Raw genomic sequence first — 115,343 nt, 5'->3', positions numbered from 1 at the left:
ATTAACAGCAATTCCAGCATCCCCACAATTCTCGTTGATGAGAATGGAAAAATCGTCGATGCCATGAATATCAGGGACGAGATCATATCCAGCGAAGAAAAGCTACAGGAGTACCTAAGGTCTCTAAAAAGTACTAACGATCCCATTCAAATGGACCTCGGCGAAGGAAGGGTCAATCAGGTTTACTACGGAAACTCTCCCATGTTAACCAAGCTGAAATATTATCCTCTGGCGCTCATTCTTATAATCATCCTTTTCATTGCGGTGGTCTATTTTTTCTACAGGACTACCAAGAGCAGCGAACAAAACAAGTTGTGGGCCGGGATGGCAAAAGAGACCGCACACCAAATTGGCACCCCACTTTCATCATTGATTGGCTGGACCGAAATCCTGAAGGAAGAGAAGGTGAATTCCACCTATATAGTCGAGATCGAGAAGGATGTGGACCGCCTGAAAACAATTACCGAAAGATTTTCAAAAATAGGATCTGCTCCAACTCTAGAACTGGAGGACATAGTTGAAAAAACCCGCGATTCCTTTGAATACCTGAAGGCGCGGAGTTCAAAGCTCATCAAATTTCACCTCGAGCTTCCCAGGGAAAAGATCCTGGTGAACATGAATGCCCAGCTCTACAGCTGGACCATTGAAAACCTGGTGCGAAATGCAATTGATGCCATGAAGGGCAAAGGAGATCTGGAAATAAGGCTAAAACAGGACTCCAGGAAAGTCCATATCCTGGTTACCGATACCGGAAAAGGCATTCCCAAAAGCAAATTCAAAAGGATCTTTGAACCCGGATACACCACAAAACAAAGAGGTTGGGGACTGGGACTGTCACTCTCCAAAAGGATCATTGAGAGATATCACCGGGGAAGAATAAAAGTATTGCGAAGCGAGATCAATAAAGGAACTACCATTGAGATCCTGCTCGACAAAGCTAGAACTGCTGCATAACCTCCTTCAGATCTGGCGGAATGGGTAAAGCCTTATCTTCACTAAAGTCGAAGAACACAGCAATATCCCGTCCCTCGGCACACACCTCTCCTTTTTCATTAAGAATCAATTGATCCAGACCAAAACTACTGTTCCTGATGTAAGCCAGTTTTGTCTTCACTGTTGCTGTTCCCGGATAAAAGAGCGATTTTTTAAAATCACAATGCGTGGAAACAAGAATAGCTCCTTTATTGGATTCTGAAAACAGAGTGGCCAATCCTGTCGCCTCCCAGAAATTTACTCTCCCCGATTGTAAAAACCTGATGAAGGTGAGATTATTCACATGCCGGTACATGTCGAGATCGCTGAAGTCTATGCGAAGCTCCAGGGATAGTTTATATTCTGAAAGATCCACTAGATATTTGCTCTAATTTCATCTGCAACTTGCCGGAACTCATCTTCAGTTAGAGAGACACTGTTTGCAAAGTTCATGTCTCCCATGCTGTTGAGCGGAATAAGGTGTACATGCACATGAGGTACTTCCAATCCTACCACAGCCATGCCAACCCTTTTGCAGGAAATAGCTCTTTCCAGGCCTTTTGCCACTTTTCGGGAAAAAGCCATGAGCTCCATATATGTCTCCTCATCCAGGTCAAATAATTTATTCACCTCTTCCTTCGGAATACAGAGCGTGTGCCCCTTCGTATTTGGTCTTATATCCAAAAAAGCTAAAAATTTATCGGTTTCTGCGACTTTGTATGCGGGAAGTTCCCCATTGACGATCTTTGTAAAAATAGTTGGCATAGCTTTTAATTTTTTGGAACAACAAGTTAATATTTTCAGCACAAAACACAGGCATAAAAAAATCCTTTCCGAAGAAAGGATCCTTAAAATGTCATTTTTAGAAGGTCTTAATCCCGGGTGATCTCCAGGATCTCAAATTTCATGATGCCCGATGGCACCTGTACTTCGGCTACCTCACCTACTTTCTTTCCAAGTAAGCCTTTCCCGATTGGGCTATCTACAGAGATCTTACCGGACTTGAGATCGGCCTCACTTTGTGCAACGAGTTTATATTTCACTTCTGCACCATTAGTAAGATTCTTTATCTTAACTGTGGAATGCACCAATGCTTTAGAAGTGTCCAGCTGAGACTCGTCAATTAATCTCGCATTGGCATAGATCTCTTCCAGCTTTGCAATTTTCATTTCAAGCAGGCCCTGGGCCTCCTTGGCTGCATCATACTCGGCGTTCTCACTAAGATCACCTTTGTCACGTGCTTCGGCAATGGCCTGAGAAGCTCTTGGCCGCTCAACATCCTTTAATTGATTGAGTTCATCTCTTAATTTTTTAAGGCCATCTGCTGTATAATATGATACTTTACTCATAACTTCGTCGTTTATATAAATAGAAAAAATCCCATTCGCCGACGGGATTTTACACAAATATACTAAATTAAAATATCCAGCACAATTATAAGTCTGCGGCTTTAAAAAAACCCTTTATGAAGAGATTTTCCCTGCTTTTACCCTTCTTTTTCATTTTTTTAGGTTGCTCATCTGATGATGAGATACGCCGCAACCCTTACCTGCCTCACCTCAATTTCTCTGTTCAATTTGATCTTAACCTTCCCGAGTATAATCAGCTAAATTTTCCGGGGAATAAATTCGTTACCCGTAATTATGGCATCAACGGTATAGTGATCTACAACCTCAACAACGATCAATATCTTGCCTATGAGCTTACAGATCCCAATCATGTACCCCAGGCTTGTTCTGCTCTCACTGTAAACGGCACAGAAGCCACCTGTGGCTGTGATGATGGAAATAAATATACGATTATCACCGGAGAACAAATTGCCGGAACCGGTGAATATACATTAAAACCTTACCGGGCGGTAAGGACAGGAAGCGTATTGCAGATCTCGAACTAAAGTGAATAATAAAAAGGCATTTTTGAGAGGTCTCAAAAATGCCTTTTTTGGAAAGTATTCCTGATTAGAATCTTAGGGTCATTCCTACCAGGAAATTTCTGGTAGCTTGTGGATAGTATCCGGCGCCATCATAGGTCACCCCATCCCAGTCATAGGTATAGTAATAACCATTGGAGACGTATTCTTCGCTGAAGATATTATTAACCAATCCCGTAAACACCACCTCTTCAAATAGAGGAGCTTTCCTCCAGGTGTATTGGACATTGAGGTCATTTACGAAGTAGCTCTCCAGTAAGGAAGCCTCATTTTCAAGGTTGCTCATGTATTGCTCTCCCACATATTTGGTGAGGAATTTTATCTCGAGTCCGTCTACAGGTCTATATTCAAAGATGTTTCCCGCGATAATTCCGGGGGAATAGGAGATGTCAGTTTTTCCGAAGCTGCGCAGCTCCCCATCCCAGGTAGCAAACCATTCATCATTCTTGTTACGGCTTATAGCCACATTAGGTCTCCAGCTGAACTTTTGATGGAACCTTACAACAGCATCAAGCTCAAGCCCCAGGCGGTAAGAGTTTCCGCTATTCCGTCTTATTGGCGCACCAACATCATTTAATTCTCCTGTCAACACCAATTGATTGTGGTAGTCCATGTAGTAGAGGTTTGAGTTGAGCTGAAGAATTCCTGACCTCAATCTCCATCCTAATTCAAAGTCATTCAATTCTTCAGGTTCAGGATTCCCTGCTTCGTAGTCGCTACGGTTAGGCTCCCTGTGAGCTCGGGCAAATGAAAAGTAAAGACGGCTGGTTTCAGAAAATGAATAAGTAAGTCCTGCTTTAGGATTGAAGAAGGTATGAGTGTCATCAACAATAAAAGGAACATTCTCTTCTTCAAACCCGTTGACTTCATAATTAATTGTCCTTAATTGAAGGTCTCCATACAGGCTAAGATCATTGCTCACAGCATAAGTGGCTTTCCCAAACACACTAAAATCGCTTTTAGTAGCCTGGTTATCGTAGTACCTGTGCATGGGCAGACTTGGTGCAAATCTTGTGAAAATTACCTCTCCAAAATGATCCCCTTCGTAGTTATTCCAGGCACCTCCCGTTATGATCTCCAGCCTCTCATTCTGGTATTCCAGGTTAAAAGTTGTACCATAAAAATCATTTACCAGCCATTTTTGGGTGACTAGATCACTTTTTGTAACCTCTTCCCCATTGGCAGTAAAAGGCTGCAGGTTATATTCTGAGAGGTCTTCTCCTGCACGGTAGGATTCATAAAAACCTCTTCCATAGGTATAGTGCAAAGCTATGTTAGAGGACCAGCCATTGCCGTAACGCTCATTCCATAATAATTGAAAATGATCCTGCTTATAGTCATCTACATGATTATCGTAAAATTGAAGATTCCCTTCATCATCTTCATAAGCGCCCGCAGGATTAAACCTGCGATCCTCCTCCAGCTGGGCTGCATCGATCCCATCCCAGGCCTGGTAAGTAACTTCACTACCTCCAAAGGTGAGCGCCTTGATCAGTGTAGTTTCTCCTACATAAGATCCCTGGAAAAAGTAAGATTTCAGGTCTGTTGATGCACGGTCTATATACCCGTCACTTTTTATAACTGAAGCTCTTCCATTGAATTCCCAATGATCATCAAATAATCCAGTGCTAAATTTAACTGTGTGCTTTCGGGTGTTATAGGATCCAAAACTATTCGCTATCTCGGCAGAAGGTTCATAGTTGTACCTGTCTGTAAGTATATTCAAGCTTGCACCAAAGGCACCTGCTCCGTTGGTTGAAGTACCAACCCCTCTTTGAAGCTGAAGATCTTCTACAGAAGAAGCAAAGTCACCAAGGTTCACCCAAAATGTGCCCTGGCTCTCGGAATCGTTATAGGGAATTCCATTGATAGTGACATTGATACCCCGGGCTTCTGTACCTCTTACCCGAATGCTGCTATAGCCAATACCTGCACCGGCATCACTGGTGGTCACCACACTGGGCATGTATTGCATAAGACTTGGAATATCCTGACCTAAATTACGGTCCTCTATCTCCTCGTTAGATAAGTTGCTGTAGGTAATAGGGGAGCTGGCAGTAACCCTTACTGCAGAAAGGAAGACCTCATCGAGGATTTCTTCGGCGTCATCCATATCCACATGGAGTACCATATCTTCTGAAAGATCAATGCGAAGGCGCTTTTTGTTTCCAAAGGAGAAGATAAGATTATAAGTCCCTGCTTCAAGGCTAAGGGAGTACCTTCCTTCTGCTGAAGTTTGAGTGTAGCGGGAAAGCCCCTCAACCTGAACAAGGGCTCCCTCAATAGGCTCGTCTCCTCTTGTCACTGTACCCGACACCTGAAATTCCTGTGAAAATCCGCTTGTGGCGGCAAGAAAAAAACTAAATAAGAAAATGAAATTTTTCATTCGTAATAGATGGTTACGAATAAAAGGGGCGATTATTCCTGTTGTTATAAAATAAAAAATCCTGAAAACCACAATATGGTTAACAGGAGTGCTATACTTGCGCAGTGCTTCTTTGAGCACTTATCCCTTGGCAGCATTACCTGCCCAGGTTCCTTGGGTATGATCTCAGCTTCCTCCTGCTTTCACAGGATTTAGCACCCCTTTGAGACGGCGCAAAGGTAATTGCTTTTTTTTGATTTAACCTAATTTTTCACCGTTTGGATGAGAAAGCCGTTAACTTTATAACTTCAAATGCGATATGGCTAAGAAAAAGGCTTCCATAACATTCACGGTCTTTGCCGGTTACATAATTCTCGCCGCCCTTATGGGCATGGCAGTGTGGTTTATCTATAATCAAATCACCAGCTATACCAGCATGACCAATAGAAGCTATACAGGTAACCAAAAGCTCCTGTTGGTAAGCGAAGCAGCTGCAAAATTATACGAGGCAGAAAGTTTGAGCCGTAAACTCATCCAAACCGGGAATCTCGAAGGGCTGGAAACCTACAACGCGAAAATTGATTCCATTAAATTTACCCTGGCTTCTCTTCAAAACTATAGGACCGACAGTTCCCTTGACCAGGAAATTGACAGTATCAACACTCTCCTTAGCCGCAAAAGCCAAAACCTGGAAGAACTATTGTTATTACGTGCACGTGGGGAAACAGATAGCTACTATTCCCGCGTCCTTTCTGAATTACAACGGGTAGATGAGAATTTTGAAACCCGAAATTACGACCAGCGATTTAAAGATCTTCAACCTCATCAAAGGCAACTGCTCATAAAGCTACTGGAGTATGCCAACGAGCAAAACCCCAATCCTCCCGCAATAACTATTGATTCCCTGGTCAACTCAGTTAAAACCGTTTTAAGCCAGTTAGAAACACAGGAAAGGCGCTACCGGCAGGAATTAAAAGAGCAGGAAGATCAACTATTGGCCAATGAAATTCAGCTGAACAACAGGCTGCGAACCTTATTGACAACCCTGGAAACCGAAGAAAGAATGGCATCAATGGACCAGGTCGAGGCCTGGCAGGAAACCGTGGAAGAAACTTCGCAGATCATCATGTTCCTCGGGATTGCGAGTCTGCTTGTGATCCTGACATTTGTTTTTTTAGTAGTTAAAGATGTTTCAAGAAGTCAGCAGTACAGGCAGGAACTTGAAGCAGCGAAAACTTATGCTGAATCCCTCCTTTCCAGTCGGGAGCAATTTATGAATACTGTAACCCATGATTTGCGTTCACCTCTCAACACCATGATAGGCTATACAGGATTGCTGGAAAAAAGCCCTCTCAATAAATCCCAGAACAGGTATTTGACGCAGCTCAAAAGATCATCAGATTACCTCCTGCGCCTGGTAAATGACCTGCTGGACCTCTCAAGGCTGGAGGCCGGTAAGATGTCTATAGAGGAATTGGCTTTCAACCCAAAGAACCTAATAGAAGAAACAGTAGAAAATGCAGTTCCTCCCGAGAAGCCACGTGATGTGGAGGTACGGGTGAATATAGCTCCTGAACTGGACCGCCCTGTGATCACAGATCCCTTCAGGATCAAACAGATCCTCACCAACCTCGTAAATAATGCCTGTAAATTTACGCCTGAAGGAAGCGTAGAAGTCAAGGCATGGCTGCGACAGGCAAGAAACAACCCCGTACTGTGTATTGAAGTAAAAGATACCGGGATTGGTATTTCCAAAGAACAAAAAGAGAAAGTTTTTGAAGAATTTTCACAGGAGGATAGCAGCATTGAAAAGCGCTACGGTGGAACCGGCCTGGGCCTGTCCATAAGTAAAAAGCTCACAGATCTTCTCGAAGGGAAAATTAGTCTTGAAAGTGAAGCGGGAAAAGGCAGCACTTTTCTAATTGAGATCCCTGTAGAGTACGCTGCTACCAATGAGCAGCCAAGCATTAGCAAAACCGCTGTAGTTAAGGACCCTGAAAGAATTTCTGTACTCATAGTTGACGATGAGCCGGCACAACTGGGGCTACTTAAAGAGTTGATCCGAAATGCGGGCATGTCATATCGCACAGCACAAAATGGTAAAGAAGCTTTGAAAAAGATACAGACATCTCGGCCAGACCTTGTACTTACCGATATTCAAATGCCAAAAATGAATGGGTTTGAGTTGCTTAAGAAGATAAGGAAAGATCCAGCCATGAAGGAGCTTCCGGTTATAGCATTATCGGGGCAGCCCAAAGTAAGTGCGGCAGACTATCTTAAAAAAGGATTTAATGGCAGCCTTCTTAAACCCTATTCCTCCCAAAATTTACTGGAGATCATAGGCGACCTGTTAAACCTGCAACTGGAGACAGATTCGACCCCCGCCCCTGTCTCCCCCGATTCGGAAAAGAATTATACACTTACCGAAATCAGGAATTTTGCAGGAGAGGATCCCGAAGCCATGGATGCAATATTAACTGCGTTTATTGAAAGTACCCAGTCTAATTTACTGGCTCTGCAACTAGCCTCTCAAAAAGGGCAAAAAAAGAAGGTCTCTGCCGTAGCTCATAAGATGCTTCCTATGTTCAGGCAGCTGCAGGTACCCCATCTCATTGAGAAATTAGCTATTCTTGAAGATCCTGAAGGTAAGGAACGACGGGTTGTCGATATCCCGGTGTTAGTAAAAGATGTGAACGAACTACTGGAAAGTCTTAGGGAAGAGATCACAAATTGATCCCGTACTGCTTCAGCTTATTATAGAGCGTCTTGCGATCTATAGACAGAAGTTTCGCTGCCTTACTCTTGTTTCCGTGGGTTTTTTCAAGGGCATCGAGGATCATTTCCTGTTCATTGCGGTTCTTAAAAAGGCTGTAATCCTGTTCCTCTTTAGGTTTATCCTTTGCCAAAAGTACTTCGGAAGGCAAACAGGAAGACGAGATGTATTCTCCTTCAGACAACAGAACTGCTCTTTTTATCACATTCTTAAGTTCCCTGAGGTTTCCCGGCCAATTGTAATTTTTAAATGCTGTAACAGTTTTTTCCGAAAAACCTGAAATATCCTTTTCCAATTCTTCATTGGCGCTGTCAAGGAAATAATTCGCAAAGACCATTAAATCTTCCTTTCGCTCTTTTAGCGCAGGAACTTTTATGGAAAATTCATTGAGCCTATGATAGAGATCTTCTCTAAAATCGCCTTTTTTGACAGCTTCAAAAAGGTCTTCGTTTGTAGCTGCGATTACCCTTATATCCACCCGTATCTCCTCATTACTGCCCACAGGCTTGATCTTTCGTTCCTGTAACGCGCGAAGCAATTGCACCTGTAGTTCATAGTTGAGATTCCCTATTTCATCCAGGAAGAGAGTTCCTCCATTTGCAGCCTCAAAGTGACCGGTTTTATTATTTACGGCACCCGTAAAGGATCCTTTCACATGCCCGAAGAATTCACTGGAGGCCAGCTCCCGCGGGATTGCTCCGCAATCTACAGCCACAAATGCTGCTGCGCTGCGTTTGCTTTTTTGATGAATGCTTTTTGCTATTTGTTCTTTTCCTGTACCACTTTCGCCCATGATCAGGACAGACATATTAGTGGGAGCAACAAGTTCAATATAGTTATTAAGTTTTGACGAAGCTTCACTTCCCCCTTTAATGTACGTGTCTTTGGAAGGAGATGATTCTTTTTTCTTAGGCGAAGGAGCACTTCGCTCCACAGGGTTCTCCAAAGCGTCATTAATAGCCTTTAGTATCACCTCGGGATGAAATGGTTTGGCTATATAATCGAGGGCCCCCTCTTTAATGGCATTTACAGCCATGCTTATTTCGGCATAGCTGGTCATCATGATCACCCCGGTTTTTTCACCTTTTTGATTGACCGCCTGCAGGATCTCCAGGCCTTCTTTATCGGGAAGACGCACGTCTGAGATCACAACATCATATTTATTCTTCGCAACAAGATTAAGAGCTTCGGTAGCTGTATACACAGCATCTACCTCACATTCCTTTTTTACCAGGAAGGTCTTGAGCATAGTGCAAAAGGCTACGTCATCTTCAACTAAAAGAATTTTGGTCATGGGCACTTTTGAATATTAACAAAATTAGAGTTTTTAAGCCCCTAAAAACCAAAAATAAGCATAAAAAAGGGAGCTATTTTTATAGCTCCCTCTCTGAATTTTCCCCCTAAGGGTAAAAACTCCGTTTCTTCAGATTCTCCCTATTGCCTTCCTTAACTACCACTATAGGGGATAATAATCAAGGAAGAATAATTAATCTACACATATATGTCCTGTGAGAGATCTGCCATCAGGAGTCGGTTTCTCCTTTTGCGATGGTCGCGATTAGATTATTTTTCCCAATCGTCTTTATCTTCCTCTTTCTTGTCTTTATCTATCCAATTTCCTTTGGCATCGGCATAAAGCTCCTTATCCTCCCCGTCGGCTGTGCTTAGCTTCAGTTTGAATTTTTGTTCTCCTTCATGTTCTTTTACATAAGCTTCAGCAATTGTAGCTCCGGCGAAATCACGTTCTACGGCTTGCTGTACTTCAGCAGGCAATTCCTGGATCTCAATTTGTCTAAAATCATCCTGAGCTCTCTGTACAACAGTTTCTTCTACTTCAACCTGTGCAACTTCCTGAGCTGTTAAATTTTGAGCCGAAAATAATAATGCCGATGCGGCTACCACTGTAAGACATAACTTTTTCATAGTTCTAAGTTTTTAGTTTCAAGTTTTATGTTTTGATCTTGTTTTAATAGTTGGTTTGATTATAAGTTGTATTGGCAAAATCGCGCCAATTTGATCTATCAATAACAAAGCCCCTGTAAAACAAGGGCTTTAGCTAAAATTTAAGATTGTGTGGAATTACGGGAGTTTCAGTTTTTTCCCCAGATTGTTGTGGAAATATTCCCCAAATTTATTCTTTTAGAGGATCTTTTCTCGCCGCCTTTTTTTCCGAATGTTTCTTTTTCTCCCTAAGCCGTTTGAGCTTGGCAGCCTTTGGAGTTTTGGTTTTTTTCCGTTTTTTCGGCTTTACCAGAGCTTGTCTCAGGAGCTCGAGAAATCTCTGAGTAACGATCTCCTTATTCTTGTGCTGACTGCGGGATTCATCACACTGCAGGATCAACTCTCCCGAATTAGTGAGCCGAGATGACAACTTTTTTAATGCCCGCTGCTTCTCTTCTTCGGTTAGCGCCCGGGTATCTTCCAACAGGAAATGGAGTTCTACTTTAGAGGAGACCTTGTTCACATTTTGACCACCGGCACCCGAGCTTCTTACCGCTTTATACTCGGCTTCTCTTATGAGTTGTTGTTCATCCACCTATTATACCTGGTGTGAGGGTTTGAGAAGATCGGCAACAGTTTTGACAGGATTGAAGGTCTCCACAGGTACCTCAACAAAAATAGTATTCCAGCGGGCCATTCCGCCGTTCCACAATCCGGGGAGTTCTAGAGCCTTAAGCTCTTTTCCGTCCTTGGTCTTATTGGCAATAAAACTGGTTTCCTCATCTACGAATTTGTTGAGATCAAACCTATCACCGCGGTAGTCTTTCGTGGAGCAAACCACATCTACCGGATTGAAATGTGTAGCCTCTTGTGCTATTTTACTTTGCTGAAAATTATCGTGGTCTATTTGAGCACTTTCTACAATCTGAAGCGAGATCTCTCCATTTTTGTGAGTAACCCAGAACGGACCGCCGCCGGGTTCGCCTTCATTTTTAACCATTCCGCAGATACGAAGGGGCCTGTTGAGTAGCTTCTTGATTACTTCGGGTTTTTCCTGTTCATTAAGATCATGGAAATTCACGCTTAGACCGGCATTAAGTTCCTTCTGAAGGAAATTACCCATTTCCTCCAGTTGTTCTTCTTCTGCACCATTCTCCAAACGCCGTAGATAATCAAAGATCTTTTCCTGGAGCTGCAGCAGTTTTCCTCCAAGCATCTTTTTGTATGAGGCGAGTAATTCCCGGTTTTTTGATGTTACGACATTATCTATGTTCTTAATGAAGATCAAATCGGCATCCTGCTCATGGAGGTTCTGGATCAAAGCTCCGTGGCCACCCGGCCTAAAGAAAATATCTCCATTTTCATCTCTAAATAGCTCGTTATCCGGTGTCACCGCCACAGTGTCCGTCTTCGGGTCCTGATAAGAATAACTTACGTCAAAATCATAACCTGTTTCCTGCTCAAGTCTTGGCACCACCTCCCTTGCTTCTTCCTCAAATTTCTCCCGGTGCTCCTCGGCTACAGTGAAATGGATACACACCTTCTTTCCTGAAGCAGCATAATCTATAGCTTCCACGAGATGTTCCTCAAAAGCAGTGGCTAAATGGTCGTCATATTTATGGAATGGCACCAAACCCTTGGGTTGATCGCCAAGATCAAGACCATCTTCTTGCAGCATGTACTTTACGAACAGGTAATGCTGGCGATCCTCGGGCATTTCTTCATAACCGGGTTCGGCTTCAGCTGCCTTTTTTCGCACCTTATTGTAGAAAGGAAGATCCTTTATTCGGCTGAAGAAAGTTTCTAAACTCCTTTCATTCTTACGATCTATATACTCGTCCAGATCCCCCTTTTCAGGATCAAATTCTTTAAGCAGGTTGTAAAAAGCTTTGAACATCCTGGTGGCTGCACCCGATGCAGGAACGAATTTTAGCAGATCAAGATCATCCTTTCTCGATTCATAGAAACGGATTAGTTCATCTTGTTTTTCTTCAGAAAGTGCGAGGATTCCATTTCTTACTGTAGCTGCTTCGCGAACATTTACTACAATGTTCCCTCTTTTAAAAATATCTATTTGCTGTTCTACTTTTTGAGGAGAGATCCCTTTTTCTTTAAACTGGGAGATGTCCTTTTCACTAAAGTTCAATTTGTTATGTTTTTAGTTGGTCAATTATTTTTACTGCCGTTTCAAAACGCTCCTGCAGGTCCCCCCGCAAAATGTGATACGGCAGATCGTTCTCTTCCAGAGCTCTTTGAAACCTGGCGAACATTTCCTCCCGGTCTTGGGGCCGGTCGCGCAGATCATCCTGAACCCATGGAACATCAATATACGTTAAAAAATAGAGATCGTATTGCGCCTTTAACGCATGTTTAAGAAGGCGTGGATCTACTGTTTCATCATAGTAGGCCCGGGAGTAGACAACCAGTTCAAGTAGGTTTGTATCACAAAAGAGCAGGTCATTGGCCTTAGCTGCAGCTTCATTTTCAAGGAGCATTTGCCCCTTCGCAATAGGCAGAAGATCTTGTGGTTCACAGGTCATTTGCTGCTCATCCCACTTTCTTTGAAGATATTCCCTCATATATTCCGGCACCCAGAGGGTGTCATAATGAGTGGCCAGCTGCTGCGCCAGGGTCGTCTTCCCTGTAGATTCGGGTCCAAAAAGTACGATCTTTATGACAGCACGTGTCCGCCGCTGCTCAAGCTCTTCTTCCATGTTCTGTATCCGTAAAAAGCAATTATGGTAAATAAAAGATATTGAAAACTGGTAAAAGTAAGACCCTTGTAAAAATACAGAGGCACAGATATTATGTCTCCAAGGATCCAATAGATCCAGTTCTCCAGTTTTTTACGTGCCATTAACCACATTCCCACAAAGAAAATCGCGGTAGTAAAGGTGTCCACATAAGCTGTCCAGTTATTCCATTTGTCGAAATATTCGTAGACCCAAAAGGTAAAGGCGAGAGTGCCCAGGAAAATCATCAGGCTCCAAAAATGCTCTTTTTGACTGGCCTTTGTGATAGGGACAAAATGCACGGCATCTACTTTTCTGGTCCAAACGTACCAACCGTAAATACTCATGATAAAATAATAACCATTGATCATCATGTCTCCCAGCAGCTCCCACTGCCAAAGAAGATATACAAAGATCGCGGTACTAATTATTCCGGTAGGATAAACCAGAATATTCTCCTGCTTGGAATACCAAACAGAGAGGAAGCCGAAGATCACAGCAATGATCTCAAGGACAATATAAAGTGTTGGATAATCTGAATACTGCTGAAAGAGGAAATCAAAAATCGGCTGCATAGTCGCTTCTGTTTCCCTTCACAATTTTCATGGTTAGCAGCACATGCTCTGAAGCCTGGAATGTCTCTTTGACTTCTTCGGTTAGAAAGTCCATCACCTTATCGTATTCCCCATAGATCTGCGTGCTCAAAGGATTTTCAATTACTGTCAATCCCGAACTGCGGAGTTTTTTTATAAAAGCTTTGATAGGAGCTTCAAAGTCGTCCTGCAGGGGAGTAAGGGCAAGTTCTACTGAAATTTGCATGTTTCTTGTTTTTGTCTCTTCAAAATTAGGAAGATTAGGACGTAAAACATGCTTTTTTAAGAACTTTTGCTCCGCCTGAAGCTAAACCAACAGAAGAAATACCTTTTTTGGAAGGTGATTAATTATCACCTATCGCTTTGCAGTTTGTCTACTTCATGGAATGAACACCAATGATATTACCCTCTGTGTCTTTAACAAGGCTTATAAAACCGTATTCTCCAATTGACATTTTAGACCTGAAGACTTCGCCACCGGCTTCTGCAGCCCGTCCTTCTTCAACACTACAATCTTCACTTCCAAAATAAACAATAGTGCTGTTACCTCCGGCTTCCATACCTTTGAAGTAGACAAGTGCTCCTGAAGCTTTGCCTTTGGATTCCATATCTGAAGGGAAAGCCAGCATTTTAAAATTTTCTTCGGTAGGATCACCCAGTTCTGAAAGTTGGATCTGGAAAGTTTCTTCATAAAACTTCTGAGCGCGCTTAAGATCATTCACATAGATCTCAAACCATACTATAGGGTTTTCGGTTCTCATAATGAAAAGGTTTTAATTAGTCTCTTCTAAATTAAAACAGTTTTGGCGAATATTTGTCATTACTCGCTGATTTTCAGTAAAGAACAACGAGTTTATTTAATTGGAAAACGAGCAACATCTCCGTTAAGTTCGAAGGAATTATTCTCGAATGCGGTACCAATCACCACAAGATCGGCTCCTGCTGCGTAGGCATGGGAAAGTTGTTTGGAGGAGCGAATTCCGCCGCCCACGATAACGGGCACGTCGACAGCTTCTTTTACTGCTGAAATTATTTCGGAAGAAACAGGATTGAGTGCCCCGCTTCCGGCTTCCAGGTAGATGAGTTTTTTTCCAGCATAAAAACCTGCCAGAGCGGTGTCCACTATTTCTGAAATTTTATCCTGAGATAGTGGCCGAGTTTCACTAACTCTTTCCACGGCACACTCCTTCCCGCCGTCAATAAGTAGATAAGCAGTGGGGATCACCTCCAGCTGCGTCTTCCTGATCAAAGGAACAGATCGAACCTGCTGGCCTATAAGATAATCGGGGTTTCTTCCTGAAAGCAGACTCAGAAAAAGCAGCGCATCAGCTTTATCTGAAACTTGCCGGTGATCTCCGGGAAAGAGCACGACCGATAACTCTGTTTCGGCTTTTATAGCTTTAGTACAGTTTTCCAGATCTTCAGGAGTTACCGTGCTGCCTCCAATGAAAATATGAGTAGTCAAAAATGGGATCTTCCGAAGGAATTCTTTTGTGCTTGCCGGATCGAACTTTTCGGGATCAATAAGAACTGCCAGCAATTTTTTTCCGGCTTTTTCCGCAGCAATGATCCCCTCCAGCACTTGCGGCATCAGGAAACTTTTCTAAGAGTATAGACACAGGTGAAGCCTTCAAACTCCAGGAATTCAAATTCATACCAGCTGGTCTCTCCATTAAAGGTGATCTTTCCGGTGGTCCTTAGGTCATCAAAATCAAAATCGGTGATATTGATATGCTGCAAAAAACTCACTTTTGGCGTGGCATAAAGTTTATAAACAGCTTCTTTTGCTCCCCAAACAATAGTAAGTTTTCTAATAAGAGCGTCTGTATTTGCAAGAGTCCGATATTCCTCCAGCGGAGTGAATTTTTGGGCGATCAACAGGATCTTATCCCGCTGCTTTTCAATATCTATCCCAACTTCCCGGTCACTGACGATGATGCCTGAAAAATTGAAGGAATGGGTAATAGAGATAAACTTGCCATCGCGCAGGTGAGGCTTGCCTTCATCATCGTAATAAAGGTCAAAATCTGTATAGCCCGCAGCCGCCAAAAGGTGCCTTACACTCATAAAACCACGTTGGTGAAGTTCACTCTTCATCCCCTCCACCCTTTCTCTGCAATGAGGGGTAAGATCAATACCTTTCCTCAATTCTTCAAGAGGCTCTTCGATCTTCCAAATGAGCACCTTAGTGGCAGGATTTATTGTTATTCTTTTGTAAAGGGGCATATATAACTCTTAGATATTCTGTACTTTTGCCTTTCTGAAAATGCTAAATCAAATATAATAATATGTCAACGAAAACAGTGCCTTATACCAAGTATAAAGTAAAAGATATTTCCCTGGCAGAATGGGGAAGAAAAGAGATAGAACTGGCCGAAGCAGAAATGCCGGGGCTTATGTCTCTTCGTGAGGAGTATGGAAAAGAGCAGCCTTTAAAAGGTGCGCGTATCGCCGGTTGTCTTCACATGACCATTCAAACCGCTGTTCTAATTGAAACTCTTGTAGCCCTTGGTGCCGAGGTGACCTGGAGCTCTTGTAATATATTCTCTACACAGGATCAGGCTGCCGCTGCCATTGCTGCTGCAGGGATCCCGGTCTATGCCTGGAAAGGGATGACTGCTGAAGAATTTGACTGGTGTATCGAGCAAACGCTTTTCTTTGGGGAAGATCGCAAGCCTCTAAACATGATCCTTGATGATGGGGGAGATTTAACGAACATGGTCCTTGATAACTATCCTGAACTTGCTGAAGGCATCAAAGGACTTTCTGAAGAGACCACCACAGGTGTTCACAGGCTTTACGAACGCATGAAGAACGGAACTCTTCCTATGCCTGCGATCAACGTAAATGATTCGGTTACCAAGTCAAAATTTGACAATAAATACGGGTGTAGAGAAAGTGCGGTAGACGCAATACGTCGTGCTACAGATGTGATGCTTGCAGGTAAAAGAGTTGTGGTTTGTGGATATGGGGATGTAGGTAAAGGTACCGCTGCTTCTTTTAGAGGCGCAGGCTCAATTGTTACCGTTACCGAGATCGATCCAATTTGTGCACTACAAGCTGCTATGGATGGATTTGAAGTGAAGAAACTGGAAACAGTACTTCCAAAAGCCGACATCGTGATCACCACTACCGGAAACAAAGACATCGTGCGTGGAGAACACTTCCAGGCCATGAAAGACAAAACTATTGTTGCCAACATCGGCCACTTCGACAACGAGATCCAGGTGGCGTGGTTAAATGAGAACTACGGCAACACAAAATCTGAGATCAAGCCACAGGTTGATAAATACACAATTGATGGGAAGGATATCATCCTTCTTGCTGAAGGTCGTTTGGTGAACCTAGGTTGCGCAACAGGACATCCAAGTTTCGTTATGAGTAACTCCTTCACGAACCAAACTCTCGCTCAAATGGAGCTTTGGAACAACAACGGAGAGTACGAGAACAAGGTTTACATGCTTCCAAAACATCTTGATGAAAAAGTAGCTGCTTTACACCTTGAGAAAATAGGCGTTGAGCTTACTGAACTTACTGAAGAGCAGGCAAATTACATTGGAGTGACTGTTGAAGGTCCTTTCAAGCCTGAATACTACAGATATTAATATAGTCGATAGTCTCTAGACGGGAGCCTGTAGATTATAAGCTATAAATAGAATTCCCTTCAAAAGTGTCATTTTTGAAGGGAATTATTTTTTTGTTCTTACCTGAAATATTGTATTGTCAGGTCGAGCGGAGTCGAGACCTCGTTTTTCTTTAACTTTACCCTTGTCCTCATTTGAGACTTCGACAGAGCCGGTGCCGAGCGAACCCGAGGTGCTCGGGGAGACAATGTTGTCCTTTCCTAAGAAATCACCGTACCCTCTTTAAGTCCTTTATAACTCTTCTCCATAATACTCCTCGGCCTATTCACTGATGGGCGAGGCCGAAATGCTCTAGACGACAAGCGTGAAGATCGCGCCTTTCGACTACCGTTCAGAATAGACTTCTTACTTAATCCTTCCTTTCCTTATTTTTGGAATGACTTTCGTTCCTGCACTCGCCTATTAGCTTAAGAAGTATTTCATCACCATTAGCTAAAGCCCTCTTTTTTTGGGCGCTCCACTTCTTAATTTTTTTCTCAAACCAGATAGCCTGATTAACATCATTAAACTCCTGATGAAAAATAACTTCTACCGGTCTTCTCTTAAAAGTAAAGCTGTTTTTATCAGCACCTATATTATGCTCATCTAATCGTCTGGAAATATTATTTGTTATGCCCGTGTAAAGTAATTTATCTGAACATTCCAGGATGTAGACGTAATACAGTTTCATCGTTTCAAATTAAACTTAGTCCTCGCAAGAGACCCCTCGACTCCGCTCGGGGAGACAATTAAGTTCCATTAATATTATTCCTGCATTAATAAGTTGATCAGAAAAGCGGCGAAAATGAGGCATACCAGTGCAATCACCAACCATAGCCAGAATTTTGCCATTGACACAGAACTCTGCCCTGGAGCAGGATCCTCTAAAAAGCCATTTTCCCGCAGCAAAGCTTCAGCTCTCTTTATGTCATTATTGTGCACCTGCACTCTTACTCCCAAAGCGAAATTAGTGTTTCCGGTCTCATCAAACATTTTGTATCTCACATTGTTCTGCTCAAAGATGTTCTTAAGCAGGATGATCTGGTTTTGTGCTGAAGTCTCGTAAACGGTGGTATAGCTCATAATTTCCCGATTAATTAAAGTTCCTAAGTCTTTACTCTACATTCATGAACATAAGGACCACCGCTGCCACTATGATAAGAATGAATGCAGCCAAAAAAATAAGGATCCATCTCTTGCCGGTCATTCGCCGACGCACCGGAACGTGCGCCTGACTTGCAGTCAGGAATCCGGTCTGGTCAAGTAGTTCCCTTGCCTTAGATTTGTCTTTTTCCGCTACTTGCAGCCTTTTCACCTCTCCTGTCTGGTCTGCGTCCTCGATCTTGTAATCAATTCCTTCTTCAGTGTAGACCCTTTTTAAAACGACGATCTCGTTATTGTCTTTTGTAGAATAAATAGTGAGATAATCCATGACCTTTGAGGTTTTGGTTCTTATAAAGATAAAAAAAACCCTTCTGAATTACTTCAGAAGGGTTTCAATATCTAATAAAGAAATAAATTAAGCCTGGAACGGTTCGATAGAAACGTAAGACTTATTGTCTTTCTTTTTAGTAAATTTTACAATACCGTCAATCTTGGCATGTAAAGTATGATCTTTTCCTGCGTACACATTCTCTCCTGGATTGTGAGCAGTACCTCTTTGTCTAACGATGATATTTCCGGCAATGGCAGCTTGTCCACCAAAGATCTTCACACCTAAGCGTTTCGATTCTGATTCTCTACCGTTCTTGGAACTACCAACTCCTTTTTTGTGAGCCATTTTGTTTCGTTTTTACTGTTAAACTTTTAGCTTAAAGCAGCTATTAATTCGGCTTTTTTCATTGAAGAATATCCTTCAACTCCTTTTTCCTTAGCCATTTCTCTAAGTTCGGCAACTGTATTTGAACTAAGATCGTTCTTTGGAGCCTCTTCTTTAGTAGAAGATTTTTCCTCTTTCTTAGCCGAAGTTGCTTTTTTAGCACCGTTCACAGAAATTCCTTCAATGGTGATCTCGGTTAGTGCCTGGCGGTGACCGTTCTTAACACGGTAACCTTTTCTTCTTTTCTTTTTGAAAACAATTACTTTGTCTCCTTTTAGGTGCCTGGTGATCTTTGCGTCAACAGATGCTCCTTCTATAGCTGGGGCGCCAAGGTTGATATTGTCACCATCACCTGTAAGAAGAACTCTATCGAAAGAAACACTGTCTCCTTCTTCTCCTGCAAGTCTGTGAACAAATACCTTTTGGTCTTTTGCAACTTTGAATTGCTGCCCTGCTATCTCTACAATTGCGTACATAGCGTCTTTAATTAAGGTTTTACGTTCTCGCCCCGAGATTTTTCAAGGCGGGTGCAAATATACTCCTAATTAATTAATTTGCAAAGGCTTTAATTAATATGTATGTTTCTTTCCCTCAGCGGTGTTCCAGCTTGGTTTATAGAGCTGCATAACCGCTAGCGCAACTACAAAAGAGGTTGCAAAACCCATGAGGGCAACTGTGAAGACAAGCATCCCTATATTGACAAACCATTCGGTTTCCCACATGGTGATCAATTCTTCAGAAAAATCGGGGTTTAATTCGCTGGCATAGATTGCAAAGAAACCGGTAAAAATGACGGTTGCAAAAAACCCGGCAGTGAGACCGGCCAAGAATCCTTTTTGATATTTGAATTTTCCCGCTTTTTTGTCCCTGTACTTTTTAATAGCAAAGAAGATCCCCACTGCAGTAATCACCATATTAAATACACTATAAGCCGGATTTTTGTGAAGTTCAAAAATGGCTAACAATAAAAAATAGGCTATTAGCGCAATGGCTATATATATTCCATATACTAATGGAACAGATGATCTTTTCATGGTTTTGTATTTGTGATTCCTGATAAATTTCCAAAAAATAAGAGGAAATATGCCTTAACAGCATGTTAATTTAGAACTTCACTCCTTTTTCTAGTTGTGCAACTTTTAAGATTTTTTGTAACAAAACTGTTTCAACCCCTACTTATTAGTTGTATTTAATTTAAACCGTAATATAATGATCAACAAACTTAAGTTAGCTGCCTTTGGCCTGTTCCTGGGAGTAACGGGAACAGCTCAGGAAGTTGAATTTATCGAGTACACGCTCGATAACGGTCTTGATGTAATCCTTCACAAGGATAATTCGGCACCGGTAGTTACCACCTCAGTAATGTATCACGTGGGTGCAAAAGATGAAAACCCTGAAAGAACAGGTTTTGCTCACTTTTTTGAACATTTGCTATTTGAAGGCACCAAAAATATTCCAAAAGGGGAATGGTTCAAGATTGTAAGCTCAAATGGAGGGTCGAACAACGCCAACACTTCCGATGATCGTACGTACTACTATGAGATCTTTCCTTCTAACCAATTAGAGCTAGGTCTTTGGATGGAGTCTGAAAGAATGATGCACCCGGTTATCGACCAGCAGGGAGTCGATACACAAAACGAAGTTGTAAAAGAAGAGAAGAGACTTCGGGTAGATAATGCTCCTTATGGTAATATTCTTGCCGCTGTAAAAGAAAACCTTTTCAAAAACCACCCATACAGATGGGCGACTATTGGTTCTATGGATCACCTTGATGCCGCTACTCTTGAAGAGTTTCGTGCATTTAATGATAAATTCTATGTTCCTAACAATGCCACTCTTGTAGTTGCAGGAGACATAGAAATTGAAAAGACAAAAAAAATGATCCAGGATTATTTTGGTCCTATTGAAAAAGGAGCCCCTGTAATCAAGGAGGAATTTGTGGAGGAACCAATCACCGAACAAATTGAAGCTACTTATCACGATCCAAACATTCAGATCCCGGCGATCGTTCTTGCATGGAGAACTCCTTCAATGAAAGAACGCGATGCTTATGTGCTGGATATGATCTCTTCTGTACTTTCCGATGGAAAATCCTCACGTCTTTACAAAAAACTGGTTGATGATCAAAAACAAGCTCTTCAAATTGGAGCCTTTAACATCGCTCAGGAAGATTATGGACAATATGTAGTTTTTGGACTTCCTCTTGGAGAAACTCAACTGGATACTCTTGTTGCTGAAGTTGACGAAGAAATTGAGAAACTTCAGACAGAACTTATAAGCCAGAGAGAGTACGAGAAACTTCAGAATAAATTTGAGAACAGGTATGTGAACTCGAATAGCAGTGTTGCAGGAATTGCAAGCTCATTGGCTACATACCAGCAACTCTATGGCAACACCGACCTTATCAACGAGGAGATCGATATCTACAGATCTATTACCCGCGAGGAAATTAGAGAGGTGGCAAAAAAATACCTCAACGAAAACCAGAGATTGGTATTGGAATACCTTCCGAAGGAATCTGAACAATAAAATTATATCATAAGATGAAGAACAAAATATTAGCCTTAGCAGTTTTATTTCTTGCTACTACAGGAATACAGGCTCAACAAATTGACAGAAGTCAACAGCCAAAGGCAGGTCCCGCTCCAGAAATCAATCTGGGCAAACCTGAAACCTTTACCTTAAAGAACGGACTCAAAGTTTTGGTTGTTGAAAATCACAAACTTCCCCGCGTCTCTATGACCCTTACCATGGACAATCCTCCTCACGCCGAAGGCAAAAAAGCGGGTGTTGCAGGTATTATGGGAGCAGTACTGGGAGAAGGCACTAAGGATATCCCAAAAGACAAGTTCAACGAAGAGATCGACTATCTTGGAGCTAATGTGAATTTCTTTTCACGTGGAGCTTCGGCAAACACGCTATCCAAGTATTTCCCACGGGTATTGGAATTGATGTCTAAGGGAGCTTTAAATCCCAATTTTACTCAGGAGCAATTTGAAACTGAGAAAGAGAGAGCTCTTGAAAACCTGAAAGCTTCAGAAAAAGATGTTGCTTCGAATGCCCGCAGAATCAGCTCTGCACTTAGCTATGGGAAAAATCACCCTTACGGGGAATTCTCAACTAAAGAAACTATTGAAGGGATCACTCTTGAAGACGTAAAGAAGTATTACAGCAATTTCTATGTACCACAGAATGCTTACCTGGTGGTGATTGGAGACGTAAAAACTTCAGAAGTAAAGAAGCTTGTAGAAAAGAACTTTAGTTCATGGAAGAAAAGTGAGCTGCCAAAAAGTACAATACCGGAAGTTAAGAACGTACCTCAAACTCAGGTGAACTTTGTTGACTTCCCTAATGCTGTACAAAGTGAAGTGCAGGTTACCAATACGATCCAGCTTCAAAAAGGAGATCCAGACTACTTCCCGGTTTTAATTGCCAACAAGATCCTTGGTGGTGGTGGCGAAGCAAGGCTATTCCTTAATCTTAGAGAAGACAAGGGTTACACTTATGGGGCCTACTCCAGTACAGGTGACGACAAATATGTTGCACGTTTTGTAGCCAGCGCCAGCGTTCGTAACGCCGTAACAGATTCGGCTGTTGTTGCTTTCCTTGATGAGTTACACAGAATAAGAAATGAAAAAGTATCGGCTGAAGAGTTGGCAAATGCAAAGGCCAAATATACAGGAGACTTCGTTCTTGCTCTCGAGCGCCCTTCAACTATAGCACAATATGCACTGAACATTGAGACAGATAACCTTCCAAAGGATTTCTACCAGACTTACCTTAAGAAGATCAATGCAGTAACTGCTGAAGATATTCAAAGAGTTGCTAAAAAGTACTATTTGGCAGATAATGCGAGAATAGTGGTTGTTGGAAAGGGAAGCGAAGTAGCTGAAGACCTGGAAAATCTTACCTACAATGGTAAAGATATCCCGGTGAAGTATTTTGACAAATACGCCAACGCGATTGAGAAACCAAACTACAACAAGGCAGTTGATCCTTCGGTAAATGTTTCTAAAGTTTTCAATGACTACATTGAGGCAATTGGCGGAGAAGAGGCAGTTAAGGATGTGGAATCTGTATATATGATCGCACAGGCAGAACTACAGGGACAGAAAATGGACCTGGAGACAAAAGTTACCTCTTCAGGTAAATCTTCCACCATAGTTTCAATGGCCGGAAATGTGATGCAGAAGCAGATCTTCAATGGAGCTACAGGATTTGTTGCTGCACAAGGGCAAAAGATACCTTTTACAGAGGAGCAGGTAATGGCAGCTAAAGCAGAAGCGCATCCATTCCCTGAATTGATCGCACAAAATGCCACGTTAGAAGGTATTGAAGATGTAGATGGCAAGGAAGCTTACGCTGTGAAAATGGATGAAAATACCACCAACTATTACAGCAAAGAAACCGGGCTTAAGATCAAACAGGTGAAGACCATGAAGCAGGGTCCACAAACTATGACCATCCCTATCACATATAGTGACTATCGTGAAGTGGAAGGTGTGAAGTTCCCGTTTGGCCTTTCACAAAGTATGGGGCCAATGACCCTTAACTTCCAGGTGAGTGATGTAATTGTAAACGACCAGGTTACTGATACAGATTTCGAATAGAAGTAGAAGTATTTTGAAAAAGAAAACCGGCACTTAAAAGTGCCGGTTTTTTTAATATGTCAAGAATAGAATAGAACCTTGCTAAAAAGGCAATTTAGTTAAAGCTACTCTAAAATTTTTACGGAATGTTCTTAGACAAAAAACAGGGATTGCAGTTGAGAGGAAACAACTTCTGTATTCCTCTTATCAATAGCCGAATCTCTTTCCTTTTGAAGATCAGCCAGTTCGGCGGCCGCAACCTGCCAGGCAATTAAAAGAGTGAAACCAACAAAACACGCAAAACCAAAAAACAATCTCTTTTTCATAGTACTAGGGATTTCTAATTCAAAAGCAATGTAAAGTTAATAAAAAGTTAAATACGCTACAAAGGCATATCATCTCTTTTTTGCTTTCGTGTTCACAATTAACACTCCAACGATAATAATCACCCCTGAAAAAAGCTGGATTAAAGTGAAGTTTTCACCATCAAGAATCCCCCAACCCAGCGCCACTATTGGTACGAGGTAAGTAACTGAGGTTGAGAACACAGGATCTGAGATTTGGATCAATTTGTTGAAAACTATTAATGCCGCACCTGTTCCAACCACTCCTAAAATTCCAATGTAAAAAAGACTCAAAGGTGCATTGGGAGCCGAAAGTGTCTCGACAGAAAAGAAGCCTGTTGATGCTAAAACTACTAGCGCAGGCACTGCGATGACCATAAAGTTCCCTGTGGTTATGGCAAGGGCCGGTAAAGTTTGAAGGTGCTTTTTGATGACATTGGCATTGAATCCGTAGAAAAGGGAAGCCAGTATCACCAGGAGGGAATACCAGTAATTCTGGTCGGGATTCACACTTGCCCCACTCCATATTAAAGCCGTAGTACCGGCCAACCCCACCATAACTCCCACAAATTTCTTCCTGTTAAATGCAGCTTCAAAAAGGGCAATTCCTACCAGCATTGAAAGTAATGGTGTGGTGGAATTAAGTATAGAAACAACAGCACTGTCGATCTCTGTTTCAGCAAAAGAAAAAAGGTAAGCCGGGAAGAAAGTACCAAAAAATCCGGAAAAGGTGATCCACATCCATTGCTTTCCTTTGATGTGCCTTAACGACCTCACTCCTATGAACAGAAGAAAGATCGCAGCAAATACAGTACGAAGAGAGCCTACCTGCAGTGCGCTGAGCCCTACAAGTCCTTTTTTAATAAGTATGAACGAACTACCCCACACCAGGGCAAGCACTAATAAGTAGATCCACTTTAGGGTAGAATTGGGCATGATAGGAAATTAAGCCCCCAAAAGTAACAAACTGACTCTAATTACCCGCCCCTTCTTTCCATTCTACCGTTTCCATAAGATGCCGTATATCCTCCTTCAGGTATGCCGCGGCCGGTAAAATTGAATCAAAGTTAGGCTGGGCTTCAAAATAAACTGAACCTGTTAGAAAATGATCGAGACTATCGGTCAGGTAAAATTGCGCCTGAGAAGCTGCATCCCCCGAAACCTGATAAAACATTCCGTAGGTCCGCTGAAAATCGTTGGTATAGACAGATCCCTCAATTGCATCGGCCTTAATAGTGTGCTGCAACGGTAACTTTTGAGCATCTGTAAGCAGGGAGTCCAGATTACCCTGGACCGGCTGATAGGTTATAAAGATGGTACCCTTGAGATCCCGGTATTCCAGATTGATCCAGCAATCCCTCCCAATCCTTGAAGGGGTAACAACAGCTATTGTATTCTTTTCAAAACTGTAAGGACAGTCCTCGTTATTATATTCTGAATATTCTGCTTGAGGAAACTCCAGCGCCAGGTAAGCATCGGGCTTAGGTTGCACTTCCTCCCCACAGGAGATAAGGCTTCCAAAAAGGGCTATAAAAATCAACTTTTTCATACCTTATTAATACTCACCTTTATTTGTTTAATCCTTTTCTTGTCAACAGCCTCAATAGTAAAACTGTACCTGTCAAACAGGATAACATCATTCTTACGGGGAAAGCTTCCGGAGATCTCTAGAAGAAACCCTGCAAGGGTTTCAGCTTCTCCTTTGTTCTCCTCAAACATCGTTGGTTCTTCAAGTTTTATTACGCGGTAGAAATCTTTTAAAGGAGTTTTACCTTCAAAAACATAATTATTTTCGTCTAATTTCGAAAATATAAGATCCTCATCATCAAACTCATCACTAATATCGCCCACGATCTCTTCAATGATATCTTCCAGAGAGATTAATCCGCTGGTGCCGCCGTACTCATCAACTACTATTGCAAGGTGGTTCTTCTTATTTTTAAAATCATTTAGAAGGTCATCCAGCTTTTTATTTTCAGGAACGAAATATGGTTCTCTTAAAAGAGAGTTCCATTCGTAATCCTCTTCCTCCAGGAATGGTAGTAGATCCTTTATGTACAGGATTCCTGTGACATTGTCAATATTTTCTTTGTACACAGGAATTCGGGAATATCCATTGTCAATTACTTCTGGAATGATCTCGCTATAAGGTTGATTCTCATTAAGCGCAAATATATCCATCCTGGGGCGCATCACCTGTTTGGTATCTGTATTCCCAAAAGAAACTATTCCTTTTAAAATTTTGTGTTCTTCCTTAGTGGTATCATGCTGACTTGTTAATTCAAGTGCCTGCGAGAGTTGATCTACACTTAGACCCGCTTTTTGATTTCCCAGCCGCTCATGGATCTTAAGGGTCATAGCCCGCATTGGTATACTTAAAGGCGAAAAAAGCCGGTCCAGAACATTTAAGGGATATGCCATAAAATGTGAGAATACCACTTTGTTACGGCTGGCATAGACTTTAGGAAGTATTTCCCCAAAAAGCAGAATAAGGAAAGTCACCACCACCACCTCCAGGACAAACTGAAGGTCAACTCCCATTACTACAGTATCTATATTTTCAAAAGCCTTGTCGGTAAGATTATCGAACAGGAGAATAATGGCAATATTGATCATATTATTGGCCACAAGTATGGTAGCCAATAATTTTTTAGGCTTATCGAGGAGATTAATGACTATCTGCTCCTTTACTGTTCTTTTAGACTCTTCGGGCTCAAAATCGGCAGGAGTAAGAGAAAACAAGGCTACCTCGGCACCTGAGATAAGGGCAGAAGAAACCAGCAAAAGCAGCGCTGCAACTACTCCTATGAGTTGCGGAAGGTTATCGACAAAAAGAGGTATAAAACTGGCAGGATCGGGATCCAAATGTGTAGTTTTTAATTAAACTTAGAACGGAAGGTCATCATCTTCCTCCTGGGAAAAACTCTGAGGCTGACCCGAGGTCGTATTGGTACGGGTTTGACTTTGCTGCTGCTGTCCCTGGCTTTGGGATTGACCATAACCAACACCCGAATTGTCTCCTGAACCGGTTGTTTCTTTAGGTGTCAAAAAGGTGAAATCTGTGCATTGTATTTCTGTGGAATATCTCTCCACCCCCTTATCGTCCTGCCACTTCCTGGTCTTGATCCTTCCTTCAATGTAGACTTTGTCTCCTTTTTTGAGGTACTTTTCACAAATTTCGGCAGCTTTGTTACGCACCACAACATTATGCCATTCGGTATTTTCTACTCTTTGACCAGTAGTTTTGTTGGTGTACACTTCGTTTGTCGCCAAGGGAAAGCGCCCTATAGAACCACCTCCTTCAAAATAGTGCATTTTCACATCATCACCCGTGTGGCCAATTAGCATTACTTTATTTAAGGTTCCGGTCATCTTGTGTTTCTTTTGTTAGATTTTAAAAATAAGGAAAATTGCTCTTGAAATGACGCCCAAAAAATTCATTTTTGAACAGGCATTTTTCAAAAGCTTAAAAATCAAAGGTATCAATAAAATTTTCTATTAAAACCGGGACGGGTAATTTATTTACTTCAGCCATGGGAAGCGCCTCTTTTGACAGTTCATCACATTCAAGGATCCAGAATTTGGTGTAGATGTGCTGGTGCGTCAATTTATGCACTATAGGCAGATCATTATATAGTACCGGTTCTTCCTTTAGGCGGGCATATTCCACAGGGATCTCCTTCACCAGGTTTTGAAGATTTGCTTCGGAAGCAGTCTCCACCAAAGGAAATTCATAGAGACCTTCCCAGATTCCCTTTCCGCGACGCTGATTCATTATAGTCTTACCTTCTTCAGAAACATATACCAGGTAATTAAAATGCCTTTTTTTAACCTTTAGCTTCTTTAGTTTTACCGGTAGTTCAGCAATGCGGTTTTGATTAAAGGCTATACATTTGGCGGCAAAAGGACAAGTGCCGCAAAGAGGATTTCGTGGCTTACATTGTTCTGATCCAAACTCTATCAAGGCCTGATTGAAATTTGCAGGATCGTTCTTACTAATGAGATCTTGTGCCAAGTTCCTGAACTGTTTCATTCCCAGGCTGGAGTTCGTGGGGGTATCTATTCCATAGATACGGGCAAGCACACGGTAAACATTGCCATCTACAGCTGCCTCTGACTCCTCATAACAAATAGAAGAGATCGCTGCTGCAGTGTAATCCCCCACTCCTTTTAATTTTATAAGCTCTTTATAGGAAGAAGGAAATTTCCCCCCGAGTTCAAAGGCAATATATCGGGCAGTAAAAAGCAGGTTCCGCGCCCTTGAATAATAACCCAATCCCTGCCAAAGTTTTAGCACCTCTTCTTCGGAAGCATTTGCTAAAGAAAAAACATCGGGGAACACCTTGAGAAACTTAAAATAGTACGGTTTTCCCTGTTCGACCCGGGTTTGCTGAAGAATTATTTCACTTAACCATATCTTATAAGGGTCTTTTGTTGCCCTCCAGGGTAATTCCCTTTTATTTTCTAAGTACCAGTTTATCAGTTCTTTATCAAAAGGCATTAATCAAAAATCTTTAGTGCAATGATAATTCTTTATTCTCTTACTATTTAATGGGTTAGGATTAAATAATTGCAGATTTAATTCATATATTTGCCCCTCGAAAATTTACAAACCCCATTTAATAAATCATACGAAAATGACGAAAGCAGATATCGTGGCAAAAATCTCCGAGAAACTAGGAATGGAAAAAGGAGATGTTCAGGCTACTGTGGAAACCTTTATGGAAGAGGTAAAAACTTCTCTAGAGGCTGGTGACAACGTTTACCTAAGAGGATTTGGAAGCTTTATCATCAAGACAAGAGCAGAAAAAACCGGAAGAAATATTTCCAAGAATACCACTATAAAGATTCCTGCACACAATATACCGGCTTTCAAACCAGCCAAAGTATTTGTAGAAGGCGTTAAATCTAACGTTGAGGTAAAATAGAACTTTCTGCCCCACCGGGGCAGGACTAAAATAAATCATTAATTAAAAAGTCACACTATGCCAAGTGGTAAAAAGAGAAAAAGACATAAGGTAGCTACGCACAAGCGTAAGAAAAGAAGAAGAGCTAACCGTCATAAGAAAAAGTAGTTTTCACACTACTTTTTTTGTTTAAAACGTTCTTTGAAATCGAAATTTAACTTCAGCAGGATCTGAGCTTAGATTTCTTCAGGATTTTTAAAAACCCTGTGAATTTTATTGTTTAATCCATCCCGATTCAACGGGATAAAAATCATTTTAGAGTGAACAAAGAGTTAATTATTAGAACCGGTTCCTCTGCTGTAGATTTTGCCTTATTAAAAGATGGAAAACTAGTAGAACTCAACAAGGAAGAAGACGACAGTAATTTTGCTGTGGGGGATATATTCCTCGCAAAAGTGAGAAAAACTGTCCCTGGCTTAAATGCCGGCTTTGTAAATGTAGGCTATACCAAAGATGCATTCTTGCATTATCACGACCTTGGCCCGCAGGTACTTTCCTTGCTAAAGTTCATAAAACGTGTAAGCACAGGTAAATTGAAGGATTATTCCCTAAAGGATTTTCCTTTTGAAAAAGATATTGATAAGGACGGGAGCATTGCCGATGTCTTAAAATCAAATCAATCGCTACTGGTACAGGTAGTAAAAGAGCCCATATCCACCAAAGGCCCCCGAATAAGTTCAGAACTTTCCCTCCCGGGCCGTTACATCGTTTTGGTTCCTTTCTCTAACCGGGTTTCTGTTTCTCAAAAAATAGAAAGCAAGGAAGAAAAAGACCGGCTTAAACGACTGGTAAAAAGTATTAAACCTAAGGGCTTTGGAATTATTGTACGTACCGTAGCAGAAGGCAGAAAAGTAGCAGAACTGGACAACGACCTTCAGAATTTAATGAATCGTTGGACAGGAATGTGTAAAAAGCTGTATAAAGCACCTCATCCCTCAAAAGTATTGGGAGAATTGAATAGGGCATCCTCAATTTTGAGAGATGTTTTCAACGATTCATTTAGTTCCATATGTGTTGATGATGAAACTTTGTACACACAAATTAAAGATTATGTGAGCGAGATCGCTCCAAAGAAAGAATCCATTGTAAAATTGTACGACTCAAACATTCCCATCTTTGAAAAATTTGGGATCGAACGACAGATCAAAACTACTTTTGGCCGCACAGTATCTATGAGTAAAGGGGCATACCTGGTCATTGAGCACACAGAAGCCATGCACGTCATTGATGTGAACAGCGGAAACCGCTCCAACAAATCCAAGAACCAGGAAGATACTGCACTCGAGGTTAACCTCATTAGTGCTACCGAGATTGCCCGACAGCTGCGCCTCCGTGATATGGGAGGGATCATCGTAGTAGACTTCATAGACATGAACAAAGCCGACAATAGAAAAGCTTTGTACGACCATCTAAAAGAAGAGATGAGTGACGACCGGGCAAAACACAAGATCTTGCCGCCGAGTAAATTTGGACTCGTTCAAATTACAAGACAAAGGGTTCGGCCAGAAATGAATATCAAAACAAGGGAAGAGAACCCCAATAAAAATGGGGAAGAAATCGAAGCTCCTATTGTTTTGGTGAACAAGATCACTACCGACCTGGAAAAATTGATCAAAAAAGACTATAAGAAGATCACGCTTAGCGCACATCCTTTTATAGCAGCCTTTTTAACTAAAGGTTTTCCATCTCCCCGCTCTAAGTGGTTCTTTGACCACAAGCGCTGGGTAAAAATAGTACCTAGAGATGCTTACACGTATCTTGAATACCACTTCCACGACATTGACGGGGAAATGATTCAATAAAATTAAGAGACGCCTTTCATTTATTTGGGAGGCGTTTTTTTTTGGACAACAAAACCGCTTCGCTGCAAGAACCAAGAACCAGGACTACTTCACCTTAAAAAAACCTATTTTTGGATCTTGAATTTTACATCCTGAATTTTGAACAAAGAATCCGGTAAATCCTATACAGTTAAAGAAGCTACCTTAAAGCTAATGCAGTATTGCGCCTACCGTGACCGTTCACAGAAGGAGGTGGAAGATAAGCTTTTGGAAATGCGAATGATCCCTGCTGCCCGTGAGGAGATCATCATCAAACTAATGCAGGAGAATTTTCTTAATGAAGAGCGCTTCGCCCGAAGCTTCGTTAGAGGAAAATTCCGCATAAAAAAATGGGGGCGTCTTAAGATCAAACAAGAGTTGAAGTTAAGGGACATCTCCTCACCCATCGTCAAACTCGCAATGACCGAGATCAAAGAAAATGACTACCGCAGCACGCTCTACTCGCTTGCAGAAAAAAAGCTGGGTTTACTTACTGAAAAGGACAAGTACAAACTGAGAAAGAAACTAACAGATCACCTTTTAAGAAAGGGCTATGAAGCAACCCTGGTCTATGAGGTTTCTGAGGACCTGATCTCCTAATGTTTTTCTATTTTAAGGTCTGTTCCAATTTGTTTTAAGATCCCCAGTTCATCACTACTACCCCATCTTTCTACCATTTTTCCGTCTCTAAACCGGCTAATCTGCATTCCGCGCACCTCTATTTCTTTACCTGTGCCTGCCACTCCCATAAAGTCTCCCCGGTGGGTTCCCGATAAGGTATAGGCGAAGGCCACATTATTTTCATCTGCCACCAGCTTTTCCACCTCTACCTGCATATCTGGAAAGGCATTACGCATCATGGTAAAAAAGTCGATGTAACCCTGTGGGCCGGGTCCCTGATTTGGGGCAGGATCATGGTCCTTTACATCCTGTGCCACGAGATCTCTTATCTTCTCGAGATTACCACTGTTAATTGCTTCTCCAAATTGCTCCTGTGCTTTCTTATTCTGTTCTTTAGACATCATTGATCTTTTTAAGTTATTCTATTTAATATCAATAAATTAAATAAGAATAAAAACTAAAGAATTCTCAATTGGCTGAGATTAACAGAGTTAACAGAATATTTGAACTTTACTTTTCTAGGAAATATCAACCTTTTTATCTGTCCTCTTAACGGCCTGTTGATTCTTGTAATCGATCCATTCTTGACCTTTCCATTTCCTCATGGCATTGTCGAAATGCCTCATGAAGAAAAGGTTGTATAGCGCCTTCCCAAGGTGTGGCAAATTTCGTGGTGCTGCACGTAAGCTCATTGAAAAACCGGGCGTGAGATAGGTCATTTGGTGCCAATAGCCTTCGGGCATGTACAGTGTTTCACCATGCCTGAGTTCTGTCACCATACCACTGGCACTTTTTAAAGCCGGAAATTTCTCAAAATCTGGATTTGCAAAGTCGATGTCTTCTCGCGCAATTAGTGCATGAGGAACCTTATAGAGGTATTTTGTTTCGGAAGGTGGAAAGAGTATGCAGCGTTTCTTTCCGTGAAAATGGAAATGCAGAATATTCGCGAGGTCTATATCGTAGTGCATAAAGACCTTAGAGTTCTCTCCTCCAAAGAACAGCATTGGGATCTGCTTAAGAATTCGAAGTCCGATTTTTGGAAACTCAAAATCCCTCTGAAGGGCAGGTACTTCCCGCAACAAATGATAAAGAAATATCCTGTAGCTGGTAGGACCTTTTTCCAACAGATCCAAATATTCCGACATCTTCATATGAAGATGGGGTTCATTGAACTTATATTCGGAAGAAATGGTTTTTTTACCATCAAAAAGAGGCACGGTCTTATCACCGGCGACCTCTCTTATATAGTTCAGATTCCATTTGTGGTAAGCCGGCCAGTCCTCGATCAGTTGTTCAATGACTACCGGCTTCTGAGGTTTTACATACCTCTCCAAAAAGTCTTTTTTGGAGATCTTTTTTTCTCTCGGGATTTCAGCTAATTCAAGTCTCTCTTTCATTTTTCCCTTTCCATATTTTCTGAAAATGCCTAGATCTTAGGCGCTTTCTTTTGCTGGGCGGCAAGATTCCGTTCAATAACATGTCCGGGTCTTGTCCATCTCGGCTTCTCACCCATCGCCTGGTATTGCGAATTCTCTGCGTCAACGGTTTCCGGCTGTTCCTTCTTCACAAAAGGTTTCTGAGGATTGAGGCCAAGCATTTTGAACATTTCCATATCCTCATTCACATCTGGATTTGGCGTGGTCAAAAGTTTATCCCCTGCAAAGATAGAGTTGGCACCGGCAAAGAAACACATAGCCTGTCCTTCCCTGCTCATTTGTGTTCTTCCTGCTGAAAGCCTAACCTGGGTTTCCGGCATCACAATTCTCGTTGTGGCGATCATTCTCACCATTTCCCAAATCGAAACCGGCTCCTGCTCCTCCATTGGAGTTCCTTCTACTGCCACTAAAGCATTGATGGGCACAGATTCAGGCTGTGGATTTAGTGTAGACAACGCCACCAGCATTCCCGCACGGTCTTCTGCGCTTTCCCCCATTCCAATAATTCCGCCGCTACAAACAGTTACTGCTGTTTTTCTAACGTTCTCTATAGTATCTAGTCTATCCTGGTAACCACGGGTGGAAATCACCTCTTTATAATATTCTTCCGAAGAATCGAGGTTGTGGTTATATGCGTATAGTCCGGCTTCAGCCAGTCTTTTTGCCTGATTTTCGGTGATCATTCCAAGGGTACAACAAACTTCCAGGTCCAACCTGTTAATGGTTCTCACCATTTCCAGCACCTCATCAAACTCTTTACCGTCCTTGACATTACGCCAGGCAGCACCCATACAAACACGGGAACTCCCTGCTTCCTTAGCTCTTAAAGCCTGCGCTTTCACCTGGCTTACGCTCATAAGGTCATTACCCTCAATACTGGTGTGATAACGGGCAGCCTGCGGACAGTAGCCGCAATCTTCAGAGCAACCTCCTGTTTTTATCGATAAAAGTGTGGAAACCTGGACGGTGTTCGGGTCGTGATTTTGACGATGAACAGTAGCTGCTTTGTAAAGCAGGTCCATAAAAGGTTGGTTATATATTTCAAGAATTTCTTCTTTGGTCCAGTTATGTCTAGTCGTTGCCATGAAAGTTTATTTATCTCAAAAATAATCAAAAGCCTCTGTTTTAAAGGGCTTAATTAAAAAACTTTATTTCTATTGCTTCGGAAGGCTTACCAATACTGAAACTGCGTTACCACCAAAACCTACAGCATTGACCAATATATTCTTCAATCCTGAAGGCTCTTTTACTTCAGGAACAAACGGCACCGGAATAAATTTTTGGTGCTGCAACATCATTATCGCCAGTTCGAAACTCAGTACTCCTGAAGCTCCGTAAGTGTGACCCAGCTTCCATTTATTCGTGGTCAATGCGGGAACTTGCTTTCCAAAAATGGCATTTATTGCATTCACTTCTGAAAGATCTCCCTTTATTGTTCCGGGCGCATGCATGACTATGGCATCTACTTCCTTAACAGGTAGTTCTCCCAGTGCCATTTTCATCGACTTTTGAAAAGCAGTACCATTAGCCGAAATTGAAACGGGATGTTTTAAAGTTTCTGTTGCGTATCCAACTCCGCTTATTATTGCCAGCGCATTTTCTTTCTCTCCCGTTTCTAGACAGACCGCAGCGGCACCTTCTCCAAGTACCATCGAATTTTGCGCTTTTTGAAGGTTCAGCGCCTGGCAGGGATAACTAAGATCCTCCCGCGCATTTATCTTCATTGCCTGTACCTGTCCTATTGTAAAAGGAGTAAGAGAAGCCTCACTACCACCGGCGAGAAATTTATCGGCCATACCAGAAGTTAACCAGGCAATTCCATTCAAAATTGCATGAAGCCCTGTAGAGCAGGTGACCGAATGCGAGATCTCAGGGCCCGAACTTTTAAGGTCCTGTGCGACCCACGAAGAAATATTTCCCAGGGTCGTGGCAGGAGAAGCTAAGGTCTCAGCATTTCCAGATCTTAAAAATTTCTCGTGATACTTTTCAAATAATGTAGTTGCACCTCTCGAGCTGCCAATGTTGATCCCAATATCCTCTCCTTTTTTCCATCCGGCACTTTTAACCGCCTGCCGTGAAGCATGGATGGCATAAAGGACAGAATCATCAACATTACTGAAGTTTGACTTTTCAGCACGTAACTTCTCCATTTCTCCTTTGGAAGATTCAGGAAGAAAAGCCGCAAAGGCTTCATTCCCGTTGAAATCGTGTTTTCTAATAAAGTGGCCAGGAGAAAGATATTGCTCCCAAACCTCTTCCGGCTTTGCTCCAAGTGCCGAAACAGAAGCTATAGAAGTAATGGAAATAGAATGCTTCAAAGCAAATTTTTGCACAAAACTAATAGGTAAAAACTACATTTTTGTCTCTCAGGTCTACTATTTTTCCCGGTAGTATAAATTTAGAATGGAATCCAAAGGCTCGTTCCTGTTAAGATTGATTTTTATTTTTTTCAAAACAGGTGCTGGAACTAGTTGTAGCAATGGCTGGTCTACCTGCTCAAAATCTCCAAAAGCATTGCGGAGTTGATTATCCCATTCCTCATGGTACTTCAAAAGGTCATCGGGATATACGGTGTCGCGGTCTGTACCTTCATCGGCAGCCTTAAAAGGCTCCGAGATATTCAGATAGCCGTAATCATCTGTAAGTTGTTCTCCTGGCTGAATATCCCTAACCGCCACCTCAAAATCATAAGCTGAAGAAAGACAATTAGCATTGAAACTGTGATTCACATATTTTGCGAGATCCCAGCACAACACGAGTTCTCCCTTATTGTTACGAAAAGAATACTTCTCTACCTGCTCCTGCACACTGGGATGCATTTTCTCAACTTCAGCTACAGTAAGGACCCTGTCAAGCGGATCCTGCACCCAGGTGATCGTACCCCGCGGAATGAACTTTTTCGCCACCACTCCATAACCTATCTCTTCACTAATAAAATGGACTTCTGTATCCGGGTGCATCATAGCTGCCTGATTTTCTTTCTAAAATACGAAAAAGCAGATGCGGAAATTAAAAATAATTCAGGTGCTAAAATTTTTCCAGAGCAGCCTCTATACTTGCATAGATTTTCTCCAGTTGTTCATTCGTGGTGACATAAGGAGCCGCAATATATATGGTGCTTCCAAGTGGCCGGAGAAAAACTCCTTCCTGCATGAAGTGCTCAAAAAGCCGGTTTCTAAGGCTACCATAACGCTCCATTTCAACATTGAGTTCAAAAGCCAGGATCACTCCAAGCTGCCTCAAATTTGTCACTTTTGGATGATTTTTTATTCGCTCTCTAAAAGCCGAATGAGCTTCCATGACTCTTTTAATATCCTCCTGAATTTCATCCGATGTCAGGAGTTCGATCCCGGCAAATGCAGCTGTACAAGCTAATGGATTTGCAGTATAGGTATGGCCGTGAAAAAGACCTTTTGCAAGTTCATCAGAATAAAATGCATTGTAGACTTCCAAGGTACAGGAGGTCACCGCCATAGGAAGCAGCCCGGCAGTTAAAGCTTTAGACATACATATAATGTCGGGTTCTGTCACCAAATATTCTGAAGCGAAATTCTTTCCGGTTTTACCAAAGCCCGTCATTACCTCATCGGCGATCGTTAGGATCTTATTCTGTTTGCATACCTTCAGGATCTCGTCCAAACCTTCAGGATCTACTAATTTCATTCCGGCGGCACCCTGGATGAGAGGTTCATAGATGAAGCCGGCAATTTTCTCTTCAGAAATGTGCTTTTTCAGCAGGTTGAGCACTTCAGTATTATTATTCCCCACAGGAACAGGCAGTCGCAACACTTTCAAAAAATGATCTTCAAAAGCCCCATTGTACACAGAAAGCCCGGAAACTGACATGGCTCCAAAGGTGTCGCCATGAAAACCTTCTTCAAAAGCCAAAAGTACCTTACGGTCATTTCCCATGTTATGGTGATACTGCAGTGCCATTTTGATCCCCACTTCGGTCGCAGTAGAACCGTTATCACTGAAGAAAAGCTTCTCCTGGTTGGCAGGCAAAATATCTATAAGAGCTTCGGACAGAGCGACAGCTGGTTCGTGGGTGAAACCGCTGAAGACTACCTGGTCGAGCTCCTGCATCTGCGCGGCAACTTTAGCTGTGATCTTGTCATTACAATGTCCATACACTGCAGTATACCAGCTCGAGATCCCGTCAATGTATTCCTTTCCCTGCTCGTCATACAACAAAGCTCCTTTGGCCTTTACAATCGCCAGCATATCGCCGCTAAGCTTGTGCTGCGTCAATGGATGCCAAAGGTGTTTTTTATCCCGGTTTGAAAGAGAATTAATTTTCATTCTGCGTCAATTTACTTCGGAATTTATCGGCGTATTCCAGGATGACATTCTGGTCAAAATATGGCTCCTGCTCGATCCTGCCAATCACAGGCAGACCAGTCATCTTTTCGATTATGCTTTCTGTAGAAGGATTCTCCTCACCGCTAAAGATAATTCCGGCGCAAGTGAGATTGCGGCTTTTGAGAGCCTCTACAGATAAAAGGGTATGATTTATACTTCCCAGGTAATGGCGGGACACCAGAATTACCTTGTGCTCCGGTCTTATTAGATCGGCAATGGTTTCTTCATTATTAATAGGAACCAACAATCCTCCTGCACCTTCTATCACCAAAGAGTTTTTTGTCTTTGGCTGCTTCATTTCTTTAGCCGAAATTTCCACCCCATCGATCTCTGCCGCAGCATGCGGGCTCATTGGTGTCTTCAGGGAAAAAGCATTTTCATGAAATACCGTTATCTTATTGGAGATAAGCCTTTTGACCTTATGAGTATCTGAATTCTCAAGATCACCGGCTTGTATTGGTTTCCAATAGTCGGCTTCAAGGGCTTCGGTAACTATTGCCGCAGCAACTGTTTTTCCTACTTCGGTACCAGTCCCTGTAATAAAATATGTTTGATTCATTTTAGTTCAAATTTGTTGTTACTCCTAAAAAGTTACTTCTATAATACCTTTTTTAGAACCTCAAGTAATTCTTCTATTTCATTTCTTGTATTAAAACTGTGCAGGCAAATTCGAAGACGCTCTGTTCCTGCCGGAACTGTAGGTGATAGAATTGGCCTCACATCAAATCCATTTTTTTCCAATACTTCTGAAGCCTTTTTCACCTGTTCATTTCCCGGAAGTATGCAGCAATGAACCGCCGACTCACTCTCTAAAAAGTGCTCCTGAAATCCCCTTTTTGACACCTCAGCTTTAAAGAAGCTTATGTTTTCCTGAAGTTTTTCGACTTCTGTTACCCCACCAGTTTCCAGCTCCTTATAAGCTGCAATGATCGTCGCCAAAGAATGCGGCGGCAGGGCCGTGCTGTAAATTAAACTGCGGGCGAAATTCACCAGGTAATCTTTCAGCTCTTTCGGGCCAATAATTGCTGCACCATGTGCTCCCAGAGCTTTTCCAAACGTGATTAGTCGGGCAAATACCTTGTCTTGAAGTTCTGCTTCAGCTATTAATCCTGCACCTTTTACACCAACTGCATGGGCTTCGTCTACTATAAGGAAATAGCCTTTTTCTTCAGCAAAAGAAGTAAGCGCATGTAGATCGGGAGCATCTCCATCCATGGAAAAGATACTTTCGGTTACCAGATATACCTCCCCAAAAATGTCATTTTTGAGCCTGCTTATTTTTTTCTTCAGATCATTGAGGTCATTGTGACAAAATTTTAAAGCTTTAGCCGAACTCAGTTGAATGCCGTCACGGATGGAAGCATGGATGAGCTCATCATAAAGTATCAGGTCCCCTTTACCGGGAACAGCCGAGAAAAATCCAAGGTTGGCATCATACCCCGAATTGAAGATTAAGGCTGCTTCAGCTTTATGAAACCGGGCCACGATCTCTTCGGCCGGTGCATAGAGTTCATGATTCCCGGTTAATAAACGGGATCCTCCGGAGCCATTTTTGAGAGGGGAATATTCCTGCAATATTTCCTTTGTACGATCGCCTATGCCGGAGTTCCGCGCAAAGCCGAGATAGTCATTAGAGGAAAAATCGGTAAGACCCTTAGAGAACTTTAACGCTCTAAGGGAGCCCTGGCTTTTTCTCTTCTCAAGGCTTTTCTCTACTTTTAATGGTAATTTGGACATTATAGAACAAAATTAAGAATATAAATGGAGCTACTGGAATTCGGCTTTAGAATTGGTGCGGCTCTCCTTGCCGGACTTTTCATTGGGATGGAACGCGAGATCCATAATAAAAATGCAGGTTTAAAGACTAATGCACTGGTTTCTATTGGTGCAGCCGTTTTCGTGCTCACTTCCCTCACTTTTGCAGGAGATGATTATGTCGATACCACCCGGGTTATTGGACAGGTGGTTACGGGAATAGGCTTTATTGGCGCGGGGGTAATTCTTCACAAAGGAACAATTGTACGAGGACTAACAACGGCCGCCACTGTGTGGTGTAGTGCCGGTGCAGGCTGTCTTGCAGCAATAGGTCAATACGCAGAGCTCTCGGTCCTGGTGGCTGTAATTGTCTTTGTAAATGTAGTCTTCAATCCTGTGGATAAACTCATAGCAAAGCTGTTTGATCACAAAGGAGATGATAAAGTGGACGATTAGGAGTTATCCTTATGCTTATCCATGTTTCTTGGAAGGCTGATATTCTTGCCTGTTTTCCTGTATTTCCCGGCCAGGTCATCCATAGTAGTTTTCTCCCACAATTTATTTCCTTTAATGTAAGATGCTTTCCCAATAAGATGAGCGCCAACAGGTGCAGTAAGTAAGATAAAAATGATCACCGCCAGGACCCGGGTGGTAGTGGAGAGGTCATTGAAATAGATCGCAGCGGAGACAAGGATGAGGCCAATTCCCAAAGTTGCAGCCTTGGTGGTCACCGCCATTCTTAAATAAGTATCGGGCATACGCAAGATGCCTACTCCTGCAAGCAGCACAAATAAAGTTCCTAAAGTCGCTATAAATCCTATAATCGTATCTACTATCATTCGTCCCTGTTCTTTCGTTTCTGAATGTAAAAAGAGTACGCCACAGTCGCCAAAAAACCAATTAAAGCCAGAATCAAAGCTATATCCAGAAATGTAGGCTGATGTGACAGAATGCTGTAAACGGCAATAACCCCTATCCCTATGGTCACCAGAAGATCTACCGCCACTACCCTATCGGAAATAGTTGGACCTTTAAAGAACCTGTAGAACACTAACAATATTGCGATCGAAAGCGCCGGCAGAATTACATAATATAGATAATTGTCTAATGTCATGGAGAGATCTCTAAAATACGTTTTTCGAATCCGTTCTTTATATCATGGATAAATTCCTCCCGGTTAGTGATATACATTGAGTAAACATAAAGCACTTTCTTATCTTCGGAAACATCCAGGCTGAGAGTTCCGGGAGTAAGTGTGATCATGTTTGCCAAAAGTGTGATTTGTCCGTCTGATTTTACATCGAGAGGAACTCCTACAATCCCCGGAGTCATATGGAAGCTTGGTGTTCCCACCTCCCAGGCCACTTGTATATTTGCTTTTATCAACTGGTACAGGAAGTAAAAAAAGAAGCTGATAAGCTTGGGAACCAGCCTAAAATACCTGGCACGGCCACTTCCCCTCATAATTATGAAAAGAAGAAAATAACTCAGCACAAAACCGAAGAGAATATTGGGAAAAGTGAAGCTTCCGGTAAGAGCCACCCAGATAAAAGTGAGAAGTAAGTTTGCTAAAAACCGGTTTTTCATGGTCTTCTATTTTCTTAACACGGTATTGATATATTCCTGATTATCCAATAATTCAAAAGCTATTCTTTCGGCCAGACTTTGAATGTTCCCGGCCCCAAATCCGAGGTAAAGACTAACGATGGAAAGCATTACGATTGGAGCCAGCATTTGGGTCTTCTTTATTTTTGACAACTTCTTAAAGTACGGAAAATTCCTTACTTCAGGTAACTTTTCACCTGTCTTCCAGAACACTTCTCCCCAAAGTTTAACGATCACGAAAAGGGTGATGAAACTGGCAAAAAGAATGGCTGCGATCACTGCATAATTCTGTGTTGTCCAACCTTCAGAAATAAGAGAAAGTTTTGGCCAGAATCCCGAAAGTGGTGGTATTCCCACTAATGAAAAGAGAGGAATAGCAAATAATAAACTAAGCTTAGGATAATCTGCATAGAAATCTCCAAGCTTTCTTATGTTGTGATTAGCTTTGATCTTGTAAATAACTCCACTCACCATGAAGAGATTTGTCTTGACCATAATATCGTGAATGAGATAGAAAATAGCTCCTGTAATGGCTAATTCTGTCATCATTCCAAGCCCTGCGATCATATAACCAATATGACAGATAACCAGATAAGAAAATATTTTTCTTATGTTATTCTGAACTATAGCACCTACCGCTCCGCTAAACAAGGTAAGTACTGCAACTGCGATCAATACGTTCTCAAGAAAGGGATCTACTTCAAAGATGAGGGTGAAAACCCTGAGGAGAGCATATACCCCTACTTTTGTCAACAGCCCCCCAAAGATCGCCGATACGGCCGAAGGCGGGGTGTGATAAGATGCAGGCAGCCAGAAATAAAGTGGGAACAAGGCAGATTTAATTCCGAAGCCAACAAGAAAAAGCAATGCATTTACCTGCACTAAAGTACGGTTCTCTACTGCAGCCACCTTTCCGGCAAGATCGGCCATATTAAGACTTCCTGTAAGTCCATATAAAACGGCTATTGCGGTAAGAAAGACAATGGATGCGAGAATGTTAAGGGTAAAATATTTTACTGCGCCTTCCAGCTGTGCTTTTTCTCCTCCTATGGTGAGCAGAACGAAAGATGTTATGATGATTATTTCAAACCACACATAGAGGTTGAAAATATCGCCTGTTAAAAAAGCTCCATTAAGCCCCAGTAAAAGGAAATGGAAAATGGGAAAGAAACCGAATTTTAGGCGGGCAGTAATTACTGAACCTGCAGAAAAGCTAGAAACAGCCAAACCTGCAATTGCAGTCAAAAACACCAGGGTAGCGGCGAAAGTATCGGCTACAAAGGTAATTCCGAAAGGTGCTTCCCAATTTCCGGCCTGTACAGACAGGGTCCCATTCTGCCACACCGTAATGAATAGCCAGACAGCTACTGCAAGGTTAATGACACTACCTACAATACTAATTACTCTCTGCCAGCCAATTCTGCTCCAGACAGACATCAACACAATGGCGAGGAGCATTTGAACAACAAGGGGATATATAACTAACTGTTGGATCATGAATATTCGTCTGTTGCGTTCATTTCGTCAAGATCGTCTGTCTTGACCACTTTATGAGCTCTTTTCACAAGCACAATTGCAAAGGATTGCAGGCCAAAGCTAATTACAATAGCCGTTAAAATAAGAGCCTGCGGAAGCGGATCTGAATATGCTTCCAGAAATGTTTTGGAGTCTGCAGGAATAATTGGAGGCGAACCTTTGGCTATACGACCAAGCAGGAATATAAGCAGATTAGCTCCATTCCCCAGCAGAATGATCCCAATAATAAGCTTTACAAGGCTACGCCTTAGGATCATATAAATTCCCGCCGCATAAAGAGTTCCAATAATTATTGCTAATAGAACTTCCATGGATTAAGAAGATTCAGAGATTGTGAATATAATTGTGAGGGTCACTCCCTGCACTACCAGATAAACCCCAATATCGAAAAATAATGCCGATCCAAGATTTCCAACTATAGGCAGGTGATGTGGATACCACAAGCCGGTCATCAAAGGTTTGCCAGCGAAAAGGATGGGAGAAATTCCACTTAAGAACGAAACTGCCAGCCCCGCAGGCATGAGAAATCCCGGATGGAACCTCAAAAGTTGGCGGGTATCACTAAGACCATTCGCAAAAGCGTGAAGAACAAAAGCAATCGAGGCAATAAGGCCTCCCACAAAACCTCCTCCCGGGAGGTAATGTCCCCTCAACAATATGAATACCGAAAACACCAATAGTAGCGGCAACATATAGTTTGAAGCAGTACGTAAGATTATTGTCTTCATAAATTAATCTTTTAATTCTCTGTCATCCCTCCTTAACCTCAACTTAAGCAGGCTAAATACACCAATGGCAGCTATTGTTAGTACAGAAATTTCCATAAGAGTATCAACTCCCCTAAAGTCTACCAGGATAACATTCACTACATTTTTTCCTTTTGCCAGGATGTAAGCGTTGTCTGCATAATAATTACTGATCTCCTTGTTAACCGGTTGGCTCAGCACTTCAAGCGCAATAAGGGTAATCAAAACCCCAAAGGAAATGGAAAGCACCCCATCTATAGCCTTCATCTTAAAATCGGAAATAGAAAGATATTTTGGTAAACTTGACAGCACAAGAACAAATAATATCACCGTAAGTGTGTCTATGGAAAACTGGGTCATGGCCAGGTCTGGAGCACTATAGATAACGAACAAAAGACAAATAGCATAACCAACTACCCCCATGGCTACTACGGCCGTTAATCTTGATCTAGCTCCCACAACAAATAAGATCGCAAGGAACATGATCCCCATGATGATCATCTCATAGTAGGTCATTCTTGAGAAGGAGGAGAAGTCTATTGGTATTCCATTATGATCACTAAAGAGCGAATATCCTACAAGCACCACCAGGAAAAGAATGATAGTGGAAACATAGTTCCGCAGGAATCCATTCTGGAAGATCCTGGTCCACCAGTTTGAAAACATCTTAAACCCATTTCCAAAACCAATAGTAAGGTTTAGCGGTGCAATAGAATCTAGCTTGGCAATGCTCCTTTCCTTTTTCTTTGATGGCTTTAGAAGGAAATATAATAGAAAACCTATAGCAAGAGTAAGTGCACTCAATCCTAATACAAGATTGAATCCATGCCATAGTTTAAGGTGAACTTCGCTGCCATTCATTCCCACAGCATCAACAACAGGCTTGATAAGCGGTCCATCAATTATGGCAGGGAATATTCCAACAATTAATCCCAGCACTGCAAGAATCACCGGCGGAAGCCACATTAGGAAACTAGGCAGGTGTACCTTCGAGAAGCCTTCAGGCAGTTTTCCGGTAAAGGGTTTGATTCCGGCCACAAATCCTGCATATAGCACAAGAATATTGGTAGCAATGGCAATAACAGTCAGCACAGTGGACCAGGAGCCCATGTGCAAAGTAGATTCGTAAACAAGGTCTTTCCCAACAAAACCAACAAAAGGCGGCATCCCAGCGCTGGAAAGCGCTGCCAAAAATCCGGCGATTGCTACCGGCCACATCACCTTTCGCAATCCCGCAAGGCGGGTGACATCACGGCTGCCTGTTTCATGGTCAATGATTCCCGTTACAAGAAATAACGTTGCTTTATAAAGGGCATGGACAATAATATATACTCCTGCCGCGGTTAGGGCATACTGAGTTCCCAGCCCAATCAAAAAAACGAGAATACCTAATACCGAAATCGTAGAATAAGCCAGTACGCCTTTAAGATCTGTTCTGAAGAGCGTGTGGACTGCAGCGTAGAACATAGTAATTCCACCTACAGTGATCAAAGTGGTGTTCCAAACCTCTTCACCTCCCAAAACAGGTGTAAATCTTAGCAGCAGGTAGATTCCTGCTTTTACCATAGTGGCAGAATGCAGGTAGGTGGATACGGGTGTTGGCGCTTTCATTGCCCCCGGAAGCCAAAAATGGAAAGGGAATTGTGCCGATTTTGTAAATGCCGCTCCAAAGATAAAGATGACGATCCACAGGTAATATTCGCTTTGAATGATGCTGTCGCTTAGCCCCACCATTTCACTAATGCTGTAGGTCCCTGCAACCCCGCCTAACAACAATGCTCCTGCCAGCAAAAGAAATCCTCCCGATCCTGTTATCGCCAGCGCAAGAACCGCCGATTTTCGGGAAGCTTCACTCGTGTTATTAAAGCCAATGAGAAAAAAAGAACTTATACTCGTAAGTTCCCAGAATATGAACATGGACAACAGGTTATCACTCAGCACCAATCCCAGCATGGCACCCATGAACATCCCGAGGTAGCCATAAAAGCGGTCAAGGTAATCATGGCCTTTGAGATAGGCAGCAGTATAAGCAAAGACAAGGAATCCTATTCCGGTTATTAGAAGAGAGAAAAGAAGGGAAAGCCCATCCAGCGCAAAATCGAGATTAAGCCCAAGGGACGGCACCCATTCATGACTCTCTGTGAGCACCTCTCCCGCAGAGACCTGTGGAAGAAATGACAGAAAATATATGAACAAGCCCAATGGAACGAGCGAAGAAAGTACAGCAAATTTTCCTTTAAAGAATTTCCCGGCAAAGACCAGGAAAACAGAAAAGATAAAACCTGAAAGTATAGCTATAAGCATAGGGAACGTTCAAATAAACCAGAATTACAAATATAGCAGGAAAAACTGAGGATATAAACCTGTAGCCGCTTTTTACGCATGGCGATTATTGATCCTAACATAAATTTTGAAATTGTTAAAAATATATTATCCCTGCATTTTGAACTCCGGCAAAAACGCGTAGTTAAGGTAGAGCAACTAGATTCTGAGAGTCAGTTACTTCAGAAAAAAGAACCTCCTGCTGCTATCGCCGGGAGTATGTACAGCCGGAGCAGCAGTCTCAGCAAAATTTTCTATTTTACCGGCAAAAATTCAGATCTATGCGACTTCTTTTTGTTTTCCTTCTTTTTAGCGGGATGTGTTTTGCCCAAACAAATACTTATCACATCTCCTTTGAAAATGCCGAACATCATGAGGCCGTAGTAAAGGTTTCCTTTCCAGACCTTCTACAGGATAGTTTGACGGTTAGAATGAGCCGCACATCGCCCGGGCGTTATGCCCTGCATGAATTTGCCAAGAACGTCTACGGAGTAAAAGCTACAGATTCCAAAGGAAAGGAACTTGAAATCATGAGACCAGACCCTTATTCCTGGATAATCACCGGGCACGACGGTACCGTGAACCTGGAGTATCTACTCTTCGGAAATCGTGCCGATGGCACCTATACCCAAATTGATCTTACCCATGCACATCTTAATATTCCTGCTACCTTCATGTATTCTGAATCTCTGAAAACGCGGCCAGTAGAAGTCACTTTTGACACCCAACATCACCCCAATTGGAAGATCGCAACACAGCTGAAGGAGCTTGGAAACAATAGTTATTCCGCCCCCGATCTTTATTATTTTATGGATAGTCCAACAGAGATCAGCAATTTTGACAGCAGGGAGTTCGAACTTCAGGGAGAAACCATAAAATTCATTTTACATCACCCCGGAACTCAGCAGGAATTTGATGAATACTGGGAAAAAACGAAAGAAATAGTTAGGCAGCAAAAAGCCATTTTTGGAGAATTACCAAAATTCGACTTTGGAGAATACACCTTTCTTGCCTGTTATATGCCCAACGTTTCCGGGGACGGCATGGAGCACAGGAACAGCACGGTGCTAACCAGCGGCGCCAGCCTTGCCGAAGGCGGAATGGAAGGCAACATTGGTACCGTAGCACATGAATTCTTCCACGCCTGGAATGTGGAAAGGATCCGCCCAAAATCCCTTGAACCTTTTGATTTTACTGAAGCCAATATGAGCGGACTCCTCTGGTTCGCCGAAGGCTTCACCAGTTACTACACCGGTCTCACTCTCGCAAGAGCAGGGATAATCACTCCTGAAGAGTATGCAGATGGCCTTAACGGCACTTTCAACTACGTGTGGAACTCCCCGGCTCGCGATTATTTTAATCCGGTGGAGATGAGTTATCAGGCGCCTTTTGTTGATGCTGCTGCTTCGATAGATCCGGTGAACCGGGAAAATACCTTTATCTCGTACTATTCCTACGGAAGTATGCTCGGTTTAGCACTCGATTTACAGCTGCGTCAAAAAGGGCAAAATCTCGATGATTTTATGAAACTGGTTTGGGAAACCTACGGAAAGTCTGAAATACCATATGATCTTGAGGACCTGGAAAACTCTCTTGCCGATTACGCCGGAAAAGATTTCGCCAGAAGCTTTTTTGAGAACTACATCTACGACAGCAAAATGCCCGATTTTGAAAACCTCCTTTCGCGCGTTGGATTAAAAATAACAAGAGACTCCAAAAATGCCTTTTTTGGAGCCTCAATAAAGAATGACGGGGAGGGTCTCTTTATAAGCAGCAACCCTAAGAGGAAAACTCCGGCGTACAAAGCAGGACTTGATATAGGTGACAGGATCATTTCGATCAATGGCAAGCCTTTAGACGGTGAAACGAGCTGGAAAGATGAATTTGGACAATATAAACCCGGCAATGTGCTGGACCTGGAAATAGATCGTTACGGACAAAAGATGTCCAGGAAAGTCACTTTAGAAGCCGACCCCAATTATTCCATTTCTGTTGATAAAGATGCAGGACCCGAGGCTGTGGCTGCAAGGGAAGAATGGTTGTCGGCGAAATAGAAAAAGCTGTTGGCTATTAGCTATTAGCCTTTGGCTTTCATTAAGGTGAAAAAGCTTGGGCTAAAGCCCATTTTTGGATCCTATTGTTTCCCACGGGCTGAAGCCCGTGGCAATGCAAGGAAAGGAATAAAATATGTCGCTCCTCTGGAGCTTGACTTCAAGGATTGGTCGGTTTTCTTTAGATATGTCGCCTCTCTGAGGCTCAACCATTATTTGCAATGAATTGCCTCCGGCTTCAGCCGGAGGTTATAAAATTCTTTTCATGAGCTTTAGCTCAAAGTTCACTCCTCAACAGAGCTCCGGAGGAGCGGCATAAATTCATAATAATCAAACAAAGACCATCAAAAATTATTGTTTTTCAATAATTAAATTATATTTGTTATCGACAAACAATAACTATTTACTCAATGAGGCCACCTATAATTCTAAAAACTATTCTGGACATTTTGTTCCTTTTTGTGATCTTCGGAACTGTCATTTTTATAATTCTCGTAGGAATCTTTATGATGAATTCCGAGGGATCTATTCCGTTTCGGGTAAATGACAACTTAATAGCTTCATTAAACGCAGAAGCCTACACAGTGCTGGCTTTTGTCCTGGTGAGCCGGATTATTTTCATTTATACTGTTTATAAGTTCAAATATTTAGTTCGTTTATTTTTTAAAGGAAAATTTCTTAATGTGGAGCAGGTGAAATTAACCAAAATTATTGGTCAGCTAATAATCGTAGTAGCCCTTCTAGATACTGTTCCAGGAGTTATATATCAAACATTTTTTGAGCAAAGCCCGCGACAAGTAAATTATGGTCTTGCAAGCGTGGATTCCTTTTGGTTCATAATAGCAATAGGCCTCTTCTTCATGTTCCTGAGCAAAATTTTTGAGAATGCAAGAATAATGAAGGAGGAAAACGAATTAACAATATAGAAGCTATGTCCATTGTTATAAATCTCGATCTCATGCTTGAAAAACGGAATATGAAAAGCAATGAGTTGGCCGAAAAGATAGGAATAACGACTGCGAATCTCTCAATTCTAAAGACAGGGAAGGCCAAGGCGGTGCGATTTTCAACCCTTGAGGCAATCTGCAGGGAACTGGATTGCCAACCCGGCGATATTTTAGAATTTAAAAAGGATTAGCTTAAAGCAAGATTGTCGCTCTTATGGGCTTTAGCCCTACCTTCTATGCTCAAGCTCATCCCATCGATCAGAGAGCTTCCGAGGAACGACATATATTTTCCTAGCACCCAAAAGCAAAAAACCTGTTGCTCTCGCAACAGGTTTTAGTTTTATCTATTTCCTTCAGCTTAGTCGGCCAGAACGATAACTTTATTGTCTTTCATTTCGACTACTCCCCCATCAACAGGCAGAATAAGGATCTTACTGTCGGCTGCATCTCTTTTGAAACTCTTGGCAAGATCTTCTGAACTCACGGGATGAGAGTGTGTAAAGACCTTGATCTCTCCTTTGGTAAGCACCGAAACTATGGGAGCGTGATTGTTCAACATCTGGAACTGCCCCTCAACACCCGGGACACTGACAGAATCAACTTCTGCGCTTAGCAAAACGGCTTCAGGAGTAACTATTTCTAAATACATATTTTCTCAGTTTGCAGTAGGCAGTCAAGAGTTGGCAGTAACTGCGCACTGCCAACTAATTACTGTTTTACTTTTTTATGCTTCAGCTAACATTTTCTCACCGGCCTCGATAGCTTCTTCAATGGTTCCTTTAAGGTTAAAGGCAGCTTCCGGAAGGTGATCAAGTTCACCATCCATGATCATGTTAAATCCTTTGATGGTGTCTTTAATGTCTACAAGTACTCCTTTAAGACCTGTAAACTGCTCGGCTACGTGGAACGGCTGAGAAAGGAAACGCTGTACCCTTCTGGCGCGTGACACAGCCAGTTTATCTTCTTCAGAAAGTTCTTCCATACCAAGGATGGCGATGATATCCTGAAGTTCTTTATATCTCTGTAGTAACTCTTTTACTCTTTGTGCACAGTTGTAGTGATCTGCACCAAGAATATCAGCAGTAAGAATACGCGAAGTAGAATCTAGTGGATCTACCGCAGGATAAATACCAAGCTCAGCGATCTTACGTGAAAGTACTGTTGTTGCATCAAGGTGGGCAAAAGTCGTAGCAGGCGCAGGGTCTGTCAAGTCATCTGCAGGTACGTAAACCGCCTGTACAGATGTAATAGATCCATTCTTGGTAGAAGTAATACGCTCCTGCATCGCACCCATCTCTGTTGCAAGTGTAGGCTGGTAACCTACCGCAGACGGCATACGTCCAAGAAGTGCAGATACCTCAGAACCTGCCTGCGTGAATCGGAAAATGTTATCGATAAAGAAAAGTACATCTTTCCCCTGTCCTTCTCCGGCTCCATCACGGAAGTACTCAGCAATAGTAAGTCCCGAAAGGGCAACACGCGCACGTGCTCCGGGAGGTTCGTTCATCTGTCCAAAAACGAAAGTTGCTTTGGAATCAAGAAGTGCATTTTTATCCACTTTTTGAAGATCCCATCCGCCTTCTTCCATAGAATGCATGAAGTCTTCTCCATAACGGATAATTCCAGACTCAAGCATCTCTCTTAAAAGGTCATTTCCTTCTCTCGTTCTTTCACCAACACCGGCGAATACAGAAAGACCACCGTGACCTTTTGCAATGTTGTTGATCAATTCCTGGATCAATACGGTTTTACCAACTCCGGCACCACCAAAAAGACCAATTTTACCCCCTTTTGCATAAGGTTCAATAAGGTCAATTACTTTGATCCCTGTAAAAAGTACTTCGGTAGAAACAGATAAATCCTCAAATTTAGGAGCTTCTCTGTGGATTGGAAGACCATTTTCAAGAGCCTTTGGAAGATTTCCAAGACCATCGATTGAATCTCCTACCACGTTGAACAAACGACCAAAAACCTCTTTTCCAATAGGCATCTGGATAGGAGCTCCAGTTGCAAGCACCTCAACTCCGCGGCTCAACCCATCGGTAGAATCCATGGAAACTGTTCTTACTGTGTCTTCTCCAATGTGAGATTGAACCTCAAGAACTAATATTGATCCATCTTTCCTGGTAATCTCAAGTGAATCGTAAATTCTTGGCAATTCAGCATTCTCTGAGTCGAACTTTACGTCAACAACAGGACCGATAACCTGTGCAACTTTACCTGTAACTTTAGACATTATCTATTCCTTTAATATTGTGATTTTATAAATACCTAAAAAAGAACCAGTAACAACTTTTATAAAATGATAAAAAGCTACCGCCTTTTTCAGGCTGCAAAGATAGTTTTTTTGTATAAAAGTCTATAGGAGAAATAATAACTTTTTCAGCAAAGCTTCTTCGAAAAAAGCTGAGTACTAAATTACCTCTCAAAAATGTCATTTTTAAGACTTGTTTAAAAAGAAAAAGTCCGCAACAAAGGCGGACTTTTCTCAAATATCTGAATAATATTTATTCTACTGTAACCGATTTGGCCAGGTTCCTTGGCTGGTCAACATTCTTGCCAAGCATTACTGCTATGTGGTAAGAAAGTAACTGTAAAGGAATAGTGGTCAAAAGCGGAGTAAGGGATTCGATAGTATCGGGTACCTCGATCACATAATCTGCAAGATCTCTTACACTGGTATCGCCTTCGGTAACAATTCCTATGATCTTCCCTTGCCTGGACTTGATCTCCTGAATATTGCTCACTACTTTTTCGTAGTGTCCTTTTCTGGTAGCAATTACCACAACAGGCATCTCTTCATCGATAAGTGCAATTGGCCCGTGCTTCATTTCGGCAGCAGGATATCCTTCTGCATGGATATAAGAGATCTCCTTGAGTTTAAGAGCTCCTTCCAAAGCAACAGGGAAGTTGAATCCGCGGCCAAGGTACAAGCAGTTACGTGCATCCTTATACTTAAATGCAACTTCTTTGATATGTTCGTTTGCTTCCAATGCAACTTCAATCTTCTGCGGAATTGTCTCCAGTTCCTGCAGGTGCATATGAAAATCTGTGTTGGAGATACTTCCTTTTGCCTTAGCGAGTTTCAAGGCAATTAAGGTAAGCACCGTGATCTGGGTAGTAAATGCTTTTGTCGATGCCACACCAATTTCTGGTCCGGCGTGAGTATAGGCTCCTGCATTGGTCTCTCTTGAGATAGAAGATCCAACCACATTACAAACTCCAAATACGAATGCTCCTTTTTCTTTGGCAAGCTTAATAGCCGCCATGGTATCGGCTGTTTCTCCACTTTGGGAAATAGCGATCACAATATCATCTGAATTAATAATAGGATTCCTGTAGCGGAATTCTGAAGCATATTCAACCTCAACAGGGATACGCGCCAGGTCCTCAAAAATGTATTCGGCAACAAGTCCTGCATGCCATGAAGTTCCGCAGGCTACGATAACGATCCTCTTTGCATTTAGAAAACGCTCCAGGTTATCGTCAATTCCAGCCATCCTGATGATACCTTCTTCAGCATTTAACCTTCCGCGGTAAGTATCCTTTATAGCGCTGGGTTGCTCATAGATCTCCTTCAGCATAAAGTGATCGAAGCTATTCTTCTCGATCTGCTCAAGGTTGAGTTGTAATTCCTGGATATAGGGATCAACAAGACTATCATCTTTGATCTTTCTAACCTTCACTCCTTTATCTCTTCGCACCACTGCCATTTCACCATCTTCCAGGTAAATTGCATTGTTAGTAAATTCAATAAAAGGTGAAGCATCTGAAGCGATAAAATATTCTTCCTCACCAACTCCAATAGCAAGAGGACTACCTAAGCGGGCAACCACTATTTCGTTTGGCTTGGTCTTATCAAAAACAGCAATAGCGTAAGCCCCTACAGTTTGATTAAGGGCTATCTGTACTGCTTTTCCAAGCTTTACATCTTCCTTTTTAATTACATCTTCAATAAGATTTACCAGTACTTCGGTATCGGTGTCAGATTCAAACTTGTATCCACGTTTGGTCAATTCCTTTTTAAGGCTTTCATAGTTTTCGATGATCCCGTTGTGGATGATCACTAAATTGCCTGAATTGGAAATATGAGGGTGTGAATTCACATCATTTGGCACCCCATGGGTAGCCCATCTGGTATGACCCATGCCCAAAGTCCCGGAAGTATCTTCTTCACTCTCTATCTTCGCCTTTAGATCGGCGACCTTGCCCTTAGTCTTACTAACTTTGAGCTCCTTATCATCATACAGTGCTATACCTGCACTGTCATATCCTCTGTATTCCAGTCTCTGAAGACCCTTCAATACAATTGGGTAGGCCTCTCTATGGCCAATATACCCTACAATTCCACACATACTCTAATTCTTTGGTTCTGTATAATAAATCTTAAGCTTAAGGCGCTTATCCTCATCTTCTGCATTTGGGCCGTAAAGCACGGTAGCTTCCGGAGTGAGCAAAGCCCCACCCGGCACTCTCTGCACCTCTGGGTCAGCCGAAGGAAGCACCCGGTAAGTCGAGATCAGGTTGACATTTTGAGTAACTACCAATCCTAATTTTACATTGGTAGAATCCCTGTTTAGAAGTTCATCAATATGGTTTGTTACTCTAATTTTATATTTAACTCCATTCCCGTTCTCATCCCTTGTCAATGGCTGCAAGTGCAGACGGTTGGAGGCCGAATTAGTAGAGTTTGGCTGCCCCACGACATCAAGAATATAATCGGCTAAAATGGAATTGTTGTTAAGGTCGTACAGGTAAAGTCTTTCAGCTTCATTGAGGTTTGTACCAGTGGTATAATCCCTGTTGACAAAGAATTCCAGATTTGCCTCATTGATTAGCCAATCATTATCCCGTAGAAATTCAAGTTCATCTGAGATCCCATCATTATCTGCATCGGGACCCGAAAACAGCTCAATAACTGCCATGGAGCCTTCGCCACCTTTAAGAAAAAGATTCTCTCCATCGAACTGCGGCACTTCCTGTTCAAAAGTATTAACTCTTACCCCTCCAAATTTTAATGTATAAGATCTTCTCACTTCAATTAGCTCCTCGAAGTCGTCGTCATCGTCAATATCTGTCGCATCTACAACTCTTGTTTTATAATATATGGTGATCCCGGCATCGGAGTGTAGAAGGTTAAGCAACATCATTGTGCCTCCCGAGTTCACCTCATCTGCTTTTAAATAAAGTCCTCTAAAGTAATTCTTAAAATTCGTTTGATTCAACAAGGAGGATGTCCCCGCTTTATCGAGAATTTTATTCTGGAAAAAGCTGTTGCTAAGCTTCAATCTTAAAGCAGGTGCCATGGTAACCGTATCGGTCACTCCTGAACCATCTACCACATATTCTGTTCTTTCATTAGCTGAAGGCTCAAAACTTTCGTTTTCATAAAGCACATCAGGATTGATGTTGCTCATGATCTGAGGTTCCAGATTTGAGTAGTAACGCTGTGCCTGCTCAAAATTCGTTTCTGGGTCGAGACTATTGAGAAAATAATTCGATTCATAAACAGACAACTTAATGGGAGAGTTTCCATAGATAGAATCAAGTGCATAAACCACCTCATCATCCTCAAGTACCTCATGAGAAAAATAAGGTATGGCAAGTACAACACTGTCCACCACCGGCTCAGTCCCGAAAGAAGGATTTTCTGAGGTAAGGAGAAGATTTGACAAAACACTAGCCTCCTGTGTCCCGAACACCTCATCCCTGTATACCCCAAGTAAATTAAGAGGCAGATTATTGGTTTGCACTGCCGGTAAATCATAGGAATGTGCAGAAATCATAGCGTCATCATAGAGATCGGCATTAAATCCCGGCTCACCAATTACACTACTTCCCACTGTTGCAAAGTCGTCTTCACAAGCTATAAAAGAAATAACAACAGCTACAACTGTTGTTATTTTCAACATCGTATTCTTTAAATTCATTCGAATTTTTTCTAATTATGACAGTACCTGCGTGGTATAGAATTCCTGATAAGCCTGGGCAAATTCTTCCCGGGTCTTATAGTCTAAAACAGGCTTGGCAAGTTTACTCAAATATTTTTTAAGTTCATCAGGAATATTATCTCCTGCTATTACAACAGCATCAGAATTATCTACAGCTGTTTTCATAAGATTTACGTAAGAAGGCTTTTTCAAATGCTTCACCTGTTCATTCTCAAGGCCGTCGAATAAAACCTTTTTATGCATGTCATTATCTAACGTGCCTTCAAAGTCCTGATTGTATACAGAGGTCACAATTTTGGCCTCGCTAAACAATGGCTCATTTCCATAATAATTACGCAGATACAATGGAAGTAAAGAAGACAACCATCCATTCACATGAATAATATCAGGGGACCAATTAAGTTTTTTCACAGTTTCTATAACGCCTTTGGCAAAGAATATTGCTCTTTCGTCATTATCGGGAAAAAGATTCCCTTCTTCATCGGTTAGAGTTGCTTTTCTCTTGAAGTAATCTTCGTTGTCGATAAAATAGACCTGCATTCTCTCCTTTGGAATAGATGCCACTTTAATAATAAGAGGCATATCCAGGTCATTGATGACCAGGTTCATACCAGAGAGTCTTATCACCTCATGAAGCTGATGTCTTCTCTCATTGATATTTCCAAAACGCGGCATGAAAATGCGTATTTGACCTCCCTGGTTGTTAACCATTCTAGGAGCTTCAAAAGACATAGATGAAATTTCGGTTTCGGGCAAGTAGGGAATAACTTCAGATGATACGTACAATATCCTCTTATCTTTCATAGGATCACTTTAATGCTGTTGTGAAATAAAAACACGCAAAAATACAAAATTTTATGCAGATTGCCAGTATTATATTAAGTTTGCAAGCCGTAAATTTCGGAATAAGATGCAGATTTTTAAGGAGAAGGAAGCTCTAAAAAAGCAGGTCAAGGCTTTAAAAAATGACCGAAAAAGCATAGGTTTCGTTCCCACCATGGGAGCATTGCATGAAGGACACCTCTCTCTTATAGACCAGGCCCTCAAAACCTGTGATAGAGTAGTGGTGAGCATCTTTGTTAACCCAACACAGTTCGACAATCCTGAAGATCTGGACAAGTACCCCCGCACCCTGGAGAAGGATGTAGAGCACATTAAAAAGCTCAGTGAGGAGGTCATTATATTTTCTCCTCCGGCTTCTGAAATGTATGGCAATAGCGTAACTTCAGAAGAATTCTCATTCGACGGACTGGAACACCAAATGGAAGGTAAATTCCGGAAAGGCCATTTTAACGGAGTAGGAACCATTGTCAAGAAACTGTTTGAAATGGTAGAGCCCGATAAAGCCTTTTTTGGAGAGAAAGATTACCAGCAACTACAGATAATCAAGAAGCTTGTTGAAAAGCAGAACCTTAATGTAGAGGTAATTGGCTGTCCAATCCACAGGGAAGACAACGGCCTTGCCCGCAGTTCCCGAAATGAAAGGTTAACTCCTATAGAGCGACAAACTGCCGCGTTCATCTACCAGGTCCTTAGACAGGTAAAAGAAGATTTTGGCACAAAAAGTGCAAAAGAGATAAGCAACTGGGTTTCAGCTCAATTTGATTCCCAGCCTGCACTAGACCTGGAGTATTTTGAGATCGCAAATGCAGATAGTTTAGTAAGTATAGAAGAAGAGGATAAAATTCAGAAGTACCGCGCCTTCATAGCCGCTTATTCCGGCGACATAAGGTTAATTGACAATATAGCTTTAAATTAGCAGCATGCAAATTCACGTTGTAAAATCCAAGATCCACCGCGTAAAAGTAACAGGAGCAGACCTTAATTATATTGGCAGTATTACCATAGATGAAGATCTCATGGATGCAGCCAACATCATTGAAGGTGAAAAAGTGCAGATCGTGAACAACAATAATGGCGAAAGACTTGAGACTTACGCTATCCCAGGGCCTCGTAACAGCGGTGAGATCACTCTTAATGGTGCAGCTGCCCGTAAGGTGGCAAAAGGAGATATTTTGATCCTCATTACCTATGCGATCATGGATATAGAAGAGGCTAAAGAATTTAAGCCCTCCCTGGTATTTCCAAACGAAGAAACCAATCTCCTCAGTTAGGCCTTGAAGAAAAAGCTCATAAAATTTTCCAGGACATTCCTCCCACTTTTGCTTGGAATATTTTTGATCTGGTATTCACTCAGCAGTGCTACTCCTGCCGAGCGTGAGGAATTGTGGAACAATATTAAACTCGCCGATCTAAAATGGGTTTATTTAAGTGTCTTTTTAGGGATACTTTCCCATCTTTCACGTGCATATCGCTGGAAATATTTACTTGAACCTTTAGGTTACAAACCACATCTTGCTAACAGTTTTATGGCTGTAATGGGAGGTTATCTCGCTAATCTTGGAGTACCTCGATCTGGTGAAGTTCTTCGGGGAGCGACTATTTCTACCTACGAAAAGATCCCTTTTGATAAAGCTTTTGGAACCATTGTTTCTGAAAGAATTGCAGACCTCGCTATGGTACTCATAATCACCACCTTTGGATTTCTTATCCAAACCGAAGGGCTTGTCAACTACTTCGAAGAGAATAATATCAACCCGTTCATTTCTATTGGAATATTTCTGGTCTTTATAATCTTTGGGGTATTTGTTCTCAACCTGGTGAGGAGATCCAATCACCCGTTTATGGTCAAAATTAAGGAGTTTGCCCGTGGTCTGCTCGAGGGGATGCGTAGCATTGTGAGGATGAAAAAGAAAAAAGAGTTCATCTTTCATACTCTTTTCATCTGGACCATGTATCTCTTGATGTTCTATGTGATCAAATTCGCAATTCCCGAAACAAACACTCTTTCCATAGCAGGATTTATGGCTGCCTTCATAGTCGGCACCTTTGCCATTACCACTACGAATGGCGGGATTGGAGTATATCCAATTGCTATGGGGGCAGTACTGTTACTTTTTGGGGTGAACCAACAGGCAGGAGAAGCCTTCGGCTGGATCATGTGGGGTTCCCAAACGCTTATGGTACTTATCCTTGGCGGACTTTCCTTCTTATTTCTTCCCATTTACAATCAAAAGAAATAAAATTTTATATTGCTTTAGGAAATAAACCTACTGCATATGAAGAAATTGTACTTTTTTGTCTTCCTTTTTTTAGGTGTCCAACTGAGTTTTGCACAAATCATTTACAAGACCATAAATTCTTCCAGACTGGGAAAAGAGCGGGAACTGAAAATTCAGCTGCCACGTAATTATGAAAAGAACTCAAAGAAGAAGTACCCGGTGATCATCGTGCTTGACGGGGACTATCTATTTGAACCAATGGCCGGAAATGTTGACTACTATTCATATTGGGACGAAATACCTGAAGCGATAGTCGTAGGCGTAAACCAGGTACAAACCAGGAATGATGACAGCACCTATGATCCACAACGCTTTTTGCCGGAAAAAAAAGGAGCCCAGTTTTTTGAATTTTTGGGTATTGAACTTTTGCCTTTTTTAGACAACACCTATCGCACTTCAAAATTTGTTGCAATTGCCGGGCATGATATTACCGCAAATTTTATCAACTACTATCTTTTTAAACCCAATCCTCTGTTCCACGCCTACATAAACCTAAGTCCCGATCTTGCTCCCGAAATGGGTAACAGGCTTGTGGAAACTCTTTCGATGTGTGAAACTCCCAAATGGTTTTATCTTGCTACAGGCTCGAATGATGTGCCGCAGCTTAAAAAGACCATCAGGGAATTAGACAAGCAACTCGCTCCTATAGAAAACAGCAACCTGCACTATAAGTTTGATGATATGGAGTCTGCCACGCATTATACGCTTATTGGAAATGCTTTACCCAGGGCATTAGAACACATTTTCGCATCCTACAAACCTATAGGTCTTAAAGAATATGATGAACTGGTGGTTATGGACGGTTCTTCTTTTGAATATCTCACGAAAAAATACGAGATCATCAATAATAACTTTGGTGTGGAAAAACTGGTTCGTATTAATGATTTTCTTGCGGTTGGAAAAGCCATTGAATATCGCGAAAAGTGGGATGACCTGGAAAGATTAGGAGAACTGGCACAGAAACAATACCCACACCTCACGCTTGGCAACTATTACCTGGCCCGTGCTTATGAGGCTAACGGACAACCTAAGAAAGCCATGAAAACTTACCAAAGTGCCTACGGAAAAGAAGAAGTAGCCTTCGTTACTATTGATTTTATGCTTGAAAAGGCAGACCTAATTAAACAAGATTTCGGTTATTAGCAGCTCAATTTGTAGCTTCTGAAAAATGGCAAAACCCAAGACCTTTTATTTTTGTCAAAATTGCGGTGCGCAGCACAGCAAATGGCAGGGACAGTGCAACTCCTGCCGTGAATGGAATACCCTTGTAGAGGAAGTAGTAGAAAAAACTGATAAAAAGTCCTGGAAGAGTGAAGCCTCTCCTGCTGCCCGAAAAGTAGCAAAACCTCTTCGTATTTCTGAAATTGAAGTTTCCAAAGAGGAAAGGCTAAAGACCAACAATCAGGAACTGGATCGGGTTTTGGGTGGCGGAATTGTTCCCGGATCCCTAATTCTACTGGGTGGCGAACCCGGAATTGGAAAAAGCACCCTGCTGCTTCAAATCTCCCTGAATTTTAACTTACGCACTTTGTATGTTTCAGGGGAAGAGAGTCAGCAACAGATAAAGATGCGCGCCCAGCGTATTAATCCTGATTCGGATAAATGTTACATTTTAACTGAAACAAAGACCCAGAATATTTTTCAGCAAATAGAGAAGCTGGAGCCCGAGATCGTCATCATCGACTCGATTCAAACCCTGCACAGTGATTACATTGAAAGCGGCCCCGGTAGTATCTCCCAGATAAGGGAATGTACAGCCGAGCTTATTAAATATGCAAAAGAAACAGCTATTCCCGTGATCCTAATAGGGCACATCACAAAAGAGGGAAGTATCGCGGGTCCAAAAATTATGGAACACATGGTAGATACTGTGCTTCAGTTCGAAGGTGATCGCAACCATGTCTACCGGATCCTAAGAGCTCATAAAAACCGTTTCGGTTCAACGAATGAACTGGGGATCTACGAAATGCAGGGCAACGGACTGCGGGAAGTGAGTAATCCATCAGAAATTTTGATCTCAAAGAACGAAGAAGATCTAAGCGGAACTGCAATTGCAGCCACCCTTGAAGGTATGCGCCCCTTAATGATCGAGATTCAGGCTTTGGTGAGTTCGGCGGTTTATGGCACTCCGCAGCGCTCGGCGACGGGATATAACGCCAAACGCCTTAATATGCTACTGGCTGTTCTGGAAAAGAGAGCCGGCTTTAGGCTGGGAGCAAAAGACGTCTTTCTAAACATCACAGGAGGAATTTCTGTAGATGATCCCGCACTGGACCTTGCTGTTGTAGCAGCTATTCTATCATCCAACGAAGATATCGCCATTCCAAAAGACATTTGTTTTGCTGCTGAAGTCGGATTGGCCGGTGAAGTTCGTCCAGTTACACGGGTGGAACAGCGAATTCTGGAGGCAGAAAAGCTTGGCTTTAGCAGTATTGTGGTATCTACACAAAACAAGTTTCCAAAGAACAACTTCGCTATCAAAGTCCAGAAAGTCTCGAAGATAGAAGATGTTGTTAGTTTCTTATTTGGATAATTCTTTAAAAATCTAAAAAAATGTCTTCTCAAAATGTCACTTTTGAAAAGCTTTCTTCCGAAGATCTTCAGGAGCTCAAGGAGATAAGCAGGAGCACCTTTACAGATGCCTTTGGAGCCGACAATAATCCCGAAGATCTGCAGCTTTACCTCCATACTGCTTTTGGGGAAGAGAACCTTCGGCGGGAACTTCTAAATCCTTTATCGGAATTTTACTTTGCAAAACTCGATAGAGAAACAGTAGGATATTTCAAGATTAATCTGGGAGATGCTCAGACCGATTTTCAGGAAGAAGACGCAATGGAACTGGAGAGGATCTATGTGACGAAAGATTTTCAGAACAAAAAGATCGGACAAAAGATGCTGGATGAGGTTATAGAAATGGCGATTCAGCGGAAGATGCGATATCTGTGGTTAGGTGTTTGGGAGAAGAATGCCCGGGCAATAGAATTTTATCTGAGAAATGGTTTTCAGCTCTCCGGATCGCACCCATACATGGTGGGGAAGGACCGACAGACCGATAAGATCATGAAGTTATTTTTTCGCTAGGATCATGATCCTAAAATGGCATTTTTGAGACTTCTTGATTCATAAGAAAAGGGAGAATTTTCACTCTCCCTTTTTTAAGCTTTTATCAAGCCTAAAATAATTTATTCCTGGTGGTTCTATCTGTGTTGCGCAGCAACCTCATCGGTATCCTTCCGGTATTTAAGCATGGAAATACCCGCAATAAAGAAGATGAACCCAAGAATGGCCAAAGCCCAGGGATTCAACATTAAGGCAAGGCTGCCAAAAACGCCTAACACACCCATTACTAATGCAATTGCTCCACCAACTAACATTATAATTGCTAAGATCTTGATCATAACTTTAGATTTTAGTTTGGTTATTAAAATTAGAGAATTAGGCTACACCGGCTTTTAAATTAACACTTTTTAAAGTGAAAATTTAGTGAAAACATCCATATTTTATCATTTGAGTATTGATGAACAAAATCTCTTGCTTCCCAGCAATATCTATTGTACATTTTTATGAGCCATTAGAAGACTACCGTGGAGTGCAAAATCCTCTACGTTTGTAAAGCTCCTATTTCTAAGCATCGGGTCTCAGAAAAAATATCTTATTATCTTTTGAATACAGGAACTACAGGAAGAGACTAAGGATGGTATTATGCGAGGCTGAGGGATGAGAATTTCTTCACCCACAAAAGCCTCGCCGATCCCATAAAGTTTTCTTATTCGAATTCCGGTTCTTCCAGAAGTCGGCTTATCTCATCCAGTTTTGGAGTGAGAATAACTTCGATCCTGCGGTTCTTTGCACGACCTTCGGTAGTTTCATTGGAAGCAACAGGAGCGAATTCTCCCCTGCCGGCAGCCGTTAGGTTCTGCGGATCGATCCCCGGATTTTCCTTTAGTAAATGAACAATTGCAGTAGCTCTTTTGGTAGAGAGATCCCAGTTATCGGTAAGTTGACCGCTTCCGTTGTAAGGAACATTATCTGTATGTCCTTCAATGAGTACGGCGATGTCGGGATTCTCTGCCAGGACAGATGCCAGTTGCTGCACTGCTCTTTTCCCTTCTGCCCCTACTGCCCAACTTCCGGAGTTAAAAAGAAGTTTGTTCTCCATAGAAACATAGACTTTTCCTTCACGCTGCTCTACTGTTAAACCTTTACCTTCAAAATTCACAAGGGCCTTGGAAATGGCATTTTTAAGAGCATTCATTTTTGCATCTTTTGCGGCGATCATGCTCTCGAGTTCATCTACCCTTTTTGACCGGGCAGCGAGATCCTGCTGAAGTTTTTCAAGACGTTCCTTTTCGATCAACAAGGCTTTTTCTTTGGCGTCAAGTTCAGCCAACAGTTCCCTATTCCTCTTCGAATTTTCGGCCAAAGCAGAAGAGCTGTTTGCTTCGAGAGCATCATATGAAGTTTTTAACTTATCATAGCTCGCTTTGGTCGTAGCATATTCTTCCTGAAGACGGTCCCTTTCGCCCCTGGTTCTTTCATATTCGGCTTTTAGAGCTGAAAGTTCAGCTTCATTTTGACGATTCCGGGTTTCCAGGCTTTCAAACTCCCGGGAGAGCTCCCGATTATCTTCCTGCAGTTGAGCATGCCGGCTTTCGAGATCTTTATAAACTTTTGAAGAAACACATGAAGTAAGCAGGATAGAGCTGCTCAAAAAAGCTAAAAAAAGGTGACGTTTCATAAATGTGGTTAAAATTGAGTTAGGATATTTCGAGGAGAACGGGACAATGGTCACTATGTTGTGCTTCGGGCAAAATAAGTGCTCTTTCTATCCTGTCACGCAATGGCTCACTCACCATGTGGTAATCGATCCTCCAGCCTTTATTGTTTCCACGGGCTCCTGCACGGTAGCTCCACCAGGAATAATTATGAGGCTCAGAGTTAAGATGGCGAAAGGAATCTATAAACCCGCTTTTGAGGAAGTTTCCGATCCATTCCCTTTCCACAGGTAGAAATCCGGAGGTGTTTTTAAGTCTCACAGGATCATGAATATCTATCTCTTCATGGCAAATGTTGTAATCCCCGCAAATAATCAGGTGGGGGATATCCTGCTTTAGTTCATCTACATATTTCTGAAAATCGGCCATGTATTGAAGTTTGTGATCCAGCCGGGCGATATTGGTTCCTGAAGGCAGATACATGCTCATTACCGAAAAATCGTCAAAATCTGCCCTGATGTTCCGTCCTTCAAAATCCATGTAGTCTATTCCGGTTCCAAAAACCACATTTTTAGGCTCTACTTTGCTTAAGATGGCTACACCACTATAGCCTTTCTTGACAGCCGGAAACCAGGAATTGTATTTATACCCAAGATCTTCAAAAGGTTCCTGATCAAATTGTTCGGGGGTTGCTTTTATTTCCTGAAGGCAAACAACATCGGCATTTGTATTTTCCAGCCACTCGATAAAGCCTTTTCTAATTGCTGCTCTTATTCCGTTAACATTATAGGAGATGATCTTCATGCTTCTGATTTTATTACTGCTCAAAAATAGCATTTTTGGCAGGCCTTTCAGAAGGATTGAAGTGAGACTTTTCCTGAACTAATGAACAATGATGCGCTTTACCTTACCCTCTTCCCGTGTTCCCATTCGAACCAGATAAACACCTGGAGCGGCATAAGACATGTCGAGCAGATAGGAATAGCTTATATCACTTTTCCTAACCATATTCTCCACCAGTTTTTGCCCCAGCATATCGTGAACAGTAAGCCACACAGGCCCCTGATAGGTAGTTTTGAACTGAAGGTCGAAAATATTCTGATCTGTAGAACCAATAAGGAGCTCGCCTTGCTGGATCTCAGATTCCTCTATGCCGTCAACAAGCACCACTGTATAATCGTCTGTAGTTCCAAATTCCATGATACTACAAGGATCATTGAGATCTCCTGAAAATTGAGAGCCTACATCTCCTGCTCTTGCCCTTAGCATGTGTTCTCCCAGAGGAGCATTCTCGGGCAGCTGAAATTCAAAAACAGTTGGTCCAGAAGACGATTGAATATCACCAGATCTTATGAGCTGTTCTTCGGGTTCAAACAAAGCATTATCATTAAAGTCTATCCACATAGAAAATTCATTGCTGCCATTGGAGCTAACCCCCACATAGAAAAACTCCCTGTTCACATCGAGCCTTGTAGATACCTGCAGGAAATTGTTATAACCATCGTCGCAATAGATATTTTCATTGATTATTTCTTCCAGGTAAAAGCTGTTGATCCCATCACCAAATACACAGGAAGATCCCTCGGGAATACAGTTGAGGTGTGCTATTGTAGCATCAACTCCATCATTTTCTATGTCACTATCGTTTTGCAGATAAGTGGCAGCTTCAATATAATATTTCCCATTTGCAGAAAAATCAAACGGACTTTCAAATGTGTATGTGATCTGTTCTCCAACTTCCAATGTTTCATCTACTGTTTCTTCGATAAGATTTCCGCCATTCACCCTGTAACCCACTATGAAACCCGACTGAGGCTCCCCTCCAAAATTCTGGATGGTCACTGCAACATTCTCCACTCCAAGATCTGACCCCGTGATAGGACCTACAATCTGGGTTACCCCAATGTCATTGGGAGGCAGGTGAGTGATCTCAACAGAAATAGAATCGTTTTCAGTGTTCATATCTCCTTCGAGTTCTGTGGTAGCCATTAGACTGTATACCTCGTTAAGATTCGAGAGATCAACTGTTGAAGAAAAGGTGAATTCCACTTGCTCAGTGGAAGGGATGGTGCCCGTGAAAGTTTCAGTAATAACCGCACCATTGTTCAGTTGAAAAGAAACAGGAAAATTACTTTGAGGCACACTGCCAAAATTTCTTACAAGAACAGTCACTTCTTCATTTGCAGAGAGCGTGGAAGAAAAAGGCGTGACAATTTTTGTAACTCCCACATCTGTAGTAAATCGTGGGGCAAGTTTAAAAGTGGCGACTCTGTTCACCCTCGTATCATTCACCTCAAAATATTCCCCAATATACCAGAAGGTTTCATCATCTGCAGGATCTATACTGGTATGCGCATAGTCTCCATACCTGTTACTATCATTTGGAGATGAGCTCTCAATGATCGTTGTTTCCTGCAGGGTCATAGTATTCAAGGGATCATTGAAAAACCGGCCTGTAAATTTGAGAGTTGGTAAAATAGGTGATTCAGGATTGTCGTTCATTAAAGTAAAACCCAGACCTATATTCCCATGTCTGTCCATATTGATGCTTCCGCACCAGCGGTCGCTTTGATCTGGCGCATAGGTACCTTCCTGATAAATATACCAGGGTTGACCTTCTCCATTTTGTCTTAATTCATACCACCTGATCCCGGCATGTTCTGCAGTTGTAGGATCAATATCTACAACGAAATTAAATACTACGGAATTGTGGGTGCCAAATCTCCTGTAGGACGTAGGATACATTAGCGCCCCTTGTAAAGCATCAAGTTCGACATCCTCAAATGGTTGTGGTAGATTTGAAAAACCTCCACCGTCAAAAGTGCTGTTAAAAGGGGTTAATCCTTCTGAAGGAGTGATCTCCTGTGATTCTCTTATAGTAGAATTCTGAATATTATTCCAGTCCACATTCACCTCCCAAATTTTCAAATGGTCAATATTTACTCCTAACCATGAATCATCCTGAAAATAAATGATTGGCATTTTACCGGGAGGAGGCATTTGGTCCCCGGTCGCATTCAATGCTGCCGGACTGTAAAAACCATTTTTCCTTATTCCTGGTAGTGGAAAACCAACATGCTGTGCTGCTTGCCCCTGCAACATTTGATCTCTCTCCAGTACAAATACAACCTCATTAACTTCAGGGTTACTCGGGTCTTGATTGGTTGTGACGTAATAACCATCACTCCAGATGAAATACTTTGGGTAATCGGGAAAAGTGCCGGTTGGAAATCTATAGGTATACCACCCGTCGTTTACAGGGTCGGGACCCCGGGAAACTGCAACTAATAGAGCGTTTGAAGGATCTCTTCTGTTAGAACATGACCTTGGGGGCAGTGCAGGGCACCCCGCATATTGAGTAATAAGAAAACGATCGGCAAATTGATCGTAGAGCACAACAGGATCACCCAGCATTTCATTTGTAAATTCTCCTCCAAGGGCAGATAAATTTGTGGGGGGAACAAGTAAATTCCCCTGTTTATCATAAATAGAAAAACCCGAGTTAAAAGCATTTACATAATGATTTGGACCTGCGGCCCCTGTGGGATCTGTAGGGTTCACTTTGCGCTCAACAGCATCAAAAGAGACTATGGCTTGTTTGAAAGGAATATTTCCTGTCTTCTCTTGTAGGGCTGCGTCTATACCTTTAGGGAAACCTTTGCCGGGGACGACCCGGTTAGCTGTCCTGTTCTTAGGATTAACTTCTTTAGCTTCATTCTGTGCCGGTACTATTTCCCTGCTAGATAAAGGTTCAGAAACTCCCGGTTTTGTTACACCCTGGGAAACAGGACCCATGATTTCTTTTGTCTGAGCGCCAGAGCTTAGACACATAAATAGAAAAAATAGAAGAAATAAGTAATTCCGCAACATGTAGGGAGCTTTAACCTATAAAATTAAGAGAATTAGAACGAGCAGAAACAAAAAAAAGAACAATTCGGCAGGAATTGTTCTTTTTTAACTCAATTTAAACAGAAAAAAGCTACTTCTTCAACCAATGCTTAAAGTCGGTTTCTTCTGCTATTACTTTTGAAATTTCACTGATGTGGATTCTCTTCTGTTCCATTGTATCCCTGTATCTTATGGTTACGGTTCGATCCTCAAGGGAATCATGATCTACAGTAATACATAATGGTGTGCCAGCTGCGTCCTGGCGACGGTATCTTCGTCCAATCGCATCCTTTTCATCATACTGGATATTGAAATCCCACTTTAGATCTTCAATGATCTCCTGGGCCAACTCCGGCAGTCCATCTTTCTTCACCAGCGGCAGCACTGCTGCTTTGTAAGGTGCAAGGATTGCAGGTAGCTTCAAGACGGTTCGGCTACTGCCATCCTGGAGCTCTTCTTCCTTAAGGGAAGCCGAAAGGACAGCAAGGAACATCCTGTCAAGACCTATAGAGGTTTCTATAACATAAGGCACATAATTCTCCTGAAGCTCCGGGTCATAGAACCTCAATTTTCTTCCTGAAAATTCTTCATGTGCTTTTAGATCAAAGTCTGTACGCGAGTGAATACCTTCCAGTTCTTTGAACCCAAACGGGAAATTAAATTCGATATCTGTTGCTGCGTTGGCATAGTGAGCAAGTTTCTCGTGATCATGGAAGCGATAATTTTCTTCCCCAAGACCCAATGAAAAATGCCATTTTTGACGCACCTCTTTCCAGTGCTCATACCATTTAAGTTCCTCACCCGGACGCACAAAATACTGCATCTCCATTTGCTCAAATTCGCGCATCCTGAAAATAAATTGTCGGGCAACGATCTCATTTCTGAAGGCTTTCCCTGTTTGCGCGATTCCGAACGGGATCTTCATCCTTCCGGTTTTTTGAACATTGGAGAAGTTCACAAATATTCCCTGGGCAGTTTCAGGCCTTAAATAAAGGTTGGAAGCTGTTTCTGATGAAGCTCCCAGTTTGGTGCCAAACATCAGGTTGAATTGCCTTACATCTGTCCAGTTCCTTGAGCCGGTCTCTGGATCGGCAATGCCCAGCTCTTCAATAAGAGCTTTTACATCCTTTAGGTCTTCATTGGTCAAGGAGCGACCAAGGCGCTCCAGGATCTCTTTTCTTTCAGTTAGATATCGCTGAACACGGTCGTTGGTATTGACAAACTGCTCCTCGTCAAACTTATCTCCAAAGCGTTTTCTTGCTTTTTCGATCTCCTTTTGCGCTTTTTGCAGGATCTTTTCAGCATGATCTTCCACCAGAACATCGGCCCTATATCTCTTTTTTGAATCCTTATTGTCGATTAGCGGATCGTTAAAAGCATCCACGTGTCCAGATGCTTTCCAGGTGGTGGGGTGCATAAGGATAGCGGCGTCTATACCTACTATTTCCTGGTGCAACTGCACCATGCTTTTCCACCAGTAATCCCTGATATTTTTCTTGAGCTCTGCTCCATTTTGCCCGTAATCATAAACGGCACTTAGTCCATCGTAGATTTCAGATGAAGCAAAAATATACCCATACTCTTTAGCATGGGAAATAACATTTTTAAAAAGATCTTCTTGTTTTGCCATAGCGCAAAAATAAAAAAACCGCCCCGATTCAAGCGAGGGCGGTTCAATTAATTATTTATTTGTTCCTATCTAAGGCTAAAGCTGGTAGCACCTATCAAGTTAGCACCTTCATACACCAGGACTTTATATGTACCTTCAATAAGTCTGTCTTCATTGGTGTTTGCAAGGATACAGACATCAAGCTCGTCATTCTCGTAGTACACCTGGGTCGAAGCGCTGTATACCATTACCCCGCCTTCATGCTGTACTGCAATTTGGTCTCCCACCAGTTCATTGTTCGGGTTATACACCTGAACGTAAAGATCCTTATCTCCGGCTTCAGCTAATGTATTTGGTGTGATGGTAAAACAGGTCCTTATCTTGTCAACTCTTCTGGTACGGTCATTTTCAACAAGTCTTCCGCTGTTTCTTTCAATAACCCCTTCCCCTCTTAAATTACTTACCTTTAGCTGGGCAGCACGGTCGATCTTGGATGCCATAGACTGAGTTTGAACCTGTAAGGAATCAGAGATCCTGGTTCTTTCCAACAGCATATTGTTCGTACTATCAATTTCGGTGATTAGTCGCATGTTTTGATTACTCAAGCTGTCTACGACCTTAAACAATTGCTCCTTCTCTGCTTTGAGATTACTTACTTCACGTCGGTATCGGGCAATAAGAGCCAAATTCGCCTCCATGTCCTGAACAGAATCCCTTAAGGCAACGATCCTGTTCCTGGCAGCGCTTAATTCACTGTCAAGACCTTCATTTTCGGCGATTGCCTCATCGTACTTCACTATGAGATCATTTAATTCACCTTCTATTACAGCCTTTTCCTGCTGCAGTAATTCTTTATTTTCTTTTTCTTCATTATAGAATTTGATGGTGTATATTCCTAATGCAACCAAAGCGACTGCCAAGACTCCGGTAAGGATTTTTAAGGCATTATTACTCTTGTTGTCTGTCATAACAAATGATTTTTAACGGTTTACTTTGTAAATTTAGGAGTTTTATTCAGCCTACGGCTAATTTGTTAACAAATGTTTCACGATTTCATTAACCTGCTTTATCCAAAGCTGTGCCATGGCTGCGACTCCTCTCTCAAGAGCAATGAGCATATTCTTTGCACTTCCTGTCTTCATTCCTTACCCGTGGCCGATCATCACCTCGAAAAAGATAATCCCGTGGAGAAAATTTTCTACGGAAGGATCCCGGTGGAAAATGCCACTGCCCTGCTCCTATTCGAGAAAAAAGGAATGGTTCAAAAATTAATTCACAGTCTTAAATATCGGGGACATGAGGAAATAGGATCATTTTTGGGACTCTGGCTGGGAAGTGAGCTGAAACAGATACCTGATTGGAAGAAGGTGACAATGGTCATTCCGGTGCCTTTACACAAGAAAAAGCTGAAAATAAGAGGATATAATCAAGTCACAGGATTTGGCCGGGAAATAGCAAAAGCTCTGGAAGTTCCTTATCGGGATGATATTCTTTTAAAAGTTAATGCCACAAAGACACAGACGCTGAAAAAGCGACTTGCAAGATGGGGCAGTATTGATGAAACCTTCATAGTAAAGGAAACTTTTTTACTGGAAAATGCGCATATCCTTTTGATAGACGACCTGGTAACCACAGGTGCCACTCTGGAGGCCTGCGCACAAAAATTGCTTAAAATTCCGCAGCTAAAAATAAGCATCGCTACCATGGCCGTAACGCATTAGGAACTTCAGGATTAAAGGAATAAATTGTTTCTTTGTACCAAATTTCAATTCATGCACCGTACCGGCATTTATTTTCTGCTGCTCCTAACTCTAACCCTCGCCTTTTCAAGCTGTGCAAAGAGAGGAACCCCAGATGGCGGACCTATCGATATGGAGCCGCCCGCATATGTTAGAGCAAGACCTGAGAATTTTACCACAAACTTTGATGCCAACGAAATAAGGATCTATTTCAATGAATACATAAAACTTTCAGATCCACAGCGACAGATCATTATTTCTCCTCCCATGGATCCAAGGCCGGAGATAACTCCCCTGGGAACAGCTAGCAAATCTATCCGCATCAGGATTAACGATACCCTGGAACCGCGAACTACCTATACGATCAACTTCGGAAGAAGTATTACAGATAACAACGAAGCCAATCCGCTTAGCTTTTTTACCTATGCCTTTTCTACAGGACCTTATATTGATTCTCTCTCCTTAAGAGGAAGTGTCAAAGATGCCATTTTACGCTCCCCAGATCCCTTTATCTCTGTAATGCTCTATGAAGTAGACTCCACATATAATGATTCAGTGATCTATACCCGCGTTCCACGCTACGTTACAAATACTCTGGATAGTGTCACAACCTTTCAGCTCAACAACCTGAAACAAGGCACCTATCAGCTCGTGGCGATGAGAGATGTTAACAACAACTACACCTTTGAACCTCGTACAGATAAAGTAGCATTTTCAGACGAATACATTACTATTCCCACAGATGAGGAATTTGATCTCACTCTCTTCAGCGAAATTCTGGAAGGAAAATTTGAGAGGCCACAGGTAAAGGCACAGCAACATCTAATCTTTGGATACACCGGATTGATTAAAGCCGATAGCATCTCAATTACCCCCTTAGACGTTCCTGCAGACTTTCAGGACCGCATCACTAAAGATGCCAAGACAGATACCTTGCACTATTGGTACAAACCTTTCGAACAGCGGGATACCCTCAAATTTGTCGCACAAACTCCAGGGACGAGAGATACCTTGATAGCCAGGTTGAGAAAGTCAAAAAGAGATACGCTTCAATTTAGTATTCAGCCTACTTCGGGCTTAGGCTTCCGGGAAGACCTAAAGGTAATACCTACAGTACCTCTTGAAGAAATAAATGACTCCCTGATTACCCTTATGCGCAGTGACACTATTCCAATGCCTTTTACGGGCCTCTATGACGAGTGGAACAACACTTACAATATTTCCTTTGAAAAGTCGGAAAAACAGACCTACAGACTAACGGCTTTACCCGGTGCATTCACCGATTTCTTTGGCCGGCAAAATGATACTTTAACCTCCCAGGTTCGAACCCCTGCCCTCGCAGATAGAGGTAATCTAATAGTTAACCTCACCGGGGTCAGAGAATTTCCCGTCATTGTGCAGGTAGCTACTGAAAAAGGGGAAGTTGTAACCGAAAAATTTTCTGATGGCAGCAATACTATCACCTTCAACAGTCTCAAACCGGGGAACTATCTCCTTAGATTGATCTACGACACGAATAACAATCAGGTCTGGGATACCGGAAGTTTTCTTACAAGAAAACAACCGGAATTAGTAGTGTACTATCCCGAACCTATTAGCGTAAGGGCAAACTGGGATGACACTTATCAATTCAATGCCAGTCCTGCTGCTACCCTTCCTCCTCCAGATGCACCGTAAACCTGTCACGATCCTGGAGAAACTTCAGTTGAGAACGTGTGTCGGTCAGGTGCTGCTTGTCGAGCTCCACGAGCTCTACAAATTCAGCTTCCTTCAGGTTGCCTGAGATTTGTTTTCCGAGGGAATCGTATACAGCGGAATGTCCTACATAGTTGAGGTCGCTTCCATCCCGGCCCACGCGGTTAAGTCCAATGCAATAGCTCATATTTTCTATAGCACGGGCCTTTAAAAGGGTATCCCAGGCAGCAACTCTGGCAGCCGGCCAATTAGCCACGTAGATTAGCAAGTCATAATCTTCAGTATTTCGCGCCCACACCGGAAATCGCAGGTCATAACAGACCAGGGGACAAATTTTCCAACCTTTGTAATTCACAATGAGCCTTTCCGTCCCGGCCGTGTAGGTCTCATCCTCTTTGGCCAGCGTAAAGGTGTGGCGCTTATCATATTTTTGCGAGGAACCATCAGGGTAGACAAAATAGAGACGGTTGTAGAAGTTTCCATTATCAGAAATTATCAAGCTTCCGGTGACAGCTGCATCTTTTTCTGAAGCCATTCTCTGCATCCATTTAAAGGTGGGTCCTTTATCGGGTTCAGCCAGATTTTCAGCATTCATGGAAAAGCCTGTTGAAAACATTTCCGGCAGAATGATGAGGTCGGTTTCCTGCGGAAGTTCTTTGATCTTCTGCTCAAAAAGGTCCTTATTTTGCTGAATGTTCTCCCATTCCAGGTTCGCCTGTAGCAGTGCGGTGTTTAAAATTTGTGCCATACGTAAAGGTATTAAAATTCATTTTTTCGCTGCTAAATGCGTGTTAAATGGTTGCATTAGCAGGAGAAGTTGAATAGTTTTAAAAGAGAAAAAACAAAGCTATGAGTTTACAATCCTTTTTTGAAAAAGATTCTTTTCCTTCTAATACTTCGCGCGGAATAATCTCCGGGTTCATTGGCGGTCTTGCGGGCAGTGCAATGAAATCTGTGGTAGAACAATTCCTGCACGTGAGAAAGATCGATCAACGTTCGGCACAGATCAAGATCATGGATAGCTTCTCCAAGAAGCTGGTTGGAAGCCCCATAAAGTTAGAAAATGAAGCCATTGTTGAGCAACTTGTGAATGTACCTCTGGGAGGCACTGTGGGTGCCATCTATGGATATGGAAAACGCGACAAGGAAGATGTCAATATGTTTGATGGTGCCATGCTTGGCGTCACCACCTGGGCTACTACGCACGAAACCAGCCTGCCTCTTCTCGGATTGGAAAAATCTCCTGAAAAGATCCCGCTAAAAACACAGGCCTCAGAACTTTTAGCCCATGTGGTTTTTGGCCTGACTACCGAAGTCGTTCGCGGATATGTGAATAGTCGCCTTCGAGGTGGTGACAATAACGACTAGATCTATTTCACCTTTTTGAGGATCTCTGCTGCCTTTTCGAGAGTTTCATCTGTCTTGGCAAAACAGAACCTAAGTTGCCGGTAGTCCTTTTTATCTTTATTAAAGGCTGAAACAGGAATACTCGCTATACCATATTCTTTGATGAGCCTGCGGGAGAAATCCAGGTCGGGCTCATTTGTTATTTCAGAATAGTTTAGAAGCTGGAAATAGGTTCCTTTTGAAGGTTCTGCCTTGAACGCTGTATCTTTTATTAGGTGCAGAAATTTATCTCTCTTTTCCTGGTAAAATTTCCCCAGTTCCAGGTAGTGGTCAGGGGTTTTTAAATATTCAGCAAAAGCACGCTGTGTAGGGTGATGTACACAGAAGACATTTACTTCCATTACTTTCCAAATTTCGGCCATAAGCTCTTCTGGAGCCACACAGTAGCCCATTTTCCAACCGGTGTTGTGAAATGTCTTTCCAAAAGAAGCACAAACAATTGCCCTTTTTGAAAGGTTGGGAAAAGCCGAGGCACTGTAGTGTTTGGCTTCATCAAAGATGATGTGCTCGTAAACCTCATCACTAAGCAGTATGATATCTGTCCCCTCTAAAAGGTCTTCCAGCTGTTGCATTTCTTCTTTGCTGAAAACATTTCCGCTGGGATTGTGCGGGGTATTGATGATAAGCATCCTGGTTTTGGGTGTTATCTTTTCTTTTAGTGCTTCAAAATCCAGTTTGTAATCCTTGCCTTTCAGCTGAAGAAGAACAGGCTCACCCCCGGCCAGTTCAATTGCCGGCTCATAAGAATCGTAGGCCGGTTTGAGAACGATCACCTCATCTCCCGGTTTGACAAAAGCAGTTATAGCCAGATATAATGCCTGGGTCGCACCATTTGTAACCGTCACTTCAGTATTCTTGTCATACTTCTTTCCATGCAGGGACTCGATCTTGTCTACGATCTGTTCCCTTAGCGGGGAAATCCCGGCCAGAGGTGCATATTGGTTATAGCCGTCAAGCATGGCCTGGTAAACCAGCTCTTTCAGATGTTTATCCGTTTCAAAATTAGGATAGCCCTGGGACATATTTACAGCTTTATGCTCATATGCCATTTTTGACATCACTGAAAAAATGCTGGTCTCGTGCTTCGGAAGTTTGGAGATTATATTATTGACTGCTGACATTCGTTTTTTCTTTAAGGTCCAAAAAAAATCCCGAACAGCAAAGTTCGGGATCTTCAGAAATATTAGGTGTCAAAAATGCTATTTTACACTGGCTCTTAAGTACTCCCTGTTCATACGGGCGATGTTCTCAAGAGAAATTCCTTTAGGACATTCGATCTCGCAGGCACCTGTATTTGTACAGTTCCCAAAACCTTCCTTATCCATTTGCTCCACCATCGCAAGCACACGACGATCGGCCTCCACCTCTCCCTGGGGTAGTAACGCCATCTGGCTTACCTTAGCTGAAGTGAAAAGCATTGCACTTGCATTTTTACAAGCTGCAACACAAGCTCCACAGCCAATACAGGTCGCTGCATAAAATGCTGCATCTGCCTTGTCTTTAGAGATGGGAATAGAATTCGCATCCTGAGTATTTCCCGAAGTATTTACAGAAATATATCCCCCCGCCTGCTGAATTCTCTCAAATGAAGAACGGTCTACAACAAGATCCTTTATTACCGGAAATGCCTTGGCACGGAAAGGTTCAATGGTAATCGTATCTCCATCCTTGAACATTCTCATGTGCAACTGGCAGGTAGTGACCCCCCTGTCTGGACCATGAGGCTCTCCGTTGATCTGTAAGCTACAGGTTCCGCAGATCCCTTCGCGACAGTCATGATCGAAAACCACAGGCTCTTCTCCCTTGTCGATCAGGTCCTGATTAAGGACATCAAGCATCTCCAGAAAAGACATATCGGGTTCCACGCCTCCCAATTGGTAGGTTTGGATTCCTCCTTTTGAAGCGGCATCTTTTTGACGCCATATTTTTAGTGTAAGATTCATATTTTTAATTTGAAGATTTGAAGATTTGATGATGAGTTAATTTTCAAATTCCCTCATTTTCAAATTTTCAAATTATTTATAGCTTCTCGTTTTTACTTCGATATTCTCGTAAACCAGGTCTTCTTTATGTAGGACTGCATCTGCAGGCTCTCCTGTGTATTCCCAGGCAGCTACGTACATAAAGTTCTCATCGTCCCGAAGGGCTTCCCCCTCTTCAGTTTGAAATTCCTCTCTAAAATGACCTCCACAAGACTCTTCCCTGTGAAGTGCATCTTTGGCAAAAAGTTCTCCAAGTTCAAGGAAATCGGCTACTCTTCCTGCTTTTTCAAGTTCAGGATTCATGCCGTCTATAGTTCCCGGAACACGCACATCTCTCCAGAATTCTTCTCTCAAAGCTTTAATTTCTGAAATAGCTTCCTTCAATCCGGTTGCGTTTCTTGACATCCCTACTTTGTCCCACATGATCTTTCCAAGACGCTTGTGGAAGTAGTCTACAGACTTAGTTCCGTTTGTATTTACAAAACGTTCTAATTGCTCACGAATGTTTCTCTCGGCTTCCTCAAATTCGGGAGAATCTGTTGGGATCTTTCCGGTTCTAATGTCGTTTGCCAAATAATCACCCATGGTGTACGGCAAGACGAAATACCCGTCGGCCAGTCCCTGCATCAAAGCTGAAGCTCCAAGTCGGTTTGCACCGTGATCGGAGAAGTTAGCCTCCCCTGCAGCATAAAGTCCCGGTATCGTAGTTTGTAAATTGTAATCAACCCAAAGGCCACCCATGGTATAGTGCACGGCCGGATAGATCTTCATCGGAGTTTCATACGGATTCTCGTCTACGATCTTCTCGTACATCTGGAAGAGGTTTCCGTACTTGGCTTCCACAACAGCCTTTCCAAGTTCACGGATCTGCTCTTCGGAAGCATTTTCTATTTTTTGAGTAGAAACAGCCTCTCTTCCGTAACGCATAAATGCAGCGCTAAAATCAAGATAAACAGCCTCTCCTGTCTTATTTACTCCAAAACCTGCATCGCAACGCTCCTTGGCAGCTCTTGAAGCCACGTCACGCGGCACAAGGTTACCAAACGCAGGATAACGTCTTTCCAGGTAGTAATCTCTGTCTTCTTCAGCCAGTTCTGTCGGCTTCAGGCGACCTTCCCTAATTGCTTTCGCATCTTCCAGTTTTTTTGGAACCCAGATACGTCCGTCATTCCGAAGAGATTCAGACATAAGTGTAAGCTTAGACTGATGTTCTCCAGAAACCGGGATACAGGTAGGGTGAATTTGTGTAAAACATGGATTTGCGAAAAAAGCGCCTTTTTTATGCACCTTCCAGGCTGCAGTCACGTTACTTCCCATTGCATTTGTCGATAGGAAGAAGACGTTTCCATATCCTCCTGAAGCTATCACTACAGCATGGGCGCTGTGTCTTTCAATTTCTCCTGTTACAAGGTTACGCGCTATAATTCCGCGAGCCTTGCCACCAACAAGCACCACGTCAAGCATCTCATGACGGGTATAGGATTTTATCTTTCCGCGGTTGATCTGCCTGTTCATGGCAGAATAACAACCTAACAGTAACTGCTGACCGGTTTGCCCTTTAGCGTAGAAAGTTCGGGAAACCAAAACTCCACCAAAAGAACGGTTATCGAGTAATCCACCGTACTCCCGGGCAAAAGGAACTCCCTGTGCTACACACTGATCGATGATATTTCCTGAAACTTCTGCAAGGCGATAAACGTTTGCTTCGCGCGCACGGTAATCCCCTCCTTTTACGGTATCGTAGAAAAGACGATAATCTGAATCCCCGTCTCCCTGATAATTTTTCGCTGCATTGATCCCTCCCTGTGCTGCAATTGAGTGAGCACGACGTGGAGAATCCTGGTAGCAAAAAGTCTTTACGTTATATCCAAGCTCTGCCAATGTAGCGGCAGCACTACCTCCTGCAAGACCTGTTCCAACAACAATAACATCAATATTCCGCTTGTTGGCGGGATTGACGAGATTGATATCATTTTTATGATTAACCCACTTCTCGGCCAACGGCCCCTGTGGTACTTTTGAATCTAATACTCCCATAGCTTAAATTTTTTCGAGTACGAAATAGATGTAAAACGGAATAATGGCGAATAACAGAGGTACTATAATTGAAAATGCCACTCCGGTCTTCCTTACAAAGTTATTGTACTTGGGGTGGTTGATACCCAGTGACTGGAATCCGCTTCCAAAGCCGTGATACAGGTGAAAACCTATAGCGATCATTGCTATGAGGTAAATAATTGCCCAGATAAGACCCATTTCCGGATCCTGAAAGGTCATAATTGTGAGCGTGTAAAGATCTTTTACAGTCTCTCCATTGGCAGTTTCATAAACAGTGTCATCTAATCCGCCAAACTTCATTTCTCCCCAAAAGTTGATGAGGTGGATCACGATAAATGCCAGAATTACTGTACCCAGAACGCCCATGTTCCTGGAAGACCATTTTGAATTTGTAGCCGGTTTAAAGCTCACATATCCTTTTGGCCTGGCTTTCCTGTTATTCACAGTAAGAATGATCCCATCGATCACATGAAAAAGTATACTCGCGAAAGTCACAATTGACAATACGCGAACAATAGGATTTGTGGTCATGAAAAGAGCATATTCATTGAATTGATCTCTTGCACCAACTCCCGATGCCAACAACTGCAGGTTACCCGCCAGGTGCCCCACCAGGAATAAACATAGAAACAGGCCGGTGAAAGCCATCCAGTACTTCTTTGCAAGTGATGACTTTAATAGCGCAGATTTTGCCATAAAATTTATGATTGTTTTAATAAAGTGGAAACAAAAATACGCCCTTTCACATCATTAGCAAATAAACCCCCTCTAATTAGTCTTTATTTAGAATAAATTTAAAGAAGGTAAATAACTCTCATTTTAGACATATAACCACAAGAGAATAAGAGATTTCCAACTGATAATTGGAGAAATATTACTGAGAAGCTTATAGCCATTATTACTCGTCATTTCCTCAATCCTTCTCAAGGCTCCTCCCTTTTAATTTTTTAAATTTGGGGCACACACTAAAAAATACTCATGAAATATCATCAAATAGACAAAAATCTGTTCATCAAGAACAGAAAGAACTTCACTGAAAAAATGCAGCCGAACAGCCTGGCTGTATTTAATTCAAATGACATCTACCCTATAGGAGCTGATAGCACCATGCCCTTTCAGCAGGCGCGGGATCTCTTTTATTTAAGCGGGGTAGATCAAGATAAAAGTATACTGGTCTTATTCCCCGATGCTCCTTCAGAAAAACACCGGGAAATGCTTTTCCTTACCGAAACGAATGATCACATAGCAGTTTGGGAAGGAGAAAAACTGACAAAGGAAAAAGCCTTTGAAGTTTCAGGCATCAAAAATGTGTTTTGGCTAAAGGATTTTGAAAAGGTATTTTTTGAAGTCATGACACAGTGCGATACAGTTTATTTCAACACAAATGAACATTACAGGGCCAACGTGGAGACCGAGACCCGGGAAGCAAGATTTATAAAATGGTGTAAGCAGCAGTTCCCCGCTCATAGGGTGGCTAAGAGCAACCCAATCCTGCAGCGTCTTCGTTCGGTAAAAGATCCTATCGAGCTCGACTTAATGCAAAAAGCCTGTGATATTACCGAAAAAGCCTTCCGCAGGGTTTTGAAGTTCGTGAAACCCGGAGTTTGGGAATACGAGATCGAAGCTGAATACTGGCATGAGATGATAAGGAACCGCTCAAAAGGTTTTGCATACACTCCTATTATTGCCAGTGGGAACAATGCAAATGTGCTTCACTACATTGAGAACAATCAGCAATGTAAGGAAGGAGAACTTATTCTATTGGATACAGGTGCAGAGTATGCGAATTACGCCAGTGACTTGTCAAGAACAATTCCTGTCTCAGGAAAATACACAAAGAGGCAAAAGGAAGTTTACAACGCTGTTAACCGGGTGAAAGATGACGCCACAAAAATGCTCGTTCCCGGTACAATGTGGGAAGAATATCATAAAGAGGTTGGGAAACTGATGACTTCAGAATTGCTTGGCTTAGGCCTTCTGGATAAAGCTGATGTTCAGAATGAAAATCCCGACTGGCCGGCCTACAAGAAGTATTTCATGCATGGAACCTCCCACAACATTGGGCTGGACACTCATGACTACGGACTCTTATACGAACCAATGAAAGCAAATATGGTATTCACGGTTGAGCCCGGAATCTATATCCCCGATGAAGGCTTCGGAATTCGTCTTGAAGATGACGTGGTGATCCAGGAAAATGGTGAGCCTTTCAACCTCATGCGGAATATTCCTATTGAAGCAGATGAGATCGAGGAAATTATGAATAGTTAATTTTGGTTAGTAGTCAATAGTTCATAGTTAAGAGATTGTAGTGCTGCGGATGTACAACATCCGTGCATCCGCGGCAATTTTTGTTATAAACAATAAAGAAAGGGCTTGTGTCAAAGCCAAAGACAACTTAGGAAAAACCATCAATATGGAAATTCATTTCCGGGGAGCAGAGATCCACTATTCGGTAGTCGGCGAAGGAGAAGCGACAGTTTTGCTTCACGGTTTCCTGGAGTCTTCAGAAATATGGGAAGAATTCCTTCCTGAATTTTCCCGCTATGGAAAAATAATCACTATAGATCTGCCGGGGCATGGCAGGTCGGGATGTATTGATGAAATCCATAGCATGGAGCTAATGGCCGAAGCAGTATTTGACGTACTAAAAACTACAGGTGTCAAAAAGGTCAATTTCATAGGTCATTCTATGGGTGGCTATGTAGGCCTGGCCTTTCTCGAAAAACATCCAGAAATGGTGAAGGATTTCATGTTGCTCAATTCCACTCCGCAAGCAGATTCCGAAGAAAAGAAAGAAATAAGGGATAGATCTATAGAACTCGTCACGAGAAATAAACGCGCCTACGTCACTATGGCAATCAACAATCTACTCTCCCCTAAAAACGCCGAAAAATTTTCAGAAGAAATTGAAGTACTGAAGAAAAGAGCATTACAGTTCCCCACGGAAGGAATTACCGCCGCATTAGAAGGTATGAAAATTCGTACAAGTAAAACTGAGGTGCTAAAAAGATTTTTCGGAAAAAAACTTCTGGTCGCAGGAAAAGAAGATCCTTTAGTCAATATTCAGGAACTTAAGCAATTGGCAGAAGAGCTAGAATGCGGCTTTATCAGCTTTTCGGGTGGACATCTTTCCTATATTGAGAACAAGAAGCAGTTTTTAAAACTGTGTATTTCATCGAAAAAATAAGGTGTTTTATCGGATTTTATGATTGTTTTTGTAGCTTACGCTTCATAACCCTACTCAAACTCTTCAAAAATGGAAAATAAAACGCCCCTTTTGTTTTCTCCCAAAGCATGGATCTGTGCGATTTTCGACCACCGCTTCACGGTATCGCAGAACATTACAGATCATATCAAAGAGTACAAATGTACCCGCTGCGGAGAAGAAATGACAGATACGGCTCAAGGTTTTCTTGCCAAACTCACTCCGAAATTTCGGGAAACCAATGCTTACATAGCAAAGATCCACCAACGGAGATGTGCAAGAAAGTTTTTCACTTCCAAAAGATTTTCTAAAGCCTCCTAGTCTTCTTTTTTCATGGCATTCCAGCCACGGGCGATCAATTCTATCTTCTGGTTGGCACGGGTGACAAGATGCATGCCTTCGCTTTCTTCTGTCATATGCCCAATTACCGTAAAGTTGGGATTCCCCTTAATCTTGTCGTAATCCTTTTGATCGATCGTAAAGAGCAGTTCGTAATCTTCTCCGCCACTTAGAGCAATGGTAGTACTATCCAGCTCAAATTCTTCACATACTGAGATCACAGCAGGGTCAAGGGGAATTTTCTCCTCAAAAAGATTCACTCCGGTTTTGGAATTCTTACAAAGGTGAATGGTTTCAGAAGAGAGACCGTCACTGATATCTATCATAGATGTTGGCTTTAACTCCAGTGCTTTAAAGAGAGGCGGAACATCCTTGCGGGCTTCAGGTTTTAATTGTCTTTCGATGAGATAAGTGTACTGGTCCAGATCGGGTTGGGAATTAGGATTCACCTTGAAAACCTGCTTCTCTCTTTCCAGCACCTGCAACCCCATATAGGCCGCTCCAAGGTCCCCGGTTACCACCAGGAGGTCATTGGGTTTGGCTCCGCTGCGGTACACTACCTCTTCTTCCTTAGCTGCTCCCAGAGCTGTAACGCTTATTATCATTCCTGAAGTAGATGACGAAGTATCCCCCCCTACTACATCAACATTATAAAGCTTTGCAGCCAGTTCAATTCCGGAATAAAGTTCTTCCAAAGCTTCTAAAGGAAACCTGTTTGAAACTGCAATGGAGACAGTGATCTGAGTGGCCCTGGCATTCATTGCAAAGACATCTGAAAGATTAACCATAACAGCTTTATACCCCAGATGTTTAAGCGGCATATAGCTGAGATCAAAATGAACTCCTTCCACAAGAAGATCTGTAGTGATCACTACTTTTTCCTCTCTAAAATCAAGGACTGCGGCATCATCGCCAATGCCCTTTAAAGTATTTTCGGGAGTGATCCCGAAATTTTTGGTCAGATGATCTATTAATCCAAATTCTCCTAATTCTGAAAGGTCTGTTCTGCTTTCCCGACTGTTTTCAAACATAATCTTAGCACATAATTTTTTGCAAAATTAAGACTAATAAGTTCATTAAAAGAAAGAAGCCGGTAAAAAGCCATTTTTGAGAGGTGAGCAAAGAATGCCTTCCGGATTATAACCTGGCAATGAATAACTTAGGCTGAAAAACCTGGGGATGTCAGGGGCAAAGCCGAATAGCGGAAGCTAATGCGCTAATTCTTTTTTCTGATAGGTTTTACCATGGTTAAACCTATTGTTTGTATTATATTTGCACTTAATTTAGAATTAATCTTTATAAGCAATGATAAAGGTAAGTGAAAGCGCCAAAAAGAGGATTGCATCCCTTATGCAGGACGATGGTTTTGATGCAACAAGAGATTTTGTTCGCGTAGGCGTGAAGAGCGGTGGTTGTTCAGGTCTTTCCTATGAGCTGAAATTCGACAACTCGCAGGCCGAAGGAGACCGCCTTTTTGAAGATAATGACGTAAAGATTGTCGTTGACAAAAAAAGTGTGTTATATCTGGCGGGAACCATTCTGGAATATTCCGGAGGACTTAATGGCAAAGGCTTTGTATTCAACAACCCGAACGCGCAGAGAACCTGTGGATGCGGAGAAAGCTTTTCGCTCTAAGTTCAAAGTTTAAGGTTTAAAGTTCAAGGTTATGGCGACAGTGAAGAATTTTGAAGACCTGGAGATATGGGTATCGGCCCGTAACATTTGCAATGACATTTTCAGGATCAAACAGAATTCAGAGCTGAAATCTGACTACAAACTTTACAACCAGATCAACGGCGCATCAGGGTCCATAATGGATAATATTGCTGAAGGCTTTGAACGAAACGGAAACAGGGAATTTATCCAGTTCCTTGCCGTGGCAAAGGCCTCCTGCGGAGAAACGAGATCACAGTTGTATCGTGCTCTTGACAGAATGTATATTGGAAAAGAAGAATTTGATCTTCTTTACAACAAATTGATTTTATTGAGCAAGCAGATAAGCTCCTTTATCAATTATCTGCAAAAAAGTGAATTAAAAGGAACGAAGTTTAAAGATTAAACAACCTTGAACCTCGAACTTTAAACCAGGAACAAAAGAAGATGGCATATACAGAAGATGATTTAAAGAAAGAGCTCGACACTAAGGAGTACAAGTACGGATTCTATACCGATATTGAATCTGATACCTTTCCTGTGGGGCTTAATGAAGATATTGTAAGGGCGATCTCTCAAAAGAAGAATGAGCCGGAATGGATGACCAACTGGCGACTTGAGGCTTTTAGGGCATGGCAGGAAATGATCGAACCCGAGTGGGCAAATGTTCATTATGAAAAACCTAACTTTCAGAACATTTCTTATTATTCTGCACCTTCAAAAAAGCCGAAATATGAGAGTCTTGACGAAGTAGACCCTGAATTACTGGATACTTTTAAAAGACTTGGGATTTCCCTTGACGAGCAGAAAAAACTTGCGGGAGTTGCCGTGGATGTGGTAATGGATTCAGTTTCTGTAACCACTACTTTTAAGAAGACACTGGCTGAAAAAGGAATTATTTTTTGTTCTATCAGCGAAGCAATTCAGGAGCACCCGGAGCTGGTGAAAAAATATCTTGGAACAGTAGTACCTCAAAAAGATAATTTTTACGCCGCCTTAAATTCAGCGGTATTTAGTGATGGCTCCTTCTGTTATATTCCAAAGGGAGTACGTTGTCCAATGGAGCTATCTACATACTTCAGAATCAACCAGGCCGGGACAGGACAGTTTGAAAGGACTTTGGTAGTGGCCGATGAAGGCAGTTATGTGAGTTACCTTGAGGGTTGTACTGCACCATCGAGAGATGAGAATCAGCTGCATGCCGCTGTTGTGGAGCTTATTGCCCTTGATGATGCTGAAATAAAATATTCCACGGTACAGAACTGGTACCCGGGTGATAAAGAAGGAAAAGGCGGAGTTTACAACTTCGTTACCAAACGCGGAATTTGTGAGAAGAACGCTAAGATCAGCTGGACGCAGGTAGAAACAGGTTCGGCCGTTACCTGGAAATATCCAAGTTGTATTTTAAAAGGAGATAACTCTGTAGGAGAATTTTATTCTATTGCTGTAACAAATGATTATCAACAGGCGGATACCGGTACCAAGATGATCCACATTGGAAAAAATACCAAGAGTACGATCATTTCAAAAGGTATCTCTGCAGGTCGCAGCCAGAACAGCTATCGCGGACTTGTACAGATCAACAGCAAAGCCGAAAATGCCCGGAACTTTTCACAATGTGATTCGCTGTTAATGGGTAACAAATGTGGGGCACATACCTTCCCTTATATTGAAACCAAGAACAAGACTGCAAAGGTCGAGCACGAGGCAACAACCAGTAAGATCGGGGAAGACCAGATCTTCTACTGCAATCAGCGAGGAATTGACACTGAAAAAGCAATTGCTCTTATTGTAAATGGTTTCAGCAAAGAAGTACTAAACAAATTGCCCATGGAATTTGCAGTGGAAGCTCAAAAATTACTTGAAATTTCCCTGGAAGGATCTGTAGGATAACAAATATGAAAAAATTTTATTTTGCTTTACTGGCATTATCGTTCCTGTTTACCGGCTGTGGGGAAGATCAGGCAACTGAAGAACTTCAACCAGAAGCTGTAGTGGAAACAGACAGTATCCCGACTATTAAAGGAGAATTCATTTTTCTGGCAGATGCTGCAGTTTTAAAGGGAAAAGACTTTATCTATGGAGTACAGATCGATTCGATTAGCAAGCAATTGGCCGACACTGTTGAACCTTTAAAAAGAGATGAGTTCGATATGATCGAGGTTACAGTAAAAGCAAAAGTGGTGCAGAACCCGGGACAGAATGGCTGGGAAGAACTGGTACAAATTAAGGAGATCCTTGAGATCCCAAAAAGAAAGGGAGACTCTGTAAGTGCTCCAAAAGTTACAAAAGACATAAATAAACCCTGAGGATTCAGGAAATATTGGAATTATGCTAAAGATAAAGAATTTACACGCTAAAGTTGAAGGCCTTAAAATTTTAAAAGGCATCGATCTTGAAATAAACGCTGGAGAAGTACATGCTATTATGGGACCTAACGGATCTGGAAAAAGCACGCTTTCTTCGGTTATTGCCGGGAAGGAAGAGTATGAAGTAACCCGCGGAGAGATCGTTTTTGAAGGAGAGGAACTTACTGAATTTGATGCTGAAGAAAGAGCACATAAAGGGGTATTCCTTTCATTTCAATACCCTGTGGAAATTCCGGGAGTGACAGTGACCAATTTCATGCGCACTGTGATTAACGCAAACAGGAAAGCCAGAGGCATGGAAGATATGCCGGCCAATGAAATGTTGAAGATGATCCGTGAAAAGTCGGAACTATTGGAAATCGACCGTAAGTTCCTTTCCCGTTCCCTGAATGAAGGTTTCTCTGGTGGAGAAAAGAAGAGAAATGAGATCTTTCAAATGGCGATGCTGGAACCAAAATTGGCCATTCTTGATGAGACCGATTCAGGTTTGGATATTGATGCTCTTAGAATTGTGGCCAATGGAGTGAACAAACTCAAGAGACCGGATAATGCAACTTTGGTGATCACTCACTACCAGAGATTACTGGATTATATAATTCCGGATTTTGTACATGTGATGCTGGATGGAAAGATCGTTAAGTCGGGAGGAAAAGAACTGGCTTATGAATTGGAGGAAAAAGGATATGACTGGATCAAGGAAGAAGTAGGAGCCTAAGGAGATCCCAGAAAAATGCCTTTTAATTTTCCCCTTTTTGGGGAGCAAGAAAAAAGAACAATGGAATTAAAAGATAAATTATTATCCTCTTTTCTGGCTTTTGAAGAGAACGTGGACATGCACAGTGACATCCATGAAATAAGGAGCCGGGCAATAAAGGATTTTGAAGAGATGGGTTTTCCTACCAAGAAACAGGAAGCCTGGAAGTACACTTCCCTTAATAAGGTGTTGAAGCACGACTACACTGTGTTTCCAAAGAAAGAGGACACCATTGACTACCGGGATGTGGAGAAATATTTTATTGATGATATTGATACCTATAAGATCGTATTCATTGATGGGATCTATGCGTCGCATCTTTCGGCTACTACGCACGAGAAGATCGATGCCTGCCTAATGTCTTCGGCTTTGAACAATTCGAAGTACAAGCCAATCATCGATAACTACTTTAATACAGTAGCGCCAAAGGAAAGTCTCACCTCCTTAAACACTGCATTTTCGAGAGAAGGAGCTTTTATACATATTCCGAAAAATACAATGGCCGATAAGCCAATACAGGTGATCAATTTCTCTACGGGAAATGAATCGGCTTTACTGGTGCAACCAAGGAACCTGATCGTAGTAGGAGAGAATTCTCATGTACAGATCATTGAGAGACATCAAAGTCTTACAGACCATCCTGTTCTTACGAACTCGGTTACTGAAATACATGCCGACAAAAGAGCGATTGTGGATTACTACAAGATCCAGAATGACAATCACCAGGCTTCATTAATAGATAATACATTTATTGAGCAGCATAGGGAAAGTAACTGTTCTGTACACACCTTCTCTTTTGGCGGAAATCTTACGCGTAATAATCTGAATTTTTATCAAAAAGGTGAGCGCATAGATTCTACCTTAAAGGGAATTACAGTGATTGGTGGAAAGCAACATGTAGATCATAATACTTTAGTACACCATATCGAACCGAATTGCGAAAGCCACCAGGATTATAAAGGTGTGTTTGCAGAATCATCTACAGGAGTGTTTAACGGAAAGATCATCGTTAACAAAGAAGCTCAGAAAACCAATGCTTTTCAATCCAACAACAACATACTACTGGATGACAAAGCAACCATCAACTCCAAACCACAGCTCGAGATCTTTGCCGATGACGTGAAGTGTAGCCACGGTTGTACAATTGGGCAGCTGGATGATGATGCTCTATTTTATCTGCGTTCCCGCGGAATTCCTCTTAAGGAAGCAAGAGCATTATTGATGTATGCATTTGCCAATAACGTTCTGGAAAGCGTAAAAATACCTGAACTCAAAGCAAGGATCACGAAAATTATTGCCCTTAAGCTAGGTGTAAACGTAGGCTACAGCCTGTAAAAACAATATCATATTTAATGAAAGTTGCCTCCACAAAACTCAATCTTGATGTCGAATCCATACGGAAGGATTTTCCTATTCTCACAAGAGAAGTAAATGGAAAACCGCTGGTGTATTTCGACAATGCGGCAACTTCTCAAACTCCGCAGCAGGTAATCGATGTTATAGTCGACTATTACAGCCGCTATAATGCAAATATTCACCGCGGAGTGCATACCCTGTCACAGGAAGCAACAGATGCTTACGAACAGGCAAGGATAAAGATTCAGGAGCATTTCAATGCCGCAAAAGCTCACGAGATTATTTTCACAGCAGGAACTACTCATGCCATTAACCTGGTGGCAAGTGGATTTACCACTTTACTCAAGGAAGGCGAAGAGATCATAGTTTCGGCTTTAGAGCATCATAGTAATATTGTACCCTGGCAAATGCTTTGTGAGAGAACTGGAGCGAAACTGCAGGTCATTCCAATGAATGATAACGGCACGCTTAAAATGGATGAATTCGACAAGTTGCTCTCCGATAGGACAAAGCTGGTTTTTGTCAATCATGTCTCTAATGCTCTTGGAACTGTAAATCCAGTAAAGGAGATCATTGAAAAAGCGCATGCAGTGGGGGCTGCTGTTCTTTTGGACGGAGCACAGGCTGCACCTCATATTAAAGCAGATGTACAGGAGCTGGGTGTAGATTTTTATGCCGTTTCTGCACATAAAATGTGTGGGCCTACAGGAGTAGGCGCACTTTACGGAAAGGAAGAATGGCTGAAAAAACTCCCCCCCTACCAGGGAGGAGGCGAGATGATCGCTACAGTGACTTTTGAGAAAACAACTTATGCCGATCTTCCTCATAAATTCGAGGCAGGTACACCGGATATTTGTGGGGGAATAGCCTTTGGTGCAGCCCTGGACTACATGAATTCCATAGGATTTGATAACATTGCTGCTTACGAACATGACTTGTTGGAATATGCAACAGAAAAGCTCCTGGAAATCGAAGATCTAAAGATTTACGGTACTTCAACAGAGAAAACAGCAGTTATTTCCTTTAACATCGGTAATATTCATCCTTATGACATAGGAACAATTATTGACAAATTAGGTATTGCGGTAAGAACAGGACATCATTGCGCTCAACCGGTCATGGATTACTACAACATCCCCGGAACCGTAAGAGCTTCATTTGCGTTTTATAATACTAAAGAAGAGATCGATATATTTGTAGATGGTGTAAAAAGGGCAAAAAATATGCTGGCTTAAATTTTGGGAATGAGAAATTTTGTGTTTCTGTTGTTTTATATTCTCTTGATTTCCTGTGCTAATACAGTTGACACTGTTTCCGAAGAAGGTTTAGATGGGAGCTATAAAGTAATGGCTGTACAGGGAGAGAAAGCGGTTTCAGATAGTATAATATTCTATTTTGAACCTTTGGGCAACAGGATTTCAGGGCATGCAGGATGCAATCAGTTTTCAGCTCATTATAACCAACAAGGGAATAATTTGGAATTCTCAACTCCAATGAGCACAAGAAAGTTTTGTGAGGGAATGATGGAACTTGAAAGGAAGATCCTTTCTTCTTTTGAAGATGTTGCCCGAATAAACCACAATGGAGAAGAAATTATCATCTTTTCCGATGATGATAAAGCTTTAATGATATTAACGAAAATTGACAGAAGTGAATAATATAAAGGAAATACAGCAAGATATTGTAGAGGAATTCGAAATGTTCGATGACTGGATGCAGCGGTATGAGCACATGATCGAACTGGGAAAGTCACTTCCACTAATTGAAGATAAATACAAGACTGAAGATAATCTTATAAAAGGATGCCAGAGCAAGGTTTGGGTTCATGCCGAACTGGAGGATGACAAATTGGTATTTACAGCCGACAGTGACGCGATCATTACCAAGGGAATAATTGCTATTCTTATTAGGGCCTATTCCAATCAACATCCAAAAGATATTATTGAAGCAGATACAGCTTTTATTGACGAGATCGGGTTGAAAGAGCATTTATCTCCTACAAGAGCGAATGGACTTGTAAGTATGATAAAGCAGTTGAAAATGTATGCTGTCGCATATCAAACACAATTAAATTAGAAATGGAGCACGCACAAAATTCTGAAGTTCTTGGAGAAAAGATCGTACGAGTCCTCAAGTCAATCTATGATCCGGAAATTCCTGTAGACATATATGAACTGGGACTGATCTATGACGTCATGGTAAGTGAGGATAATGAGATCAAGATCCTTATGACCCTAACAACACCAAATTGCCCGGTGGCCGAATCCCTTCCAATGGAAGTTGAGGAGAAAGTAAAAACCCTTGAGGAGGTGAACGACTGTGAAGTGGAGATCACTTTTGATCCGCCCTGGAGCCAGGACCTTATGAGCGAGGAAGCTAAGCTGGAGCTTGGAATGTTGTAATCTATTCCACTTTAAATCCTTTAAATCACCTATGGCCGAAGAAATCGTAAACCGGGTAGCCAACTCTAAGCTTATCACATTTGACCTGGAGGATCATTATCCTGCCGGAGAAAGGGTTTTATTTGATATCAAGGACTGGCTGGTGGAAGGGTTTGTGCTAAGAGAAAGAGAGTTTCGGGCAACGGCCAAGGCTCATGACTGGGCTCAATATGAGGGAAAATATGTGGCACTTACCTGTTCCAGCGATGCAATAATTCCGGGTTGGGCCTACATGCTATTAAGTACCTACCTGGCTCCTGTTGCTAAGAAAGTGGTTGTAGGAGACCAGGAGATCCTTGAAACTGTCCTTTATACAGAAATAATTCAGAAATTAGATATCTCAAAATATCAGGACGTGCCGGTAATCATTAAGGGTTGTTCAAAAAGGCCTGTACCTCAAAATGCTTACCTTCAACTCATTTCTAAACTTCAGCCGGTAGCGAAGAGCATTATGTACGGCGAAGCATGTTCTTCTGTGCCTCTTTACAAAAAATAAACATGAAGAAACTTCTACTTTCGGTTTTCATTCTTTCAGGATTAATAGTAAACGCACAAGAAAATAAGGAGGATATACCTCCAAACGGCTGGACTTCTGAAGGTAAATTTCAGCTGCTATTCAACCAATCGGCTTTTAACAAGGAATGGACGGGAGGTGGAACTTCAAGCGTAGCAGGAAATCTTATGCTAGACTACAACCTCAACTATAGAGAGGGTAATTTTACATGGGATAACAAAATTCTTGGCAATTACGGACTCACCAAACTGAAGGGAGATGAGTTCACCCGTAAAACCAGTGACAGGTTAGAATTGAATTCCATTGCAGGTAAACAACTGGAGAATTCCAACTGGTATTATTCCTTTTTTGCAAATTTCAGGACGCAGTTCAGCAAAGGATATGTTTATTCCAAGGATGCTGAAGGGCAGCAAACCCGCAGAGAAACCACTCATTTCCTTTCCCCTGGTTTTTTACAGTTTGGGCCGGGGATGATGTGGAAGAAAAACGAAGATTTCTGGTTTAATCTTGCTCCCGCTACAGCACGCTTCATATTTGTTGACAGGGAATTCACTAGTGTACCGGGATATGAGAATGGCTCCTATTTTGGCGTTGATGAAGGGAAAAGCTCCAGATTTGAACTTGGTGCTTCTGTAAACGCTTATCATAAAACAGAGCTGGTCAAAAATGTCATTTTAGAGAACTCTTTAAGCCTTTACTCCAACTACCTGGATAAGCCGGGAAATATCGATATCGACTACCTTTTGAACCTGGAGATGACCGTGAATGAATATATTTCAGCCAATCTCATATTTCAGGCTATATATGATGATAACACTGTGGGTGCATTCCAGATCCGGGAAGTCTTCGGAGCCGGTCTCACCTACAACTTTTAATCCCCTAAAAGAACATATCCAAAAATGACATTTTTGGGGAAGCTTTAAGATCTCAAGGCTCTTACCCTTACCTCTTGTACTATGGATTTATGTAACTTTGTTTCAATAGGAAGAATTTTATGCTAGAAAAGAACAATCTTGAATACGAGAAAGTAGTGTTGATCGGGATCATCACCCGGGAACAGAATGAAGAAAAGCTTGAAGAATACCTTAACGAACTTGAATTCCTGACCTATACCGCAGGCGGTGAGGTGGTAAAGCGCTATACCCAAAAAATGGAGCGGCCAGATCCAAAAACTTTTATTGGATCTGGAAAAATGGAGGAAGTCCGGAACTACATAAGTGAGAACGAAGTAGGAACTGCCATTTTTGACGATGAACTTTCTCCGGCCCAGCAAAAGAACATTGAGCGGGTACTCAACTGTAAAGTTCTTGACAGAACCAATCTTATTCTAGACATTTTTGCTCAGCGTGCAACTACAAGCTATGCCCGAACGCAGGTGGAGTTAGCCCAATATCAATATCTCCTGCCACGCCTTGCCGGGATGTGGACTCACCTTGAAAGACAGCGTGGAGGTATTGGAATGAGAGGACCCGGAGAAACAGAGATCGAGACAGACCGTCGTATTGTTCGCGATAAGATCTCCCTTTTGAAAAAGAAACTCGAGACTATTGACAAGCAAATGGAAGTACAGCGCGGTAACCGCGGTCAACTGGTGAGAGTGGCTTTGGTGGGTTATACCAACGTAGGGAAATCCACTTTAATGAACGTGATTAGTAAGAGTAAAGTCTTTGCCGAAAATAAACTTTTTGCCACTCTTGACACTACAGTGCGAAAAGTGGTAATTCGTAACCTCCCTTTTCTGCTAACCGATACCGTAGGATTCATTAGAAAACTTCCTACTCAGCTGGTAGAGTCCTTCAAATCCACATTAGATGAAGTGCGCGAAGCAGACCTGTTACTGCACGTGGTAGATATTTCGCATCCCCAATTTGAGGATCATATCGCTTCTGTAAACCAGATCCTGGCCGAGATCAAAAGTGCCGAGAAACCAACCCTTATGGTCTTCAATAAGATCGATGCCTATGAAGCTGAAAAGATCGACGAGGATGACCTGATGACCGAAAAAACAAGTTCCCATAACACCTTAGCCGAATGGGAGAATACCTGGATGAACCGCCTAGGGGATAATGTGCTTTTTATTTCGGCACTCAACAAAGAGAACCTGGAAGAATTCAGGAAGAAAGTCTACGAAGCTGTTCGCGAGATCCACATTACCCGCTTCCCATATAACAATTTCCTTTACCCTGAATATGACACTTATGGCGATGGAGAAGAGGAGGAATAATTAAAAAATTCAGTATTTTAGTTCAGCTATAAATCACTGAATATGAAAACTCTACTTCTGTTACCATTGCTGTTGTTCTTTACAATGGCAACCGCACAGGATCTTGAGGGATCCTGGCAACTTATGGAGATCAACGATCAACCTGTCAATGACCGGGAGACAGTAAGGATCTACATGGACGACTATTTTGCCCAGGGCACCCGCGAAAAAGGAACGAACAAATTTATAAGCGCTACCGGAGGGGAATTCACTCTAAATGGTTCCTATAGTGAATCCTATGATTTTGACACACAGGACACAGAAATGCTTGGGAAAACCCGCGTTTTTGAGCCTGCTGAGATACAGCAAAATATGCTCATTCTCACGGCCGACGATGGCAGCACTTATACCTGGAAAAAGATATCAGATGACACGAATGACCTTTCCGGAAATTGGGTGATCACAGGCAGACAAAGGGATGGCGAACTCAATCGCAGCACTCCCGGAGCGAGAAGAACTATCAAGATCCTTGGCGGTGACAGATTTCAATGGGTGGCTTTTAACTCAGGTTCCGGAGAATTTTTTGGCACCGGAGGCGGGACCTACACTGCTGAGGACGGAAAATATATTGAAAACATCGAATTCTTTTCACGGGATGACAGCCGCGTAGGCGCCAGCCTTGATTTCGACTATGAGGTAAAGAACGGAGAGTGGCATCACAGCGGAAAAAGCTCAAAAGGAGATCCAATATATGAGATCTGGTCTCCGTATAGAGAAGCTTACAAAAAATAAAAACAGTTCAGTTAAATGATCTTTACCAGACCTCATGGGTTTTTAAAACCTCTGAGGTCTTTTTTATTTCATTGCCAGCACAGCCTTTTCCGCACACTTTTCACCATCAATAGCAGCCGAAACAATTCCGCCGGCATAACCTGCTCCTTCCCCGCATGGATACAAACCTTTTATTTGTACATGCTCAAGAGTCACTCGATCCCTCGGAATGCGAACCGGTGAAGATGTTCTGGATTCGGTAGCATGGACTACAGCTTCATTCGTAAAGTAACCTTTCATGCTCTTTCCAAATTCCATAAACCCCTTCTGAAGGCTTTTATGCACAAAACCGGGTAGCACTTCTCCAAGATCAGCTGAAACAATTCCCGGCGTATAAGAACTGTGAGGCAGATCAGCTGAAATTTTTCCGTTACTAAAATCAACCAGCCTTTGTGCGGGTGCTGTCTGAGTTTTACCACCGGCCACCCAGGCTTTCTTTTCAACTTCCTGCTGAAATCTTAGTGCTGCCAGAGGAGAGTCTCCAAAAATGGCAAAATCTGAAGGTTTTATTTCCACCACAATTCCCGAGTTTGCAGTCGCCTGATCCCTTTTACTTGGAGACCAGCCATTGGTCACGATCTCACCTGGTGATGTGGCACAAGGTGCTATGATCCCTCCGGGGCACATACAAAAGGAGTAAACTCCCCTGCCTCCTACCTGCTTTACAATGCTGTATGAAGAAGGCGGTAAAAATTCGCCTCTATTATCTGTGTGGTATTGTATCTTGTCTATCAATGCCTGTGGATGCTCTACCCTCACTCCCAGTGCAAATGGCTTAGCCTCAATTTGAATGTTCTTTTCGTAAAGTAGTTCAAAAATATCCCGGGCTGAATGACCGGTGGCTAAAATGACTTTTTTGGCACCTATATTTCTACCGTCCTTTAGGAGAACACCTTCAACTTCGTCATTTCTCACCAGAATATCCACAACACGAGAATTAAATAGAACTTCCCCGCCATGCTCTATAATAGCCTGGGTGATATCCTGGATAATTGCGGGTAACTTATTCGTGCCTATATGAGGATGAGCCTCCACAAGGATCTGCTTTGTTGCTCCAAAAGCCACTAACAGCTCAAGAATTCTATTTACGTCTCCCCGCTTTTTACTTCGGGTGTAGAGTTTACCGTCAGAATATGTACCGGCACCACCCTCTCCAAAACAATAATTGGAATCTTCATTAACGACGTGCTCAATATTTAGTTTTTTAAGGTCTCTACGCCGGGCCCGGACATCCTTTCCCCTTTCGATCATAATTGGCTTCTTCCCCAACTCAATGCACCTCAAAGCGGCAAAAAGACCGGCGGGTCCTGCCCCGACAATAATGACAGCTTCCTCACTGGAAACATCTCTATACCGGGGAGTGTTTATCTTTACTTCCTCAAAATCTTCACTTAGATAGACATTGAGCTTCAGGTTTATTTTCACCTTCTTTTGCCGCGCATCTATACTTCTTTTTATTACCTCCACATGTCGCATTTCAGAAAAAGGAAGACCTTTCTCACGCGACAGGTGATGTTTCAAAGCTTCGGCATTACCAGCAGTTTCAGGAGATACTTGTAAAGAGAATTCTTTTTGCACGCAGATCTAATTTTGCTGCAAAGATAGACTTTATCCCTTTTAATGCTCTTTAGTAATTTTCAGCATAGCCGAAGATTCGGCAATAGCAACTCCTAATCCTTTCCTGTCGTTCTTAGTCTTACGAAATGAATATAACTAAGCTTTGGCTCCATAACTTCCAGGGTCATTTTATCTGACCCCAGGCTGTTAATTGCATAACTGTGACTGACAAGGGTATCTTTCTGGTTTAACGGAAAAAGATCTAAATAATGATGTTCAAGGCCACTCGGAGAAGTTTCCCTTGAAATTTTATAATTGAACTTCCTAGAGGTTTTTCCATCTATGATCCAATGACATTCTGTAGACGTGAAAGACCACAGGTTTTCGGGTTCATCTTTGATCATCCAGGTTCCCCGGATAAGATGGCTTTCATCCTGTTCAGAAGAAAACTTTGAGAGATCGGGCACAAGGATGGCCATTAATAGTATGCTAAGCCTGGCTGGTGATAGTAAATCCATATTTAAACCTAATTCCTCTAATGTAGCAATTTTACTGCTCCCTGAAGATCTTCTTAATCTGCAGAAATAATTACGTCGTCAAGCTCATATACCCCGTTATAATAAGAATGGTCACTGCCGGTGTACCGAAAGGCTATATATCCCTTGCCTTCAACACAAGAGAGATCTACTAACCCGGCGGGGATCCAGTCACCAAAATGATCATTATTTTGCGCAATGGTGGCTGCAGAGAGTATTTTCCACTCCATCTTAAGCAGGTTCTCTTCCATTCCATCCCAATCGGTGGAAATTAATACATCCAAAAAGCTGCCATTTGCAAAACTTGTGGAAGTTTTAAAAGAAAGCACTTCTCCGCTGTTAGTATCAAAATTGATCCTGGGTGTGATCAACCAACTTATACTTCGATTATCGCCAGAACCGGCAGGACGCATCCTGGCCGATTTTCCCAAAGAAGCATTGGCACCTGTAGAAGAATAAGCTTCCCAGAGACGGGAACCTTCCTGAACAAAGTTCTTCCATCCCTTCCCTTCTACAGGTTTGTTGTTCTTTAGAGCACTAAAGTCATCCTCAAAAAGAATTTTAGAACCTGTCTTATTCCCAAGCCCACAATGAACGAATCCAGGATCACATCTGGAATTCTGGTTTAGATTCACGTCTCCCGGATAGTTGACATAAACAGTATAAAAGTCGTCGAAATAATCACGAGTTAGGATACCTCTAATATTTCCTGAACCCGCGGGTAGTTTCAACCCGGAAAAATCTGCATAGGTACTGGTGCTAAGAATGAACGGAAAATCTCCGGAACAACTTTCAAGCAACCTTTCACCGTCATATTCATCATTGGATTCGGCGGCATAGGTTGCTATATTATTTGAGTCGACCAGCAGTTTATTAAATTGGACATTATTGATCTGAACGTAAATATTCTCAAGTTCATCGCTGAATTCTGAAGCCGTAATAATCTTCGGAACAATCTCCGCAACTTCTGCACTTCTCGTAAGATGGTAGGAGATCCGCGGCTGTGGAATATTGATTACCCGATTACCCTCGCCAACTCCAAGAGCAGCAACTCCATTAACATTACCTACACTAAGACCTTTCAGGTTGATGTAGATCTTTCTTCCGAAGTTATAGAACTGGTAATAGGAATTCATGTTCAGCTTAATGGTTACTCCTGCAGTTGGATTGTGCTTGGTATTTTGAACAATCAGTTCTTTATAAAAATTACCTGCTTCATCACTCGAGACCACATATGCCTCCATAACCAGGTCCTCTTCAAAGGTCAAAATCTTATCCTGATCCTGATAGAACCTTCCCAGTACAGCCTCAAGATCAATATTGGTCTCCAGTGCCAGATCGGCAACTGCACCGCTTGTCTCATGGTCATCCTCGGGTGCACAACCTGCGAAAAGCAGCAGGCTCAAAAATGGTAAAATCCTCTTCATTTTTAGAATCTATAATAAACGTGAGCGTAATAGGTTGTACCGGTGCCAAACCAGTATTTAGAACCAAATAAAGGCTGCTCTCTTTCCATGTCGGCCTTGAGTAAGCTGTAATTGACATTTCGTGATTGTTCGTAGCCTCCGGTTTTATAAACCGTATCGAGAATGTTATTAAGACTGCCAAATATTCCCACAAACCTGTTCTTTAACCTCCAGGATTTACCGCCTACCATATTGACAAGCATGTAACCTTGAAATTCTTCCTGCTTCAGCAGTTGTGAGGCTACTTTTTCATGGTATCCAACAATTGGGAATCCATCTACATCTGTATAAAAATTTCGCGTTCTGGCGAGAGGCGCTACATCAACAAAAGCCTTTGAAAAGAAATTTGCTGAAGCAGAGATCCACCAGTAGGCTGGGTCCCTGTATTCAAAACCTGCCTGTAGGGCTTGTTGAGGACCTCCGGGAATATGATAATTCTTTAAAGAAGATCTTCCCATTTGCCTTGCTTCCGGAAAGTCGTCAGAGGTAAGATATACTTCGGGATCTTTATGAAATATATATTTTCCAAATGAGCCTGCTGAACGTAATTTGAGTGTATTGTTGAGTGGCACCTCAAATCCGAATTCTATACCCATATGCCTTTTGCCAATTCCCGTAAGGATCTCCTGCACGAAAGCATTGCTAACTTCTCGTGCAGATCCTGTGATCCCATCGGCGTAGAAGAATGAGACCTCTGTAATGTCCCGGAATTCTCCGTAAAATCCCGTAAGTCTTCCTGTAAGAAAGGGAGTACGAATATTGTAGCCAGCATCGGCAGTAAAGATCTTTTCATTGTTGAGACCAAGAACAGCATCATTGTTTTGGCGCACATTTGAAAAACTGTTGCGAAGTCCTGGTGGTTTGGTAAAATGAGCCAGATTAGCACTGAAGTAATGCCTGCCACTCATTTTATATGTCAGTCCTGATTTTGCTCCGTAATTTCCAAAGTTGAGTACTCTGCTTTCGCCTAAAGAATTCTCCGGAAAATTACCATTCTGGAAGATCCCGGTGCGTTGAAAAGAGGTTCCCGATCCTTGCGCAGCGACATAGTATTCCATTCTTTTGAAATTGAACTCTGCCTGAAGGAAACCACTGCCGGTATTAGCATCAAGTATATAATTATACTTGAATTTGTCATTTTTGGAAACCATTTGGTTAGGATTTTGGAGATCGTTCTGTGCTTCAAAACCTGACGAAAATGGAACTACGTCAAGAAAATTAACCGCTCCAAACAGATCCAGCACCGAAGCAAAATTTTCACTTTGAAGCTGGCGATATGCAACTCCGCCTGATAGGACGACTAGTGTATTCCACTGATACCTGAAATTTGAACTTCCGGAAATCTGTCGATCATCATTCCTATCCTCATAAAGAGCATAAATGGCATTACCTCCTGCAGTCATTGAAGTTTGGTTGGCACGGTAAAGGTCTTCCCACTTAAGCTGTCCATTCTTCCTGAAATCCTGTTCTGCCAAAAAAGCAGCGCGATAATCGGGTGCATATGTATTACGTAAGTGGTAGGAAGGCAAATTCTGGTAATAAGATGGATCGGGATTACTGCCGCCGCCTATGAGGATCTCTTCACTGCCGGCACTGGAGTATAGACGGCTGCCTCCATAATCGATTCTGCTGTTGCTAACTTTTCCGAATTGATAAGCCACATTAGAGTTTATCTTCAGATCATTATTTAAAGACCAGGTGTGGTTGAGCATCAGAATAGGTTCCTGCACTTCTCTTATTCGGGAATTTCTAATCTCTCCTTTATCCCAACCCCAGTAGGAATTATATTTTTGCCCTTTTAGTGCAGCTACTTCTTCGGAAACAGGTGAACTCTTCCCTACGCTGACAGGAGTATAGACGACTGTGAAGTTAAGACTGTGCGAGTCGTCAATCTTTTTTTCTACTGAAGTAAAAAAAGAAGTGGCGTCATAAGAAGTACCTTCCACATAACCTTCACTGCCAAACCTTTTCGACATCGATAGGGAATAAGCCCATCCTGAAGGAAGTAAACCGCTGTGGTAACTCGCCATTGCCCTTCCCGAATATGACCTGTTCGCAGTCGCATAAGAGAACTTACCTCCGTTAGGATATTGAGAAGCTCTCATTACTATATTAGTTGTACCCGCCGGACCGCCAAAAGAAGATTCTGAAGGCAGGGTGCCGTAGGTGAATTCCTGATTTCGTTGTACATCATTTAAACCTCCCCAGTTGCTCCAAAGAGGCCTGCCGGTAAAAAATTTATTCATTTCCACTCCATTGATGAGCACTTTTGAATATTCACTGTCATAACCGCGAGGCCTGAAGAAGGTAGGGCTGAAGTCATAAGCCGCAGCATTGAGAAATACGTCCCGTGAAGCTTGCAATAATCCGGAAATGTTAGCCGAACTTCCGTCCTCTTCATCCAGCTCGTTTTCTTCAAGAGAAATAACCGTCATTTGCTGCTGCATTTCGGGCAGATCAGGTTTTAGGGTGATTATTCCCAGGTCGATAACTTCAGAAGAAATCTTTACAGGAAAATGTTTGTCAAAAAAGGCATTTTTGGAAAGGGTTAAAGTGTTTTCTCCCTCGGGAAGTTCTTCAGAAAGATCGAAAACTCCATTTTCGTCGGTATAGCGTTCTATCGCCGCACCAGAAATTTTAACTAATACCCCAGGCAGCGGCTGACCAGAAAACTCGTCAATTACAGTGCCCGTAATGCTTTGTGCTCTTATAATAGGGCACTGCAGTAACAAAAAGAGAAGAAATATCCTCCCTAAAAAGATTCTTTTCATATACCATTAAAGGGGAGGCATTTACGGCGCAATAATACATTTAAATTTCTATCTTTAATCTGCTACATTTCAGATTTAACAAAATAATAATCAGGTGGTTATAAGATATCTTTTACTGCTGACTCTCCTCGTGAGCACGGTTCAGTTTTGGCCTGTTTTGTCACAGGAAAAGAAGGACTATAAGGTGGTAAGTATCGCCTTCTATAATGTGGAAAATCTATTTGATACCCTGGATGATCCACAGATCTTTGATGAAGACTTCACACCTTCCGGAAAGAACCGATGGACACCCGAACTGTACCAGAATAAACTTGAAAACCTTTCACAGGTTATTTCCCGCATAGGCAGGGAACATACGGGCGCTCCTCCCGTACTTATTGGCCTAAGTGAAGTAGAGAACCGGCAGGTGCTTGAAGATCTTGTAAAAATGCCTCTTTTGGCGCCTTATGATTATGAGATCATCCACTTCGATTCCCCCGATGAACGCGGTATTGATGTGGCACTTCTTTACCGTTCAAAATTTTTCACTCTTCAAAATGCAGTTAAACATTCTTTAGACCTCTTTGAAAGAACAAATACTTTAAAAAGAGACTACACAAGAGATCAATTGGCAGTTAGCGGAACTCTCGATGGGGAAACAATTCATATAGTAGTAAATCATTGGCCTTCGCGAAGCGGAGGCGAAAAGGCCAGCAGTTATAAAAGAGAGAATGCTGCCCGATTAAATCTTAAAATAATTGATTCTCTTCAAAAAATAGATCCCTACGCAGGAATTATCAATATGGGTGATTTTAATGATGACCCTATAGATAAGAGCATTTCAAACTTGTTGTGTGCAAAAGCAAAAAAGGATCAGGTAGAATTTAAAGGATTGTATAACCCCTTTGTTTCTATTGCTAAAACCGGAGTAGGTACTTCGGCATACCGGGATCAATGGAATCTATTTGACCAGATCATGGTCTCAAAGCCCTTGATAGAAAAAGACCCTGCAAAATTTACATTTTACAGGGCCTATGTTTTTATTGAACCATTCCTGGTCACTCCCTCCGGAGCTTATAAAAATTATCCTTTCCGAAGTTTTGGAAGTTCAGGATTTACGGGAGGATTTAGCGATCACTTCCCCGTCTATATCCTGCTCACAAAACAAATTGATTAAAACCAGGCTGCCCAGGGTATTCTCGAAAGCACAAAAATAAGGGCAATTCCGTAGAATATAGAAAGTGTCTTGAACTTAGGCTTTGACGTGAGCTTCTTCTTATGTTTTGAATAGCCTATAGTGATCAAAACAATGGAAATGATCATGATAAGCGGGTGCTCAACCAGATATAGACGCAGATCTGAATCCTTCATAATGGTGCCCATTCCTCCTTCACCAAAGAACGCCTGGAACCTTGGCGACACAAAGTACAACACGAGTCCTATCAACAACTGAATATGAGACGTAATTAACGTGAATAACGCCAGGCGAAAATCTGTTGCGCCGTAGTCTTTTTTTGAAGAAAGACCTATAATGGAATTTACAGTTGCAATAATTAATACCAACAAGACAAGATAAGCCCACCAGGAGTGGATAAAAGAAACAGTTTCGTACATGGTTGTTTATTTAGACAGGTAAAGATAGTTTTTTTGCATAAAAAAACCGCTCCACAAACATGGAGCGGTTTTATCATTTTTGGGAGGTATTATTCCCAGAGGTTTTCTGCCTCAGGACCACCCCAGATCAAAGTAGCAAAGAAAGGATTATCAATAAAGGGGTTACGGTTACCCTGTGCTCCCTCGATCACTTCCTGGCGCTGCATTTCAAATGCAGAAACAGGATCCTCCACATTCCATCTCAAGAACATCTCAAGATTCCCAACATCAGAGAATGGCTCGCCATACTTCAGGTGAACATACATCACCATCCTGGCTACATCACCTTTCCACTCATCCCCGGGATACCAACTGTTCCCGTTTATAAGTTCGTAATCTCCACTACCTTCGGTAAAAGGATAGTTTAAACGCATGGAATTAATTTCAATATCGGCCACTCTCATGTGGTGCATATCATTTTTTGCTTCATCTGAAGCCAATCTTGACTGCGGATAGATGTGCTCTGTATTAAAAGTTTCTCCTTCACTTACATCTCCTTCCTGATACTCTGTCCAGTGTCTTAGATCACCGGTATATATTAAAACAACATATTCAGGATCTGATAGACTTGCGTCTGCATCATAGAGATAATCGTGGCGCATATAATATTCCAACTTGTTTACGTGCTGAACTTCCGTCAAGGTAGCTAGTTCGGACTTTAGGAGGTCTGGATCCTGAGATAGCGTAGCACCTGAATAATAGTCCTGAAGATCTCCAGGAATATTAAAGGTTACCGGCTGAACAACAAGTACAGTTACCGTTGCCGTAGAACAGCTCGGCGTCTCATCGTCGTCACAGATAGTGTAAGTAAAAGTATCTTCCCCTTCAAAGCCGGCTGCAGTACTATAAGATACAGTGCCATCTGCATTTAATGTCACAGACCCACTTCCAGTCTTTTCAACAGCAGTAATGACCGCATCATCAATAGCGTTATCGTTTGTGAGTAGATTAGCAAAAATGACATTTGTAGCACCAACCTGCACCACCACTTCATCATTTACAGCCACAGGTGAACCTTCATCTATTACGGTTATGGTAATTGTAGCTGTCGAACAGGTAGGGGTTTCATCGTCATCACAAATAGTGTAGGTAAAACTGTCTTCACCAACGAAACCTTCTTCGGGTGTGTAAAGTATGTCTCCGTCATTCTCAAGTTCTACTGTCCCCCTGGTGCCCGTTTGATCAACAGAAACTATTTCAGCATTGTCGGCCAGGTCATCATTTGAAAGATGTGAAATGATCTTCAGGATCTTATCTTCCTGGGTTTCATAAGCATCATCCACAGCTGTAGGAGACGAAGCGGTAACCGTAATGGTCACCGTGGCAGTAGAACAATTAGGAGTTTCCGCATTATCACAAATGGTATAGGTGAAAGAGTCCTCTCCAATAAAATTATTGGGAGGATCATACATATAGCTCCCATTACCATTTGCAGTTACTGCTCCTCCTTCTCGGGTTTCCTTATCAAAATCTGTAATTCTTGCAAAGTCAAAAACGGTGTCATTATCCATAAGCCCGCTTATTTCTATAGCAGTGTTTTCTGAAGTTGTCACTTCATCATCTACTGCTACAGGAACTTCCTCTACCGGGGGCTCGACGGGTGGTGTAACACCTCCTCCATCATCTTCTGTACTACATCCCATAATAAGTGCCAGGGCACTCAAAAACAGCATTTTCTTCATTTCTTTCATTCTCCTGATTTTAATTTTCTGCCAAGGTCTGGCAGGATTATAAATACAAAAACCTCTCATACAAGATAAGAGGTTTTTGTGCATTATTTATTCCATACTAGCTTACAGGAACCCACTCACCATTAGTTTTGATAAGATGTAATTGCTCTGTAGTATTTGTACCATCATAAATATCGAATATTAGAAGGTACTTCTGACCTTCTTCAGCGCCAGGTGCTACCTTATCCTCTAGAAGGACATTCATAGCCTGCACAAGCATATCGTTAGACCAGTAGTTGCGTGTACCTTGCCTCCTGTCAAAATTTTGATAATTTCCAATACTCCAAGCAGGATCTTCAAAACCTTCTACTTCTGCAAAGTATTCACTTAGGTATTCATAATCTGAAGAAGCTAATTGATATACTATAGTGTTGTCTACAACCCATTCACCATCTTCAACACCAAATTGAACAGTATAAGGTACTACAGTTGGAATGAAATCCCATTCTCTATCGTCCTCATTATAAACGAAGCTTGCATAGCGGGTTACAACACTTCCTACGTACATCTTATACTCAACAGAAACAAAGTCTCCATCCTGAGCGTAAGGAAAACGTGGCTCCAGCCATCTTCCAATGTAAAAACCGGCATCGGCTTCGTTTCCGAAGTTGCCAAATCTTTGGCCAAATTCGTTTTGGTATATTCCGTTAGGCAGTGTTAATGGCATATGCCACATGTTGTCTCCAAAAGCAAAAACATTACTTTCCATAATTGTGGAAATAGTTTCTTCTTCATTGATCACATACTCTCCATTTCTCAATACCACAGCCATCATCTCACTTCCTGAAGAACCGTCATATATTCTGTAGCTTACATTAAATTTTGCACCTTCAGCAGCTCCAGGGAATCTATCAAGAAGTAGAACGTTAATAGCTTCAAGAATCATATCTTCATTCCAATAGGCAGCATTTCCTTCTCTCCTGTCGAAGTTGCTGTATTGTGCAGCACTACTTGCAGGATCAGGGTAAACATCAGCAAACTCGTCACCTATAAAATCGAAATCGGAATTTGAGATATCGTAAGCCTGTGCGCCAAACGGCACATAAGAAGTACCATCGTAACGCAATTTCATGCTCTCCATTCCGGGGCTACCGTTGTAAATAGCATAAGACACTTCATAAGTTTGCCCTTCTATACCTGAAAAATTTTCTTCCATTACAACATTAAGAGCTTCAAGGATCATTTCATTACTCCAGTAAGCATCTCTACCCTCTCTTCTGTCGAAGTTTCCATAACGTCCTGCACTTGAAGCAGGATCTGGATAAACGGCTTCAAGCTCTTCTTCGATCAATTCAAAATCATCATCAGTAAGCTCATAACTTTCTTCTACAGCAATTGTTCTATAGGTAAGATTAACATATTCGTTAAGCATAGCCTGTGGAAACTGCATTTCAAGGTAATCCTTGATTTCTGTAGTGCTTGTAAAATAATTTCTGTCAAGACCAACACCTTCATACCCTGCCTCTGAAACAGTGTGATCTTCAGGAGTGTTAGGTGCATTTAAATTGAAGGTTACCTGGGCAAGAGAACCATTACCCCATACAGGATACTTTTCTGAAAGCAACTGAGGAATTAAAGCACTTGCCTCTTCAAGAGAGCTGAATTGGTTAGGAACGTCCAAATCATCATAATCCTCTTCAGTCAAAGTATACTCAGTCACACCTTCTATAGGAGTATTCTCTATTCGTTGATCAACTTCTTCATGGATGTCCTCCATAGGCTCACACCCAGTGAGCAGCACACCCATAAGAAACATTAAATAATAAACTGACTTCTTCATTTTTAATTTTTTTAAAAGTTAAGTTTTGCTCCAACTGTAAATGTTCTTCCAAAGCCATAAAAAACCTGGGGCGCATCAACACCTCGATCTCTTGCAACGGAGATGTACTCTGTATCAAAGACATTATTAACGTTACCTATAAGAGTTGCTTCAAATCCTCCAAAATCGAAATCATGAGCTACTCCAAAATCGACAAGACCAAAAGCAGGAACAGCGTCTGATTGTCCTAGATCTCTCGTGCTCCTTGTTTCAGGATCAAAATCTGCATATAGATCATCAAAATAGTTCCAGTTTACTCGCAACTCAGTACCTTCAATTACCTCATAGTCTGCTCCGGCAGCGAAGGTTGTTTGTGCTGAACCTCCCACTTTAAGTCCGGCAATAAATAAATTAACCTCATCTATCTGCTCCTGGAATTCATCAAAGATTGGCACTCCTTCAATATCGTTTTGCCATGTCCAGTCTCCAAAAGAAGCCATACCATTCAAGGTTAGATTTTCCATTGGACGATAGCTTACCTCAAGTTCAACTCCCTGGTGAAGCGCATTTACACCCAAAATGTTTGCAGAACCAAATGTTCCATCCTGTCTTTGGAATGTTTGAGTAAGAGTCTTATCATTCCATTCAGTTCGGTAAAGGTTAAGATCCACCCTGAAATTCGGGCTTCTATAACCATAACCTAGCTCTGCGCTGAAGACCTTTTGGTTTTCTGCGTCCTCATTAATATCATTAGTAAAGTTAAGAAATACGGCGTTCATAAAAGGTGCTTTTTCAAAGTACCCTACGTTTGCAAAAACATTATGAGTATCAGTTAAGTTGTAGTTAGCACCACCCTTTGCACTGTATCCAAAGAAATCTACCCATTCAGTCTCCTGATTTCCTTCCTGATATTGGAAGTAGTCAATTCTCTTATAGGAAGTATTGGAAGCCGCAAGGTTAATAAAAGTAGAAAGTGGTCCTACTGAATATTCTGCCTGACCAAATCCACCAAGCCATCCTACAAGACCATCATTATAATAGCTGATTTTATCTCCAACACGCGCAGCATTATTTGGGTTGTTTACATTGTTGTCATCAAAGACATATTGTCCCCCAAGAAGATCAGTAACCTCGGTAAAGTGTTCTCCTTCATAATATCTCACATCCAAACCTCCGGTTATTTCAAGGTCTTCAATAACTTCTGATGATATTGTTGACAAAACTCCATACCACTCGTGATTGTTTCTTGATGCTCTTAACCAGGTTTCAGAACCAAGAGCTCCACGGGCAATATTATCATCAACCAATTCATTAACATCTAATGGCTGAAGAAATCCTAATCGATAAGGAGATTCAAGTCCAAATTTAGCTCTGGCTTCAGCGTTTATACCACCGAAACCACCACCACCACCGGAACCGAATGATGCATAAGCCACAGTAGAAAGCTTAGTGTTATCAGAAATATCCCAGTAATGATTTAATGAAAGCTGCGGCTTATGAAAGAAGTTATCTTCAATATGAAGTACTTCTCCATTTAAATAACCCCAATCCTGATTAAATCTTGTCCCACTCTCTGCCTGTCTGTAAACCTCAACAGGTAAAGCAGTTTGACGCTGACCATGTCTTTGCTTAGCTCCAAAAGCAGTAAAAGAAAGTTCATGGTCTTCCCCTATCTCCTTTGCAACGTTCAAAAAGTAAGAAAACCCATCAAATTCTGTTCCGTCAACGTATCCATCCCCGGTTGTACGAGATGCAGATACTGTAGCTGCCCATCCACTTTCCAGTTTCCCGGTTGATAAGGTTGCTCCAAACTTATTATAACCGTCATTACCTACAGTAGTTAAAACACTACCACCCTCTTCAACGTCGGTTGTTTTTGTTACAATATTGATAGTTCCACCTATAGAGGGAACTGCTACTTTTGCAGCACCAAGACCTCTTTGTACCTGCATAAATCTTGTAACGTCTGATAGACCAGCCCAGTTACTCCAGTAAACACGACCATTTTCCATGTCGTTAACTGGAATTCCATTGATCATTACGGCAATGTTTTCTGAATCAAATCCTCTTAAGCGAATTTCAGCATCACCAAAACCACCACCACCTTTAGTAGCATAAACCCCTGGAGTTGACTTTAGGATCTCAGGAAATTCCTGATTCCCCAGTCTCTGCTCAATTGTTTCAGCCTTAATGGTTGAAACTGCAACTGGTGTTTTTCTATCAATTGCGATAGAATAAGTTGTAATGATCACTTCTTCCAATGCATCTGCATCTGGAGTTACAAGAAGACGGCCAAGATCAACAGTTTGACCACCTGTTACTGAAAAAGGCACACGAAGCTTTTCAAATCCTACGTAGCTTATTTCAATAAAACCGGCAGAACGATCAGTTTCAATGCTAAACTTTCCGCCAAAATCGGTCATCCCACCTGCCTGGGTTCCGACTACCAGTACGTTAGCACCCGGTAGCGGTGCATCCATTTCAGAATCGATCACCGTTCCGGTAACGACCCCTTGTGCAAAAATTGTAGCCGACGTTAAGAAAAACGCTAATGCTAAAAATTTCCTCATTGTGTAATTTGTTAGTTTGTGTTTAAAAAGTTGATGCAAAAGAACGATTTTCTTCTAAATTATCCTTTAACTAAAGGTTAAGAATTATCCACAGCACCAGCTAGTTACACCATACTATATAATAACAAATAACCCACTGACTATCAGTGGGTTATTTCTTGAGGCCTAAAAATACTTAACAGCCTGTCACTGTTGAAGATAAAATTTTAACAAACTGGAAGTTGAAGAATCGTGCGAACCAACGTCATTTTTTTCAATTTCGTTAAGAATTGTGGTCGCAAGCTGCTTCCCTAATTCCACCCCCCATTGATCATAACTGTATATATTCCAGATAATTCCCTGAACAAAGATCTGGTGTTCGTAAAGCGCAATAAGCTTCCCCAAACTCTCGGGTGTAAGCTTGTCGAACAGGATTGTAGTGGTAGGATTATTTCCTTTAAAAATTTTAAAAGGCAACAATTCTCTAACTTGTTCCGGATCCATTTTCTTAGCATCGAGCTCTTCCTTTACTTCTTCGGAAGTCTTCCCCTGAAGCAATGCCTCTGTCTGGGCGAAGAAATTGGCCATTAATTTATCGTGATGTTCTTTTTCTTTATGTAAAGATCTCTTGAACCCAATAAAATCTGCCGGAATTAATTTTGTTCCCTGGTGGATCAACTGGAAGAAAGCATGCTGTGAATTGGTTCCCGGCTCTCCCCAAACTATATTTCCGGTTTGGTAAGTAGTTTCATTTCCGTCGCGATCTACGCCTTTGCCGTTACTTTCCATGATCGCCTGCTGCAAATAAGCCGGAAATCTATGAAGATACTGTGTATATGGAATTACCGCCTGAGTTTCAGCTTTAAAAAAGTTGTTGTACCAGATGGTCAAAAGTGCCAGTTGCACCGGAATATTTTTTTCAAATTCCGTCTGCTTAAAGTGCTTATCCATCCTACGCGCCCCTTCAAGAAGGGATTCGAAATTATCATAACCAACCGAAAGACTAATGGAAAGCCCTACTGCACTCCAAAGAGAAAAGCGGCCGCCCACCCAGTCCCACATGGGGAAAATATTTTCAGCTTCAATTCCAAACTCTTCTACAGCTTTTACGTTACTGGAAACAGCAACAAAATGTTTGGCAACAGCATCAGCCGGCGCTTTTTTCGTGAACCATTTTCTAATTGTAGTAGAATTAGCAAGAGTCTCCTGGGTAGAAAATGATTTGGAGACAATCACGAACAAAGTGGTTTCAGGATTAAGATCCTTGATCACTTCCTGTACGTGGTCGCCGTCCACATTGGAAACGAAATGCACCTTAAGATGATTTTTATAGTACTCCAAAGCTTCTGTTACCATGACGGGACCAAGATCTGACCCTCCGATTCCAATATTAACAACATCGGTAAAAGCCTTGCCTGTAAATCCCTTTTTTGCCCCTGTAATTACTGAGTAACAAAAGTTCTTTATCTTTTCCTTTACCTCAAAAACTTCAGGTATGACATTCTCTCCCTCAACCTTTACTTCAGTATTTTTTTGTGCTCTTAAAGCAGTATGAAGCACTGCACGACCTTCGGTCCTGTTAATTTCTTCCCCCTCAAAAAGGGCATTTATAGACTTCTTTAAACCAGCTTCATTTGCAAGTTCGGTAAGCAGGTTTTTAGTTTCTTCAGTTATAATGTTTTTGCTGTAGTCTACATAAAGATCTTCCCATTGAAGCGTAAAAGCATCGGCTCTTTTAGGATCCTTTTTGAACTCTTCCTTTAAGTTCAAAGATTTTACTTTAGAAAAATGAGCCTGGAGTTTCTCCCAGGCTTTAGTATTGGTTGGGTTGGTATTAGTCATTAAATTGCTTCTTTATCTTGAAATTCTATTCTATTCAGCTCATCTTTCAAAGGCTCTATGGCAGCGAAATATGAAGGAATGTATTTATCTTCTATTGGCTCCGCCGCAGGAAGATTTTGTCTAAAGGGATCAACCTGCACGCCATTTTTCCAGAAGCGGTAACAAACGTGAGGTCCCGTCGCCAAACCGGTACTTCCAACATACCCAATGATGTCACCCTGTTTTACCCGCTGCCCTTGTTTTACTGCCCTTTTCGACATGTGCAGGTATTGAGTAGTATAGGTATCATTGTGCTTGACCTTTACATAGTTTCCGTTTCCGGCAGTATAGGAAGAAGCGATCACTACCCCGTTTGCCGTACTCCAGATTGGGGTACCATGGTTTGCAGCGTAGTCGGTTCCCTTATGCGCCTTCCAGCGCTTTTGCACCGGATGAAATCTACGTGGGCTAAATCGTGAGGAGATTCTCTTATAATCTAATGGCGCTTTTAGAAAGAAACTTTGGAGCGGGCGGGCTTTTTCATCGTAATAATCACGGGAACCCGCAACTGAATCGGCCATAAAACTAAAAGCATAATAAGGCTTTTCCTGATGGTAGAATACTGCCGCCTCTATGTTTTCTATTCCGGCATATATCGTATCGTTAATGTACCTTTCATTGTAAACCAGTTTAAACCTGTCCCCTTTTTGTAACCTGAAGAAGTCTATACTCCACTGATATATATTGCTCATTTCATGAGAGATAAGATAACTGAGACCGGCATCCTGAATTGACTCTGTAAGACTGGAAGTTATTATTCCCGATACAGTCTTTTTCGTCACTGTGACAGGCTTTTTAGCCGTATAAACAGAGATACTATCACGAAGATCAACTACGGTATAGTTGATGATATCATTTTCATAAATGAACGCTTTTGGAGTTTGAGCCGAATCCCTTTCTTTAAGAATAGTATAAGGTTTCCCAATTACAATTTTCCTCGGGTTGAAGGTATCCTTAACTTTGTTGACAATTTCAAAGATCTTATTTGGGTCTACTCCGTGGCTACCTAACAGAAGCCCAAAGCTATCTCCGGACCGGATAGTATCCCGCACCACCTCATAATCATTAAGCACAAATCCATATTCCTTGATAATTGCCGGCGCTTTCACTTCGCTTATGTTAGCGGCTATTTCAGGATTTTCCTCTTTGTTATTACATGCAGTAATAACCATCATCAACATTAGCAGGTAACTAAATCTTTTCACTCTTATAAATTTTATTGTGTTATCATTTCTTCAACCCATTGCTTGCCCCAATTCTTCTTTTCCTCTTCATTCCAAAGTTCAGGAAAAAATGTAATTCTTTGAAAGCTAGGAGGTAAAAATTGCTTCCAGTTGGTACCTCCCGTAGCAGGTGCCGCGGCCTCATTCTTTCCAATCAGGTATTTTTGTGCTGCACCAATATGCACCAACAGCCAATTTACATTGACTGCAGTATCCATAGTACGCAACGCCTCCCTAAGATTTTTATTGTTTCTATCTTCAGCAGAAAGTTGCTGAAACTTTTCATAGATCGTATTGTGCTTCAGCCTGTTGGCAGTTCTAAGAAATCTGCTGGTATATTTCTTTTCAAATTGCCTTAGGGTAAGGGTTTTTTCCCCTGTGTCAACGTTGGTTGCCCCTCTCTTCCAATAGACATTTTCAAGTAGCTCTTCGACACTCTTATCACTTCTGAAGTTTTCCCGGATCTCGCTATGCACAAGATTTTCCAGAGGGGTCGAAAAGATTTCGATCATCCTGAATTGGGCAGACTGGAAACCACTGGCAGGCAATAAAGCCATGCGGAACTTCAAAAATTGTTCCCGCTCCATCCCCCGAATCATTACGTCAAAAGAATTTGCGAGTATCCTGAAGTAGCGCACAATGCGGTTGATTTTTTCTATAAAAAATGGAACAGTAAGTTCTTCATTCTCTACAATTTGTTTTTGCTCGTGGATAATAAGCTTGAAGTACAGTTCTGTTATTTGGTGATATCCTATAAAGATCTCTTCATCAGGGAAGTGTGTCTTTGGATTCTGAAGACTGAGTAAAGTATCCAGGTGGATATAATCCCAGTAGGTAAGATATTTATCGTATAGCAGGCCATCGAGGTAGGAGCCAAGGTCCTGACCGGAATTTCGAAATTTCTCTTCCAGCTGCCGTACCTTTTCGGCTATCTCGGGTTGTATACCTTCCATTCTTATTTCATTATAATATTGAGAGGATATTTTAATCCTTTAAAAGCGTCTATATCAGCGTCAAGTGAACCTACAGCAAGATCGGCTTTGATCTTTAACGGGATCCTGTTTTTATCATCACTCACCCAGATTGTAAGGCTTTCCTTCTTCTCAAATACCCTACCTGCAAGTACATAGGGCTGAAATTTTAGTGCTGCAATATTACCCAATTTTGTTTTTACCACCTCCCTGCCCAGGAACTTTAACTTAAAATCGTGGCTTTCGTCATCAATAAACATTTTAATGTTGAACATCTCCCCGCGGTCAAGAGCATTCACATTAAGATTGTTTCTCAAAAAGTAAAAGGATGAGAGCATGTCATGCACGTTATCGGGCACTGTGAAAGACTTTCTCTCATTGTGTTTCCTGTCAAAGACATGAGCAATATTACTGTCGTGATCGAAATCTATTAGCAGGTCTTTTGTGTATCCCCCCTCATCTATTTGCCTAATAAATCTCAATGGCGCACCATTTCTCTTGTCCATAAAAGTTTCGTAGTTATCATCCACCTTAAAGAAGAGATGTAAAAGTCCGGTGGACTTTCCCTTCCCAACCACATGATATACCGGCTTATTTCTAAGAGTGGTTTCTTTTACTTCCAGGGTTGCAAAGCTGGCATTGAACATACCATAATGAATTCGAAACCTGAACCATTCTCCTGCTTCGAAGGCCTGGTGAGATTGAGCCGAAACATTTAGAGCAATAAGAGAAATTATAACTGCAGCAATTTTTTTCATCTATGAGTAGGTTTTTTCTTCTTCGGCAATAGCAATTACAATTTCTATTCCAAATGTATTAAATCAAAAAACCCCGTCAAATGAATGACGGGGTTTTTAATCTTATTAACCAACTAAAACTTAAATTATGAAAAAAAGTATTTTTTTCCTCAATTCTGGTAACCACTCCAAAATTGCGGTGCAAAAGTCTTATATAAGTACAAAGTACGCAACAAAAAATTTCACTTTAACGCAAAATGGATAGAAATAAAAGTTATTTAAGCTTTAATCTATTTTATTTCAATAAAAATTATAAAAACTATAGAGTACCCCTTAAAGTTTGCTCTCTTTCTATAGCTTCAAAAAGGGCTTTAAAGTTTCCTTTTCCAAAAGATTGAGCGCCTTTTCTCTGGATGATCTCAAAAAACATAGTTGGACGGTCCAAAACTGGTTTGGTAAAGATCTGTAAAAGGTAACCTTCATCATCCCTGTCGATCAATACCCCAAGCTCTTTTAAAGGTTCGAGTTCTTCATCAATTTCCCCAACCCGGTCCAGAACATCATCATAATATGTTTCGGGAACATACAGGAATTCTACCCCGCGATCGCGCAGGTTTGTAACTGTCTCTATAATATTATCTGTCGCTACGGCAATATGTTGTACTCCCGCACCATTGTAGAAGTCTATATACTCCTCGATCTGCGATTTCTTCTTTCCTTCGGCGGGTTCGTTAATTGGAAACTTGATCCTACCGTTTCCGTTACTCATAACCTTACTCATCAAGGCAGTATATTCAGTAGAGATATCCTTATCATCAAAGGAAACCAATTGCGCAAAGCCCATTACTTTAGCGTAGAACTCGCACCATTTGTTCATTTCATTCCAACCTACATTACCAACCATATGATCAATATATTTCAAACCGGTTTCCTTAACCTGGAAATTCGGTTTGTACTCTTTGTAGCCGGGTAAAAAAGGACCGGAATAGTTTTTTCTCTCTACGAAAACGTGTACAGTTTCTCCATAAGTATGGATCCCCGACAGGACTACGTGCCCATGCTCGTCACTGATCTCTTTTGGTTCAAAATAAGATTCTGCACCTCTTTTGGTTGTTTCCTCATAGCTCTTGCGGGCGTCATCCACCCAAAGTGCTACTACTTTTACACCATCTCCATGTTTGTCAATATGAGCATTGATCTCCCCTCCTGGTTGTAGCGGACTGGTAAGTACCAATCTTATTTTCCCCTGTTGAAGCACGTAAGAAACCCTGTCTTTGCTTCCTGATTCCAATCCTGAATAAGCTACCGGCTGGAAGCCCCAGGCCTGCTGATAATAAAATGCTGCCTGCTTGGCATTTCCAACATAGAGCTCAACGAAATCTGTACCCAGGATAGGCAGAAAATCTTCTGCCTGTGGTACTGTCTTTTTCAATTCTGTCGTGTTATCTGTAGACATATTATAATATTTTGAGTCGCAGAGCGACATGTTTTAAAATGAAAAAATATTACTCCCCAAAAATAGCATTTTTGAGACTCTTCTTTTAATGATCCAGCCAGGATTTATGGTAAGTATCATCTGCAATTTCCATGGCGTCCTCTGTCACCATCAATGGCTTGAATGTATCGACCATAACGGCGAGTTCTTCAGTTTCGGTCTGGCCAATACTGCGTTCAACAGCTCCGGGATGGGGACCATGCGGAATTCCCGCAGGATGCAGGGAGATATGGCCGGCTTCAATATCATTTCGGCTCATAAAATCTCCATCGACATAATAAAGTACCTCATCACTGTCTATATTACTGTGACTGTAAGGTGCCGGAATACTTTCAGGATGATAATCATACAACCTCGGGCAGAAGGAGCAAACCACGAAGGCATCGGTCTCAAAAGTTTGATGTACCGGAGGGGGTTGATGGATTCGTCCTGTAATTGGTTCAAAATCGTGTATAGAGAACGCGTAGGGATAATTATAACCGTCATATCCCACTACATCAAAAGGATGAGAAGCGTAGACCATGTCAAAGATCTTCCCTTGCTTTTTTATTTTGATAAGAAAATCCCCTTTTTCGTCATTTGTTTCCAGTTCATAAGGTCTTCTAATGTCCCTTTCGCAGAAAGGAGAATGCTCCAGCAACTGTCCAAAATAGTTTCTGTAGCGCTTAGGAGTATAAATTGGCCTTCTGGATTCAACAATGAACAACCTGTTCACTTCGTCATCAAAATCTAACTTATAAATTGTTCCCCGAGGGATCAAGAGGTAGTCCCCATATTTAAAATTGAGATTTCCAAGATGGGTTCTCAACTTCCCACTTCCTTTATGAATGAACAGCAATTCATCTGAGTCGGCATTTTTATAAAAATACTCCTTTGTTGATTGCTGTGGTGCCGCCAGCGCAATATCCACATCACTATTGGTGAGTACTACTTTTCGGCTCTTTAGGTAATCGGGTTCCGGTTTTACCTGGAATCCTTTAAACCTGTAAGACTGAATATTTTTTTCGGTAGCTACCTTTGGAGTCACATCATAGCTTCCTTTAATTTCTTTTACCTGTGTTGGCCGTTGCTCATGATACATGTTGGTATACATTCCGTCAAAACCAATGGTGCCGAAAAGCTGCTCGTAATACAAGCCGCCATCGGGTTTTTTAAAGACGGTATGTCTTTTATGCGGAATTTTTCCAAGAGTGTGATAAAAAGGCATTTTTTGAACTTTTATTGAAAACGTTTTCGTTGTTCCTGAATAATTTGAAGGAACAGTTACAAATATCTATAAATTTTGTTGGAATTCCCGTTAAAGGACCACTAAAACCAAAAGCCAACACTAAAATACCACTGGCTTACCTGCCTTTCGGGAGAATAGGAATATTTCACTTCAACGGGTCCTAAAAAGGTTTCAAGTCCATATCCCAAAGCATAACCGGAATATCTGGGCCACTTAAGCCATCCACCCCCTTCAAATAGTTCATTTTCAACATTGGCGAAATTGGCACTAAAGATCAGGTGATTTTTGTTAAGGAAACGATAATCCAGTTCCAGAAGGCCTTTCGCAAAACTGTCTCCAGACAAGCTAATGAATTCATAGCCATAAAATGCGATGAAGTTATTAATGAAGTCATTGCCGTAGCCTCCCAGAAAGAAATCGAAGATATTATTCTCCCTGCTCCCAATCCTAAAACCAGCTTCCGAATATACCTTTACGGCCAGATTCTTGGCAGGAGAAAAAACATACCCCCATGTTCCCTTAGCTACAGAAAAAGGTGAAAAATTGTCCTGTCCTCTGGAAGAAAGAACATACCAGTGAAAATCTCCATCAAAGTACCAGCCCCCGGTAGGGAAATATTTATAATCCCGGCTGTCATAGATAAGATTTCCGAAGGTACTGTAATAGGAGCTGTTATCAAATTCCCCAAGAGATGGCTCCCCGGGTGCAGGAGCGTTAATTGTTTCAGAAGTAATATTCAAATGTTTATGCTCTACTCCCATTCCCAGAGAAAAGACCTGCTGGAAAAGAGTTTCTGCATATAATTGATTGGTAAAATCTTCGTAATCGATCTCCAACTGATTTATTTCATCGCCCTCAACATCGGCATTTTCCCGTGCGAAATCAAAAGACACTCCTTTGCTAAAGCTGTTAAATCGTGAGCGCAAACCAACGCTCCAATAATAACCCTTGTCCAGGTAATAATTAAAACTATACCTGAAGTCGTCTCCCAGGACCACATCCAAAGAGCTCACATCATTGGTTACCAAAAAACTCTTGTGCGTTATGTTGAGCAACACCCCACTGTGATAGACATTGTCGTAGTGCAAACCCATCCTCAACGAGGTCTTGTTGGGATTTTCCTCGAGCTGCATAATAAGTACATGACCATTTTCCACAGGCTTTAGCCTGTAATTTATCCTGTTGAAGTTGCGGGTCGCCGAAAGGTTATTGATCCCAAGATTGAGCTGCCGGTATGTAACCGTATCGGGAAATTTTATTTTCAGTTTACCAAGAACGTACTCCCGTGGATAAGATGTATTTCCTTCTAACCGCACATCTTGAATGTAAAGCTTCTCTACTGTCGGAATATTTAATCTTTCTTCCGGCACAGGCCCCTTTTGCCTTGAAGCGATCTGCTTCAGCTCTTCCATTCTGGCCCTCCCGGCGATTTCACCGGCTTCAATGATCTGCTTTCCTTTTTCAAAAGACATTACTGAAAAAGGCTGAATATCGGGATCTATATAAATATCTGTTTTTTCGATCTTTTCCCGCATATCGTCGATGGTCCCAAAGTTGCTAATCTGGGTAAGGATATCGAATACTGAGCGTAGGTCCTGCCTTTCCATAAGTGTATCCTGCACATCAACTCCTATTATGATATCTGCCCCCCGGCGACGGATTTCCTCTACTGGATAATTGTTCACAACACCGCCATCTGTCAACATCCTCCCATCTATATAGACAGGATTGAAAAGGCTGGGAATAGCCGCACTAGCCGATATAACCTGGGGAAGATGGCCCGAATCCAGGATCACCTCTTCTCCTGTCTCAACATTGGTGGCAACAGCAAAAAAAGGTATAGGAAGTTCATTAAAATCCTGTTGGTCCTCCAGGTGAAAAGTAAGCTTCGACATCAAATTATATACATTCTGTCCCCTGGAAAGGGCAGAAGGAAAACTAATATTGAAATCATCAAAAGGTAATGTCAATGCATATTTTTCTGAATCTCTTTTTTCATAGAAGGTCTTTGCTCCCCGGGGCAATTCATCCTGGAGCAGGATGTTAAAATTGGTGGTTTGGAATATACTGTCCAGCTGGTTGGCCGAATATCCTGCAGAATAAAGAGCGCCAACGATGGCACCCA

General features: G+C 41.9%; 113 protein-coding genes (2 of these 113 running past the window's edge). 40 read left to right on the top strand and 73 right to left on the bottom strand.

What is annotated here, in order from left to right:
- Window positions 1-954, top strand: the 3' portion of a protein-coding gene (locus ACXYMT_RS03735) for a sensor histidine kinase (protein WP_459057748.1). 207 nt of this gene lie to the left of the window's left edge; 954 of the gene's 1,161 nt are visible here — the last part of the coding sequence; its start codon lies off the left edge, out of view; its stop codon occupies window positions 952-954.
- Here ACXYMT_RS03735 and ACXYMT_RS03730 read toward each other — a convergent pair.
- The 3 genes from ACXYMT_RS03730 to greA form a co-directional block, all read right to left on the bottom strand.
- The gene (locus ACXYMT_RS03730) at window positions 938-1,348 is read right to left on the bottom strand and encodes an acyl-CoA thioesterase (RefSeq protein ID WP_459057747.1); all 411 of its coding nucleotides are present in this window, start codon (window positions 1,346-1,348) and stop codon (window positions 938-940) included. The two genes, ACXYMT_RS03735 and ACXYMT_RS03730, sit on opposite strands and share 17 nt — an antisense overlap.
- On the bottom strand, window positions 1,348-1,737 hold the full coding sequence (locus ACXYMT_RS03725) for an HIT family protein (protein ID WP_459057746.1): 390 nt from the start codon (window positions 1,735-1,737) through the stop codon (window positions 1,348-1,350). Before ACXYMT_RS03725 ends, ACXYMT_RS03730 begins: the two co-directional genes overlap by 1 nt.
- Before the next feature lie 107 nt (window positions 1,738-1,844).
- Complete coding sequence (gene greA / locus ACXYMT_RS03720) at window positions 1,845-2,321, bottom strand: transcription elongation factor GreA (RefSeq protein WP_459057745.1); 477 nt, start codon at window positions 2,319-2,321, stop codon at window positions 1,845-1,847.
- A 116-nt stretch (window positions 2,322-2,437) separates the two neighbouring features.
- Here greA and ACXYMT_RS03715 point away from each other — a divergent pair, with 116 nt between their 5' ends.
- On the top strand, window positions 2,438-2,866 hold the full coding sequence (locus ACXYMT_RS03715; protein ID WP_459057744.1) for a Rieske (2Fe-2S) protein: 429 nt from the start codon (window positions 2,438-2,440) through the stop codon (window positions 2,864-2,866).
- Between the two features lie 64 nt (window positions 2,867-2,930).
- Here the strand turns inward: ACXYMT_RS03715 and ACXYMT_RS03710 are convergent, their stop codons facing one another.
- Window positions 2,931-5,288 (bottom strand): TonB-dependent receptor, encoded by a 2,358-nt coding sequence (locus ACXYMT_RS03710; RefSeq protein ID WP_459057743.1) that lies wholly within the window; start codon window positions 5,286-5,288, stop codon window positions 2,931-2,933.
- Between the two features lie 298 nt (window positions 5,289-5,586).
- Between ACXYMT_RS03710 and ACXYMT_RS03705 the strand changes: the two genes are divergently transcribed.
- On the top strand, window positions 5,587-8,001 hold the full coding sequence (locus ACXYMT_RS03705) for a hybrid sensor histidine kinase/response regulator (RefSeq protein WP_459057742.1): 2,415 nt from the start codon (window positions 5,587-5,589) through the stop codon (window positions 7,999-8,001).
- Here ACXYMT_RS03705 and ACXYMT_RS03700 read toward each other — a convergent pair.
- The 10 genes from ACXYMT_RS03700 to ACXYMT_RS03655 all read right to left on the bottom strand — a co-directional run bounded on the left by ACXYMT_RS03700 (window position 7,991) and on the right by ACXYMT_RS03655 (window position 15,532).
- Window positions 7,991-9,334 (bottom strand): sigma-54-dependent transcriptional regulator, encoded by a 1,344-nt coding sequence (locus tag ACXYMT_RS03700; protein WP_459057741.1) that lies wholly within the window; start codon window positions 9,332-9,334, stop codon window positions 7,991-7,993. The genes ACXYMT_RS03705 and ACXYMT_RS03700 overlap by 11 nt on opposite strands.
- Window positions 9,335-9,603: 269 nt before the next feature.
- Window positions 9,604-9,963, bottom strand: coding sequence for a hypothetical protein (locus ACXYMT_RS03695; RefSeq protein ID WP_459057740.1), 360 nt, complete (start codon window positions 9,961-9,963; stop codon window positions 9,604-9,606).
- Window positions 9,964-10,171: 208 nt separating this feature from the next.
- Window positions 10,172-10,576 (bottom strand): alternative ribosome rescue aminoacyl-tRNA hydrolase ArfB, encoded by a 405-nt coding sequence (gene arfB, locus ACXYMT_RS03690; protein ID WP_459057739.1) that lies wholly within the window; start codon window positions 10,574-10,576, stop codon window positions 10,172-10,174.
- A gap of 3 nt (window positions 10,577-10,579) precedes the next feature.
- On the bottom strand, window positions 10,580-12,127 hold the full coding sequence (locus tag ACXYMT_RS03685; RefSeq protein ID WP_459057738.1) for a DUF4301 family protein: 1,548 nt from the start codon (window positions 12,125-12,127) through the stop codon (window positions 10,580-10,582).
- A 4-nt stretch (window positions 12,128-12,131) separates the two neighbouring features.
- Entirely contained in the window at window positions 12,132-12,695 is a 564-nt protein-coding gene (locus tag ACXYMT_RS03680; protein ID WP_459057737.1) for an AAA family ATPase, read from the bottom strand.
- Window positions 12,653-13,288, bottom strand: a complete 636-nt coding sequence (gene pnuC / locus ACXYMT_RS03675; protein ID WP_459057736.1) for a nicotinamide riboside transporter PnuC — start codon at window positions 13,286-13,288, stop codon at window positions 12,653-12,655. The genes ACXYMT_RS03680 and pnuC overlap by 43 nt, the downstream gene beginning before the upstream one ends.
- Window positions 13,272-13,532, bottom strand: coding sequence for a YkoF family thiamine/hydroxymethylpyrimidine-binding protein (locus ACXYMT_RS03670; RefSeq protein WP_459057735.1), 261 nt, complete (start codon window positions 13,530-13,532; stop codon window positions 13,272-13,274). The genes pnuC and ACXYMT_RS03670 overlap by 17 nt, the downstream gene beginning before the upstream one ends.
- A 148-nt stretch (window positions 13,533-13,680) precedes the next feature.
- Complete coding sequence (locus tag ACXYMT_RS03665; RefSeq protein WP_459057734.1) at window positions 13,681-14,067, bottom strand: VOC family protein; 387 nt, start codon at window positions 14,065-14,067, stop codon at window positions 13,681-13,683.
- 92 nt (window positions 14,068-14,159) lie between these two features.
- Window positions 14,160-14,897 carry a phosphoglycerol geranylgeranyltransferase gene (locus ACXYMT_RS03660; RefSeq protein ID WP_459057733.1) on the bottom strand — a complete coding sequence of 246 codons (738 nt, stop codon included), beginning with the start codon at window positions 14,895-14,897 and terminating at the stop codon, window positions 14,160-14,162.
- Window positions 14,897-15,532 carry a 4'-phosphopantetheinyl transferase family protein gene (locus ACXYMT_RS03655; protein WP_459057732.1) on the bottom strand — a complete coding sequence of 212 codons (636 nt, stop codon included), beginning with the start codon at window positions 15,530-15,532 and terminating at the stop codon, window positions 14,897-14,899. Before ACXYMT_RS03655 ends, ACXYMT_RS03660 begins: the two co-directional genes overlap by 1 nt.
- Before the next feature lie 62 nt (window positions 15,533-15,594).
- Here ACXYMT_RS03655 and ahcY point away from each other — a divergent pair, with 62 nt between their 5' ends.
- Window positions 15,595-16,911, top strand: a complete 1,317-nt coding sequence (ahcY, locus tag ACXYMT_RS03650; RefSeq protein ID WP_459057731.1) for an adenosylhomocysteinase — start codon at window positions 15,595-15,597, stop codon at window positions 16,909-16,911.
- A gap of 388 nt (window positions 16,912-17,299) precedes the next feature.
- On the opposite strand, the gene ACXYMT_RS03645 is transcribed toward ahcY, so the two are convergent.
- From ACXYMT_RS03645 to ACXYMT_RS03620, 6 genes are all read right to left on the bottom strand, one after another.
- Window positions 17,300-17,620: a GIY-YIG nuclease family protein gene (locus tag ACXYMT_RS03645; protein WP_459057730.1), complete on the bottom strand. Its 321-nt coding sequence runs from the start codon at window positions 17,618-17,620 to the stop codon at window positions 17,300-17,302.
- Window positions 17,621-17,694: 74 nt separating this feature from the next.
- On the bottom strand, window positions 17,695-18,012 hold the full coding sequence (locus ACXYMT_RS03640; protein ID WP_459057728.1) for a putative signal transducing protein: 318 nt from the start codon (window positions 18,010-18,012) through the stop codon (window positions 17,695-17,697).
- Window positions 18,013-18,043: 31 nt separating this feature from the next.
- Complete coding sequence (locus ACXYMT_RS03635; RefSeq protein WP_459057727.1) at window positions 18,044-18,361, bottom strand: hypothetical protein; 318 nt, start codon at window positions 18,359-18,361, stop codon at window positions 18,044-18,046.
- A gap of 87 nt (window positions 18,362-18,448) precedes the next feature.
- Entirely contained in the window at window positions 18,449-18,709 is a 261-nt protein-coding gene (gene rpmA, locus ACXYMT_RS03630) for a 50S ribosomal protein L27 (protein WP_459057726.1), read from the bottom strand.
- Between the two features lie 26 nt (window positions 18,710-18,735).
- Window positions 18,736-19,224 (bottom strand): 50S ribosomal protein L21, encoded by a 489-nt coding sequence (gene rplU / locus ACXYMT_RS03625; protein ID WP_459057725.1) that lies wholly within the window; start codon window positions 19,222-19,224, stop codon window positions 18,736-18,738.
- Window positions 19,225-19,317: 93 nt separating this feature from the next.
- Window positions 19,318-19,782, bottom strand: coding sequence for a DUF4199 domain-containing protein (locus ACXYMT_RS03620; protein ID WP_459057724.1), 465 nt, complete (start codon window positions 19,780-19,782; stop codon window positions 19,318-19,320).
- Window positions 19,783-19,957: 175 nt separating this feature from the next.
- Here ACXYMT_RS03620 and ACXYMT_RS03615 point away from each other — a divergent pair, with 175 nt between their 5' ends.
- Both ACXYMT_RS03615 and ACXYMT_RS03610 read left to right on the top strand, forming a co-directional pair.
- The gene (locus ACXYMT_RS03615) at window positions 19,958-21,277 is read left to right on the top strand and encodes a M16 family metallopeptidase (RefSeq protein WP_459057723.1); all 1,320 of its coding nucleotides are present in this window, start codon (window positions 19,958-19,960) and stop codon (window positions 21,275-21,277) included.
- 14 nt (window positions 21,278-21,291) lie between these two features.
- Window positions 21,292-23,358, top strand: coding sequence for a M16 family metallopeptidase (locus ACXYMT_RS03610; protein ID WP_459057722.1), 2,067 nt, complete (start codon window positions 21,292-21,294; stop codon window positions 23,356-23,358).
- 131 nt (window positions 23,359-23,489) lie between these two features.
- On the opposite strand, the gene ACXYMT_RS03605 is transcribed toward ACXYMT_RS03610, so the two are convergent.
- From ACXYMT_RS03605 to mutY, 6 genes are all read right to left on the bottom strand, one after another.
- On the bottom strand, window positions 23,490-23,663 hold the full coding sequence (locus tag ACXYMT_RS03605) for a hypothetical protein (protein ID WP_459057721.1): 174 nt from the start codon (window positions 23,661-23,663) through the stop codon (window positions 23,490-23,492).
- Window positions 23,664-23,732: 69 nt separating this feature from the next.
- A complete protein-coding gene (locus tag ACXYMT_RS03600) occupies window positions 23,733-24,617 on the bottom strand; it encodes a DMT family transporter (RefSeq protein ID WP_459057720.1) in 885 nt (294 codons plus the stop codon).
- A gap of 37 nt (window positions 24,618-24,654) precedes the next feature.
- A complete protein-coding gene (gene gldD / locus ACXYMT_RS03595; protein ID WP_459057719.1) occupies window positions 24,655-25,230 on the bottom strand; it encodes a gliding motility lipoprotein GldD in 576 nt (191 codons plus the stop codon).
- Window positions 25,227-26,546 carry a gliding motility-associated protein GldE gene (locus ACXYMT_RS03590; protein ID WP_459057718.1) on the bottom strand — a complete coding sequence of 440 codons (1,320 nt, stop codon included), beginning with the start codon at window positions 26,544-26,546 and terminating at the stop codon, window positions 25,227-25,229. Before ACXYMT_RS03590 ends, gldD begins: the two co-directional genes overlap by 4 nt.
- Window positions 26,547-26,567: 21 nt before the next feature.
- Window positions 26,568-27,053, bottom strand: coding sequence for a single-stranded DNA-binding protein (locus tag ACXYMT_RS03585; RefSeq protein WP_459057717.1), 486 nt, complete (start codon window positions 27,051-27,053; stop codon window positions 26,568-26,570).
- A gap of 94 nt (window positions 27,054-27,147) precedes the next feature.
- Window positions 27,148-28,182: an A/G-specific adenine glycosylase gene (mutY, locus tag ACXYMT_RS03580; RefSeq protein WP_459057716.1), complete on the bottom strand. Its 1,035-nt coding sequence runs from the start codon at window positions 28,180-28,182 to the stop codon at window positions 27,148-27,150.
- Window positions 28,183-28,285: 103 nt separating this feature from the next.
- Between mutY and ACXYMT_RS03575 the strand changes: the two genes are divergently transcribed.
- The 3 genes from ACXYMT_RS03575 to ACXYMT_RS03565 all read left to right on the top strand — a co-directional run bounded on the left by ACXYMT_RS03575 (window position 28,286) and on the right by ACXYMT_RS03565 (window position 31,068).
- Entirely contained in the window at window positions 28,286-28,609 is a 324-nt protein-coding gene (locus ACXYMT_RS03575; protein ID WP_262504839.1) for an HU family DNA-binding protein, read from the top strand.
- Window positions 28,610-28,908: 299 nt separating this feature from the next.
- On the top strand, window positions 28,909-30,450 hold the full coding sequence (locus ACXYMT_RS03570; RefSeq protein WP_459057715.1) for an Rne/Rng family ribonuclease: 1,542 nt from the start codon (window positions 28,909-28,911) through the stop codon (window positions 30,448-30,450).
- Between the two features lie 138 nt (window positions 30,451-30,588).
- The gene (locus ACXYMT_RS03565) at window positions 30,589-31,068 is read left to right on the top strand and encodes a regulatory protein RecX (RefSeq protein WP_459057714.1); all 480 of its coding nucleotides are present in this window, start codon (window positions 30,589-30,591) and stop codon (window positions 31,066-31,068) included.
- Here the strand turns inward: ACXYMT_RS03565 and ACXYMT_RS03560 are convergent.
- The 8 genes from ACXYMT_RS03560 to ACXYMT_RS03525 all read right to left on the bottom strand — a co-directional run bounded on the left by ACXYMT_RS03560 (window position 31,065) and on the right by ACXYMT_RS03525 (window position 38,624).
- Entirely contained in the window at window positions 31,065-31,493 is a 429-nt protein-coding gene (locus ACXYMT_RS03560) for an ester cyclase (RefSeq protein WP_459057713.1), read from the bottom strand. The genes ACXYMT_RS03565 and ACXYMT_RS03560 overlap by 4 nt on opposite strands.
- Window positions 31,494-31,607: 114 nt before the next feature.
- Window positions 31,608-32,486, bottom strand: coding sequence for a cupin-like domain-containing protein (locus ACXYMT_RS03555; RefSeq protein WP_459057712.1), 879 nt, complete (start codon window positions 32,484-32,486; stop codon window positions 31,608-31,610).
- 29 nt (window positions 32,487-32,515) lie between these two features.
- A complete protein-coding gene (gene bioB, locus ACXYMT_RS03550; protein ID WP_459057711.1) occupies window positions 32,516-33,610 on the bottom strand; it encodes a biotin synthase BioB in 1,095 nt (364 codons plus the stop codon).
- A gap of 69 nt (window positions 33,611-33,679) precedes the next feature.
- On the bottom strand, window positions 33,680-34,843 hold the full coding sequence (locus tag ACXYMT_RS03545; RefSeq protein WP_459057710.1) for a beta-ketoacyl synthase N-terminal-like domain-containing protein: 1,164 nt from the start codon (window positions 34,841-34,843) through the stop codon (window positions 33,680-33,682).
- A 57-nt stretch (window positions 34,844-34,900) separates the two neighbouring features.
- Window positions 34,901-35,488, bottom strand: coding sequence for an SET domain-containing protein (locus ACXYMT_RS03540; RefSeq protein WP_459057709.1), 588 nt, complete (start codon window positions 35,486-35,488; stop codon window positions 34,901-34,903).
- A 64-nt stretch (window positions 35,489-35,552) separates the two neighbouring features.
- The gene (gene bioA, locus ACXYMT_RS03535; RefSeq protein WP_459057708.1) at window positions 35,553-36,827 is read right to left on the bottom strand and encodes an adenosylmethionine--8-amino-7-oxononanoate transaminase; all 1,275 of its coding nucleotides are present in this window, start codon (window positions 36,825-36,827) and stop codon (window positions 35,553-35,555) included.
- Entirely contained in the window at window positions 36,817-37,446 is a 630-nt protein-coding gene (gene bioD / locus ACXYMT_RS03530) for a dethiobiotin synthase (RefSeq protein ID WP_459057707.1), read from the bottom strand. The genes bioA and bioD overlap by 11 nt, the downstream gene beginning before the upstream one ends.
- Before the next feature lie 38 nt (window positions 37,447-37,484).
- The gene (locus tag ACXYMT_RS03525) at window positions 37,485-38,624 is read right to left on the bottom strand and encodes an aminotransferase class I/II-fold pyridoxal phosphate-dependent enzyme (protein ID WP_459057706.1); all 1,140 of its coding nucleotides are present in this window, start codon (window positions 38,622-38,624) and stop codon (window positions 37,485-37,487) included.
- Window positions 38,625-38,648: 24 nt separating this feature from the next.
- On the opposite strand from ACXYMT_RS03525, the gene ACXYMT_RS03520 reads away from it, so the two are divergent.
- The gene (locus ACXYMT_RS03520) at window positions 38,649-39,098 is read left to right on the top strand and encodes an MgtC/SapB family protein (RefSeq protein WP_459057705.1); all 450 of its coding nucleotides are present in this window, start codon (window positions 38,649-38,651) and stop codon (window positions 39,096-39,098) included.
- On the opposite strand, the gene mnhG is transcribed toward ACXYMT_RS03520, so the two are convergent.
- The 7 genes from mnhG to ACXYMT_RS03485 are packed head-to-tail and all read right to left on the bottom strand — an operon-like array spanning window position 39,095 to window position 44,833.
- A complete protein-coding gene (gene mnhG, locus ACXYMT_RS03515) occupies window positions 39,095-39,481 on the bottom strand; it encodes a monovalent cation/H(+) antiporter subunit G (protein ID WP_459057704.1) in 387 nt (128 codons plus the stop codon). The two genes, ACXYMT_RS03520 and mnhG, sit on opposite strands and share 4 nt — an antisense overlap.
- Window positions 39,478-39,756, bottom strand: coding sequence for a cation:proton antiporter (locus tag ACXYMT_RS03510; protein WP_459057703.1), 279 nt, complete (start codon window positions 39,754-39,756; stop codon window positions 39,478-39,480). The genes mnhG and ACXYMT_RS03510 overlap by 4 nt, the downstream gene beginning before the upstream one ends.
- A complete protein-coding gene (locus ACXYMT_RS03505; RefSeq protein ID WP_459057702.1) occupies window positions 39,753-40,229 on the bottom strand; it encodes a Na+/H+ antiporter subunit E in 477 nt (158 codons plus the stop codon). The genes ACXYMT_RS03510 and ACXYMT_RS03505 overlap by 4 nt, the downstream gene beginning before the upstream one ends.
- Window positions 40,230-40,235: 6 nt before the next feature.
- Complete coding sequence (locus ACXYMT_RS03500) at window positions 40,236-41,744, bottom strand: proton-conducting transporter transmembrane domain-containing protein (protein WP_459057701.1); 1,509 nt, start codon at window positions 41,742-41,744, stop codon at window positions 40,236-40,238.
- Entirely contained in the window at window positions 41,741-42,094 is a 354-nt protein-coding gene (locus tag ACXYMT_RS03495) for a Na+/H+ antiporter subunit C (protein WP_459057700.1), read from the bottom strand. The genes ACXYMT_RS03500 and ACXYMT_RS03495 overlap by 4 nt, the downstream gene beginning before the upstream one ends.
- A gap of 3 nt (window positions 42,095-42,097) precedes the next feature.
- A complete protein-coding gene (locus ACXYMT_RS03490; protein WP_459057699.1) occupies window positions 42,098-42,511 on the bottom strand; it encodes a Na+/H+ antiporter subunit B in 414 nt (137 codons plus the stop codon).
- 3 nt (window positions 42,512-42,514) lie between these two features.
- Window positions 42,515-44,833, bottom strand: coding sequence for a putative monovalent cation/H+ antiporter subunit A (locus tag ACXYMT_RS03485; protein ID WP_459057698.1), 2,319 nt, complete (start codon window positions 44,831-44,833; stop codon window positions 42,515-42,517).
- A gap of 299 nt (window positions 44,834-45,132) precedes the next feature.
- On the opposite strand from ACXYMT_RS03485, the gene ACXYMT_RS03480 reads away from it, so the two are divergent.
- The 3 genes from ACXYMT_RS03480 (at window position 45,133) to ACXYMT_RS03470 (ending at window position 48,040) form a co-directional block, all read left to right on the top strand.
- On the top strand, window positions 45,133-46,905 hold the full coding sequence (locus ACXYMT_RS03480) for a M61 family metallopeptidase (protein WP_459057697.1): 1,773 nt from the start codon (window positions 45,133-45,135) through the stop codon (window positions 46,903-46,905).
- Between the two features lie 407 nt (window positions 46,906-47,312).
- The gene (locus ACXYMT_RS03475) at window positions 47,313-47,828 is read left to right on the top strand and encodes a DUF2975 domain-containing protein (RefSeq protein ID WP_459057696.1); all 516 of its coding nucleotides are present in this window, start codon (window positions 47,313-47,315) and stop codon (window positions 47,826-47,828) included.
- A 5-nt stretch (window positions 47,829-47,833) separates the two neighbouring features.
- Window positions 47,834-48,040 (top strand): helix-turn-helix domain-containing protein, encoded by a 207-nt coding sequence (locus tag ACXYMT_RS03470; RefSeq protein ID WP_459057695.1) that lies wholly within the window; start codon window positions 47,834-47,836, stop codon window positions 48,038-48,040.
- Between the two features lie 167 nt (window positions 48,041-48,207).
- Here the strand turns inward: ACXYMT_RS03470 and ACXYMT_RS03465 are convergent, their stop codons facing one another.
- The 5 genes from ACXYMT_RS03465 to ACXYMT_RS03445 form a co-directional block, all read right to left on the bottom strand.
- Window positions 48,208-48,498 (bottom strand): FoF1 ATP synthase subunit delta/epsilon, encoded by a 291-nt coding sequence (locus ACXYMT_RS03465; RefSeq protein ID WP_459057694.1) that lies wholly within the window; start codon window positions 48,496-48,498, stop codon window positions 48,208-48,210.
- Window positions 48,499-48,573: 75 nt separating this feature from the next.
- Entirely contained in the window at window positions 48,574-50,085 is a 1,512-nt protein-coding gene (gene atpD / locus ACXYMT_RS03460) for a F0F1 ATP synthase subunit beta (RefSeq protein WP_459057693.1), read from the bottom strand.
- 271 nt (window positions 50,086-50,356) lie between these two features.
- On the bottom strand, window positions 50,357-52,204 hold the full coding sequence (glmS, locus tag ACXYMT_RS03455) for a glutamine--fructose-6-phosphate transaminase (isomerizing) (protein ID WP_459057692.1): 1,848 nt from the start codon (window positions 52,202-52,204) through the stop codon (window positions 50,357-50,359).
- 3 nt (window positions 52,205-52,207) lie between these two features.
- On the bottom strand, window positions 52,208-53,779 hold the full coding sequence (locus tag ACXYMT_RS03450; protein ID WP_459057691.1) for a DUF4270 domain-containing protein: 1,572 nt from the start codon (window positions 53,777-53,779) through the stop codon (window positions 52,208-52,210).
- Between the two features lie 15 nt (window positions 53,780-53,794).
- Window positions 53,795-54,604 carry a glycogen/starch synthase gene (locus ACXYMT_RS03445; protein ID WP_459057690.1) on the bottom strand — a complete coding sequence of 270 codons (810 nt, stop codon included), beginning with the start codon at window positions 54,602-54,604 and terminating at the stop codon, window positions 53,795-53,797.
- 106 nt (window positions 54,605-54,710) lie between these two features.
- Between ACXYMT_RS03445 and panC the strand changes: the two genes are divergently transcribed.
- From panC to ACXYMT_RS03415, 6 genes are read left to right on the top strand one after another with little or no spacing between them, the layout of a single operon-like run.
- The gene (panC, locus tag ACXYMT_RS03440) at window positions 54,711-55,559 is read left to right on the top strand and encodes a pantoate--beta-alanine ligase (RefSeq protein WP_459057689.1); all 849 of its coding nucleotides are present in this window, start codon (window positions 54,711-54,713) and stop codon (window positions 55,557-55,559) included.
- Between the two features lie 4 nt (window positions 55,560-55,563).
- The gene (gene panD, locus ACXYMT_RS03435) at window positions 55,564-55,914 is read left to right on the top strand and encodes an aspartate 1-decarboxylase (protein WP_459057688.1); all 351 of its coding nucleotides are present in this window, start codon (window positions 55,564-55,566) and stop codon (window positions 55,912-55,914) included.
- Window positions 55,915-55,917: 3 nt separating this feature from the next.
- On the top strand, window positions 55,918-56,883 hold the full coding sequence (locus ACXYMT_RS03430) for a lysylphosphatidylglycerol synthase transmembrane domain-containing protein (RefSeq protein WP_459057687.1): 966 nt from the start codon (window positions 55,918-55,920) through the stop codon (window positions 56,881-56,883).
- Window positions 56,884-56,919: 36 nt separating this feature from the next.
- On the top strand, window positions 56,920-58,065 hold the full coding sequence (locus ACXYMT_RS03425) for an alpha/beta hydrolase (RefSeq protein ID WP_459057686.1): 1,146 nt from the start codon (window positions 56,920-56,922) through the stop codon (window positions 58,063-58,065).
- Between the two features lie 25 nt (window positions 58,066-58,090).
- A complete protein-coding gene (gene radA / locus ACXYMT_RS03420) occupies window positions 58,091-59,455 on the top strand; it encodes a DNA repair protein RadA (protein ID WP_459057685.1) in 1,365 nt (454 codons plus the stop codon).
- Window positions 59,456-59,475: 20 nt separating this feature from the next.
- Window positions 59,476-60,003 carry a GNAT family N-acetyltransferase gene (locus ACXYMT_RS03415; RefSeq protein ID WP_459057684.1) on the top strand — a complete coding sequence of 176 codons (528 nt, stop codon included), beginning with the start codon at window positions 59,476-59,478 and terminating at the stop codon, window positions 60,001-60,003.
- A gap of 116 nt (window positions 60,004-60,119) precedes the next feature.
- On the opposite strand, the gene ACXYMT_RS03410 is transcribed toward ACXYMT_RS03415, so the two are convergent.
- The 6 genes from ACXYMT_RS03410 to ACXYMT_RS03385 all read right to left on the bottom strand — a co-directional run bounded on the left by ACXYMT_RS03410 (window position 60,120) and on the right by ACXYMT_RS03385 (window position 68,102).
- Complete coding sequence (locus tag ACXYMT_RS03410; RefSeq protein WP_459057683.1) at window positions 60,120-60,320, bottom strand: hypothetical protein; 201 nt, start codon at window positions 60,318-60,320, stop codon at window positions 60,120-60,122.
- Window positions 60,321-60,688: 368 nt separating this feature from the next.
- Window positions 60,689-61,660, bottom strand: coding sequence for an OmpA family protein (locus ACXYMT_RS03405; protein ID WP_459057682.1), 972 nt, complete (start codon window positions 61,658-61,660; stop codon window positions 60,689-60,691).
- A gap of 19 nt (window positions 61,661-61,679) precedes the next feature.
- Window positions 61,680-62,441, bottom strand: a complete 762-nt coding sequence (locus tag ACXYMT_RS03400) for an exodeoxyribonuclease III (RefSeq protein ID WP_459057681.1) — start codon at window positions 62,439-62,441, stop codon at window positions 61,680-61,682.
- A 78-nt stretch (window positions 62,442-62,519) separates the two neighbouring features.
- Window positions 62,520-65,432: a GEVED domain-containing protein gene (locus tag ACXYMT_RS03395; RefSeq protein ID WP_459057680.1), complete on the bottom strand. Its 2,913-nt coding sequence runs from the start codon at window positions 65,430-65,432 to the stop codon at window positions 62,520-62,522.
- A 184-nt stretch (window positions 65,433-65,616) separates the two neighbouring features.
- Complete coding sequence (locus ACXYMT_RS03390; protein WP_459057679.1) at window positions 65,617-67,155, bottom strand: glycine--tRNA ligase; 1,539 nt, start codon at window positions 67,153-67,155, stop codon at window positions 65,617-65,619.
- Between the two features lie 65 nt (window positions 67,156-67,220).
- Window positions 67,221-68,102 carry a hypothetical protein gene (locus tag ACXYMT_RS03385; RefSeq protein WP_459057678.1) on the bottom strand — a complete coding sequence of 294 codons (882 nt, stop codon included), beginning with the start codon at window positions 68,100-68,102 and terminating at the stop codon, window positions 67,221-67,223.
- A 72-nt stretch (window positions 68,103-68,174) separates the two neighbouring features.
- On the opposite strand from ACXYMT_RS03385, the gene ACXYMT_RS03380 reads away from it, so the two are divergent.
- Both ACXYMT_RS03380 and ACXYMT_RS03375 read left to right on the top strand, forming a co-directional pair.
- Window positions 68,175-68,855, top strand: coding sequence for a ComF family protein (locus ACXYMT_RS03380; RefSeq protein WP_459057677.1), 681 nt, complete (start codon window positions 68,175-68,177; stop codon window positions 68,853-68,855).
- A gap of 51 nt (window positions 68,856-68,906) precedes the next feature.
- The gene (locus ACXYMT_RS03375) at window positions 68,907-70,550 is read left to right on the top strand and encodes an Ig-like domain-containing protein (protein WP_459057676.1); all 1,644 of its coding nucleotides are present in this window, start codon (window positions 68,907-68,909) and stop codon (window positions 70,548-70,550) included.
- Here ACXYMT_RS03375 and ACXYMT_RS03370 read toward each other — a convergent pair.
- A complete protein-coding gene (locus tag ACXYMT_RS03370) occupies window positions 70,522-71,316 on the bottom strand; it encodes an amidohydrolase (protein ID WP_459057675.1) in 795 nt (264 codons plus the stop codon). The two genes, ACXYMT_RS03375 and ACXYMT_RS03370, sit on opposite strands and share 29 nt — an antisense overlap.
- Window positions 71,317-71,417: 101 nt before the next feature.
- Between ACXYMT_RS03370 and ACXYMT_RS03365 the strand changes: the two genes are divergently transcribed.
- A complete protein-coding gene (locus ACXYMT_RS03365; RefSeq protein ID WP_459057674.1) occupies window positions 71,418-71,936 on the top strand; it encodes a DUF1440 domain-containing protein in 519 nt (172 codons plus the stop codon).
- A gap of 2 nt (window positions 71,937-71,938) precedes the next feature.
- On the opposite strand, the gene ACXYMT_RS03360 is transcribed toward ACXYMT_RS03365, so the two are convergent.
- The 4 genes from ACXYMT_RS03360 to ACXYMT_RS03345 form a co-directional block, all read right to left on the bottom strand.
- Window positions 71,939-73,096: a methionine aminotransferase gene (locus ACXYMT_RS03360; RefSeq protein ID WP_459057673.1), complete on the bottom strand. Its 1,158-nt coding sequence runs from the start codon at window positions 73,094-73,096 to the stop codon at window positions 71,939-71,941.
- A gap of 78 nt (window positions 73,097-73,174) precedes the next feature.
- Window positions 73,175-73,918, bottom strand: a complete 744-nt coding sequence (locus ACXYMT_RS03355; RefSeq protein ID WP_459057672.1) for a succinate dehydrogenase/fumarate reductase iron-sulfur subunit — start codon at window positions 73,916-73,918, stop codon at window positions 73,175-73,177.
- Window positions 73,919-73,990: 72 nt separating this feature from the next.
- The gene (locus tag ACXYMT_RS03350) at window positions 73,991-75,994 is read right to left on the bottom strand and encodes a fumarate reductase/succinate dehydrogenase flavoprotein subunit (protein ID WP_459057671.1); all 2,004 of its coding nucleotides are present in this window, start codon (window positions 75,992-75,994) and stop codon (window positions 73,991-73,993) included.
- Between the two features lie 3 nt (window positions 75,995-75,997).
- Entirely contained in the window at window positions 75,998-76,711 is a 714-nt protein-coding gene (locus tag ACXYMT_RS03345; protein ID WP_459057670.1) for a succinate dehydrogenase cytochrome b subunit, read from the bottom strand.
- A 282-nt stretch (window positions 76,712-76,993) separates the two neighbouring features.
- On the opposite strand from ACXYMT_RS03345, the gene ACXYMT_RS03340 reads away from it, so the two are divergent.
- The 3 genes from ACXYMT_RS03340 to ACXYMT_RS03330 all read left to right on the top strand — a co-directional run bounded on the left by ACXYMT_RS03340 (window position 76,994) and on the right by ACXYMT_RS03330 (window position 79,544).
- Complete coding sequence (locus ACXYMT_RS03340) at window positions 76,994-78,286, top strand: aminopeptidase P N-terminal domain-containing protein (RefSeq protein WP_459057669.1); 1,293 nt, start codon at window positions 76,994-76,996, stop codon at window positions 78,284-78,286.
- A gap of 145 nt (window positions 78,287-78,431) precedes the next feature.
- Window positions 78,432-79,205, top strand: a complete 774-nt coding sequence (locus ACXYMT_RS03335; protein ID WP_459057668.1) for an alpha/beta fold hydrolase — start codon at window positions 78,432-78,434, stop codon at window positions 79,203-79,205.
- 69 nt (window positions 79,206-79,274) lie between these two features.
- Window positions 79,275-79,544: a hypothetical protein gene (locus tag ACXYMT_RS03330; protein ID WP_459057667.1), complete on the top strand. Its 270-nt coding sequence runs from the start codon at window positions 79,275-79,277 to the stop codon at window positions 79,542-79,544.
- Here the strand turns inward: ACXYMT_RS03330 and thiL are convergent.
- Window positions 79,541-80,593: a thiamine-phosphate kinase gene (gene thiL / locus ACXYMT_RS03325; RefSeq protein ID WP_459057666.1), complete on the bottom strand. Its 1,053-nt coding sequence runs from the start codon at window positions 80,591-80,593 to the stop codon at window positions 79,541-79,543. The genes ACXYMT_RS03330 and thiL overlap by 4 nt on opposite strands.
- Before the next feature lie 274 nt (window positions 80,594-80,867).
- Here thiL and ACXYMT_RS03320 point away from each other — a divergent pair, with 274 nt between their 5' ends.
- The 14 genes from ACXYMT_RS03320 (at window position 80,868) to ACXYMT_RS03255 (ending at window position 91,644) form a co-directional block, all read left to right on the top strand.
- On the top strand, window positions 80,868-81,197 hold the full coding sequence (locus tag ACXYMT_RS03320; protein WP_459057665.1) for a HesB/IscA family protein: 330 nt from the start codon (window positions 80,868-80,870) through the stop codon (window positions 81,195-81,197).
- A gap of 31 nt (window positions 81,198-81,228) precedes the next feature.
- On the top strand, window positions 81,229-81,621 hold the full coding sequence (locus ACXYMT_RS03315; protein WP_459057664.1) for a four helix bundle protein: 393 nt from the start codon (window positions 81,229-81,231) through the stop codon (window positions 81,619-81,621).
- 41 nt (window positions 81,622-81,662) lie between these two features.
- Window positions 81,663-83,108: a Fe-S cluster assembly protein SufB gene (gene sufB, locus ACXYMT_RS03310; protein ID WP_459057663.1), complete on the top strand. Its 1,446-nt coding sequence runs from the start codon at window positions 81,663-81,665 to the stop codon at window positions 83,106-83,108.
- 5 nt (window positions 83,109-83,113) lie between these two features.
- Window positions 83,114-83,524: a hypothetical protein gene (locus ACXYMT_RS03305; RefSeq protein WP_459057662.1), complete on the top strand. Its 411-nt coding sequence runs from the start codon at window positions 83,114-83,116 to the stop codon at window positions 83,522-83,524.
- 22 nt (window positions 83,525-83,546) lie between these two features.
- Complete coding sequence (gene sufC / locus ACXYMT_RS03300) at window positions 83,547-84,299, top strand: Fe-S cluster assembly ATPase SufC (protein WP_459057661.1); 753 nt, start codon at window positions 83,547-83,549, stop codon at window positions 84,297-84,299.
- Between the two features lie 60 nt (window positions 84,300-84,359).
- The gene (gene sufD / locus ACXYMT_RS03295; RefSeq protein WP_459057660.1) at window positions 84,360-85,673 is read left to right on the top strand and encodes a Fe-S cluster assembly protein SufD; all 1,314 of its coding nucleotides are present in this window, start codon (window positions 84,360-84,362) and stop codon (window positions 85,671-85,673) included.
- Between the two features lie 17 nt (window positions 85,674-85,690).
- Window positions 85,691-86,929 (top strand): aminotransferase class V-fold PLP-dependent enzyme, encoded by a 1,239-nt coding sequence (locus ACXYMT_RS03290; protein ID WP_459057659.1) that lies wholly within the window; start codon window positions 85,691-85,693, stop codon window positions 86,927-86,929.
- Between the two features lie 9 nt (window positions 86,930-86,938).
- Window positions 86,939-87,352 (top strand): META domain-containing protein, encoded by a 414-nt coding sequence (locus ACXYMT_RS03285; protein WP_459057658.1) that lies wholly within the window; start codon window positions 86,939-86,941, stop codon window positions 87,350-87,352.
- On the top strand, window positions 87,345-87,770 hold the full coding sequence (locus tag ACXYMT_RS03280; protein ID WP_459057657.1) for a SufE family protein: 426 nt from the start codon (window positions 87,345-87,347) through the stop codon (window positions 87,768-87,770). Before ACXYMT_RS03285 ends, ACXYMT_RS03280 begins: the two co-directional genes overlap by 8 nt.
- Before the next feature lie 2 nt (window positions 87,771-87,772).
- A complete protein-coding gene (locus tag ACXYMT_RS03275) occupies window positions 87,773-88,096 on the top strand; it encodes an SUF system Fe-S cluster assembly protein (RefSeq protein ID WP_459057656.1) in 324 nt (107 codons plus the stop codon).
- Window positions 88,097-88,127: 31 nt separating this feature from the next.
- On the top strand, window positions 88,128-88,631 hold the full coding sequence (locus ACXYMT_RS03270; protein WP_459057655.1) for a DUF2480 family protein: 504 nt from the start codon (window positions 88,128-88,130) through the stop codon (window positions 88,629-88,631).
- Window positions 88,632-88,633: 2 nt separating this feature from the next.
- Entirely contained in the window at window positions 88,634-89,524 is an 891-nt protein-coding gene (locus ACXYMT_RS03265) for a DUF3078 domain-containing protein (RefSeq protein ID WP_459057654.1), read from the top strand.
- Window positions 89,525-89,643: 119 nt separating this feature from the next.
- Window positions 89,644-90,873 carry a GTPase HflX gene (hflX, locus tag ACXYMT_RS03260; RefSeq protein ID WP_459057653.1) on the top strand — a complete coding sequence of 410 codons (1,230 nt, stop codon included), beginning with the start codon at window positions 89,644-89,646 and terminating at the stop codon, window positions 90,871-90,873.
- A gap of 42 nt (window positions 90,874-90,915) precedes the next feature.
- Window positions 90,916-91,644 carry a hypothetical protein gene (locus ACXYMT_RS03255; protein ID WP_459057652.1) on the top strand — a complete coding sequence of 243 codons (729 nt, stop codon included), beginning with the start codon at window positions 90,916-90,918 and terminating at the stop codon, window positions 91,642-91,644.
- A gap of 63 nt (window positions 91,645-91,707) precedes the next feature.
- Here the strand turns inward: ACXYMT_RS03255 and ACXYMT_RS03250 are convergent, their stop codons facing one another.
- From ACXYMT_RS03250 to ACXYMT_RS03235, 4 genes are all read right to left on the bottom strand, one after another.
- Window positions 91,708-93,261: an NAD(P)/FAD-dependent oxidoreductase gene (locus tag ACXYMT_RS03250; protein WP_459057651.1), complete on the bottom strand. Its 1,554-nt coding sequence runs from the start codon at window positions 93,259-93,261 to the stop codon at window positions 91,708-91,710.
- A 92-nt stretch (window positions 93,262-93,353) separates the two neighbouring features.
- A complete protein-coding gene (locus ACXYMT_RS03245; RefSeq protein ID WP_459057650.1) occupies window positions 93,354-93,758 on the bottom strand; it encodes a hypothetical protein in 405 nt (134 codons plus the stop codon).
- Between the two features lie 53 nt (window positions 93,759-93,811).
- Entirely contained in the window at window positions 93,812-95,203 is a 1,392-nt protein-coding gene (locus ACXYMT_RS03240; protein WP_459057649.1) for a DUF5689 domain-containing protein, read from the bottom strand.
- 2 nt (window positions 95,204-95,205) lie between these two features.
- Window positions 95,206-98,013 carry a carboxypeptidase-like regulatory domain-containing protein gene (locus tag ACXYMT_RS03235; RefSeq protein WP_459057648.1) on the bottom strand — a complete coding sequence of 936 codons (2,808 nt, stop codon included), beginning with the start codon at window positions 98,011-98,013 and terminating at the stop codon, window positions 95,206-95,208.
- Window positions 98,014-98,107: 94 nt separating this feature from the next.
- On the opposite strand from ACXYMT_RS03235, the gene ACXYMT_RS03230 reads away from it, so the two are divergent.
- Entirely contained in the window at window positions 98,108-99,169 is a 1,062-nt protein-coding gene (locus tag ACXYMT_RS03230; RefSeq protein WP_459057647.1) for an endonuclease/exonuclease/phosphatase family protein, read from the top strand.
- On the opposite strand, the gene ACXYMT_RS03225 is transcribed toward ACXYMT_RS03230, so the two are convergent.
- From ACXYMT_RS03225 to ACXYMT_RS03175, 11 genes are all read right to left on the bottom strand, one after another.
- Window positions 99,166-99,606 carry a hypothetical protein gene (locus ACXYMT_RS03225; RefSeq protein ID WP_459057646.1) on the bottom strand — a complete coding sequence of 147 codons (441 nt, stop codon included), beginning with the start codon at window positions 99,604-99,606 and terminating at the stop codon, window positions 99,166-99,168. The two genes, ACXYMT_RS03230 and ACXYMT_RS03225, sit on opposite strands and share 4 nt — an antisense overlap.
- A gap of 89 nt (window positions 99,607-99,695) precedes the next feature.
- On the bottom strand, window positions 99,696-101,336 hold the full coding sequence (locus ACXYMT_RS03220) for an Ig-like domain-containing protein (protein ID WP_459057645.1): 1,641 nt from the start codon (window positions 101,334-101,336) through the stop codon (window positions 99,696-99,698).
- 97 nt (window positions 101,337-101,433) lie between these two features.
- On the bottom strand, window positions 101,434-103,155 hold the full coding sequence (locus ACXYMT_RS03215) for a hypothetical protein (protein WP_459057644.1): 1,722 nt from the start codon (window positions 103,153-103,155) through the stop codon (window positions 101,434-101,436).
- Between the two features lie 11 nt (window positions 103,156-103,166).
- Window positions 103,167-105,704, bottom strand: a complete 2,538-nt coding sequence (locus ACXYMT_RS03210) for a TonB-dependent receptor (RefSeq protein WP_459057643.1) — start codon at window positions 105,702-105,704, stop codon at window positions 103,167-103,169.
- Between the two features lie 186 nt (window positions 105,705-105,890).
- Window positions 105,891-107,525, bottom strand: a complete 1,635-nt coding sequence (gene pgi / locus ACXYMT_RS03205) for a glucose-6-phosphate isomerase (protein ID WP_459057642.1) — start codon at window positions 107,523-107,525, stop codon at window positions 105,891-105,893.
- A complete protein-coding gene (locus ACXYMT_RS03200; protein ID WP_459057641.1) occupies window positions 107,525-108,769 on the bottom strand; it encodes a peptidoglycan DD-metalloendopeptidase family protein in 1,245 nt (414 codons plus the stop codon). The genes pgi and ACXYMT_RS03200 overlap by 1 nt, the downstream gene beginning before the upstream one ends.
- An 11-nt stretch (window positions 108,770-108,780) precedes the next feature.
- Complete coding sequence (locus tag ACXYMT_RS03195) at window positions 108,781-109,740, bottom strand: tryptophan 2,3-dioxygenase family protein (RefSeq protein WP_459057640.1); 960 nt, start codon at window positions 109,738-109,740, stop codon at window positions 108,781-108,783.
- Window positions 109,741-109,742: 2 nt separating this feature from the next.
- The gene (locus ACXYMT_RS03190; protein ID WP_459057639.1) at window positions 109,743-110,516 is read right to left on the bottom strand and encodes a DUF3108 domain-containing protein; all 774 of its coding nucleotides are present in this window, start codon (window positions 110,514-110,516) and stop codon (window positions 109,743-109,745) included.
- A gap of 298 nt (window positions 110,517-110,814) precedes the next feature.
- Window positions 110,815-111,951: a 4-hydroxyphenylpyruvate dioxygenase gene (hppD, locus tag ACXYMT_RS03185; RefSeq protein ID WP_459057638.1), complete on the bottom strand. Its 1,137-nt coding sequence runs from the start codon at window positions 111,949-111,951 to the stop codon at window positions 110,815-110,817.
- Window positions 111,952-112,036: 85 nt separating this feature from the next.
- On the bottom strand, window positions 112,037-113,197 hold the full coding sequence (locus ACXYMT_RS03180) for a homogentisate 1,2-dioxygenase (protein ID WP_459057637.1): 1,161 nt from the start codon (window positions 113,195-113,197) through the stop codon (window positions 112,037-112,039).
- Window positions 113,198-113,298: 101 nt separating this feature from the next.
- Window positions 113,299-115,343: the 3' portion of a patatin-like phospholipase family protein gene (locus ACXYMT_RS03175; protein ID WP_459057636.1), read on the bottom strand. It continues 187 nt past the right edge of the window; 2,045 of the gene's 2,232 nt are visible here — the last part of the coding sequence; the start codon falls outside the window, past its right edge; the stop codon is at window positions 113,299-113,301.

It is taken from the genome of Salinimicrobium sp. CAU 1759 (assembly GCF_054482715.1).
The sequence above is the reverse complement of the archived record's forward strand: the minus strand, read 5'-3'. Positions and strand labels throughout refer to the sequence as shown.

Excerpts from the sequence above, each read along its gene's own strand:
- ACXYMT_RS03725 (WP_459057746.1), bottom strand. The coding sequence starts at position 1,737 with ATGCCAACTATTTTTACAAAGATCGTCAATGGGGAACTTCCCGCATAC.
- greA (WP_459057745.1), bottom strand. The coding sequence starts at position 2,321 with ATGAGTAAAGTATCATATTATACAGCAGATGGCCTTAAAAAATTAAGA.
- ACXYMT_RS03715 (WP_459057744.1), top strand. The coding sequence starts at position 2,438 with ATGAAGAGATTTTCCCTGCTTTTACCCTTCTTTTTCATTTTTTTAGGT.
- ACXYMT_RS03710 (WP_459057743.1), bottom strand. The coding sequence starts at position 5,288 with ATGAAAAATTTCATTTTCTTATTTAGTTTTTTTCTTGCCGCCACAAGC.
- ACXYMT_RS03705 (WP_459057742.1), top strand. The coding sequence starts at position 5,587 with ATGGCTAAGAAAAAGGCTTCCATAACATTCACGGTCTTTGCCGGTTAC.
- ACXYMT_RS03700 (WP_459057741.1), bottom strand. The coding sequence starts at position 9,334 with ATGACCAAAATTCTTTTAGTTGAAGATGACGTAGCCTTTTGCACTATG.
- ACXYMT_RS03695 (WP_459057740.1), bottom strand. The coding sequence starts at position 9,963 with ATGAAAAAGTTATGTCTTACAGTGGTAGCCGCATCGGCATTATTATTT.
- ACXYMT_RS03680 (WP_459057737.1), bottom strand. The coding sequence starts at position 12,695 with ATGGAAGAAGAGCTTGAGCAGCGGCGGACACGTGCTGTCATAAAGATC.
- pnuC (WP_459057736.1), bottom strand. The coding sequence starts at position 13,288 with ATGCAGCCGATTTTTGATTTCCTCTTTCAGCAGTATTCAGATTATCCA.
- ACXYMT_RS03670 (WP_459057735.1), bottom strand. The coding sequence starts at position 13,532 with ATGCAAATTTCAGTAGAACTTGCCCTTACTCCCCTGCAGGACGACTTT.
- ACXYMT_RS03665 (WP_459057734.1), bottom strand. The coding sequence starts at position 14,067 with ATGAGAACCGAAAACCCTATAGTATGGTTTGAGATCTATGTGAATGAT.
- ACXYMT_RS03660 (WP_459057733.1), bottom strand. The coding sequence starts at position 14,897 with ATGCCGCAAGTGCTGGAGGGGATCATTGCTGCGGAAAAAGCCGGAAAA.
- ACXYMT_RS03655 (WP_459057732.1), bottom strand. The coding sequence starts at position 15,532 with ATGCCCCTTTACAAAAGAATAACAATAAATCCTGCCACTAAGGTGCTC.
- ahcY (WP_459057731.1), top strand. The coding sequence starts at position 15,595 with ATGTCAACGAAAACAGTGCCTTATACCAAGTATAAAGTAAAAGATATT.
- ACXYMT_RS03645 (WP_459057730.1), bottom strand. The coding sequence starts at position 17,620 with ATGAAACTGTATTACGTCTACATCCTGGAATGTTCAGATAAATTACTT.
- ACXYMT_RS03640 (WP_459057728.1), bottom strand. The coding sequence starts at position 18,012 with ATGAGCTATACCACCGTTTACGAGACTTCAGCACAAAACCAGATCATC.
- ACXYMT_RS03635 (WP_459057727.1), bottom strand. The coding sequence starts at position 18,361 with ATGGATTATCTCACTATTTATTCTACAAAAGACAATAACGAGATCGTC.
- rpmA (WP_459057726.1), bottom strand. The coding sequence starts at position 18,709 with ATGGCTCACAAAAAAGGAGTTGGTAGTTCCAAGAACGGTAGAGAATCA.
- rplU (WP_459057725.1), bottom strand. The coding sequence starts at position 19,224 with ATGTACGCAATTGTAGAGATAGCAGGGCAGCAATTCAAAGTTGCAAAA.
- ACXYMT_RS03620 (WP_459057724.1), bottom strand. The coding sequence starts at position 19,782 with ATGAAAAGATCATCTGTTCCATTAGTATATGGAATATATATAGCCATT.
- ACXYMT_RS03615 (WP_459057723.1), top strand. The coding sequence starts at position 19,958 with ATGATCAACAAACTTAAGTTAGCTGCCTTTGGCCTGTTCCTGGGAGTA.
- ACXYMT_RS03610 (WP_459057722.1), top strand. The coding sequence starts at position 21,292 with ATGAAGAACAAAATATTAGCCTTAGCAGTTTTATTTCTTGCTACTACA.
- ACXYMT_RS03605 (WP_459057721.1), bottom strand. The coding sequence starts at position 23,663 with ATGAAAAAGAGATTGTTTTTTGGTTTTGCGTGTTTTGTTGGTTTCACT.
- ACXYMT_RS03600 (WP_459057720.1), bottom strand. The coding sequence starts at position 24,617 with ATGCCCAATTCTACCCTAAAGTGGATCTACTTATTAGTGCTTGCCCTG.
- gldD (WP_459057719.1), bottom strand. The coding sequence starts at position 25,230 with ATGAAAAAGTTGATTTTTATAGCCCTTTTTGGAAGCCTTATCTCCTGT.
- ACXYMT_RS03585 (WP_459057717.1), bottom strand. The coding sequence starts at position 27,053 with ATGACCGGAACCTTAAATAAAGTAATGCTAATTGGCCACACGGGTGAT.
- mutY (WP_459057716.1), bottom strand. The coding sequence starts at position 28,182 with ATGCCTTTTGATAAAGAACTGATAAACTGGTACTTAGAAAATAAAAGG.
- ACXYMT_RS03560 (WP_459057713.1), bottom strand. The coding sequence starts at position 31,493 with ATGATGTCTAAAGAACAGAATAAGAAAGCACAGGAGCAATTTGGAGAA.
- ACXYMT_RS03555 (WP_459057712.1), bottom strand. The coding sequence starts at position 32,486 with ATGAAAGAGAGACTTGAATTAGCTGAAATCCCGAGAGAAAAAAAGATC.
- bioB (WP_459057711.1), bottom strand. The coding sequence starts at position 33,610 with ATGGCAACGACTAGACATAACTGGACCAAAGAAGAAATTCTTGAAATA.
- ACXYMT_RS03540 (WP_459057709.1), bottom strand. The coding sequence starts at position 35,488 with ATGATGCACCCGGATACAGAAGTCCATTTTATTAGTGAAGAGATAGGT.
- bioA (WP_459057708.1), bottom strand. The coding sequence starts at position 36,827 with ATGAAAATTAATTCTCTTTCAAACCGGGATAAAAAACACCTTTGGCAT.
- bioD (WP_459057707.1), bottom strand. The coding sequence starts at position 37,446 with ATGAATCAAACATATTTTATTACAGGGACTGGTACCGAAGTAGGAAAA.
- ACXYMT_RS03525 (WP_459057706.1), bottom strand. The coding sequence starts at position 38,624 with ATGTCCAAATTACCATTAAAAGTAGAGAAAAGCCTTGAGAAGAGAAAA.
- ACXYMT_RS03520 (WP_459057705.1), top strand. The coding sequence starts at position 38,649 with ATGGAGCTACTGGAATTCGGCTTTAGAATTGGTGCGGCTCTCCTTGCC.
- mnhG (WP_459057704.1), bottom strand. The coding sequence starts at position 39,481 with ATGATAGTAGATACGATTATAGGATTTATAGCGACTTTAGGAACTTTA.
- ACXYMT_RS03510 (WP_459057703.1), bottom strand. The coding sequence starts at position 39,756 with ATGACATTAGACAATTATCTATATTATGTAATTCTGCCGGCGCTTTCG.
- ACXYMT_RS03505 (WP_459057702.1), bottom strand. The coding sequence starts at position 40,229 with ATGAAAAACCGGTTTTTAGCAAACTTACTTCTCACTTTTATCTGGGTG.
- ACXYMT_RS03500 (WP_459057701.1), bottom strand. The coding sequence starts at position 41,744 with ATGATCCAACAGTTAGTTATATATCCCCTTGTTGTTCAAATGCTCCTC.
- ACXYMT_RS03495 (WP_459057700.1), bottom strand. The coding sequence starts at position 42,094 with ATGGAAGTTCTATTAGCAATAATTATTGGAACTCTTTATGCGGCGGGA.
- ACXYMT_RS03490 (WP_459057699.1), bottom strand. The coding sequence starts at position 42,511 with ATGAAGACAATAATCTTACGTACTGCTTCAAACTATATGTTGCCGCTA.
- ACXYMT_RS03485 (WP_459057698.1), bottom strand. The coding sequence starts at position 44,833 with ATGCTTATAGCTATACTTTCAGGTTTTATCTTTTCTGTTTTCCTGGTC.
- ACXYMT_RS03480 (WP_459057697.1), top strand. The coding sequence starts at position 45,133 with ATGCGACTTCTTTTTGTTTTCCTTCTTTTTAGCGGGATGTGTTTTGCC.
- ACXYMT_RS03475 (WP_459057696.1), top strand. The coding sequence starts at position 47,313 with ATGAGGCCACCTATAATTCTAAAAACTATTCTGGACATTTTGTTCCTT.
- ACXYMT_RS03470 (WP_459057695.1), top strand. The coding sequence starts at position 47,834 with ATGTCCATTGTTATAAATCTCGATCTCATGCTTGAAAAACGGAATATG.
- ACXYMT_RS03465 (WP_459057694.1), bottom strand. The coding sequence starts at position 48,498 with ATGTATTTAGAAATAGTTACTCCTGAAGCCGTTTTGCTAAGCGCAGAA.
- atpD (WP_459057693.1), bottom strand. The coding sequence starts at position 50,085 with ATGTCTAAAGTTACAGGTAAAGTTGCACAGGTTATCGGTCCTGTTGTT.
- glmS (WP_459057692.1), bottom strand. The coding sequence starts at position 52,204 with ATGTGTGGAATTGTAGGGTATATTGGCCATAGAGAGGCCTACCCAATT.
- ACXYMT_RS03450 (WP_459057691.1), bottom strand. The coding sequence starts at position 53,779 with ATGAATTTAAAGAATACGATGTTGAAAATAACAACAGTTGTAGCTGTT.
- ACXYMT_RS03445 (WP_459057690.1), bottom strand. The coding sequence starts at position 54,604 with ATGAAAGATAAGAGGATATTGTACGTATCATCTGAAGTTATTCCCTAC.
- panC (WP_459057689.1), top strand. The coding sequence starts at position 54,711 with ATGCAGATTTTTAAGGAGAAGGAAGCTCTAAAAAAGCAGGTCAAGGCT.
- panD (WP_459057688.1), top strand. The coding sequence starts at position 55,564 with ATGCAAATTCACGTTGTAAAATCCAAGATCCACCGCGTAAAAGTAACA.
- ACXYMT_RS03425 (WP_459057686.1), top strand. The coding sequence starts at position 56,920 with ATGAAGAAATTGTACTTTTTTGTCTTCCTTTTTTTAGGTGTCCAACTG.
- radA (WP_459057685.1), top strand. The coding sequence starts at position 58,091 with ATGGCAAAACCCAAGACCTTTTATTTTTGTCAAAATTGCGGTGCGCAG.
- ACXYMT_RS03415 (WP_459057684.1), top strand. The coding sequence starts at position 59,476 with ATGTCTTCTCAAAATGTCACTTTTGAAAAGCTTTCTTCCGAAGATCTT.
- ACXYMT_RS03410 (WP_459057683.1), bottom strand. The coding sequence starts at position 60,320 with ATGATCAAGATCTTAGCAATTATAATGTTAGTTGGTGGAGCAATTGCA.
- ACXYMT_RS03405 (WP_459057682.1), bottom strand. The coding sequence starts at position 61,660 with ATGAAACGTCACCTTTTTTTAGCTTTTTTGAGCAGCTCTATCCTGCTT.
- ACXYMT_RS03400 (WP_459057681.1), bottom strand. The coding sequence starts at position 62,441 with ATGAAGATCATCTCCTATAATGTTAACGGAATAAGAGCAGCAATTAGA.
- ACXYMT_RS03395 (WP_459057680.1), bottom strand. The coding sequence starts at position 65,432 with ATGGGTCCTGTTTCCCAGGGTGTAACAAAACCGGGAGTTTCTGAACCT.
- ACXYMT_RS03390 (WP_459057679.1), bottom strand. The coding sequence starts at position 67,155 with ATGGCAAAACAAGAAGATCTTTTTAAAAATGTTATTTCCCATGCTAAA.
- ACXYMT_RS03385 (WP_459057678.1), bottom strand. The coding sequence starts at position 68,102 with ATGACAGACAACAAGAGTAATAATGCCTTAAAAATCCTTACCGGAGTC.
- ACXYMT_RS03380 (WP_459057677.1), top strand. The coding sequence starts at position 68,175 with ATGTTTCACGATTTCATTAACCTGCTTTATCCAAAGCTGTGCCATGGC.
- ACXYMT_RS03375 (WP_459057676.1), top strand. The coding sequence starts at position 68,907 with ATGCACCGTACCGGCATTTATTTTCTGCTGCTCCTAACTCTAACCCTC.
- ACXYMT_RS03370 (WP_459057675.1), bottom strand. The coding sequence starts at position 71,316 with ATGGCACAAATTTTAAACACCGCACTGCTACAGGCGAACCTGGAATGG.
- ACXYMT_RS03365 (WP_459057674.1), top strand. The coding sequence starts at position 71,418 with ATGAGTTTACAATCCTTTTTTGAAAAAGATTCTTTTCCTTCTAATACT.
- ACXYMT_RS03360 (WP_459057673.1), bottom strand. The coding sequence starts at position 73,096 with ATGTCAGCAGTCAATAATATAATCTCCAAACTTCCGAAGCACGAGACC.
- ACXYMT_RS03355 (WP_459057672.1), bottom strand. The coding sequence starts at position 73,918 with ATGAATCTTACACTAAAAATATGGCGTCAAAAAGATGCCGCTTCAAAA.
- ACXYMT_RS03350 (WP_459057671.1), bottom strand. The coding sequence starts at position 75,994 with ATGGGAGTATTAGATTCAAAAGTACCACAGGGGCCGTTGGCCGAGAAG.
- ACXYMT_RS03345 (WP_459057670.1), bottom strand. The coding sequence starts at position 76,711 with ATGGCAAAATCTGCGCTATTAAAGTCATCACTTGCAAAGAAGTACTGG.
- ACXYMT_RS03340 (WP_459057669.1), top strand. The coding sequence starts at position 76,994 with ATGAAATATCATCAAATAGACAAAAATCTGTTCATCAAGAACAGAAAG.
- ACXYMT_RS03335 (WP_459057668.1), top strand. The coding sequence starts at position 78,432 with ATGGAAATTCATTTCCGGGGAGCAGAGATCCACTATTCGGTAGTCGGC.
- ACXYMT_RS03330 (WP_459057667.1), top strand. The coding sequence starts at position 79,275 with ATGGAAAATAAAACGCCCCTTTTGTTTTCTCCCAAAGCATGGATCTGT.
- thiL (WP_459057666.1), bottom strand. The coding sequence starts at position 80,593 with ATGTTTGAAAACAGTCGGGAAAGCAGAACAGACCTTTCAGAATTAGGA.
- ACXYMT_RS03320 (WP_459057665.1), top strand. The coding sequence starts at position 80,868 with ATGATAAAGGTAAGTGAAAGCGCCAAAAAGAGGATTGCATCCCTTATG.
- ACXYMT_RS03315 (WP_459057664.1), top strand. The coding sequence starts at position 81,229 with ATGGCGACAGTGAAGAATTTTGAAGACCTGGAGATATGGGTATCGGCC.
- sufB (WP_459057663.1), top strand. The coding sequence starts at position 81,663 with ATGGCATATACAGAAGATGATTTAAAGAAAGAGCTCGACACTAAGGAG.
- ACXYMT_RS03305 (WP_459057662.1), top strand. The coding sequence starts at position 83,114 with ATGAAAAAATTTTATTTTGCTTTACTGGCATTATCGTTCCTGTTTACC.
- sufC (WP_459057661.1), top strand. The coding sequence starts at position 83,547 with ATGCTAAAGATAAAGAATTTACACGCTAAAGTTGAAGGCCTTAAAATT.
- sufD (WP_459057660.1), top strand. The coding sequence starts at position 84,360 with ATGGAATTAAAAGATAAATTATTATCCTCTTTTCTGGCTTTTGAAGAG.
- ACXYMT_RS03290 (WP_459057659.1), top strand. The coding sequence starts at position 85,691 with ATGAAAGTTGCCTCCACAAAACTCAATCTTGATGTCGAATCCATACGG.
- ACXYMT_RS03285 (WP_459057658.1), top strand. The coding sequence starts at position 86,939 with ATGAGAAATTTTGTGTTTCTGTTGTTTTATATTCTCTTGATTTCCTGT.
- ACXYMT_RS03275 (WP_459057656.1), top strand. The coding sequence starts at position 87,773 with ATGGAGCACGCACAAAATTCTGAAGTTCTTGGAGAAAAGATCGTACGA.
- ACXYMT_RS03270 (WP_459057655.1), top strand. The coding sequence starts at position 88,128 with ATGGCCGAAGAAATCGTAAACCGGGTAGCCAACTCTAAGCTTATCACA.
- ACXYMT_RS03265 (WP_459057654.1), top strand. The coding sequence starts at position 88,634 with ATGAAGAAACTTCTACTTTCGGTTTTCATTCTTTCAGGATTAATAGTA.
- hflX (WP_459057653.1), top strand. The coding sequence starts at position 89,644 with ATGCTAGAAAAGAACAATCTTGAATACGAGAAAGTAGTGTTGATCGGG.
- ACXYMT_RS03255 (WP_459057652.1), top strand. The coding sequence starts at position 90,916 with ATGAAAACTCTACTTCTGTTACCATTGCTGTTGTTCTTTACAATGGCA.
- ACXYMT_RS03245 (WP_459057650.1), bottom strand. The coding sequence starts at position 93,758 with ATGGATTTACTATCACCAGCCAGGCTTAGCATACTATTAATGGCCATC.
- ACXYMT_RS03240 (WP_459057649.1), bottom strand. The coding sequence starts at position 95,203 with ATGAAGAGGATTTTACCATTTTTGAGCCTGCTGCTTTTCGCAGGTTGT.
- ACXYMT_RS03235 (WP_459057648.1), bottom strand. The coding sequence starts at position 98,013 with ATGAAAAGAATCTTTTTAGGGAGGATATTTCTTCTCTTTTTGTTACTG.
- ACXYMT_RS03225 (WP_459057646.1), bottom strand. The coding sequence starts at position 99,606 with ATGTACGAAACTGTTTCTTTTATCCACTCCTGGTGGGCTTATCTTGTC.
- ACXYMT_RS03220 (WP_459057645.1), bottom strand. The coding sequence starts at position 101,336 with ATGAAAGAAATGAAGAAAATGCTGTTTTTGAGTGCCCTGGCACTTATT.
- ACXYMT_RS03215 (WP_459057644.1), bottom strand. The coding sequence starts at position 103,155 with ATGAAGAAGTCAGTTTATTATTTAATGTTTCTTATGGGTGTGCTGCTC.
- ACXYMT_RS03210 (WP_459057643.1), bottom strand. The coding sequence starts at position 105,704 with ATGAGGAAATTTTTAGCATTAGCGTTTTTCTTAACGTCGGCTACAATT.
- pgi (WP_459057642.1), bottom strand. The coding sequence starts at position 107,525 with ATGACTAATACCAACCCAACCAATACTAAAGCCTGGGAGAAACTCCAG.
- ACXYMT_RS03195 (WP_459057640.1), bottom strand. The coding sequence starts at position 109,740 with ATGGAAGGTATACAACCCGAGATAGCCGAAAAGGTACGGCAGCTGGAA.
- ACXYMT_RS03190 (WP_459057639.1), bottom strand. The coding sequence starts at position 110,516 with ATGAAAAAAATTGCTGCAGTTATAATTTCTCTTATTGCTCTAAATGTT.
- hppD (WP_459057638.1), bottom strand. The coding sequence starts at position 111,951 with ATGTCTACAGATAACACGACAGAATTGAAAAAGACAGTACCACAGGCA.
- ACXYMT_RS03180 (WP_459057637.1), bottom strand. The coding sequence starts at position 113,197 with ATGCCTTTTTATCACACTCTTGGAAAAATTCCGCATAAAAGACATACC.